Below are 109,798 nucleotides of genomic sequence, written 5' to 3'. Positions count from 1 at the left end.
GAGGAAGGCATCGACCCCTCGGTTGGATCCGTCGGCGACGCCTACGACAACTCCCTCGCGGAGTCCCAGATCGGACTCTATAAGACCGAGTTGATCCATCACGAAGGGCCCTGGCGAAAGGGCGTGAGGAAGGAATAGGTGACACCTGATCTGTGGTGCAGCCCGGCCCGCCACCGCCCTGGTGGCTCTGCCGCTAACTGTCGCCTTCTCGGCTTCGAGTGTGAGGGTGACCCGATTCAGGAGAGTGCGCCGGTCGTGCTCGTGCGAGGCCACATCGTCCTCGTCTGCTGGCTAGCCAGGGAGGCGGCACCCGCGACGGATCGCGTCGTAGAGCGCCGCTCGCGTCGAGTCGTCCGCCGCAACCGTGAGCGTCACGCGATGCTGGCCGTCGAGCCGCACGGTGACGGGGAAGCGCGTGCCCTGCTTGTCTTCCGCGAACGCGTGCGGATCGCACCGGGCGGGTGCCACGGCCATCGGCACCGTCACGCGCGCACCCGGTGAGACGCGCGCATCGATCGGGATGCTCGGCCCCCGCTGCCCGTCCGCGTCGACGACGCTCAGCAGCACGGTGCCGCCGATCGACTCGATGACCGCGACCGCACCGGGCGCACCGGTGCCGACGGCGACGAGGTCGAGCCCGATCACGCTGCTCGACCCTGCATCGAGCACGTCGCGCTCTGGTGCCCGACGCAGTTTGAGCTGCACGACCGCCTCGACGGCCGCCGCGTGGCACGTCGCGCCGAGCCACGCCGCCCACTAGCCGAGTCGGTCGACGGTCGACAGCTCGACGACGGCCGTCGAGCCGTCGGCGAGGAGGATGTCGAGTCGGGCATCCGGCGCGGTGGTCGTCGGCGCCGGGCAGCGCGCTCCCGCGAGGATCACAGGGAGGTCGCGCTTCGCGCCGGCGGGGATCGCCGTCTCGTCGTCGCGCCGCAGCGGGCGCTCGAGGGCGGGGGAGTCGAGGCTCGCTCTCACCACCGTGAGGGGTGTCGCACCAGCATTGTGCACCGCGATCTGCATCGTTCCGCGCTCGGGGTCGAAGCGCGTGCGGTAGACCTCCACCACGAGATCGACCTCGTCACTCGACGCAGGCCCGACAGGGGGAGGCGGCGATTCGGGCGGGTCGGCACCCCCGGAGGGAGCGCACGAGGTGAGAAGGGCGACGAGCAACGCGAGCGCGGAGACGCGCAGGAAGCCCGCCCGGCCGCGCACGTCAGCTCGCGAGCAGCTCGGCGAGGTGCGGGCTCACGAGGTCGTCCTCGATGAGGAAGGAGTCGTGCCCGAACGGCGAGCTGATGACGACCGCCTCGGAGCCGTGGATCGTGCGCGGCAGGTGCGCCGAGAGCAGGTGCTGCGTCTCGACCGGGAACAGTCGGTCGCTATCGATGCCGAGTACGAGGCAGGTCGCGGTCACACGCGCGAGCGTCTCGGCGAGCGGCCCGCGCCCGCGTGTCACGTCGTGCGAGTTCATGGCCTCCACGAGCGCGATGTAGCTGTTGGCGTCGAACCGGCGCGTGAACTTGTTGCCGTGGAAGTCGAGGTAGCTCTCCACGGCGAAGCGGCCGCCGTGGCCCAGCGGGTCGAGCGTGCCCTGCCAGCTGCGCTCGAAGCGCGCGTTGAGCTCGTCGGGCGAACGGTAGTTGAGCAGGGCCATGCGCCGCGCGAGAGCCAGGCCGCGGTATGGCCCCTCCGGCTCGTCGTAGTAGTCGCCCTCCCGGAAGAGCGGATCCATGCGAATCGCCTCGATCTGCACCGAGTTGAGGGCCAGCTGGTCGGCATTCGAGAACGCGGGCGCCGCGAGCACACCGACGCGCGCGACGCGATCAGGATGCTCCACCGCCCACTCGAGCGCGTGCATGCCGCCCATCGATCCGCCGATGACCGCCGCGAACCGCACGATGCCGAGGGCATCGGCGAGCATGCGCTGCGCGGCCACCTGGTCGCGAATGGTGAGGTACGGGAAGCGCGAGCCCCACTCGGAGCCGTCGGGGCTGAACGACGCCGGACCGGTCGAGCCCTGGCAGCCGCCGAGCACGTTCGGGGCGAGGACGAACCAGCGATCGGTGTCGATCGCGAGCCCGGGGCCGACGATGCCGCCCCACCAGCCCGCCGTCGCGTGGCCGGAGCCGGGAGGGCCCATGAGGTGGCTGTCGCCCGTGAGCGCGTGCGGCACGAGCACGACGTTCGAGTGGTCGGGGGCGAGCTCGCCCCAGCTCTCGTAGGCGAGACGCACGTGCGGCAGCGAGCGACCCGACTCGAGCTCGAGCGGCCCGAGGTCGACGAAGCGGCGCTCGCCGGGGTCGTCTCCCTCGCGCCACGCGCCTGTCGTGGGAGGTGTGCCGCGCAGCGCGCGGCGGCTCGCCTCGGTGATGAACGCCGAGGGCACCGTGTCTTCGCTCGTCTGCCAGTCCATGCTCAGACCATTCTGTCGCAGTCGCGCCCGGCCACCCGCCGTATGACGACGCGAGACCGGGCGCGGTGCGAAACGGGGTGCAGCTAGCGGGAACTCGCCGTCGAGACGGCGCGGGCGGCCGCGAAGCCCGACTCGAGGTCGCCAATGATGTCGTCCAGGTTCTCGAGCCCGACGGAGAGGCGCACGAGGCCGGGGGTGACGCCCGCGGAGAGCTGCTGCTCGGGCGTGAGCTGCGAGTGCGTCGTCGAGGCCGGGTGGATGATGAGGCTGCGCACGTCGCCGATGTTGGCGACATGGCTGAACAGGCTCACGCTGTCGACGAGCGCGCGGCCCGCATCGACGCCGCCCTTGAGTTCGAAGGAGAGCACCGCGCCGACGCCCTTCGGGGCGTACTTCTGGCCGGCCTCGTACCAGGGGCTCGAGGCGAGGCCCGAGTAGTCGACCGTCGCGACGTCGTCGTGCTTCTCCAACCACTCGGCCACCGCCTGAGCGTTCTGCACGTGGCGCTCGATGCGCAGGCTGAGCGTCTCGATGCCCTGGATGAGCTGCCAGGCGTTGTCGGGCGAGATGGCCGACCCGATGTCGCGCAGCAGCTGCACGCGCGCCTTGATGATGTAGGCGATGCCGTCGCCCAGCACGCCCGTGTAGCTCGCGCCGTGGTACGAGGGGTCGGGCTCCGTGAGGCCCGGGAACTTCTCGACGTTCTTCGACCACGCGAACTTTCCGCCGTCGACGATGAACCCGCCGATGACGGTGCCGTGACCGCCGAGGAACTTCGTCGCCGAGTGCACGACGATGTCGGCGCCGTGCTCGAGCGGGCGGATGAGGTACGGGGTCGCGATGGTGTTGTCGACGATGAGCGGCAGCCCGGCCTCGTGGGCGACCCCGGCGACCTTCTCGATGTCGAGGATGTTGACCTTCGGGTTGCCGACCGTCTCGCCGAAGAGGAGCTTCGTGTTCGGGCGGATCGCCGCGCGCCACGCTTCTGCGTCATCCTGGTCCTCGACGAAGGTGACCTCGACGCCGAGCTTGGCGAGCGTGTACTTGAACAGGTTGTACGTGCCGCCGTAGACGCTCGAGGAGGAGACGATGTGGTCGCCGGCGTTCGCGATGTTGAGCACCGCGTACGTGGTGGCTGACTGACCCGAGGACAGCAGGAGCGCCGCGGTGCCGCCCTCGAGGGCGGCGATGCGCTGCTCGGCGACATCCTGCGTGGGGTTCTGGATGCGCGTGTAGATGTTGCCGAATTCGGCGAGGGCGAAGAGGTTCTTCGCGTGCTCGGCGTCGTTGAAGACGTACGCCGTCGTGCGGTAGACCGGGGTCGCTCGCGCGTTCGTCACCGGGTCGGGCTGGGCCCCCGCGTGAATCTGCTGCGTTTCGAACTTCCAGGTGTCGGACATGGCGGAGCTCCCTCGGGTCTGCGGTACGTGCCGACGGTACATGTCAGCGCTACGTGTCAGTGACGGTACGGCCACGAGCGCCCGCGGTCAACGGGCCCCGACACACGCCGTAACGTGCACTGCGCTCAGCCCCGCCGCGACCCAGTGGGGTCAGTGCGCGACGGGCCGAGCCGCATGGGGCCCGTGGTCGTGTCAATCTCCCGGTGGAGCAACCACCGCGGGCGCGGCTCGACGAGCGGCCGTGCCGCCCACCGCACCCACGGGCTCGCGAGGGCGAACGAGATGCCGATCGAGATGACCGTCATGACGAGCAGCCAGGGCCACCCGGTGATCTCGTCCCCGATGATGCCCGACTCCCGGATCGGGTAGAGGACGAAGGAGTGCAGCAGGTAGACGTACATGGTCGCCTGCCCGAGCGGCGTGAAGAAGAGCTGACGGCGCGGCACGAGCACGAAGACGCACGCCGAGAGCAGCACGGCGAGCGCGAGAAGGCTCAGGCGCACGGCACCGGCCCACCATTGATCCTCACCGAGCCCGTCGTACGAGTCGTCGTAGAAGAACCAGAATCGCAGGTCGGTCGCGCGCCACACGTCGATGAACGCCCACAGCACGGCCGCCCAGATGGCGAGCACGGCGAGGGCTCCCATGCGCACGAGCACGGCGGGCGCCTCGGCGACCCGCCAGCGCTCCACGAGATGCCACTCGCGCAGCTTCCAGCCGAGCACGAAGAAGGGCAGGATGCCGATGGCGCGCGAGAGCGAGAACGTCGAGTCGACGTTCGAGAAGTAGCCGACCCCGATCGAGGCGATGACCGCCCACAGGAGCGGCCAGCGCAGCAGCGCGAGGTAGGGCAGGATCAGCCGGAAGATGCCGAGTGCGAGCAGGAACCACAGCGTCCACGACGGCGTCGTCGGGTTGACGGAGACCCGCCCCTCCACGACGTAGTGCAGGAGAGTCCAGATCGACTCGAAGATGACGTAGGGCACGAGGATGTCGGTGATGACGCGGCGCATCTGGCGAGCCGTGGGCGGCCCCGACTTCGAGAAGTACCCGCTGATGATCGCAAAGAGCGGCATGTGGAACGCGTAGATGAACAGGTACGCGACGAGCCCGGCATCCGAGTCGTAGGTGAAGCGCTGAATGCCGTGGCCGACGACGACGAACGTGATGGCGACGAACCGCGCGTTGTCCCAGACGGGCACGCGCGAGGTCGCGGTCGATGAAGCCCCCATGGCGTCGAGGGTACGCCGCCGCCCGCGGAGTACCGTGAGTGCATGCACAGCAGACGCGCAGTCATCACCGGAGCGAGCTCAGGCATCGGCGCCGCGACGGTTCGCCGCCTGCGCGACGCCGGATGGTCGGTGCTCGCCGTGGCCCGCCGAGAAGACCGCCTCGCGGCGCTCGCGGAGGAGACCGGATGCTCCGTGCGCGTCGTCGACGTCACGCACGACGACGACGTGGTCGCCCTGCGGGCGGCGCTCGCCGACGACATCGCCGCGACGGGCCAGCCGCTCGACGCGCTCGTGCTCAACGCCGGCCTCGCGATCGGCGTCGACCCCGTGGAGGAGGCCGACCCCGCGGACTGGGCGCGCATGTTCGAGGTCAACGTGCTCGGCGCCCAGCGCGTCGCCGCCGCCCTGCTGCCGCTGCTGCGCGAGGGAGCCCGCGCGCGCGGGTTCGCCGACGTGATCGCCGTCACCTCCACCGCCGGGCAGCGCGCCTACGAGGGCGGGGGCGGCTACGCGGCATCCAAGTCTGGCCTGCGTATGCTCATGGACACGCTGCGCCTCGAACTCGCGGGAGAGCCGATCCGGGTCATGCAGGTGGCCCCGGGCATGGTGCGCACCGACGAGTTCACCCTGCATCGCCTCGGCGGGGACGCCGAGCGTGCTGCGGCGCTCTACGAGGGGGTCGAGCATCCCCTCACGGCCGACGATGTCGCCCTCGTCATCGCGCAGTCGCTCGCCCTGCCCGGCCACATCAACCTCGACGAGATCACGATGCGCCCGGTCGCGCAGGCCGCGCAGCACAAGCTCATTCGGGGTCCGCTGTGGCCGCGCGAGGCGCCGGGGGAGTGACCGGCGCCGCCTCGCCCGCGACGACCTCGTCGCTGAAGGCGAGCTTCGGCACGGCGAGTAGCAAGATCGCGCTCACGAGTGCCGTGCCGCCGCAGATGGCGAAGACCGTGAGGTAGCCCGCGTAGGTTCCCACGGTCTCGAGCGCGGCCTGGCCCCCTGCATAGATGAGGACGACGGCGAAGACGGCGGAGGCGAACGAGCCGCCGATCGTCTTCGTCGTGTTCGTGAGGCCCGCAGCGATGCCGGTCTGGCCGAGAGGCGCGGCGGCCGAGGCGGCGGCGGGGAGAGCCGCGACAAGCGCTCCCGACCCGATGCCGGCGACGACCATGTTGAGGGTCACCTGCAGCGGCGTCGCGTTGAAGGGCAGGAACATGAGGTACCCGACGGCGATGAAGGTCGTGCCCACGATGAGCGCGATGCGCGGGGTCGTGCGGTTCGACAGCACGGGGAAGAGCAGCGCGCCGACGATCATGGCGATGAGGTAGGCGCCGATGATGTTCGAGATCGCCGAGGAGGAGAGGCCCAGGCCGTAGCCGACGACGGGGTCGGTGCCCGCATACAGGCTCAGGGGGGCCTGCGCGCCGAGGATGCTGATGCCGAGCAGCCCCGCGACGAGCTGGATGGGCCACATCGACGGCTGGCGCAGCACGCGCAGGTCGATCGCCGGGTCGGGGTGCCGCAGCACCCAACGCCCGAACGGGAGGAGCAGGAAGACGCCGACGGCCATGAGCAGGTAGACCCACCACGCCTCCGGCCCGTTGATGCGCAGGAAGGTGAGGCCGCTCGTGATCGTGAGCAGGGCGATCGTGAGCAGCACGAAGCCGACGGTGTCGAGGCGTCGACCCGGAACGGGCGTCGACTCGGGCACGCCGAAGAGGATCGCGAAGAACGCGACCGTCGTCGCGGCCGCCGGTACCGACAGCGCGAGGGGAACGTTGCCGCCGACGGCCTCGAAGAAGCGACCGCCGCCGAGCGCGCCCGCGATGGCGCCGGCCTCGAGGGCGACGACGAGGAAGCCGGCGGCGCGACGGGTCTGCGAGGCGCCGCGCTTCTCGCTGCGGCCGCGGTCGAAGATGAGGGCCACCTCGAGCGGCAGCCACACGACGTAGAAGCCCTGCAGCGCCCACGCGAACAGGAAGCTCCAGAAGTCGGCCGCGAAGACGAGCCACCAGCTCGCGCCCGCCGTGAGCACGGTCGAGAGCAGCAGCACTTTCTTGTGCCCGATCATGTCGCCGAGCTTGGCGAGAATCGGCACGACGAGAGCGCTCAGCAGCAGCTGAGCCGCCTCGAACCAGTTGAAGTCGGGGTCGCGGATCCCTAAGTACTCGACGAGGTCGGGGATGAGCGGAATGTAGTACCCCTGTAGCACCCCGCTGACGAACTCGACGAAGAACAGGTATCCCACGAGCCCGAGAGTGATCGCCCCAGACCGTCCGCGCAGCAGCTGTGCCATTCCGCGATGCTAGCGTGCGGCATCCTCAGGTCGGCGCCCGGCCCGCTAGCGTGATCGGATGAGCACGCCCCGACCGCTGAGCGACCTCGTGGCGGCGGACTGGGCGGATGCTCTCGCCCCTGTCGCCGGTCGCATCGAGGAGCTCGGGCAATGGCTGAGGGCCGAGGTCGCCGCGGGCCGCCCGTACCTGCCGGCGGGGCCCGCCGTGCTGCGGGCGTTCACCGCCCCGCGCGCCGACGTACGCGTGCTCGTCGTCGGTCAGGACCCGTACCCGACCCCCGGCCACCCGATCGGTCTGAGCTTCGCCGTCGAGCGCTCGGTGCGCCCGCTGCCGCGCAGCCTCGCCAACATCTACCGCGAGCTGCACGACGACCTCGGGGTCGTTCCGGCCGAGCACGGCGACCTCTCAGCGTGGCAGGGTCAGGGCGTGCTGCTGCTCAACCGGGTGCTCACCGTGCGCGCCGGTGCGAGCGGCTCGCATCGCGGGCGCGGGTGGGAGGAGGTCACCGAGCACGCGGTGCGCTCGCTCGTCGAGCGCGGCGGCCCCCTCGTCGCGGTGCTCTGGGGGCGGCAGGCGCAGGCGCTCGCACCGGTGCTCGAGGGGGTGCCGATCGTGGCGAGCGCTCACCCGAGCCCGCTCTCGGCGCACGCCGGGTTCTTCGGGTCGCGCCCCTTCAGTCGCGTCAACGAGCTGCTGGACTCCCAGGGTTCCCCGGGCATCGACTGGCGTCTGCCGACGTAGTCTGTCAGCGTGCTGGAAGAGGAATATCAACCGCGTCGGCGACTGCCGCGCCACTTGCGCCCGGCCCCGCCGCCCGAGCCGACCTTCAGCTTCAGCGTGCGCCCCGCGACCGACGCAGATCTGCCGTCCATTCGCGAGATCTACAACCATTACGTCGCCAACAGCACCGTGACCTTCGACGAGAAGAAGTGGACCCTGCGCGGCCTGCGCGCGAAGTTCGCTCACGTGCAGAAGCTCGGGTACCCCTTCATCGTGGCGGTGTCACCGACCGACCAGGTGCTCGGCTTCGCCTACGTCTACCCGTGGAAGGAGAAGGCGGCGTACCGCTACACCGTCGAGAACTCCATCTACCTCGGGCCGGCCTCGACCGGCAAGGGGCTCGGCACGGCACTGCTCGCGGAACTCATGGAGCGCTCCCGCGAGGCCGGCGTCAAGGAGATCATCGCGGTGATCGCCGACCGCGGCGCGGACGCGTCGATTCGACTGCACGAGAAGTTCGGCTTCCGCCAGACCGGCGCCATGGGACGCGTGGGCTACAAGTTCGACCGTTGGCTGGGCATCGTGCTGCTGCAGAAGTCGCTGGGGCCCGTGAAGAGCCAGTCGGCGGACGCACGCCGTTGAGCGCCCGCCGACCGCGCTACTGGTAGACCTCGCCGCGAATCTCCTCGACGAACACCACGGCCTCGTCGTAGAAGACCTGACCGCCGAAGGCGCTGATGACCGAGATCCAGCTGTCGATGCGCACCTCGTTGTAGATGGCGGGGGCGCCCTGCTCGTCGCCGAGCAGGCCGTAGGTGATCGTGCCGTCCTCGAGGGTGCTCTCGTTGAGACCCTGCGCTGTGAGGTCGTCGACCACGCCCGCGCGCGTCGACGGGGTCAGCGGCGCGACGCTGATGAGCAGGTCGGCGATCTCACCATCGGGGTTCGCCCAGATGCAGCTGATGCCGCCCACCCGCTGCTCGGGGGTGGGGTCGACGAAGACGTCGTTGCCCTCCGTGCTGCCGGGGCCGCCGCGCAGCACGAGGTTCTGGCCCTCGAGGTTGTCGAGTCGCTCCTGCGGGAAGATCTCCGTGCAGTCCGCGGGCAGGGCGAAGGCCTCCGGCTCGGGCTCGGTCGTCGGCTCCGGCTCGGGCTCCGACGTCTCGGTGGGCACGACCTCGGGCTCGTCGACCGGCTCCTCCTCGGCGGCGCACGCGCTGAGGCCCGCAACCAGCACGAGGGCGGCGGCGCCGCTCAGCACGCGGTGGCGCAAGAGGGGGCGTCGCTCGAGCATGGATCTCCTTGCGGTTCTCGGTGGTGCCGGGGCCTCGGTGGTGCCGGGCTGATGGGCGAGAATCTATCAGCCGTGGTGGGCCAGACGTGCCCTGATCGGGGGCGAAGGGCGGGGCATCCCGTGTTCGTTGCGGAATCGATACGAAGCCGCCCCGCGTAGGCTCGACGGCGTGTTCGAACTCCACCATCTGACCGCGCTCGAGCAGTGGCAGTGGCTGCACGAGGGCCGTCTCGAGCCCCGCGACCTCGTCGAGCACTACCTCGCGCGCATCGAGAAGCTCAACGATGAGGTCGGCGCATTCACCGTTGTCGAGGCGCAGCGCGCGCGCGAGGCCGCTCAGCGCATCGCGCACGAGGTTCCCCGCACGGCGCCGCTGTGGGGCCTGCCGATCGCCGACAAAGAGCTCGTGCCCCGCGCGGGCCAGCTCACGACCTTCGGCTCGCGCCTGTTCGCCGAGCACGTGCCCGAGCAGTCGGACGAGCTCGTGCACCACTTCGACGACGCGGGTGCGATCAGCCTCGGCGCCACGGCGGCCCCCGAGTTCGGTCTGCCCTCCTACACGGAGAGCCTCGTGTCGCCTCCCGCGCGCACTCCCTTCGCGCTCGATCGCGGCGCCGGCGGCTCGAGCGGCGGGGCGGCGGTCGCGGTCGCGGCAGGCCTGCTGCCCTTCGCACCGGGCTCCGACGGGGGAGGGAGCATCCGCATTCCCGCCGCTGCGTGCGGTCTGGTCGGCCTCAAGCCGTCTCGTGGGCGCATCCCCGCCGGCAGCGGTCTGGACCGCCCCGCGGGGCTCGTCGTGCCCGGGCCCCTCGCGCGCACGGTCGCCGACGCCGCCCTCATGCTCGACGCGCTCGTCTCCGCAGCCCCGTGGGAGTTCGCGACGCGCGCGCCCACCCCTCACGATGGCCCCTTCCTCGGCGCTGCCGTGCGCGGCGAGGGCCGGTTCCAGCTCGGCGTCATGACGAGCACCCCCTGGGAGGGCTTCACCGACATCACGATCGCCCCCGAGGCGCGGGATGCCCTCACGACGGCCATCGCGGGCTTCGAGCGCCTCGGCCACGGCGTGGACGATCTCACGCTGCCCGCCGAGCCCGACTACGCCCGGCACTTCCGCACGGTGTGGATGGCGGGGGCCGCGGGCATCCCCGCCCGGACGGACGAGGAGCTCGCCCTGCTCGAGCCGCTCACGGCATGGCTCGTCGGTCAGGGCCGGGCGCTGCCCGCGACGGCGCTCGCGGAGGCGCTCACGTGGCTCACGGGGTTCGAGCGCCGCGTCATCCGCCATCTGGGGACGGTCGACATCGTCGTGACGCCCGCACTCGCGATGACGCCGCGCCCGCTCGGCTGGTTCGACGCGCAGGACCCGGAGCGCAACTTCGCCCAGCAGGTGCAGTACACGCCGTGGACGAGCTTCGTCAACGTCGCGGGGCTGCCCGCGCTCACGCTGCCGATCGGCCTCACGGGCGCCGACTCCGAGGTGCCGGGCGTGCCCATGGGCGTGCAGCTCATCGGGCGCCCGGGCGGGGAGGCCGATCTTCTCGCGCTGGGCGCGCAGTGGGAGCGGGCGCATCCGGAGCGCCTGCACCCGCCGCAGTGGTAGGGATGACCGTGGCAGCGCGGCGGCGGTAGCCGCCATCCTCGAGCCCCGCCTCGATCTCGAAGCGGTTGCGCAGCGGGTCGAGGCCCGCCGCGAAGTACAGCACGATGAAGGCGAGCCCGTAGCGCCGCCACTGCTGCCGGTGCACGGCCTCGTGCCGCAGCACGGCCTCGCTCACGGTGCCGCGCGTGAGGTACACGGCGCCGATGGTCGTGCCCCCGCGCCCGAAGGCCCAGCGCGGCAGTCCCGCGCACACGAGCAGGTCGCCGTGGCGCGCGACGCGGAATCGCGCGAGCGGTGCACCCCAGACCAGGGCGAGCGCGGTCGCGAGCCAGTACCCGGGCAGCGCGAACACGGCGCGCACGATCCGCACGGACTAGCCCGTCGCGCTCACGCGGCCGTACTGCTCGAGCAGCCGCAGCCAGATCTCGCTCATGGTCGGGTAGGAGGGCACGGCGTGCCACAGCCGGTCGAGGGGCACCTCGCCGACGACGGCGATCGTCGCGGCGTGCAGCAGCTCGGCGACGTCGTCGCCCACGATCGTGAAGCCCACGATCACGTGGCGGTCCTCGTCGACGACCATGCGGGCGGTGCCGCGGTAGTCGTCGGCGTGCACGCTCGCGCCGGCGACGTAGCCGAGTTCGTAGTCGACGGCGCGCACGCGCAGACCGCGCCCGGTCGCCTCGGCGAGCGTGAGGCCGACGCTTGCAACCTCGGGCGCCGTGAACGTCACCTGGGGCACGGCGGCGTGGTCGGCGGTCGCGACGTGTGCGCCCCACGGGGCCTCCTGGCGGGATGCTCCGCTCGCGCGCGCCGCCATCGCATCGCCCGCGGCGCGCGCCTGGTACTTGCCCTGGTGCGTGAGCAGCGCGCGGTGGTTGATGTCGCCCACGGCGTAGAGCCACTCGCTCGCGCGCCCGTCGGCGTCGAGAGCGCGCAGGGTGTCGTCGACGTCGATCCACTCGCCGGGGGTGAGGCCGACGGTCTCGAGCCCGAGGTCGCGCGTGCCAGCCCTGCGGCCGGTGGCGACGACGACCTCGTCAACGACGAGCTCGCGGCCCTCGGGCAGTGCGAGGCGCACGGTGCCGTCGGCGAGCCGGTCGACGCGCTCGGGTGTCGTGCCGATGAGCACCTCGGCGCCGTCGGCACGAAGGCGCTCGGTCACGGCGTCGCCGGCGAACTGCTCGACGCCGGAGAGCAGCCGCCCGCGGCTCAGGAGCGTCACGCGACTGCCGAGCGAGGTGAATGCGGTCGCCATCTCGCAGCCGACGACCCCGCCGCCGATGATCGCGAGCCGGTCGGGCACGGTCTCGGTGCTCGTGATCTCGCGCGAGGTCCACGGCCTCGCCTCCGCGAGCCCGTCGAGGGGCGGCACCGCCGCCTCGCTGCCCGTGCAGAGCGCGACCGCGTGGCGGGCGAGCACGGTGCGCTGGTCACCGTCGTCGCCCGTGATGATGACGCGGCGCTCGCCGTCGAGTCGCGCCCGGCCGCGGGCGAGGGCGATGCCCGCCTTCTCGAGCCAGCGCACCTGGCCGGCGTCGTCCCAGTGGCTCGTGAAGGTGTCGCGCCGGGCGAGCACGGCGGCGGCGTCGAGCGTGCCTGTGACGGCTTCGCGCGCGCCGCCCACGGCGTGCGCCGCGCGCAGCACGCTCGCCGAGCGCAGGAGCGCCTTGGAGGGCATGCACGCCCAGTAGGAGCACTCGCCGCCGACGAGCTCGGCCTCGACGATGAGCACGCTCAGACCGCCCTGGACGGCGCGGTCGGCGACATTCTCGCCCACGGCGCCGGCGCCGATCACGATGACGTCGTAGATCTCTGCCTCGGTCTGGTCCTCGTCGGAGGTCGGTGCGGTGCCCACGGTTCTGCCTCTACCGACCCACGAACGTGGGTTCGGTGCGGGTGAGGAAGGCCTGCATGCCGATGCGGGCATCCTCCGATTGCGCGAGCCGCACGAGTTCGTGCGGCAGGCGCGCCTCCGCCGCCGAGGCGCCCTCGCGCACCGCGAGGCGGGCGTTGGCGAGGGTCGCCTGCACCGCGAGCGGCGCCTGGGCGGCGATGCGGCCGGCGAGCTCGCGCGCTCGCTCGAGCTGCTGGCCCGGCTCGACAACCTCCTGCACGAGACCCATGCGGTGCGCCTCGGCGGCGTCGAAACGGTCGCCCGTGAGCATCCAGCGCATCGCGTCGCCCCAGCCGGCCGTGGCCGCGAAGCGGGTCGTCGCCCCGCCGAAGGGCAGGATCGCGCGCGCCACCTCGAGCTGCGCGAAGACCGTGTCGGAGGCCGCGATCGTGATGTCGGAGGCGAGAGCGAGCTCGACGCCGAGCGTGAGGCACGTGCCCTGCACGGCGAGCACGACGGGCTTGCTCACGCGCGAGCCGTCCATGCCCCAGGGGTGGATGCCGCCCTCGGGCACCATCGCGAGACCCTCGGGCCCGATGCGCGGGGCGACGTCGGCGAGGTCGAGACCGCCCGTGAAGTGGTCGCCGTGCGCGTAGACGACGCCGACGCGGGCCTCGTCGTCGCGCTCGAGCTCGCCGTAGGCGAGCGCAAGTTGCTCGAGCATCGCCACATCGGCGGCGTTGCGCTTCTCGGGGCGGTTGAGGCCGATGAGCAGGAGGGGGCCGTCGCGGTCGACGGTGACGCGCTTCTCAGTCATGCACGCCAGGGTACTGAGGCGGGGCGCTCAGCGGGTGAATGCGCCGATGATCCGCAGGATGGCGGCGCTGTCGTCGCCGGCCTCCTCGTCGCGCGCCCCCTCGGGCGGGGCATACTCGCACAGGCCCGCACCACCGAGCGGCAGCGCGGCGCGTGCCGCCCGCAGAGCGTCGCACAGCTCGCCGAGCTGGAGCCCGAAGGGGGCGGGAAAGCCGACGCCGGCGAAGACACCGGGGTCGAGCACGTCGAGGTCGACGTGCAGGTAGAGCAGGGCATCCGCACCGTCGCCAGCGCGCTCCGCGACCGCGTCGGCCACCTCGTCGGCGGCCACCCGGCGCAGGCCGAACCGCTCGATCGCCTCCGCCTCAGCGTCGTCGAGGTCGCGCACTCCGAGCAGCAGCACGTCCTCGGGGGCCACGATGCCGTCGTCGAGGAGCGCGCGCAGCACCATGCCGTGGAACGCGCCGCTCGGGGAGGTCTCGGGTGAGTTGAGGTCGGCGTGCGCGTCGGCCCACAGCAGCACGGGGCGGGCCCGCGCGGCGAGCGCGTCGATGCTCGCGTACTCGACGCCGCAGTCGCCGCCGACGACGATGACCGGGTCGTCGCGGTCGCTCTCGTGCTCGGCGAGGGCGCGGCCCAGGCGCTCGCGCACGAGGCGGATCGAACTCCAGCGGTGGATGCCCGTGCCCTCGTGGTCGCCGGCTTCGAGCGGCACCTCCACGCGCTCGGTCGCGGCGGCGGGCAGGTCGGCCAGGATCGCCTCGGCGCCCTCCACGAGGCGCATGGCGCGGTCGGAGCCGGAGCCCTGCCACTGCGGGACGACGAGGAAGCGGGCGGCCATGCCGTCAGTCTCGCACCGTGGGTGGCGCAGGCGGTAGCGCCGCGCGGCCGGCGGCGGCCGCCGCGGAGCTCAGGAGCGCTTCGAGCGGTCCGCGCCGCCCGAGCGCCGAGCAGGCGAGGCCGAACAGGATGCCCGCCACGACGAGCACGACCGTGAGGGTCTCCCCGACCGGGCTCGTGAAGCGGCCCGCGGGCCCGAGCGCGGCGAACGCCGCGATGACGACGACCTGGCCGACGTAGACCGTGAGGGCGACACGGCCGATCGCGGTGAGCGGCGCGAGCGCGACGCGTCGCCACGGCGAGGGTGTGCCGGGGTCGAGCACGACGAGCAGCAGCCCGATGATCGCGAACGCGAGCCCGCCGGAGCCGACGAGCTCGGCGGTCGTGCCGCTGTGCGCCTCGGCCGAGACACTCGGCAGGAGAGCCGCGGCACCGTAGCCGCCGAGCGCCGCGGTGGCGCCTCCGCCGACGAGCATGGCGCGCGTGCGCGCGCGATCGAGCCCCGAGCGCGTCGCGAGCAGGCCGAGACCGACGAGCGGCAGCCACAGCACGGCGGGGTAGTAGCCCGTGAACAGGTAGTCGACGACGGGTTCGAGCGGGCTCTCGCCGGGTACCCCCGCCGCGACGAGCGCGTCACGGGCGAGCGGCGCGGCGACGAGCAATGCGAGGCTCACGATGGCGAGCAGCCACCGCGCGGCGAACAGCAGCGGCAGGGCGAGCACGAACAGCACCCCGTAGTAGTCGAGGATGATCGCGATACCGCTGGGGAGCATCCAGAGCAGCAGGCCGATCACGAGCAGGATCGCCGCGCGCACGAGCAGGCGGATGCGCTGCTCCCGTCGCGCATCCACGGGCGCGCTCGGCTGCGCGGCGCGCGCGGTCACGAGACCGAGCGCGACGCCCGCGACGACGACGAACAGCACCGAGGGGCGCCCGTCGACGAGCAGCTCGCCGTCGTCCTGCCGCGGCCACGCGTGGGCGGCGATCATGCCGATGATCGCCAGCCCGCGCGCCGCGTCGACGCCGTGCCATCGAGCGCCCTCCCCGCCGCGCGTGCGGTCGGGGACGGCGACGTCGGATGCTCTACTGATCGATCGCCTGCGGGGCGTTGCCCTGCTTGAGGGCGGCGAGCCGCGCGTCGACCTCGGCCTGCACGCCGACGTCCTCGAGCGCCTCGAACTGCGCGTCGAGGCTCGACGAGGCGAGCTCCTGCTGGCCGAGCACCTTCGCCTCCTCGCGGCGGATCTTCTCCTCGAAGCGGCCGAGCTCGCTCGTCGGGTCGAGGATGTCGATGCTCTTCACCGCGTCGAGCACCTGCGACTGGGCGTCGGCGATCTTCGAGCGCGCGACGAGCTGGTCGCGCTTGGCGCGCAGCTCGCCGAGCTTGCCCTTCATGCCCTCGAGACCGCTCTTGAGCTTCTCGACGACCTCGGTCTGTGAGGCGATCGTGGGCTCGGCGGCCTTCGCCTGCGACTCGGCCGCAAGCTGCTTGCCGAGCGCCACCTTCGCGAGGTTGTCGAACTTGTCGGCGTCGGCGGTGTTGCCGCCCTGGCGCAGCTCGTCGGCCTTGGCGCTCGCGGCGACGGCCTTGCGGCCCCAGTCCTGCGCCGAGGCGACGTCTTCCGCGTAGTCCTGCTCGAGCAGGCGCAGGTTGCCGATGGTCTGCGCGATCGCCGCCTCCGCCTCCTGGATGCTCGCGGTGTAGTCGCGCACCATCTGGTCGAGCATCTTCTGCGGGTCCTCCGCGGAATCGAGCAGGGCGTTGATGTTGGCCTTCGCGAGTTGGGCGATGCGGCCGAAGATGGACTGCTTGGTCATGACGAGTGGTGCCTTTCTGTGGGGATGATTCAGGGAGAGCGTCGGTCGTGCGGGGTCAGAAGCGGCCGCCGCGGCTGCGGCCGGAGCGGGAACGGGAGGACCGGGCCGGTCGCGAGGAGCGCGAGGACGACCGGGAGGTCGCACGGGAGGACGATCCCGAAGAGCGGGAGCTGGACGAGCGTCGTGAGCCCGAGGAGCCGAAGCGCGGGCGGGAGGGTGCGCCGCCCGAGCCGAGGAGACCGCCGAGCAGCCCTCCGACGAGCGCGCCGCCTCCGCCGGACGAGCCTGATCCGGTCAGGCCACCGATGGCTCCTCGCGGTTCGAGGGCCCCGCGCACGTCGCGTTCCGCGGCCTCGAGGGCGCGTCGGGCGAGATCATGGGCGCCCTGTGCGGTCTCGAGAGCGGAGACCGGGTCGCTCGCGCGCGCGTCGAGAGCCACGTCGAGCTGCGCCTGCGCCTCGGCGAGGCGCGCGCGAGCACTCGCGTCGACCGCGCCGCGGTGGGAGGCGATGTACTCCGCCGCGCTGAGAATCGCGCTGCGCGTGGAGGCGAGCGTGCGCTCGAGAGCCCCCTCAGCGGCAGCTCGACGCTCCGACTCCTCGCGTGCGTCGGCGAGCTCGGCATCGAGAGCGCGATCCGCGCCCACGAGGCGCGTCAGAGTCGCGACCGGGTCACGATCGTCGATCTCGTCGAGGGCGGACTGCGCGACGGCGACCGCCGCCGTGAGCTCGGGGGAGCCCGCGGAGGTCGACGGGATCGCACGGGCGGCCTCGATGCCCGAGGCGAGATCGGAGCGCTGATCGGCGACCGCCGACCGTGCCTCGCCGAGCTCGGCCGCTCGGCGGTCCACGGCCGCGGCGGTGCTGTGCAGCTGAGCGAGGACGAGCTGGGCCGAGCGAACCTCGATCGCCGCCGCGGAGGGCTCCTGGCGCTCATGGGCCGCGAGGGCCGCTTGCAGCTCGGCCTCGGCGAGCTGCAGCAGTCGGGGCAACTGCTCGGGAGCGTCCGCGATATCGCGCAGGGCGCTCTCCGCGTACTCCTCACGGAGCCGATCGAGGGTCGCCGTCGTCGACTCGACAGCCGAGGCAGCGGCATCGAGAGCGCCGCGGGCCGTCGTGATCGCGCCCGAGAGGTTCTGCTCGACCTCGCGCAGCGCCTCGAAGGCGTCCTCCTGGGCCGCGAGCAGAGCATCCGCCTCATCGCACTGGGCGATGACGCTCAGCAGAGCCTCGCGTCGTGGGCCCGCCTCGGCGGTCGTCTCCTCGAGCGCGCCGCGCGTGCGGAACGCCTCGGTGACGAGTGCGCGGGCACGGGTGAGGGCGTCGCGGAAGCCCGCCGTGGGCTCGGTGCCGAACTGCGCCTCGGCGAAGCCGAGCTCCTGCTCGCTCGTCGCGAGGGCGTCGTCGAGCTCCACCAGCCGACGCGACGCCGACTGCTCGAGCTGCTCAAGCGACTGCTTCTCGGGCGCGCGCGTCGTGCCCGTGCCGCGCCGTCGCGAGCGGACCACCAGGACGATAATGATGACGACGACCACGATGACGAGGGCGCCGATGACGAGGGGGAGCACGGAGCCGCCCGGCGAGGCGAGCCGCTCGGAGTAGTCGACGATCGCGTCCGCCCAGCGGTCGTCGCGGAGCGCGGGGATGAGCGCCTCAGCCTCCGCACTCGCGAGGGCGTCGTCGCTCACCGGGAAGTCGAGCCCTGGCGAGATACCGAATGAGCGGTCCTGCACGGCGATCGCGAGCAGGGCATCCCGCTCACCGAGGCCCGAGGCGATCGCCGCGGCATCCGCCCACTCGGCGCCGTTCTGCGGCGCCTCGAACGTGTCGACGATGACGACGACGAGGGGCGCGCCGATCTCGTCGAAGAGGCTCTCGAGGGCCGCCTCGACGCGTGGCGCGTCGTCGCCGAGCACGCCGGCTTCGTCGAGCACGTAGGCGCCGCCGACGTCGAGGGGCTCGGCGGCGTGCGCGGGGCCCGCACCGACGAGGAGCGAGCCCCCCACGAGCGCGGCGAGCAGGAGGAGGATGGGGGTACGCCGCTGCGTCGTCGTCGGCATGGTCGGGGGTGTCCTGGTCGATTGCGCGTGCATCGCACCGTCTCTCTCGGCTGGTGCCGTGATTCTAGTCATCGAGAGTGGCGCGGTGTCGAGACATCGTGCGCAGCCGGTGCCTCCGTCAGCCCGTCGGCTCGATGAGCCGGAGGCTTTCGGGCTCGGAAACCAGGGGCACGCGTGCCGCGGAGTCGTCATCAAGAGTGATATCGAGGACGGCCGACACGGCGTACTCGCCGGGGGGCAGAGAAGCGAGCCCCGCGTCGAATCCGTCGACGGCGCGCGCCTCATCGTCGATCGTGCAGGAGAGCGGGCGCAGCACGGCGTCGAACGCTCGCGATTCCCCGGGGTCGAGTGCGAGCTCTCGCGGGTCGCCGGGCTCTACGCCCGAGGTGTGCCAGACCGTGACGCCTTCCCGGGCGACGGTGATCGCGGGTGTGGCCGAGACGGCACCGGCGACCGGCTCACTGCCCGTGTTCGTGACGCGCACGGTTCCGACGATGGCGTCGGCACCCGTCGTCGCACGGGCGGGGAAGTCGACCTCCAGTCGCAGGCCGATATCGGGAACGTCGGCAGGGGTGACGGGGGAGGAACCGCAGCGGTTCTGCAGCCAGTCGGGCGCGAGCGCTGACTCTCCGTCCGCCACCGTGCCCCCGCCCGTGTCGTCGGCGCCATCTTGCTCGATCGCCGACTCATCCACGGTCGAGGCGCTGTCTGCCGCAGTGAGATCGTTCGGCACCAGTCCGCTGAGCGCGCCGATCCCGAGCCCACCGATGCCGACGATCACGACGGTGGCGAGCACTCCGGCACCGAGAAGGGCGGGGCGGCGTCGCGCCCGGCTGCGGCGCACGAGGGAGTCGACGTCGAGGGCGGAGCGCGGGGCGACGCGATCCGCCTCCTCGGCGAGGCGTGCCGCGAGGTCATCATGCGGGGTCATACACGTCTCCTTCGTGGCGTGCGAGCGCGTCGGCGAGTTTCGCGTGCGCGTCGCTGAGGTACCGCTTGACCGCTCCCGCGCTGATGCCGAGACGATCGGCGATGTCGTCGACCTTGAGGTCCTCGTAGTAGCGCAGCACGATGCAAGCGCGCTCGCGGGGGCTCAGCGCGTCGAGCTGGGCCCGCACGTCGAGGTGCAGGTCGACCGTGCCGTCCGACGAGTCGACGCTCTCGGGGCGGGCCTGGAGGTGGGCGATGCGACGCCAGCGCGTGGCGCGCCGCCCCCGATCGAGGTAGGCCGAGGCGATCGCCCGGCGCACGTACGACTCGGCACGCTCGAGCGCGAACCCGTTGCGCAGCCGGCCGAAGGTCGCCACGAGGCCCGACTGCACGAGGTCGGCGGCGTCGTCGGCGTCGCCGCACAGCAGGTACGCGTAGCGCACGAGGGCGTCGCCGCGCTCGGTGACGAGCGCTTCGAGCACGCCCTCCCAGCCGGCCCGAGCCGTCTCCTGCACGTGTGCCTCCCGATCCTGCACGATCCTGGCGCGCGGCGCCGTCGTGCGCCCCTACCTTCTCAGACGCACACCGCGCGGTGAACGTTGGGGTGACTCACGACGAATCTGCGCCCCGGCTCTACCCGCGCGCGCGATTCCCTGGCACGCTGTGCGCGGACGCCGATCCACCCCCGCGTCGGCGCCATCGTGATCAAAGGAGACATCGATATGGCACGCGTGACCAAGAATTCCGCCAACTGGAGGCTCTTCGGCGGCGGAGGAATGCTCCTCGGCGCCCTGCTCTGGCTCATCGCTCTGCTCGTCGAGGGAGCGGGATCCGGCGGCGAGCTCACCAGCTGGCTCACGATCATCGGGTTCCTGCTTCTCGGCGTCTCCGGCTTCTTCCTCGCCTTCGGCCAGACCGGATCGAACGGTGTCGTCGGCGGCTCGGTGCTGGGCAAGATCGGCTTCGTCGCCTTCGGCATCGGGTTCCTGATGCTCGGACTCGTCCCGCTGCTCGGAGTCTTCGGCGTGTCCCTGCCCGGCGAGCTTCTCACCATCGGCGCCGTGCTGCTCGCCATCGGCGGCGTCGTGGGTGCGATCGTGGTCTACCAGAAAGGCGTGGCGCGCGGGGTCGCCCGCTGGTTCTTCTTCGTGCCCGCGGTGCTCGCGCTCGTGTGGGTCGCGACGACGCTGGGATGGATCGCGATCGGCGGCAACATTCTCGTGACGATCGTCGCGATCGCCTACGCGATCGCCGGGCTCCTGTTCCTCCTCAACCGCCGCTGAGCGCGGCCGCATGAGGCTCCCTCGGCGTCGAGACGACTACTCGGCGCCGAGGCGAGCCCGCTGCAGCTCGAGCTGACGGTACAGCTCGCTCGGCAGCCGGTGGCCGAAGGTGTCGAAGAACTGCTCGATGTCGTGCGTCTCGAGCTCGAGGGCACGAGGGTCGATGCGGAACAGTTCGCTGAGCTGCTCCTCGGCGATGTCGAGCCCGTCGAGGTTGAGGCCCGTCGCCGTCGGGACGAGCCCGAGGGGGGTCTCGACGGCGCGCTGAGTGCCCTCGAGCCGTTCGATCATCCACTGCAGCACGCGGGCGTTCTCGCCGAAGCCGGGCCACAGGAACGACCCGTCCTCGCCCTTGCGGAACCAGTTCGCCTGGAACACGCGCGGCACGCGGGCCGAGGTGCGCAGGCGGGCACCGAAGTCGAGCCAGTGGGCGAAGTAGTCCGCCATGTTGTAGCCCGTGAAGGGCAGCATCGCGAAGGGATCGCGGCGAAGCTCTCCCACGGTGCCCTCGGCGGCCGCCGTCTGCTCGGAAGCGATCGTGGCGCCCATGAAGACACCGTGATCCCAGTCGCGCGCCTCTACCACCAAGGGCACGTTGCTGGCTCGGCGGCCGCCGAAGATGATGGCGTCGATGACGACGCCCTCCGGGTCCTCCCAATCGTCCGAGATGCTCGGACACTGTCGGGCGGACACGGTGAAGCGTGAATTGGGGTGCGCGGCGGGACGGCCGGACTGAGGCGTCCACGCCTCGCCCTGCCAGTCGGTGAGGTTCGCCGGGGGCGTCGAGGTGAGCCCCTCCCACCACACGTCGCCGTCCTCGCGCAGGGCGACGTTCGTGAAGATCGTGTTGCCCCAGAGGGTGTCGATGGCGGTGCGATTGGTATCGGGGCCGGTGCCGGGCGCGACGCCGAAGAAGCCCGCCTCGGGATTGATGGCGCGCAACCGGCCGTCGCGGCCGATGCGCAGCCACGCGATATCGTCGCCGATGGTCTCGACCGTCCATCCGGGGATGGTGGGGGCGAGCATCGCGAGATTCGTCTTGCCGCACGCGCTGGGGAAGGCGGCCGCGAGGTGGTAGGACTTGCCCGAGGGCGCCGTCACCTTGATGAGCAGCATGTGCTCGGCGAGCCATCCCTCATCTCGAGCGATGACCGAGGCGATGCGCAGCGCGAACGCCTTCTTCGGCAGGATCGCGTTACCACCGTAGGCCGAGCCGAACGACCAGATCTCTCGCGTCTCGGGGTAGTGCACGATGTACTTCGTGTCGTTGCACGGCCACGGCACGTCCGTCTCGCCCGGCGCGAGCGGAGCGCCGACGCTGTGCACAGCGGGAACCCAGTTGGCGCCGCGGGCGATCATGGCGAGCGCGGCATCGCCCATGCGCGTCATAGTGCCCATGCTGACGACGACGTACGGGGAGTCGGTGACCTGCACTCCGTACTTCGTCATGGGCGACCCGAGGGGGCCCATGGCGAACGGAACGACGTAGAGCGTGCGGCCGCGCATGCTGCCGGCGAAGAGCTCGCTCAGCTCGGCACGCATCTCGACAGGGTCGCGCCAGTTGTTGGTGGGGCCGGCGTCGTCCTCCTCGACGGAGCAGATGAAGGTGCGCGACTCGATGCGCGCGACATCGCTCGCGTCCGAGCGGGCGAGGAAGCTGTAGGGACGCAGGTCGGGGTTCAGCTGCTGGATCGTGCCGCTCGCGACGAGCCCCTGCAGCAGGGCGTGGCGCTCGCGTGCCGAGCCGTCGACCCAGTGAATGTCGCCCGGCTCCATGAGCGCCGCGAGCTCGTCGACCCACTCGACGACATCCTGCGGTCGGTCCATACCGACGCCGATGGCCCCGGGTGCGGGGGAGGAGGAGTCGGGGGTGCGCGGGGTCGACTCGTCGTTGGAGATCGTTCGCGTGAGCTGGTCGATGAGCGTCATGGTCTTCTCCCGTGTGCGGCGGTGTTGGCATGTGAGGATCGGCCTCAGTCACCATCTTGAGCGCGAGTACGGGCCATCTTGCGAGAAAGAAGGTGGAAAGAATGGCCATTCTTTCGATACGGTGAAACCATGAACGATCTCGTGACCCTCGGTCAGCGCCTGCGGCACTTCCGCAACGCGGCCGGCCTGACCCTCGACCAGCTCGGCGAGCGCGTGGGCGTCGCGGGCAGCCAGCTCTCCCTCATGGAGAACGGCCGTCGCGAACCGCGTGTGACGCTCCTGAGCTCCCTCGCCGAGGCTCTCGACGTGACCGTCGCCGACCTGCTCGACGACACCCCTCCCACCCCTCGCGCCGCACTCGAGATCGAGCTGGACCGCGCCCAGCGCAGCGCGCACTACGCGGCCCTCGGTCTGCCCATGGTGCGCGCATCCCGTTCGATGCCCGATGACGTGCTCGAATCCCTCGTGGGCCTGCATCGGGCGCTCATCGAGCGTCAGCGCCAGGCGATCGCGACGCCCGAAGAAGCGCGGCGCGCGAACACGGCTCAGCGGCTGCACATGCGCACGCTCGACAACCACCTGCCGGAGATCGAGGAGCTCGCCGAGCGCATGGTCGCCGAGACGGGCCACGTGAGCGGCGCCCTCACCCACCGCGAGGTGGGCCTCATGGCGACGCGCCTCGGCTTCGAGCTCGTCTACGTGAACGACCTGCCGCACTCGGCGCGCTCCGTCACCGACCTCGAGAACGGGCGCATCTACCTGCCGCCGGCGTCGATTCCCGGCGGGCACGGGCTGCGGTCGATGGCACTTCAGGCGATCGCGCACCGGCTGCTCGAGCACCGCGTGCCCGCGACCTACGCCGAGTTCCTGCGCCAGCGGCTCGAGATCAACTACTTCGCCGCCGCCTGCCTCATGCCGCGCGAGCAGTCGGTCGCCTTCCTCACGCAGGCGAAGGCCGACCGCAACATCGCGGTGGAGGACTTCCGCGACGCCTTCGGTGTCACGCACGAGGCGGCCGCGCTGCGCTTCACGAACCTCGCCACGACCTACCTCGACCTCTCGCTGCACTTCCTGCGGGTCGGCGACGACGGGGCGGTGTACAAGGCCTACGAGAACGACGGGCTGAGACTGCCCGTCGACGTCACGGGCTCCACGGAAGGGCAGCTCGTGTGCCGCAAGTGGAGCGCGCGCGTCGCCATGACGCGCACCAACCGCACGACGGAGTACTACCAGTACACCGACACGCCCGAGGGCACCTTCTGGGAGTCGACACAGACCGGCACGACGAGCGCGAACGACGAGTTCTCGATCACGGTGGGCGTGCCGTTCGCCGACGCCAAGTGGTTCCGCGGTCGCGAGACGACCAACCGTGAGCACTCGACGTGCCCCGACCCCGTGTGCTGCAAGCACCCGCCGAGCGATCTCGCGCAGCGCTGGCGCGGCAAGGCGTGGACGAGCGCGAAGCTGCACGCGCACATCCTGTCGCCGCTGCCGAGCGGAACCTTCCCCGGCGTCGACGATCAGGAGCTCTACGCCTTCCTCGACGCGCACGGCGGCGGCGAGCGCTGACGCGGAGGCCGCGGGGTCTCAGCTCGAGATGGGCGGCTGCTTGGGCAGCTTGCGCACGGAGGCCCGGCGGCGTCGGCGCGAGGGTGTCATCGACCGCATCTCCTCCATCTTGCCGAAGCACAGCAGCCGGTCACCGGCTTCCAGCACCTGCTTGCTGCGGGGGTTCGGGATGACTGTCGCGCCGCGGTTCAAGGTCAGCACCGTGATGTCTTTGTCGAGGATGCCCGACTCACCGAGCGTGCTGCCCACGACGTCGGCGCCCGCGTGCACGACGAGCTCGGCCACGCCGTAGCCCGTCGAGACCGCGAGACGCTGGCGCACGTCGATGTCGGGGAAGGCGACCTCGTGCGAGATGTAGTCGATGATGGCGCCCGCGACGTCGAGCTTCGTCGCCGACTCGATGCCCTGCAGGCCGGGGGAGGAGTTGACCTCCATGACGAGGGGCCCGTCGTTGCCCTCGAGCATGTCGACGCCCGCGACCCGCAGGCCCATGATCTGCGCGGAACGCACCGCGGTGCGCACGTATTCGGGGCTCAGGTCGACGGCCTCGACGCTGCCGCCGCGGTGCACGTTGGAGCGGAACTCATCGCCTTCGGCGGTGCGGCGCATCGCTGCGACGACGCGGTCGCCGACCACGAGCGCGCGGATGTCGCGTCCGCGGCTCTCGGCGATGAACTGCTGGATGAGCACGTTCTGGTTGGTCGAGTGCAGCGTCTCGATGATCGCCTCGGCGACTTTCACCTGCGGGGCGAGGATCACGCCGATGCCCTGCGTGCCTTCGAGGAGCTTGATGACGACGGGGGCTCCTCCCACGTGCTCGATGGCGGGGCGCACGTCGGCGCGGTTCCGTACGAAGGCCGTGGCGGGCATCCCGATACCGTGACGAGAGAGCACCTGCGTGGCCCGCAGCTTGTCGCGGGCGGTGCTGATGCCGTTCGCCGTGTTGGGGGTGAAGACGTCCATCTGCTCGAACTGGCGCACGACGGCCGTGCCGAAGTAGGTGATCGAGTTGCCGATGCGCGGCAGCACGGCGTCGTAGGTCGAGAGCGGCCGGCCGCGGAACTGCAGGTCGGGCTCGTCCTTGGAGAGGTCGATGGCGAACCGCAGCGTGTTGAGCACCTTGACGTCGTGCCCGCGCTCGACGGCCGCGGCGCGCAGCCGCTGCGTGGAGTACGACTTCGGTGCGCGCGACAGGATGCCGAGTTTCATGAACTTCCCTGGAATGATGGTCGGGTGACGGACAAGGCCCAGTCAAGCATCGTCGCGGGGTGGCGCGAGTGGGTCAGCCTGCCGGGTGCCGGGGTGCCGTGGATCAAGGCGAAGCTCGATACGGGCGCCCGCAGCTCCTCTGTGCACGCCTACGATGTCACGCTCACCGGGGAGGGCGCCTCCGAGCGCGTGAGGTTCCGGCTTCAGCCGTGGCAGGAGTCGCGCGAGGACGCGGTCGTCGTCGAGTGCCCGATCCACGATCGTCGTCACGTGCGCTCCTCGTCGGGGCACGTCGAGGAGCGCATCGTCGTCATCATGCGGATCGCCCTGCTGGGCCGCGAGATCGAGACCGAGATGACGCTGTCGAACCGCGATGAGATGGGGTTCCGGATGCTCATCGGGCGGCAGGCACTGCGTCAGGGCTTCCTCGTGGACCCCGCGAAGTCGTTCCTCGGCGGCCGTGCTCCGCGCGAAATCCGCCGCCGCAACCGCAACCGCTGACCGCAGCGCCAGCAGCCGCGTAGCAATAACGACAGCCAAGAAGGAATCGGCACAGCGCCCCCGACAGGAATCGAACCTGCGACCTTCAGTACCGGAAACTGGCGCTCTATCCCCTGAGCTACGGAGGCGGGATGCGTCGATCCTACCGGCTTCCGTGCCAGCATGTGCGCATGACGATCCCGGCGAGCGGCCCTGACCACCGCGCGGTGGGCTGCTCGTTGAGCGCGTCGGTGGGCGAGCCGACGAGCATCGTTCTGGCGGTCGCGGTGGCGCGCTCGCCGGGGCTGAGGGTGGTCGAGTCGCTGACGGTCGAGGTCGATGGTCGCACCGTGGAGATGCGCGAGCTGGAGGGTCGCGCGGGCACGCGCTGGCATCGGGCGACGGTGCCGGCCGGTGAGCTGGAGGTGCGGTACGGGGCGGAGGTCGAGGGGCGTGCGACGCCGGCGGTGGTCGTCGAGCGGGATCTGGTGGAGGACGTTCGGCCGAGCCGCTACGTGCAGTCCGATCTGCTGCCCGGTGCTCTCATCGATGCGGGGGAGGTGGCGGCGCTGGGGGCGCTGGATCCGGTCGAGCGTGTCGCTGCGGCGCGCGTGATGGTGGGCGAGCTGCTCGACTATTCGCTCGGGTCGTCTGCGGCGACGGATGGTCTGCCGGAGGTGCTCGCGACGGGCAAAGGCGTGTGCCGTGACTTCGCGCACCTGATGGCTGGTCTGCTGCGGGCGACGGATCTGCCGGCCCGGCTCGTCTCGGTCTATGCGCCCGAGTTGTCTCCTATGGATTTTCACGCGGTCGTCGAGGTCGCGATCGAGGGTCGGTGGTGGGTGGTCGATGCGACGGGGCTCGCGCCGCGCGAGGGCATGCTGCGCATCGCGACGGGTCGCGATGCGGCTGACACGGCGTTTCTGGCGAACGACGGTTCGGCGCTCACGCTGCGGGACTTGAGCGTGCGAGCCGTGGCCACGGGGGGTGCAGCCGGGCAGTCAACGGTCGACGACCCGCGCGCGCTGGTCGCGCTCGCCTGAGGGACCGCGCCGCTGGGTTCGAGCGGGCGGAGCGCCGCCGGGACCTTGGTCCTCACTATGCGTCGGGCTCTTGCGGCGGGCCCTGCTCGGTGACAGCGTGAGCCTTCGTGTTCGAGCAAGAGATCGCCCCGTTGTTCGGTTCGCTCGCGCTGTCGGCGATCGCGGCGGCGCTGCCGCTCCTGCTGCTGTTCGTGCTCCTGGGCGCCTTCAAGGTGCGCGCACCGTTCGCGGCGCTCGCGGCGCTCGCGCTGTCGATCGTCCTCGCGGTCGTGGCGTGGCGCATGCCGCCGATGCAAGCGCTGAGTGCCGCGGCCGAGGGCGTGTTCTACGGGCTCTTCCCGATCCTGTGGATTCTGGCGAATGCACTGTGGATCTACCGGCTGACCGTCGTGACGCCGTGGTTCGAGGTGTTCAGCCGCACGATCCGCTCGGTGAGCGACGATCTGCGCATCCTCTCGATCCTCATCGCCTTCTGCTTCGGTGCGCTCCTGGAGTCCCTGGCGGGTTTCGGCGCCCCAGTGGCGATCTCGGCGGCGATGCTGCTGGCGGCGGGCATGGCGCCGCTCAAGGCCGCGCTCGTGTCACTGCTCGCGAACACGGCGCCGGTCGCCTTCGGTGCGCTCGCGGCCCCCGTCATCGCTCTCGCGGGCGTCACGGGCCTGCCGCTCGCCGACATCGCGGCGATGACGGGCCGGCAGACGCCGTTCATCGCGGTTCTCGTACCGCTCATCCTCGTGTTCCTCGTGGACGGTCGACGGGGGCTGCGTCAGACCTGGCCGGTCGCTCTCGCGGCGGGCCTCGTGTTTGGCGCAGCGCAGTTCGTGACCGCGAACTTCTTCGCCGTCGAGCTCACCGACGTCGTGGCGGCGGTGCTCACGATCGTCGCCGTGCTCCTCATGCTGCGGGTGTGGCAGCCGGCCGAGCTCGTCGGCATGAACGGGGCGGTGGAGGTCGGCGCGGTCGCGGTCGAGCGGCCTCCGGCACGCGAGGTGCTCATGGCGGTCGCGCCGTACGCGGTCGTGATCGCCGTGTTCTCGATCGTCCAGATTCCCGTGATCGCGCAGTGGCTCACGGTCGTCGGCACGGTCACGTTCGCGTGGCCCGGTCTCGACGTCGTGACGGCGGCGGGCGAGCCGGCGAGCGCGCAGACGATGCACCTCGACACCCTGCGGGCCACGGGCACGCTGCTGCTGCTCTCGGGCCTCATCACGGTCGCGCTCTACCGCTTGGCGTCCCGCACTGCCCTGCGAGCGTACGGTGCGACGCTGCACCAGTTGCGCTGGACGATCGTGACGGTCACCGCGGTGCTCGGGCTGTCCTTCGTCATGAACCTCTCCGGTCAAGCGACGTCGATCGGGGTGGCGCTGGCCTCTGCCGGCGGCTTCTTCGTCGTGCTGTCCCCGATCATCGGCTGGATCGGCGTGGCGCTGACGGGTTCGGACACGTCGTCGAACGTGCTGTTCGGCCCCGTGCAGGTCGCCGCGGCGGGGCAGGTGGGGCTGCCGCCTGTGCTGATGGCCGCCGCGAACTCCTCGGCGGGAGTTCTGGGCAAGATGCTGTCGGTGCAGAACCTCGCGGTCGCGGCGGCGGCCGTCGGCCAGCCCGGCTCGGAGGGTGCCCTGCTGCGCAAGCTCCTGCCGTGGAGCCTCGGGCTGCTCGCCCTCATCACGGTGCTCATCGTGCTGCAGTCGACGCCCGTGCTGGGCTGGATGGTGCCCTGAACCGCGCGGTGGGCACCTCGCCCGCCCGATAGGATCGGCAGTCGTGAATCCCGCCGACCTCGCCTCCGCTCTGCTCTCCGTCGTCCAGGGCGCGGTCGAGCGACGAGACGCCGGTCAGGCGGCCTCGCTCACGGTCGACGACATCGCTCTGGAGCGCCCGCGCAACCGCGATCACGGCGACTGGGCGACCTCGGTCGCCCTCAAGTGGGCGAAACGACTCGGGATGCCCCCACGCGCGTTCGCCGAGGAGCTCGAGCCGGGCATCCTCGCGATTGAGGGTGTCGCCGCGGTCGAGATCGCCGGCCCCGGGTTCCTCAACATCCGCCTGGAGGCGGGCGCCGCCGGCGAGCTCGCGCGGGCGATCGTCGAGCAGGGCGAGGCCTACGGCCGCAACGACGCCCTCGCAGGCGAGGTCATCAACCTCGAGTTCGTGTCGGCGAACCCGACGGGGCCGCTCCACATCGGTCACACCCGCTGGGCGGCCCTCGGCGACTCCCTGCGCCGCGTGCTCGCCGCCGCGGGCGCGGCCGTGACGAGCGAGTTCTACATCAACGACGCGGGAGCGCAGATCGACACCTTCGGCGAGTCGGTGCTCGCCGCCGCTCTGGGTGAGCCCGCGCCCGAGGGCGCGTACCCCGGCACGTACGTCGCCGAGCTCGGAGCCCGAGCGCTCGTCGAGCGCCCCGACCTGGGCGAGCTGCCGCGCGCCGAGGCGATCCTCGTAGCGCGCGAGCTCGCCTACGCGTGGCAGCTGGCCGAGATCCAGTCGTCGCTCGAGCTGTTCAACGTGCACTTCGACGTGTGGTTCAGTGAGCGCACGCTGCACGCTGCCGACCCGGCCTCGGGCGCGAGCCCCATCGACGAGGCCGTCGACCGCCTGCGCGTGCAGGGCCACGTCTTCGACGAGGACGACGCGATCTGGGTGCGCACGACCGACTTCGGCGACGACAAGGATCGCGTGATCCGCCGCGGCAACGGCGTCTACACCTACTTCGCCGCCGACGCCGCCTACTACCTGTCAAAACGCGATCGCGGCTTCGGCCTCACGATCTACCTGCTGGGCGCCGACCACCACGGCTACGTGCACCGCCTCAAGGCTCTCGCGGGTGCGGCGGGCGACGACCCGGAGCGCGACATCGAGGTGCTCATCGGGCAGCTCGTGAGCATCAACGGCGCACGCCTGTCGAAGCGTGCGGGCAACATCATCGAGCTCGATGACCTGCGGGAATGGCTGGGTACGGATGCACTGCGCTACTCGCTCGGGCGCTATCCGGCCGACTCGCCGCTCACGCTCGACCCCGAGCTGCTGCGCAAGCGCACGAACGACAATCCCGTCTTCTACGTGCAGTACGCGCACGCCCGCACCCACCAGGTCGCGCGCAACGCGGCGGCCGCGGGGGTCGACGCCGCGCGCTTCGACGCGAGCCTGCTCACCCACGAGACCGAGAGTATCCTGCTCGGGGCGCTCGCCGAGTTCCCCCGCATCGTCGCGCAGGCCGCGTCGCTGCGTGAGCCGCACCGCGTCGCGCGATACCTCGAGGAGCTCGCCGCGGCGTTCCACCGCTGGTACGACTCGTGCCGCGTGACACCGCAGGGCGATGACGCCGTCGAGCCCGTTCACGGCACGCGGCTCGTGCTGAGCGATGCGACCGGCCAGGTGCTGCGCAACGGCCTCACCCTGCTGGGCGTGTCCGCCCCGGAGAGGATGTAACCGTGACCGACCCGGCGAGCGAGCAGCAGGAGCAGTCCGCGGGCGAGGCCACGCCGCACGATCGCCGCCGACGGCGGCGCATCCTCATCGCCGTCGGGGTCGTTCTCGCGCTTTTCGGCGCGCTCGTCGCCGCGGCCGTCGTGGGCGAGTCGATCGCGCGCCAGCAGGGCACCCTGCTCATCGCCACCGAGGTGCGGGAGGTCTTCTCCCTCGAGGAGGACCACCCGGTCGAGGTGGAGTTCGTCGGGTTCTCGGTGCTCGCGCAGCTCGCCGGCGGTGAGCTCGACGGCGTCACGGTCGACGTGCCCGACCTCCCGGTGGGGGAGCTGCGCGGCGACCTCGAGATCATCGCCTCGGGCGTGCCGCTCGACCTCGAGCAGCCCACCGAGAAGCTGCAGGCCGTCTATCGCGTGGCGGAGGGCGACCTCGCGGGCCTCTCCGGATTCCTCGCCGGCACGGTCGTGAACGACATCGCGCTCGACGACCGCTTGATCCGATTCGGCACCGGCTTCGAGATCTTCGGTGCGAGCTTCGACCTCGCGATCGGCGTCGAACCCTCCGTGGATGAGGGCCGCCTGGCGTTCACTCCGCGCAGCATCGAGTTCAACGGCCAGAGCATCGACGTCGAGGCGCTGCGCTCGCAGTTCGGCGGCATCGTGGATCCGCTGCTGGACTCCCGCGACTTCTGCGTCGCCGAGCTTCTGCCCTCCGCACTGACCCTCACCTCGGTGCAGGTGGGTGACGAGCAGCTCGTCATCGTCCTCGCGGCCGAGGAGACCGCCCTGGGTGGCCCGGGCTTCGCCGAGCTCGGCTCCTGCGGCTGACGCGCGGGCAGCGCCCGCGGCGACGCGGCTAGACTAGCTGCGGCTTCAGGGACCAAGCCGGGTTCGCTCGCCTCACAACACATGCAGATTTCCCCGTGAGGTGTTTCCCGTGCTCGACAATCCGCTTGCTCCGCCGTGGCTCATCCGCCCCGGTGACGCGAACGCGCTCGAGTCGCCGCTCTGGCCGGCCACCGCGCAGCGCACGCCCTCCGGCGAGTTGGCGATCGGGGGAGTCTCGGCGAGCCGCCTGGCCGCCGACTACGGCACACCCCTCTACGTCGTCGATGAAGCGGATGCCCGAGCCCGCGCCGCGCGCACGCGCGAGGCCTTCGTCTCGGCCTTCGCGGCGCACGGCTCGAGCGCGACCGTCTACTACGCCTCCAAGGCTCTCCTGACGACCGAGGTCGCCCGCTGGATGGTCGAGGCGGGCCTCCGGCTGGATGTCGCGAGCGGCGGCGAGCTCGCGGTAGCCCTCGCCGCGGGAGTGGACCCCGCGCTGCTCGGCCTGCACGGCAACAACAAGTCGCTCGCCGAGATCGACCGTGCGGTCGCCGCGGGCGTGGGCACGATCGTGCTCGACAGCCTCGAGGAGGTCGAGCGCGTCGCCGACGCCGCGCAGCGCCACGACCGCACCCAGTCGGTGCGGTTGCGCATCAACTCGGGAGTGCACGCGCACACCCACGAGTACCTCGCGACGGCGCGGGAGGACCAGAAGTTCGGCATCCCGCTCGCCGACGCGAGCGACGCGGTCGGCGCGATCCGCGCGCGGCCGTCGCTGCGCTTCCTCGGCCTGCACTCCCACATCGGCTCGCAGATCTTCCGTCTCGACGGCTTTCTCGAAGCTGCCCGGCGCTTGCTCGCGGTGCACGCCGAGCTGCTCGCCGGGGGCGACGTTCCCGAGCTCAACCTGGGCGGCGGCTTCGGCATCGCCTACGTCGTCGGCGACGCACCGCCCGCGATCGAGGACATCGCGACGGGGCTCGCCGAGGCGGTGGCGGGCGTGTGCCGCGAGCTGAGCATCCCGATGCCGGCCGTCGCGGTCGAGCCGGGGCGTACGATCGTCGGGCCCGCGGGCGTCACCCTCTACGAGGTCGGCACGACGAAGGATGTCGCCGTCGCGCTCGACGACGGCGGCAGCGCCGTGCGCCGCTACGTGAGCGTCGACGGCGGCATGAGCGACAACGCGCGGCCCGCACTCTACGGCGCCGACTACTCGGTGCGGCTCGCGAGCCGCAGCTCGGCCGTCGACCCCGTGCTCGTGCGCCTCGCCGGCAAGCACTGCGAGAGCGGCGACATCGTGGTGCAGGCCGACTGGCTGCCGGGCGACGTCGCGGCGGGCGACCTCGTCGCGGTGCCCGCGACGGGCGCCTACTGCTTCTCGCTCGCGAGCAACTACAACTACCTCGTGCGCCCGGCGGTCGTCGCCGTGCGCGACGGCACGGCCCGCACCCTCGTGCGCCGGGAGACCGAGCATGACCTGCTGCGCCGGGACACCGGCTACAACCCCATCGACCAAGGAGTCTCCGAGTGATCGAGTACCGCAACCTCCGCATCGCCCTCCTGGGGGCCGGCAGCGTCGGCGCCCAGGTCGCCGACCAGCTGCTGACCCACGCCGACGAGCTGGCGGCCCGCATCGGCGCCGGCGTCGAGCTCACGGGCATCGCGGTGCGCGACGTGGATGCTCCGCGCGACGTCGAGCTGCCGCGCGAGCTGCTCACGACCGATGCCGAGTCGCTCATCCTCGGCTCCGACATCGTCGTCGAGCTCATGGGCGGTCTCGAGCCGGCCCGTACGTTCATCCTCCAGGCGCTCGCCTCAGGCGCGGACGTCGTGACGGCGAACAAGGCGCTCATGGCCACGCACGGCCCCGAGCTGTTCGAGGCGGCCGGCCAGGTCGGCGCGCAGCTCTACTACGAGGCCGCCGTCGGCGGGGCGATCCCGATCATCCGGCCGCTGCGCGACTCGCTCGCGGGCGACCGCGTCGAGCGCATCCTCGGCATCGTCAACGGCACGACGAACTTCATCCTCGACCGCATGGACACGCGGGGCGAGTCGCTCGAGCAGGCGCTCGCGATCGCGGGCGAGCTCGGCTACGCCGAGGCCGACCCGACCGCCGACATCGAGGGCTACGACGCCGCGCAGAAGGCCGGCATCCTCGCGAGCCTCGCCTTCCACACGCTCGTGCCGATCGAGTCGGTGCACCGCGAGGGCATCACGGGCGTCACCCTCGACCAGGTGGTCGCCGCGCGCAAGGCCGGCTACGTCGTCAAGCTGCTCGCGATCTGCGAGCGCCTGAGCGATGCCGACGGGGTCGACGGCGTCTCGGCCCGCGTCTACCCCGCGCTCGTACCAGACACCCACCCGCTCGCGGCCGTGCACGGCGCGAACAATGCCGTCTTCGTCGAGGCGGAGGCGGCCGGGCCCCTCATGTTCTACGGGGCCGGAGCGGGCGGCATCCAGACGGCCTCGGCCGTCCTGGGCGACGTCGTCTCGGCTGCGCGCCGGCACGTCGTCGGAGGCCCCGGCGTTGCCGAGAGCACGCACGCCGACCTCCCGGTGCTGCCGATCTCCTCCATCACGACCCGCTATCAGATCACCGTCGAGGTGCTCGACGAGCCGGGCGTGCTCGCCGCGATCGCCGCGGTGTTCCTCGAGCACGGCGTCTCGGTCGAGACGCTCGAGCAGACCGTCCCCGAGACCGAGCCTGGTTCGGAGCCGTCAGCCGCCGCCGCTACCCTGGTGATCGGTACTCACCGGGCCGCAGAGGCCGATCTCGCCGCAACGGTCGCGGCACTGACCAGCAGCAGCGTGGTGCACCGCATCGCGAGCGTGCTGCGAGTAGAAGGGCTCTCATGAGCAGGCAGTGGAAGGGCGTGCTGCGCGAGTACGCCGATCGTCTCGACATCAGCGAGGCGACCCCCATCATCACGCTCGGAGAGGGCGGCACGCCCCTCATCCCCGCGCGGTACCTCTCGGAGCGCACGGGCGCGAAGGTCTTCGTGAAGTACGAGGGCATGAACCCCACCGGGTCGTTCAAGGATCGCGGCATGACGATGGCGATCTCGAAGGCCGTCGAGCACGGTGCCAAGGCCGTCATCTGCGCGTCGACCGGCAACACCTCCGCCTCCGCCGCCGCGTACGCGACGCACGCGGGTATCACCGCCGCCGTGCTCGTGCCCGACGGCAAGATCGCGATGGGCAAGCTCAGCCAGGCCGTCGCCCACAAGGCCGAACTCATCCAGATTCAGGGCAACTTCGACGACTGCCTCGACATTGCGCGCGACCTTGCCGCGAACTACCCCGTGCACCTCGTCAACTCGGTCAACCCCGATCGCATCGAGGGCCAGAAGACGGCGGCGTTCGAGGTCGTCGAGGTTCTCGAGGACGCCCCCGACTTCCACATCGTGCCCGTCGGCAACGCGGGCAACTACACCGCCTACCACCGCGGCTACCGCGAGGAGCTCGAGCGCGGCACGACGACGAAGATGCCGCGCATGCTCGGCTTCCAGGCCGCGGGCAGCGCGCCGATCGTCCTCGGCGAGCCCGTCAAGCACCCCGAGACGATCGCGAGCGCGATCCGCATCGGCAACCCGGCATCGTGGGAGCTCGCCCTCACCGCGCGGGATGACAGCCGGGGCTACTTCGGGGCGATCGACGACGCCGGCATCCTCGAGGCGCACCGTCTGCTCTCGCGCGAGGTCGGCATCTTCGTCGAGCCCGCGAGTGCCATCTCGGTCGCCGGGCTGCTCGAGCGAGCGGAGGCGGGCGCGATCCCGGCCGGCTCGACGGTCGTGCTCACGGTCACGGGCCACGGGCTCAAAGACCCGCAGTGGGCTCTCAAGGGCCCCGACGGCGTCGACGTGCAGCCCACGGTCGTCGGTGTCGACACCGCCGAGGTCGCCTCGGTGCTCGGCTTGCAGCGGGTGAGCGCGTGACCGCGGTCGACCCCCGGCTCGCCGGGCGCAGCGTGCACGTCAAGGTGCCGGCGACGACCGCGAACCTCGGCCCCGGCTTCGACACGCTCGGTCTCGCGCTCTCCGTCTACGACGAGCTCGAGGTGACCGTGCGCGAGGCGCCCGGCGCGACCGTCGATGTGCGCGGTGTCGGCGCGGGCGAGGTGCCCACCGATGACACGAACCTCGTCGTGCGTGCGATCCGGCACACCTTCGACCACTATGAGGTGCCCATGCCCGGGCTCGACCTCGTGGCGAACAACGTGATTCCGCACGGGCGCGGCATGGGCTCCTCCGGCGCCGCGATCGTCGCGGGCGTCATGGCCGCCAAGGGCCTCCTGGCCGGCATCGTCGACCTCGACTCCGACGCGCTGCTCGCGCGCGCGACCGAGCTCGAGGGCCACCCCGACAACGTGGCCCCCGCGCTCTTCGGCGGCCTCACGATCGCGTGGGTGACTCCCGAGGGGCCGCAGCACAAGCGGCTCACCGTCCACCGCGGAGTCTCCCTCCTCGTGTGCGTGCCCGAGTCGAGCACCATGTCGACGGCGCTCGCCCGCTCGCTCCAGCCCGAGTCGGTGCCGCACCAGGACGCGATCTTCAACGTCTCGCGCTCCGCCCTCCTCATCGCGGCCCTCATCCAGAGCCCCGAGCTGCTGCACGCCGCCACCGAGGACCGCCTGCACCAGAGCTATCGGGCGAGCGCCATGCCCGAGACGGATGCTCTCATCCAGCTTCTGCGCACCGCGGGCTTCGCGGCCGTCGTGTCGGGTGCGGGCCCCTCGATCCTCGTCCTGTGCAGTGACCCGGCGCAGCGCCTGAAGGCCGCAGAGCTCGTGCGCAGCCACGCCACCACGCCGTGGGAGTCGCACATGCTGGCCGTCGATTTCAAGGGTGCTACAGTTATCGAACGTTCGGCGGACGCTGCGGCCTAGCCCACGATCCGACCGGAATTCACCCTCAGCTCTGAGTTTCCCCGTCTCGTACGCGCCACGCGTGAACGACACCGTCACCGGTTTCTTCCTCGCGTCGCCTCTCGATCGAGGGGGCTCAATGCAGAGCATCCTCCCTGAGCGTTTCCTCGCCAGTGGAGACGAAAGGAACCTTGAACCCCGTGACCGATTCCACAGCACCGTCGTCTGCGACGGGCACCCCCACCGATCTGACCACGCTCAAGCTCGCCGACCTTCAGCGTCTGGCGACCGAGCGAGGCATCCCCGGTGTGTCCAAACTGCGCAAGGGAGACCTCGTGGCCGCCATCCAGAACAGCTCGCCGAAAGACTCCGCTAGCGACGCGTCAACCGAGGCCGCTCAGGCGGCCGACCAGTCGACGCAGGCCGCGCCCGCGGCCGACCAGTCCACGCAGGCCGCGCCTGCGGCCGACCAGCCCGAGCAGGCGGCAGCGAGCGCGCCGGCAGCCGAGGAGGCCGCACCGCGTCGCCGCTCCTCACGCCGTGCGACGACGGACACCGTGACGCCGCAGGCGGCCTCCGAGCAATCCGCGAAGGTCGAGCAGCCTGCGACCGCTGAGCAGGCCGACACGGCCGACCAGCCGGAGAAGTCCGACCAGCCGGAGAAGTCCGACCAGTCGAACAATACCGAGCAGCCCGCGAAGGCCGAGCAGTCTGACAAGGCCGACCAGTCCTACAAGGCGGAGCAATCCGACAGGTCGCAGGGCGACGATGCCGACGGCGATGACTCCTCGCAGGGTGGTCGCGGTCGGGGCCGTGGTCGCAACCGCAACCGCGGTGGCGAGCGCTCCGACAGCGACGGCGGCGACAGCGGCACGCGCGGCGGCCGTGGCCGCGGCGGCAACCAGGGTGGCCAGAACCAGGGCAACCAGAACCAGGCGGCCAAGGGCGGCCAGGGCGACGGCGGCCAGGACGACGGCAACCAGGGCCGCGGCAACCAGGGCGGCCAGAACAACCAGGGCAACCAGAACCAGGGCGGCACTAAGGGCCCCGAGCGCTCTGAGCGTGCCGATCAGGATTCCGAGGGCCGCGGTCGCGGTCGCGGGCGTGACCGCAAGCGCGGTCGAGGCCCGGGTGGCGACGACGCCGAGCCCGAGGTGAGCGACGACGACGTGCTCATCCCCGTGGCGGGCATCCTCGACGTTCTCGACAACTACGCGTTCGTGCGCACGACCGGCTACCTGCCGGGCCCGAGCGACGTCTACGTCTCGCTCGGCCAGGTCAAGAAGTACCAGTTGCGCAAGGGCGACGCCGTCGTCGGTGCGATCCGCCAGCCGCGCGAGGGCGAGAACCAGGGGCGTCAGAAGTACAACGCGCTCGTGCGCGTCGACTCGATCAACGGACAGTCGATCGAGGAGGCCGCCTCGCGCGTCGAGTTCAGCAAGCTCACGCCGCTCTACCCGACCGAGCGACTGCGCCTCGAGACCGACCCGACGATGCTCTCGACGCGCATCATCGACCTCGTGGCCCCCATCGGCAAGGGCCAGCGCGGCCTCATCGTCTCGCCCCCCAAGGCGGGCAAGACCCTCGTGCTGCAGGCCATCGCCAACGCGATCGCGAAGAACAACCCCGAGGCGCACCTCATGGTCGTGCTCGTGGACGAGCGGCCCGAAGAGGTCACCGACATGCAGCGCTCGGTCAAGGGCGAGGTCATCGCCTCGACCTTCGACCGGCCCGCAGAGGACCACACGACGGTCGCCGAGCTCGCCATCGAGCGCGCGAAGCGCCTCGTGGAGCTCGGGCACGACGTCGTCGTGCTGCTCGACTCGATCACCCGCCTCGGCCGCGCGTACAACGTGACGGCGCCGACGAGCGGGCGCATCCTCTCGGGTGGCGTCGACTCGGCCGCGCTCTACCCGCCGAAGCGCTTCTTCGGCGCTGCGCGCAACATCGAGGACGGCGGTTCGCTCACGATCCTCGCGACGGCGCTCGTCGAGACCGGTTCCAAGATGGACGAGGTCATCTTCGAGGAGTTCAAGGGCACCGGCAACATGGAGCTGCGGCTCTCGCGCCAGCTCGCCGACAAGCGCATCTTCCCGGCCGTCGACATCTCGGCCTCGGGCACGCGCCGCGAGGAGATGCTGCTCGGCGCCGACGAGGTCAAGGTCACGTGGCAGCTGCGCCGCGCGCTCGCGAGCCTCGACACCCAGCAGTCGCTCGACATGGTGCTCGGCAAGCTGCGCGAGACGAGCTCGAACGTCGAGTTCCTCGTCGCCGTGCAGAAGTCCCTGCCGGCGGCGGGCGCGCACAAGGTCGACTAGGCCGTGTTCGAATCCGTCGACGCGCTCATCGCCGAGCACCGCGAGCTGCAGAACCAGCTCGCGGACCCCGCGGTGCACGCCGACCCGGCGCGCTCGAAGAAGCTCAACCGCCGCTACGCCGAGCTGAGCCGCATCGTCTCCGCCCACGAGCACTGGCAGCAGGCGGGGGAGGACCTCGCGGCCGCCCGCGAGCTCGCGAAGGACGACGAGGCCTTCGCGGCCGAGGTGCCCGCGCTCGAGACCGAGCTCGTCGACCGTACTGAGAACCTGCGCCGCCTCCTCATCCCGCGCGACCCGGACGACGGGCGCGACGTCATCATGGAGATCAAGGGCGGCGAGGGCGGCGAGGAGTCGGCGCTCTTCGCGGCCGACCTGCTGCGCATGTACACGTACTACGCCGAGTCGCGCGGCTGGAAGGTCGAGCTGCTCGACTCGACGACGAGCGACATGGGCGGGTACAAGAACGTGCAGGCGGCGATCAAGTCGACCTCGACCGATCCGGCCCAGGGCGTGTGGGCGAGCATGAAGTACGAGGGCGGCGTGCACCGCGTGCAGCGTGTGCCGGCGACGGAGTCGCAGGGGCGCATCCACACCTCGACGACGGGCGTGCTCGTCTTTCCCGAGGTGGATGAGCCTGAAGAGGTCGACATCAACCAGAACGACCTCAAGATCGACGTCTTCCGCTCCTCCGGCCCCGGCGGCCAGTCGGTCAACACGACCGATTCGGCCGTGCGCATCACGCACCTGCCGACCGGCATCGTCGTGTCGATGCAGAACGAGAAGAGCCAGATCCAGAATCGCGAGGCCGCCATGCGCGTCCTGCGCGCCCGTATTCTCGCGAAGCAGCAGGAGGAGCGGGATGCTCTCGCGAGCGATGCCCGCAAGAGCCAGATTCGCGGCATGGACCGCTCGGAGCGCATCCGCACCTACAACTTCCCCGAGAACCGCATCGCCGACCACCGCACGGGGTTCAAGGCCTACAACCTCGACGGCGTCATGAACGGCGCCCTCGGCCCCGTCATCGAGTCGTGCATCGCCGCCGACGAGGAGGCCCGCCTGGCCGCTCTCGGCGACGAGACGGCGTGAGCGACCGCGACGTGAGCACGACCACCGGGCCCGCGCTCGCCCCGGATCTCGCCGCTGTGCGCGCCGACGCGATCGACCGCTTGCGCGAGGCGGGCATCCCGACTCCGGAGGCCGACGCCGACCTGCTCATCGGCCACGTGCTCGGCTGCAGTCGCGGCCAGGTGCAGGCGAAGGCGCTCATCGCCGCACCCCTCGACGCCGAGCAGCGCATGATCATCGCCGAGTCGATCGAGCGCCGCGCGAGCCGCGAGCCCGTGCAGCACATCACGGGCCGTGCGGGCTTCCGCACCCTCGAGCTCGAGGTCGGCCCCGGCGTGTTCGTGCCGCGGCCAGAGACCGAGCAGGTCGTGCAGCACGCGATCGACGCCCTCTTGAACGTTGCCTCGCCGCACCCGCTCGCCGTCGACCTCGGCTCGGGCAGCGGCGCGATCGCCCTCGCCCTCGCGGTCGAGGTGCCGCACGCGCGCGTCGTCGCCGTCGAGAACTCGCCCTCCGCCTTCGTCTGGACGAACCGCAACGTGCGCCGCTGGGGCGACGACCGCGTGCGCACCGTCTTCGCCGACCTCGCGGATGTCCTGCCAGAGCTCGACGGCACCGTCGACGTCGTCGCCTCCAACCCGCCGTACATTCCCCGCGACGCGGTGCCACGCGACCCCGAGGTGCGCCTGTTCGACCCCGCCCACGCGCTGTACGGGGGAGAAGACGGGCTGGATGCCGTGCGCGCGGTCTCGACGACGGCCCGCCGCCTGCTCCACCCGGGTGGCACGCTCGTGCTCGAGCACGGCGAGCTGCAGGCCGCCGACATCGCCGCGCTCCTGCGCGCCGACGGCTGGAGCGCGATCGCCCACCACCGCGACCTGCTCGGCCGCGACCGCGCCACAACCGCCACCCGCTGAGCATCGCATCCCCTTCGTCGGGATATAGCGCGGTGATATATTCGCTGCATGGCTCGCTTCTCCACGACTCAGCCCGGCGAGCTCATCCGCCGGGCTCGACTCGACGCTGGGCTCACCCAGAGCGAGCTGGCGCGCCGCGCCGGAATCAGCCAGCCGAGTCTCGCGCAGATGGAGAAGGGCACGCGCGCGGCTTCAGACGAGATGCTCGAGAGAGTGCTGCGTGCGGCCGACTATCGCCCGTCACTGCCCCTTGCCGACTACGCCGATCAGATCACCGCGATCGCGGCACGGCGGGGCATCGAGAGGGTTCGGGTGTTCGGCTCGACTGTCCACGGAGAAGACCACTTTGACAGCGACATCGACCTCCTCGTGTCGCCTGGTCCGCGCGTCGACCTCTTCGACCTGGCGCTGTTTGCCGAGGAGGTGCGCGCCTTGACCGGGTTCCCGGTCGACGTGGTCACAGACACCGCCGTCTCGCCGCAGGCCGCGGAGGCGGCACTCGAGGCTGTCGCACTGTGACTGACAGGGGCGATGCGCGCCGCTTCGAGCCACGGCCACGAAGCGACACCGATCGACGTGCGAGCACGGACGCTGAGAACATCCGAAACGAGCTGCAGCGCATCCTGCACCGGTGCGAGTCCGTCATCGAGGCGGGTCGCGAGTCTTTCGCAGAGGGAGCGCCCCACTACGACGTCGCGAGCATGGTTGTCATCCGGCTCGCGGCGCTTCTCGAGCGCCCTGAGTTCGCGAACCTCGCCGAGCGGCTGACCCCGGACGAAATCACTGCGATCAAGGCAACTCGGAACATCGCCTCGCACGCGGGCTACGTCGGCATGAACGACGACCTCTTCTGGGCGGCAGTCACTGTCCGCATCCCGGAGATCGTTGATCGTTTGCTCGCCGAGCACTGACATGGAAGGGGAGGGTGCAGACGTGAATCCAGTCGGCGTGATCATCACAGCGGCTCTGTTCGCGATCGGGGTGCTGACACTGGTTTTCGCTCGACAGGCTGCGGATGCGAACCGAAAACTGCTGGAATCAGCCTCGACGATGTCGTCCTTGAAGGCGGCGGAGCGATCGACGCCGACCCAGATGAGGATTGCCGGCGGGGGAGCGTTGCTGATGTCGCTGATTGGCTTCTTGTACGGGATTCTCCCGCATCTTCTCGAGTGACTATGCCGGGTAGGGGTACTCCGCCGACCGCCCCTGGAAGGTCAGGATCGCCTCGTTGCGCACGCGGCCACCCTCGATCTCGATCGCTCGCGTGATGGTGTCGGATGACGCCCACGACGCCGGCCCCTCCATCACGGTGCGGAGGAACGGCATGAGCGCCTCGCTGATCTCCCAGGTCGCCGAGTTCCACAGCAGCGTGGGGGTGTGATCCACCGCGTAGTAGTTCGTCGAGTCGCCGACCGTGAACATTGGGTCGGCGAAGGACGTCGGCCTCGCCCAGCTGAATCCCATGCCCTCGTCGATCGACACGTCGACGATGAGGCTCCCAGGGCGGAAGGCGTCGAGGTCGTCGAGACGCAGATACGTCAGCGGTGCATTCGGGTCCTGCAGCGTGCAGTTGACGACGATGTCGTTCCTCGACAGGTACTCGGGCAGGGCGACCGGCCCCTCATCGGTGTTCACGGTGCTCGCCGACGGGGAGGCGTCGTCATGCTCGAACTGCACGATGTCGACCGAGGGGATCGGTGAGCTGACGGCGGCGATGTCGCGGTTCGTGAGCACGCGCACATCGTGCACGCCGTGAGCATTGAGCGCCGTCACGGCACCGCGTGCGGTCGCTCCGAAGCCGATGACGATCGCGGTCAGGCGACGGCCGTAGTCGCCGGTCGAGCCGCACAGCTGCAGGGCGTGGATGACGGAGCAGTACCCGGCGAGCTCATTGTTCTTGTGGAAGACGTGCAGGCCGAAGCTGCCGTCGCTGCGCCAGTGGTTCATGGCCTCCCACGCGATGAGCGTGAGGCTCTTGTCGATGGCGAGCTGCGTGATCTCGGGATCCTGCACGCAGTGCGGCCAGCCCCACAGCACCTGGCCCTCGCGCGATGTCGCCATCACACCGAGGCGCAGCAGCTCGGATGAGGCATCGGGCGGGGTCATGCCTGAAGCCTAGGCTCCGCCGCGAGGGCCCCGAGCCAGAGCCCCGAGCCAGGGCCCGGCGCCAGGGCCGACGCTAGGCGGCGGCTTCGCGCTCCGCCGCGAAGGCCTCGATGGCCGCGAGCAGGCCGGCCGCATCGCGGTAGTGGTGCGCGGTGATGCCGAGCGACTGGGCGCCCTCGACGTTCTCGAGCCGGTCATCCGTGAAGAAGGTGCTCTCGGCGACCGCGCCGTAGTGCGCCATCGCGCGCTCGAAGACGACCGGGTCGGGCTTGCGCGCGCCGAAGATGGCGCTCGCGTGCAGGTTGTCACGGCCCATGATGTCGACGAGCTCGGCGGCGACCTCGTGCAGGTGCTCGTGGATGAGGATGCCGTTGTTGGTCAGCAGCGCGACCCTGCCGAGCTCGGCCGCGCGCCGCACGGCGTCGAGCTCGTCGGGCCGCGCGGTCGTTGCCTCGGCACGGAACCGCACCCAGTCCTCGCGCGAGACCTCCGTGCCGATCGCGGCACACACGCTCGCCAAGTACTCGTGCGCGTCGGCGGGGTCGCCCGCCTCGGCCCGCCACTCGAGCCCGTTGACCCACCAGCGCCGGCGCAGCTCGGCGAGGTCGTGCCCGCTGCGCTCCGTGAGCGACGCCATGCGCGCCCGCCAGTCGTAGTCGTACAGAACGTCGTCCATGTCGAAGAGGAACAGCAGGCTCATGAGAGCGCCAGTCTGCCCTACTACGATGAGAGGCATCATGGCCACGGTGTACGACTGCTCGAACGAGAGCGAACTCCTCGAGGGTCTGCGGGCCGCGCGCGGCGCCATCGGACGCGGCGAGCTCGTCGTCGTGCCGACCGACACGGTCTACGGGGTCGCCGCCGACGCCTTCCGCGCTGAAGCCGTCCAGCGCCTCCTCGACGCCAAGGAGCGCGGGCGGGACGCCCCGCCTCCCGTCCTCATCCCGGGCATCCCGACTCTCGCCGCCCTTGCCGAGACGGTGCCCGACGAGGTGACCGCGCTCGTCAAGAAGTTCTGGCCCGGTGGCCTCACCGTGATCGTCGAGGCGCGCGAATCGCTCGCGTGGGATCTGGGCGAGACTCGCGGAACGGTCGCCTTGAGGATGCCCGACAATCGCTACACCCTGAATCTGCTCGCCGACACGGGTCCGCTGGCCGTCTCGAGCGCCAACATCAGCGGTGAACCGGCTGCGCGCACCGCCGCCGAGGCGCAGGCCATGCTCGGCGATCGCGTGAGCGTCTACCTCGACGCCGGCGAGGTCGGGGCGCCCCCCGCTGACGGTGCTGACCCCGGGTCGACCATCGTCGACGCGACGAGCCTCCACCTGCCCGAGGGCAGGCTGCGCATCCTGCGGCAGGGCGTCATCTCCGCCGAGGAGCTCGCGCGCATCGTCGGTACGGAGCGCCTGGCGTGACCTTCTACGTGCTCGTCGGGCTCATCGCGGCCGTCGTGAGCTTCGGGGCCTCGTGGGCGGTGCTGCGGCTGGGCCATCGCTTCAAGATCTATCCGGGCATCCGCGATCGGGATGTGCACACGACACCCACCCCCCGTCTCGGCGGCATCGCCATCGCCGTCGGCATTCTCGTCGCCCTCGCCGCCGCCTCCCAGATCAGCTGGTTCCGACTCGTCTACGCCGACCCCTTCCCGCTGCTCGCGATCGTCGTCGGCGCTCTCGTCATGCTCACCATCGGTGTCGTCGACGACCTCTACGACCTCGACTGGCTCACCAAGCTCGCCGGGCAGCTGCTCGTCGGCGGGTTCCTCGCCTGGGCGGGCGTTCAGATCCTCTCCCTGCCCATCGGCGGCATCACGATCCTCTCGCCGAACCTCTCCCTCATCATCACCGTGCTCGCCGTCGTGCTCGTGATGAACGCCGTCAACTTCATCGACGGCCTCGACGGCCTCGTCGCCGGCGTCACGCTCCTCGCCGGTGGCGTCTTCTTCATCTACAGCTACCTGCTCGCGATCAACACCTCGCAGACCGCGTTCAACCTCGCCTCGCTGCTCATGGCCGTGCTGCTGGGGGCCGTCGCCGGGTTCCTGCCCTTCAACTGGCACCCCGCGAAGATCTTCATGGGCGACGGGGGAGCGCTCGTGGTCGGGCTCCTGCTCGCCGTCTCCACCGTCACCGTGACGGGCCAGATCAACCCTGCCGCGGTCGACGCAGGTCAGCTGCTGCCCGCCTTCATCCCGATCCTGCTGCCGTTCGCCGTGCTCGTCGTGCCGCTGCTCGACTTCGGCCTCGCCGTGCTGCGCCGCCTGCGCGCCGGCAAGTCGCCATTCAGCGCCGACCGCAAGCACCTCCACCATCGGCTGCTCGACATGGGCCACTCGCACCTGCACGCCGTCCTCATCTTCTACGCGTGGACGGCAGTCGTGGCGATCGGCACCCTCCTGTTCATGTTCGTCGCCTGGTGGTGGGCGCTCACCGCGATCATCGTGGGCCTCATCGCGTGCGCCTTCGTGACGCTCGCCCCCCTCACGCGCGAGAAGCGGCGCGCCGTCGAGTCCTACGACGCCGAATCGCTCGAAGCGGACGCGACGAACGACGATGACACCACTGCCACGTCAACAACCACGGCCCTGGCTACAACCACGGCCCCGACGACCCCCGCGGAGACTTCCCGATGACCACGACACCCCCTCGCTCGAGCGCCGCACCCGTCCTGCGGCTCTCCCTCCTCTACGGCGCGGCTCTGTTCGCCGCGATCGCCGTCGTCGGCAGCGTCGTCGGCGCGCTCGTGAGCGAGCTTCCCGGGCTTCTCAGCGCGCTCATCGGCGCCGGCATGGGCTTCGTCTTCCTCGCCGTGACCGCCGCGAGCATCCTGCTGGCCGACCGGATCACGAAGGGCGACCTGCTCTCGCCCGTGTTCTTCGCCCTCGTGCTCGGCGCCTGGCTGCTCAAGTTCGTGGTGTTCCTCGTGCTCGTGTTCACCCTGCGCGAGGCTTCCTTCGTCGACCCCGTCGTGCTCTTCGTGACCCTCGTGATCGCCGTCCTCGGCGGTCTCGTGACCGACCTCGTGGCCGTGTCGCGCGGGCGCGTGCCCTACGTGAGCGACATCACCCTGCCCGGCTCCTCGTAGCGCTGACCTCGATTCGGCCGGGCGCTCCAACTGTTGGTAGGGTGGAGTAATCGATGCCGATCGCCGCGTCATGACCCCGTGATGCCCCGATTCTGGAGACTCCCCTGAGCGCTGCCGCCCTGATCCCGTTCCTGCCAGTGACGACCGTTGACGGTTCGGACGGGCCGGAGTTCAGCGGTCCCTCGATCGGTGACTTCTTCCCTCCGGCTATCTTCTTCGAGGGCAACGAGTTCTTCCAGATCGACCGCATCATGCTGCTGCGCCTCGTCATCGCGGGGCTTCTCATCCTCATGTTCTGGCTCGGTACGCGCCGTATGAGCATCGTGCCCGGCCGCTTCCAGGGCACGATCGAGATGGCGCTCGACTTCGTGCGCATCAACATCGCGGAAGACCTGCTCGGCAAGGTCGACGGCAAGCGCTTCCTGCCGCTGCTCACGACGATCTTCTTCCTCGTGCTGTTCCTCAACCTCACGGGCATCGTTCCCGGCATCAACATCGCGGGAACCTCCGTAATCGGTCTGCCGCTCGTGCTCGCCGCCGCCTCCTACCTCGCGTTCGTCTACGCGGGGTTGCGCAAGCACCCGGTCGCCTTCTTCCGCAACGCGCTCTTCCCGCCCGGTGTGCCGTGGCCGCTCTACATCATCGTGACGCCCATCGAGCTCGTCTCCATGTTCGTGCTGCGCCCCGTCACACTCACGCTGCGACTGCTCATGAACATGGTCGTCGGCCACCTGCTGCTCGTGCTGTTCTTCTCGGCCTCCGCATTCTTCATGGTCGACCTCGGCGGCTGGTGGATTCTCGCGGGCGTCGGCACGCAGGCCTTCGGCATCGTGTTCACGTTCTTCGAGATCCTCGTCTCGCTGCTGCAGGCCTACGTCTTCACTCTTCTCACCGCCGTCTACCTCCAGCTCGCGCTGGCGGACGAGCACTAACAACGCAAGAGCCGGGCAGCCGCTCGGTTTGTCCCTCACCGGAAGGAAACACCCCTCGTGGACGCAAACACCGTTCTCGCCGAGATCACCGGCAACATCGCGACCGTCGGCTACGGCCTCGCGGCCATCGGCCCGGCCATCGGCGTGGGCATCGTCGTCGGCAAGACGATCGAGTCGGTCGCCCGCCAGCCTGAGCTGCAGGGTCGTCTGACCGTGCTCATGTACATCGGTATCGCCTTCACCGAGGCGCTCGCGTTCATCGGTATCGCGACCTACTTCATCTTCGTCTAAGGCTCACTCCATGCTCACTGAACTCGTCATTGCGGCGGAACCGGGGGAGGACGTCAACCCCCTGATCCCGGCGTGGTACGACATCGTCTACTCGATCATCCCGTTCGCGCTCGTCCTGCTGCTGTTCTGGAAGGTCGTCCTTCCGCGCATGCAGAAGATGCTCGACGAGCGCGCCGCGAAGATCGAGGGCGGCATCGAGCAGGCGGAGTCGGCTCAGGCCGAGGCCAAGGTGGCGCTCGAGAAGTACAACGCGATGCTCGCCGAGGCCCGTGCCGAGGCCGCGAAGATCCGCGAGCAGGCTCGCGTCGACGGCGGCGCCATCCTCGCCGAGCTTAAAGAGCAGGCGTCGAGCGAGGCCGCGCGCATCACCGCAACGGCGCAGGCCCAGATCGAGGCCGAGCGCCAGGCTGCGCTCGTCTCGTTGCGCTCGGAGGTCGGCTCGCTCGCGATCGACCTGGCGAGCGGCGTCATGGGGGAGTCCCTCGCGGACGACAAGAAGGCCACGGCGCTCGTCGACCGCTTCCTCGCCGACCTCGAGAAGTCAGAGACGGCGGCCAAGTAACCATGGGCTCAGCGACGCGAAGCGCTCTGGAGGCGGCACGCTCGGCACTCGCCGCCACGAAGAGCGTCGATCTCACGACGGGCGAGCAGCTGCTCGCGGCGTCGCGCACGATCGGCACGTCGACGCAGTTGCAGAGTGCGCTCACCGACCCCTCGGCCTCCCCGAAGGACAAGGAGGCGCTGCTCTCGGCCCTCTTCGGCAGTCTCCCCCCGGCCGCGCTCGCGCTTCTCACCGCCATGGCGCAGCAGCGCTGGTCGAACGCCGAGGAGTTCCTCGCCGGCCTCGAAGAGATCGGCATCCGCGCGGTGGCGTCGTCGACGTCCGCGGAAGCGGGTCTCGAGGCGGAGCTGTTCACGTTCGGTGCCGCTGTCGCGTCGGATGCTGAGCTCGAGCTCGCTCTCGGCAGCAAGCGCGGTTCGGCCGAGGGCAAGCGGTCGCTCGTGGAGAGCCTGCTCGCCGACAACGCGAGCACGCAGGCGGTCGCGATCGCCGGTCACCTCGTGCAGCAGCCTCGCGGCCGCCGCATCGGCGAGCTCGTGCGCACGGGTGCGGCGATCGTCGCCGACTCCTTCGGTAAGGGCATCGCCACCGTGAGCGTCGCCCGTCCGCTGAGCGACGAGCAGCGCGCATCCATCGGGGCCATGCTGCGAGAGCGCTACGGCCGCGACCACACCCTCAACCAGGTCATCGACCCCGCGCTCGTCGGCGGGGTCCGCGTTCAGGTCGGCGACGACGTGATCGACGGCAGCGTCGCTGCACGCTTGGCAGAACTCACACTTCGACTGGCCGGCTAGGTCCGCTCGAGAACACCAGACGGAGCCCCGCAGAGTCGGGGCTGCGAACGAAAAGGGAAGAACATGGCAGAACTTTCGATCAGCCCGGACGAGATCCGCGACGCGCTCAAGAAGTTCGCGCGCGACTACGCTCCCGGAGCCGCCGCTGCGACCGAGGTCGGCCGCGTGGTCGATGCCGCTGACGGCATCGCGCACGTCGAGGGCCTGCCCGGCGTGATGGCCAACGAGCTCATCCGCTTCTCCGACGGCACGCTCGGCCTTGCGCAGAACCTCGACGAGAGCGAGATCGGCGTCGTCGTGCTCGGCGAGTTCTCCGGCATCGTCGAGGGCATGGAGGTCACCCGCACGGGCGAGGTCCTCTCCGTCCCCGTCGGCGACGGCTACCTCGGCCGCGTCGTCGACCCGCTCGGCGCCCCCATCGACGGCCTCGGCGACATCGCCGACGAGGGCCGTCGCGCCCTCGAGCTGCAGGCGCCGGGCGTCATGCAGCGCAAGAGCGTCCACGAGCCCATGCAGACCGGCATCAAGGCGATCGACGCCATGATCCCCGTCGGTCGCGGCCAGCGCCAGCTCATCATCGGCGACCGCCAGACCGGCAAGACGGCGATCGCGGTCGACACGATCATCAACCAGAAGGCCAACTGGGAGTCGGGTGACACGAACAAGCAGGTGCGCTGCATCTACGTCGCCATCGGCCAGAAGGGCTCGACGATCGCCGCCGTCAAGGGCGCGCTCGAAGAGGCCGGCGCCATGGAGTACACGACGATCGTCGCGGCCCCCGCCTCCGACCCCGCGGGCTTCAAGTACCTCGCGCCCTACACCGGCTCGGCCATCGGCCAGCACTGGATGTACGGCGGCAAGCACGTGCTCATCATCTTCGACGACCTGTCGAAGCAGGCCGAGGCCTACCGCGCGGTCTCACTCCTCCTGCGTCGCCCGCCGGGTCGCGAGGCCTACCCCGGTGACGTCTTCTACCTGCACTCCCGCCTTCTCGAGCGCTGCGCGAAGCTCTCGGACGAGCTCGGTGCCGGGTCGATGACGGGTCTGCCGATCATCGAGACGAAGGCGAACGACGTCTCCGCCTACATCCCCACCAACGTCATCTCGATCACCGACGGCCAGATCTTCCTGCAGTCCGACCTGTTCAACTCGAACCAGCGCCCCGCAGTCGACGTCGGCATCTCCGTCTCGCGCGTCGGTGGCGACGCGCAGGTCAAGAGCATCAAGAAGGTCTCCGGCACGCTCAAGCTCGAGCTGGCCCAGTACCGCTCGCTCGAGGCGTTCGCGATGTTCGCCTCCGACCTCGATGCGACGAGCCGTCGCCAGTTGTCGCGCGGTGCGCGCTTGACCGAGCTGCTCAAGCAGCCGCAGTACTCGCCGTACCCCGTGGAGGAGCAGGTCGTCTCGATCTGGGCAGGCACGAAGGGCAAGCTCGACTCGATCGCGATCAGCGATGTGCTGCGCTTCGAGCGCGAGCTGCTCGATCACCTCCACCGCAACACCGAGATCCTCACCACCCTGCGCGAGACGAACGTGCTCGACGAGAAGACCGAGGGCGAGCTCGAGAAGGCGATCGACTCCTTCCTCGAGGAGTTCCAGGGCGGCGGGGCCGATGGCGTGCAGGCCGGCTCGGAGGAGTTCGACGAGACCGAGGAAGCCGACATCAACCAGGAGAAGATCGTGCGGAGGAAGCGCTAGAGCCTCGGCTCGATCGCGACCGACCACACGACGACACCTAAGGAAAGACGACACACATGGGAGCGCAACTTCGGGTCTACCGGCAGAAGATTCGTACTGCCCAGACGACCAAGAAGATCACGCGCGCGATGGAGCTCATCTCCGCCTCGCGGATTCAGAAGGCTCAGGCGCGCATGGCCGCGTCGGCGCCGTACGCCCGGGCGGTGACGCGCGCCGTATCGGCGGTCGCGACCTACTCGAACGTCGACCACGTGCTCACGACCGAGCGCGAGAACCCGACGCGGGCCGCCGTCGTCGTCTTCAGCTCGGACCGCGGACTTGCGGGCGCATTCTCCTCGCAGGCCATTCGTGAGGCGAACGAGCTGCGCACCCGACTCGAGGACGAGGGCAAGGAGGTCGTGAACTACCTCATCGGTCGCAAGGCCGTGCAGTACTTCGCGTTCCGTCGCCGTGCCGCGGCCAAGGAGTGGACGGGCAACACCGACCAGCCTGAGTTCTCCACGGCCAAGGACATCGCCGACACTCTCGTCGAGGCGTTCATCGCCGGCGGCGAGGGCGGCGAGGGCGTCGACGAGATTCACATCGTCTACAACCGCTTCGTCAACCTTGTTTCGCAGGTTCCCGAGATCGTGCGCGTCTTGCCCCTCGAGGTCGTCGACGGTGTCGAGGAGCCCGGTGACGCCGAGATCCTGCCGCTGTACGAGTTCGAGCCCGAGGTCGACCAGGTACTCGACGGCCTCCTGCCGGTCTACATCGAGAGCCGCATATTCAACGCCATGCTGCAGTCGGCGGCGTCGGAGCACGCGGCACGACAGAAGGCGATGAAGTCGGCGAGCGACAACGCCGACAAGCTCATCCTCGACTACCAGCGCCTGGCGAACAACGCCCGCCAGGCCGAGATCACCCAGCAGATTTCCGAGATCGTGGGCGGCGCAGACGCCCTCAGCTCGGCCAAGTAGACGCGCCACGGGCGCGTCTACCAACAGACACAGAACGCTTCTTAGAGAAAGAGAGCTCATGGCTACCGCAACCAAGAAGAAGCCCGCCGGGGACACCACCGTGCACGGCGTCGGCCGCGTCGCCCGCGTCACGGGCCCCGTCGTCGACATCGAGTTTCCCCACGACGCGATCCCGGGCATCTACCACGCACTCAAGACCGACATCACGATCGGCGAGGAGACCACGACGCTGACCCTCGAGGTCGCGCAGCACCTCGGTGACGACCTCATCCGCGCCATCGCGCTCAAGCCGACCGACGGTCTCGTCCGCGGCCAGGAGGTGCGCGACACGGGTGAGCCGATCTCGGTGCCCGTGGGCGATGTCACGAAGGGCAAGGTCTTCAACGTCATCGGCGAGGTGCTCAATGCCGAGCCCGGTCAGAAGATCGAGATCACGGAGCGCTGGCCGATCCACCGCAAGCCCCCGGCCTTCGACCAGCTCGAGTCGAAGACGCAGCTCTTCGAGACCGGTATCAAGGTCATCGACCTTCTCACGCCCTACGTTCTCGGCGGCAAGATCGGCCTCTTCGGCGGTGCCGGTGTCGGCAAGACCGTGCTCATCCAGGAGATGATCCAGCGCGTCGCCTCCGATCACGGCGGTGTCTCGGTGTTCGCCGGTGTCGGCGAGCGCACCCGTGAGGGCAACGACCTCATCATGGAGATGGAGGAGGCGGGCGTCTTCGACAAGACCGCCCTCGTCTTCGGCCAGATGGACGAGCCGCCGGGCACGCGTCTCCGCGTCGCCCTCTCGGCCCTCACGATGGCCGAGTACTTCCGTGACGTGCAGAAGCAGGACGTCCTCCTGTTCATCGACAACATCTTCCGGTTCACGCAGGCGGGCTCCGAGGTGTCGACGCTTCTCGGCCGCATGCCCTCCGCGGTGGGCTACCAGCCGAACCTCGCGGACGAGATGGGCATCCTCCAGGAGCGCATCACCTCGACGCGAGGCCACTCGATCACCTCGCTGCAGGCGATCTACGTGCCCGCTGACGACTACACCGACCCGGCACCCGCGACGACCTTCGCGCACCTCGACGCAACGACGGAGCTGAGCCGCGAGATCGCCTCGAAGGGTCTCTACCCCGCGGTCGACCCGCTCACCTCGACGAGCCGTATCCTCGACCCTCTCTACATCGGCGAGGACCACTACCGCGTCGCGACGACCGTCAAGCAGATCCTCCAGAAGAACAAGGAGCTGCAGGAGATCATCGCCATTCTCGGTGTCGACGAGCTCAGCGAGGAGGACAAGATCACGGTGTCGCGTGCTCGCCGCATCCAGCAGTTCCTCTCGCAGAACACCTACATGGCGAAGAAGTTCACGGGCGTCGAAGGCTCCACGGTGCCGCTCAAGGACACGATCGAGTCCTTCGACGCGATCGCCAAGGGCGAGTACGACCACGTGGCCGAGCAGGCCTTCTTCAACGTCGGAACCATCAGCGACGTCGAGGAGCGCTGGGCTCAGATCCAGAAGGAGAACGACTAGTCGTGGCCGAGCTCACGGTGAGCGTCGTCGCCGCCGACCGAGAGGTGTGGTCGGGCGTCGCGAAGCAGATCGTCGCGCGCACCACGGAGGGTGAGATCGGCATCCTGCCCGGTCACGAGCCCTTGCTGGGCATCCTCGGCGCCGGAGAGGTGCGCATCACGCCGACGGAGGGCGCCGTCGTCACGGCGCGCGCCGAAGACGGGTTCCTCTCGGTCGAGAACAACACCGTGACAATCGTCGCGGGCGCCGCCGAACTGCTCTAGTGCTCATCGCCATGGCCGGGCTGCCCGGCTCCGGCAAGAGCACTGTCGCGGAAGCGCTCGGGGTGCAGCTGCGCACTCCCGTGGTCTCGGTGGATCCGCTCGAATCCGCGATCCTGCGCTCGGGTATCGAGAGCGACCAGCCCACGGGACTCGCCGCGTACCTGGTCGCGGAGACGATCGCCGAGTCGGTGTTGCGCGCGGGCCAGGGCATCATCGTCGACGCCGTCAACGCCGTGTCGCCCGCCCGTGACCAGTGGGTCCTCCTCGCGGAGCGTGTGGGCGTCGAGGTGCGGTTCATCGAGACCGTGTGCAGCGACACTGCGCTGCATCGGCGTCGGCTCGACGAGCGCAGACGCGATCTCGAGCACCTCGCCGAACCCACCTGGCACGCCGTCGAACAGCGATTGGACGAGTACGCGTCCTGGTCGGGTGCGGCCGATGCGTGCCCGCGCCTCACGCTCGACACCGTCTCCGAACTCGATGCGCTCGTGACCGAAGCGATCGCCTTCCTGCGCTCGTGACCCTGCTCCTCCTGCCGCCGTCGGAGACGAAGCGGGACGGGGGAGTGCCGCGCTCGCGCCTCGCCCTGTCGCGAATGGGCTACCCCCTCCTGACGGAGCTGCGCGCCAGCATGCTCGACCAGCTCGTCGCCGTGTCAGTCGACGACGAGACGGGCATGCGTGCCTTGCGCATCAGCGCCCGAGCGGCCGCGGTCGAGCTCGAGCGCAATCGGCGGGTGCGCAGCTCGGCGACGTTGCCGGCGCTGGAGAGGTACACCGGCGTGCTGTACGACGCGCTCGCGGTGACGGAGTGGAGCGAGGATGCTCGTCGTCGCGCCGCCGATCACGTCGTGATCCAGTCCGCACTGTTCGGGTTGCTGCGTGCCGACGACCCGATTCCGGCCTACCGTCTCTCGCACGACTCCCGGCTCCTCGACGTCCGGCTGGTACGGCACTGGGCCGATCCCGTCGCGCGCATCCTCGCTCGGCACCGCGGCCCGATTCTCGACCTGCGGTCGGAGGCCTACTCAGCCCTCGGTCCGATTCCCGGGCGCGACGACGCGCGCTTCGTGCGCGTCGTGGCAGCGGGCGACGACGGTGTCACCCGTGCCCTCTCCCACGCGAACAAGTCGGCCAAGGGCCGCTACCTGCGCACCCTGCTCGAGTCGGGCCCGATGCCCACGACGCTCGACGGAGTGGTGGCACGCTCGGCCGACCTCGGGTGGATCCTGCGTCCGGGCGCGCCTGGCGAACTCGACCTCGTGGTGCCGCAGGACTGAGAGACGTCAGATCACCCGGTCGTGGCAGTTGCGCGCCAGCAGCCGACGATGTGGTCGTCGACGAGACCGGCCGACTGCATGAGCGCGTAGGCCGTCGTCGGGCCCACGAAGCGCCAGCCGACAGCCTTGAGCGTCCGCGCGAGAGCCACCGATTCGGGGGTGCTCGCGGGCAGATCGGCGAGCTGGGCCAGCCGTGTCGCGCGCGGCGCGGGTGCGTGCCGCCAGACGAGCTCGTCGAGCCCGCCCGGCTCGAGGGCGATGTGCGTCACGAGCAGCTGCGCGTTGGCGATCGTGGCCTCGATCTTCGCGCGATTGCGAATGATCGACTCGTCGGCGAGCAGGCGGGCGACGTCGCTCTCGTCGAAAGCGGCGACCGCCGCGGGGTCGAAGCCCGCGAAGGCGCGCCGAAAGCCCTCCCGGCGGCGCAGGATCGTGATCCACGAGAGCCCCGACTGGAAGGCCTCGAGGGAGAGCTTCTCGAAGAGCGCACGGTCGCCGTGCAGGGCCACGCCCCACTCCTCGTCGTGGTACCGGCGGTACTCGGCATCGTCGCCCACCCAGCCGCATCGAGCACGGCCGTCGTCGGCGACGCGCACGTCGTGCGCGGGGCTCATCGGTGCGTGATGCCTTCGTGGTCGAGCAGCCAGACCTTCGTGGGCACGCCATCGCCCGCGCTGTAGCCCGTGATGCGCTGATCGCTCGCGAGGACGCGGTGGCACGGCACAATGAGCGGAACGGGGTTGGCGCCGACGGCACCGCCGACGGCGCGCCCCGCGGTGGCGCGGCCCGTCTCGCGGCCGAGCTCGCCGTAGCTGCGCGTCGCACCGAAGGGGATAGCACGCAGTCCCTCCCAGATGGCGCGCTGGAACGGCGTGCCCGTCAGCCGCACGGGCACGTCGATGTCGCGCCGCGACCCCGCGAAGTACTCGCCGAGCTGCTCGACAGTGCGGCGAGTGAGATCGTCGGGCACGTCGGGCTGGTCATCGGTGGAGAGAGTGCCCGCGCGCTCGATCTCGAGGCGCGTGATCGCCGTGCCGTCGCCCTCGACGACGATGCGCCCGAGTGGCGAGGCCGTCGTGAGGCGGGCGATCGCGCTCGCGGCGGAGTGCTCTGCCGTGGGGGACTCTGCGGGGGAGCGGCGGACGGGCGCGGTGTCGAGCTGGGTCATACCGAGCAGACTACGGCCCCGAGCATCCCGCGACCGGCGGAAATCGGACACGGGGATCGGTGCCGGTGCGCGAGTTCCTGGGGAGGGGGCGTGGAGGCTCGTGCGCGAGGATGGGGGCATGACGACCATGACGTATCGCACCCTCGGGCGCAGCGGGCTGCGCGTCTCCGCCGTCGGTCTCGGCTGCAACAACTTCGGCCGACCCGGCTCGGCGACCGAGACCCAGGACGGCACCGACCGGGTGCTGCACGCCGCGCTCGATCACGGCATCACGCTTCTCGATGGCGCCGACATCTACGGCCACGAGTACGGACGCAGCGAGGCCATGATGGGACACGCGCTGCGGGGCCGCCGCGACGAGGTCGTGCTCGCGAGCAAGTTCGGGCACGTCGACTACGAGAGCCCGATCCCGCACTGGGGTGCCAAGGGGTCGCGCCGCTACATCCGCCTCGCGGTGGAGGGCAGCCTGCGGCGCCTGCAGACCGACACGATCGATCTGTACCAGTTCCACACCCCCGACCCGCTCACGCCGCTCGAGGAGACCCTCGCGGCGCTGCACGAGCTCATCGACGCGGGCAAGGTGCGCTACATCGGCCACTCCAACTTCGCGGGCTGGCAGCTCGCGCGCGCCGACCTGCTCGCCGAGCTGCACGGCCACCCGTGCTTCATCTCGGCCCAGAACGAGTACAGCCTGCTGCGGCGCGGCGCCGACCGCGAGCTGCTTCCGGCCGCCGCCGAGCTCGGTGTCGGCTTCCTGCCGTACTACCCGCTCTACAACGGCCTCTTCACGGGAAAGTTCTCGCGCGAAGGCGGGCCCGCCGACACCCGCATCATGCGGCAGCGCCCCCACCTCGTGGAGACCGCGCCGTGGGACCGCATCGAGGCCCTCGAGGCCTTCTGCGCTGCGCGCGGCATCGGGATGCTCGAGGCGACGATCGGCTGGCTGCTGAGTCGCCCGGCTCTCGCGAGCGTCATCGCCGGCGCGACGACCGCGGAGCAGGTCGCGCAGAACGCCGCCGCTGTGAACGCGTGGACCCCGACGGAGGAGGACCTCGCTGAGATCGATGCGCTCTTCCCGCCCGGGGTCGACTACTCGGCGCCCTCCTCGTAGAGCACGGGAGGGCTGCTCTCAGTCGGCGAGGTCGTCGTCGGAGCCCTGCGAGGGCGGCAGCGGCTGGGCGTCGACGTTGATCGCGCGGTTGAGCTCGGCGGCCTCGGCGTTGAGCTCCTCGAGCTCCTCGAGTAGCGCGTTGTACTCGTCGACCGCCGCGTTGAGGCCCTCCCGCTCGACCTCGAGCGCCGCCTGGCGGTCGAGGAGGGCCTGGCGGTCGGACTCGAACGCCGACTGGCTCGTGTAGCCGCCCGGTCGCGAGGCGCGCTCGTTGAACGCCGAGATGTCGTCCTCGAGCGCCGCCGCCGCGTCGGCGTACTCCGCCTGGTCGGCCTCGAGCGCCGCGAAGCGCGCGTCGAGCTCGTCGCTGAGCTGCTGCAGCCTCTCCTCGAGGCTGTCGAACACGGCGGCGACCTGCGCGTAGAGGTCGATCGTGAGGGAGCGATCGTCGAAGTAGCGGGCGTAGTGCTGCTCGAGCTCCGGCGCGAGAGTCGGAATCTCGGTGCCGAGGATGGCGTAGAGCTCGGGGATGCGCGAGGTCGGGTCGAGAGCCTCGTACTCGGCGATCCGCTCGACGAGCTCGTGCTCCGGCCCGAGGGCGGCGAAGTCGGCCTCGAGGAGCACGGCGAGAGCATCCCGCTCCTCGGTGCTCAGGCGGTCCCACGCGGCGTGCAGCATCTCGTGCGCCGCGACGACGACCTCGTAGCCGTCGAGGTCGTCGTTCGTGACGTCGTAGAGGAAGATGCGGCCGTCGGCGGGCGTGTAGCAGCCGAGCACCCCCAGACCCGTCTCCTCGAAGGAGCAGAACAGGTCGAAGCGCTCGGGCGGGAGGACCTCGGGTACGCTCGCGTAGAAGAGGAACCGCCCCTCCTCACTCAGTCCCGCCTGATCGGCGTACCGCACGATCGTGGGGTCGGGCTCGTAGCTCCACACCGTGAGCTGGTCATCCACCTGCCGCGGATTCGCCACCGCCCAGCCGGCGCCCGCGAGCACGAGCCCTTGCGCTGCGATGCAGATCGCCGCGACGGCGAGAAGGGCGCCGCGGCCCACCCGCGCGCCCCGATCGCGCCGCGCGTGCCGCGGCTCGGTCGAGAAGTGGCTCATGCCCTCACGCTACTGTCGCGATCGCCCTCAGGCCGCGAGCACGGCGATCGCGGCGTTGAGTGTCGTCGCGAAGAGGGTCCAGAACCAGTAGGGGATCAGCAGGGCCGCGGCGGGCTTGCTGATGTCGGCGAAGCGGATGATCGCGGCGAGGATAGCGAAGTCGAGCGCGACGATGATGCCGAGAGCGATCCACAGGCCGCTCGCCCCGATGAGCGAGCCGAGCCCGAAGAAGACCGGGGTCCAGAAGCCGTTGAGCACGAGCTGCACGACGTACGCGACGAGCGCGCGGCGGCGGGCGGTCGAGGCGGGATGACGCCACACGAGCCAGGCGGCGACGGCCATGCTCGAGTAGAGCACGGTCCACACGGAGCCGAACACGGTATTGGGCGGCGTCCACATCGGCTTGGCGAGATCGTCGTACCACCCGGAGATCGCCGTGACCGAGAGGGCGCTGCCGATGACGGCGACGACGAAGGAGGCCGCGAGGAAACCGGTGAGCGCGAAAGCGGACCGCACGGCGGAGTGATCGCCGGACGTCGGGATCGCGGACTCCTGCGCCCGTGCTCCGACCATGCTCACCTCCCGGCCCCCGATCCTTCGGGACAACCGTGCCCCTGGACCACGTCGAGAGTAGGCGCGAAGGCTCCGAACATCCTGCGCGTATGGCGTGCTCGCGCCGTGCTGGTGGCCCGGCCCCTCTCAGTGCCCGATGAGCGGCGCCATGACCCGTGCAACGAGGGACGAGCGGCCGGTCGCACGCTCCTCAGCGTCTGCCGCCGTCATCGCGAGCAGGCCGGCGTTCGCGCCCAGGAAGCGCAGCGGCTCGGGCTCCCACCGCGGCGAGCGATGGCCGACCCACGGCAGGCGCGTGAGCTCGGTGTCGGCCCCCGTCACGAGGTCCGCGAGCGTGCGCCCCGCGAGATTGGTCGTCGAGAGGCCGTCGCCCACGTAGCCGCTGGCTCGCCCGAGCCCCGAGCTCGGGTCGTAGTGCACGCTCGCGTGCCAGTCGCGCGGCACGCCGAGCGGCCCGCCCCACGCGTGCTCGATCGACAGCTCGGGCAGTGCGGGAAAGAGCTCGTGCAGCGTCGCCGCGAGGTGCGCGAAGACCCCGTCGACCCGGTCGTACTCGGGTCGGATCGCGCTGCCCCAGTGGTAGCGCGCGCCCCGGCCCCCGAACGCGATGCGGTTGTCGGCAGTGCGCTGGCCGTAGATGACGAGGTGCCGGCCATCGGAGAACGTCTGACCGTGCTCGATGCCGAGCTGCTGCCACACCTCGTCGCTCAGCGGCTGCGTCGCGATCATGAGCGAGTACAGGGGCAGCACGCGCCGGCGCAGCGGCGCCAGCCCGGCACCGTAGCCCTCGAGCGCGGCGATGACGTGCCGGGCGCGCACGACACCGCGGGCGGTCTCGACTCGGCCCGGTGCCCACGTCATGACCTCGGTCTGCTCGTGGATGACCGCGCCGCGCGACTCGACGATACGGGCGAGGGATCGCGTGAGCGCTGCGGGGTGCACGCGGGCGCACGCGGGGTCGTACACCGCGCCGAGTGCTCCGGCCGCGCGAACGCGCTCGGCGCTCCACAGCTCGAGAGCGTCGACGCCGAACTCGCGCGCCTCGGCGACCTGGGAACGAGCATCCGCCCACTGCGCATCGGAGCGCGCGTAGACGACCGTGCCGCCGCGCACGTAATCGCAGTGGATGCCCTCCCGCTCGACGACCGCGCCGACCTCGTCGACCGTGCCGATCATCGCGCGTCGCATCGCGAGTGCTGCCTCACGGCCGTGCTGCGCGGCGAGGGACGCGGTCGAGCGCGGGAAGAGCGCCGAGACCCAGCCGCCGTTGCGGCCGGAGGCGCCGAACCCCGCGATCTCCTTCTCGAGCAGCGCGATGCGCAGGTCGGGGTCGCGTCTCTGCAGCTCGTAGGCCGTCCACAGCCCCGTGAGCCCCGCGCCGATGATCGCCACATCGACGTCGGTGTCGCCGTCCAGCGGGGAGCGCGGGGTCAGCTCGTCGTCGACCGTCGCATGCCAGTAGCTCAGGCCGCGATAGTCCGCCTCGGTCACAGCCGGTTCGAGGCCTCGGTGAGCACGCTGCGCAGGATGCCCTCGATCTCGTCGAACTCGGCCGGCCCGATCGTGAGCGGGGGAGCGAGCTGGATGACGGGGTCACCCCGGTCATCGGCGCGGCAGTAGAGCCCGGCCTCGAAGAGGGCCTTGGAGAGGAAGCCGCGCAGCAGGCGCTCCGCCTCGTCCTCCGAGAAGGTCTCCTTGGTCTCCTTGTTCTTCACGAGCTCGATGCCGAAGAAGTATCCCTCGCCGCGCACGTCGCCGACGATCGGGAGATCCTTCAGGCGCTCGAGCGCCGCGCGGAACTTCGGGGAGTTCTCGCGCACGTGCTCGAGAATGCCCTCCTCTTCCATGATGTCGAGGTTCTCGAGGGCGACGGCGGCCGAGACGGGATGCCCGGCGAAGGTGTACCCGTGGTAGAACGCCGTCTGACCGTGGGTGAAGGGCTCGTAGAGCTTCTCGCGCACGATCATCGCGCCGAGGGGTGAGTACCCGCTCGTGAGTCCCTTGGCGGAGGTGATGATGTCGGGCACGTAGTCGAAGGCCGTGCACGCGAACATCTCACCGAGGCGGCCGTAGGCGCAGATGACCTCGTCGCTCACGAGGAGGACGTCGTACTGGTCGCAGATCTCGCGCACGCGCTGGAAGTAGCCGGGGGGCGGCGGGAAGCAGCCGCCCGAGTTCTGCACCGGCTCGAGGAAGACGGCGGCGACCGTGTCAGGGCCCTCGAAGAGGATCATCTCCTCGATGCGGTTGGCGGCCCACTGCCCGAACTCCTCGAGCGAGCCGTGGAAGCCCATCTCCTCGGCGCGGTAGTAGTTGGTGTTGGGCACGCGGAACCCGCCGGGGGTGAGCGGCTCGAACATCTCCTTCATGCCGGGGATGCCTGTGATGGCGAGTGCTCCCTGCGGGGTGCCGTGGTAGGCGACGGCGCGCGAGATGACCTTGTGCTTCATCGGCTTGCCGACGAGCTTCCAGTACTGCTTGGCGAGCTTCCACGCCGACTCGACGGCTTCGCCACCGCCGGTCGTGAAGAACACGCGGTTGAGGTCGCCGGGCGCGTAGTCGGCAAGCCGGTCGGCGAGCTCGATGGCCTTGGGGTGCGCGTACGACCACAGGGGGAAGAACGCGAGCTCCTCCGCCTGCTTGCGCGCCGCCTCGGCGAGACGCTCGCGGCCGTGGCCGACCTGCACGACGAAGAGGCCCGAGAGCCCGTCGATGTACTTGCGGCCGTGCGAGTCGTAGATGTGGTGGCCCTCGCCGCGCACGATGATGGGCACGCCCTCGCCGGCGGCCATGCCCGACTGGCGGGCGAAGTGCATCCACAGGTGGTCCTTGGCCTTGCGCTGCAGCTCGGCCTCGGCGAGAGCCTCGGCGCCGCTCAGGGCGGCGGGTGCGGCGGCGGTGTGGTGCGCGGTCGCGTCGGACTTCTGCTTCTTCTGCTTCTTCTTCAAGAGTGTCATCGTGTTCCCCAGTTGTAGAACTGCTTCTGCAGTCGTAGATAGACGAACGTCTCCGTGGAGTGGACGCCGTCGATGGCGCGGATGCGCCGGTTGAGCAGGTCGATGAGGTCGTCGTCGTTCTCGCACACGACCTCCGCGAGAATGTCGAAGCTGCCGGCGGTCAGCACGAGGTAGTCGACGGCGCTGAGCGAGGCGAGCTCGTCGGCGACCGCGGTCGTGTCGCCGGAGACGCGGATGCCGATCATGGCCTGCCGGTAGAACCCCAGTTGCATCGGGTCGGTCACCGCGACGACCTGCATGACGCCCGATTCGGTGAGCTTCTGCACGCGCTGGCGCACGGCGGCCTCGCTGAGCCCGACCGCCTTGCCGATCTCGGCGTAGGAACGCCGGCCGTCGGTCTGCAGTTGCTCGATGATCGCCTTGGAGACATCATCGAGCTGAACAGGCTTGGGGCGGGCGACCATGCCTCGATTCTGGCAGTCACGAAGGGTGATCACAAGCGGATCCGCAGGAAAAGCGGATTTCCAGCGACGAAATCCGTCGAAATCGACCGGGATGCTCTGCTCGGGCCGCGCTACAGTGTCGGCATGAGCACGCGCATCCTGCAGAACTTCATCGATGGCCAGTACGTCGCGAGCACCGCGGAGTCCCACACCGAGCTCGTGGACCCGGCGACGGAGGAGGTGTACGCGCACTCTCCCGTGAGCACGCCCACCGAGATCGACGCCGCCTACGGCGCCGCCGAGCGGGCGTTCGCCGCGTGGGGCCGCACGACGCCGCAGGAGCGGCAACTTGCGCTGTTCCGCCTCGCCGATGCTGTCGAGAGGCGGGCCGAGGAGTTCGCCGATCTCGAATCGCATGACACGGGCAAGCCGCGCGCGAGCCTCGTGGCCGACGAGATCGACCAGTCGGTCGACCAGCTGCGCTTCTTCGCGGGTGCCGCGCGCACCCTCGAGGGCCGGTCGGCGGGGGAGTACCTCGCGGGCCACACCTCGTGGGTGCGCCGCGAACCCATCGGCGTCATCGGGCAGGTCACGCCGTGGAACTACCCGCTCAACATGGCGGTGTGGAAGATCGCCCCCGCGATCGCCGCGGGCAACACGGTCGTGCTCAAGCCCTCCGACACGACGCCCCAGTCGACGCTCCTGCTCGCCGAGGTGGCGGCGGAGTTCCTGCCGGCGGGCGTGCTCAACGTCGTCGTGGGCGACCGCGGCACGGGCTCGGCCCTCGTCGAGCACCCGACGCCTCAGATGGTCGCGATCACGGGGTCGGTGCGCGCGGGCATGGCCGTCGCCCAGTCCGCCGCGCAGAACCTCAAGCGCGTGCACCTCGAGCTCGGCGGCAAGGCGCCCGCGATCGTCTTCCCCGACGCCGACCCCGAGGCGGTCGCCGAGGGGCTCGTGCTCGCCGGCTACTTCAACGCGGGCCAGGACTGCACCGCGGCGACGCGCGTGATCGTGCACGAGTCTGTGCACGACGCCGTCGTCGAAGCCCTCGCCGCCCGCGCGCGGTCGCACGCCCGCACCGGCGCGCCCCACGAGGAGGGCATCCTGTACGGCCCCCTCAACAATGCGAACCAGCTCGCCCAGGTCTCCGGTGTCGTCGACCGATTGCCGGCCCACGCCGACATCGTCACGGGCGGGCGACGTCAGGGCGAGAAGGGCTACTTCTACGAGGCGACGATCGTCACCGGCCTGCAGCAGGACGACGAGGCGGTGCAGGAGGAGATCTTCGGCCCCGTGCTCACGGTGCAGACCTTCCGGGACGAAACCGAGGCCCTCGCGCTCGCCAACGGCGTGCGGTACGCGCTCGCCGCCTCGGTGTGGACGAGCGACCACGCTCGCGCGCTGCGCCTGTCTCGCGATCTCGACTTCGGCTGCGTGTGGATCAACACGCACATCCCCTTCGTCTCCGACATGCCGCACGGCGGGTTCAAGCACTCCGGGTACGGCAAGGATCTCTCGCAGTACGGCTTCGAGGACTACACGCGGCTCAAGCACGTCATGAGCTTCCTCGGGGAGTAGCGGCGTGGCGTCCATGAACGATCCCGAGTCCGAGCCCGCCGACGAGGACACCGTCCTGCGGGAGTGTCCCCCGACGCTCGGAGCGGGAGGCGCCGCCGCGGAGCATCCCGTCGCCGACGTCGAGGACACCGTGATCGGGCTCATCCAGCCGCACGCTCCGGCGCACGATCGATCGGTCCTCTCCTCGCCGGCGCCGACCGCGCCTCTGCCCTCTCACGATGTGCCGCCCGAGCCCGAGCCCCGGCGCGCGCCCACGACCTGGGCTGCACACATCCGCGGCACGGACGTCACGATCCCCCTCGACCGGCCGGCGATCATCGGTCGTCACCCGAGCATGGCGCGCATCGACGAGGTTCCGCAGCCCCGCCGCGTGCAGATTCCGGCGACGCATCGGGATGTCTCGGGGCGCCACGCCCGCATCGAGCAGCTCGGCGACACTCTGGTCGTCACCGACCTCGGTTCGACCAACGGCATCGACGTACACTGGTCGCAGGGGCCGGTGCGCCGGCTCCGCCCGGGTGAGACGAGTGTGGTCCTGCCCGACGCCGTCGTCGCCATCGGCGATGCCGTCGTCGTCGAGTTCGTGGCCGTGGCTACCCTCTGACGCCGCGCGGCGCCAGCACCCTCGATCGACCGGAGTACCCGTGACCGCCCTCGGACGCAGCAGCGTGCGCCACACCGTGGCCCTGCCCGGCCACGGCGGAGCGGTCGAGCTCTCCTGGCACGGCGTGACCCACACGGGCTACCGGCGAACGGCCAACGAAGACAGCTATCTCGCCGACGTGCCTCTCTTCGCCGTCGCGGACGGCATGGGCGGCCACTCGCACGGCGACCGCGCGAGTGACGCAGTCGTGCGCCGACTGCAGGCGTGCGTGGAGGGCGACTTCGTGGGCATCGAGAGCGTGCAGCATGCCCTGCACCTCGCGACGTGGGATATCCACCACCTCGACGACGAGGATCGCGGCATCGGCACGACGGTCACGGGCGCCGGTCTCGACGTGCTCGACGGCGGCGCGGTGTTCCGCGTCTTCAACGTCGGCGACTCGCGCGTCTACCGCTTCCAGGGCAACGAGCTCACGCAGGTCACACGCGACCACTCGGTCGTGCAGGAGCTCGTGGACGCGGGGCAGATCCTCGCGGCGGACGCCGAGGCGCATCCCGAATCGAACGTCATCACGCGCGCCGTCGGTTTCTCCCTCGAGCCGGAGGCCGATCTGACGATCGTGCCCCTCGTACCCGGCCTGCGCCTCCTGCTGTGCTCCGACGGGCTCACGAAGGAGCTTCCCGCCGAGCGGATCCGCCTGCACCTCGCCGCCCGTCTGAGCGCCCGCGAGACCGCCAACGCGCTCCTGGATGCCGCCCTCGCCCAGGGCGGCCGCGACAACATCACCATCATCGTCATCGACGTCGTGCACGCTCCCACGTCGTCCCCGTCGGAATCCCTAGACTGACGTACGCGCCGTGCTGCGGCGAGCGCCGTCGGGGGAGGGGGTAGTCATGGTTCGACGTCGACCGTCCGACCCTCCGATCCTGCCCGGATTCAGCCACGTGCGTGTTCTCGGCTCCGGCGGCTTCGCCGACGTCTTCCTGTACGAGCAGAACATGCCCAGGCGGCAGGTCGCGGTCAAGGTGCTGCTCTCCGACGTCGTGACGGAGCACGTGCGGCAGATGTTCCAGGTCGAGGCGAACCTCATGGCGCAGCTCTCGAGCCACCCGAGCATCCTCACCGTCTACCAGGCCAGTATCTCCGCCGACGGCCGGCCGTACCTTGTCATGGAGCTGTGCTCGGCGCAGCTCGCCAGTCGGTATCGAGCCGAGCGCATTCCCGTGGCGGAGGTGCTCGGCATCGGGGTGCGCATCGGCGGCGCGATCGAGACCGCCCACCGGCAGGGTGTCCTGCACCGCGACATCAAGCCATCCAACATCATGCTCACGGCCTACGGGCACCCCGTGCTGAGCGACTTCGGCATCGCCTCCTCGCTCAATGCCGCCACTACGCAGGAGAGCGTGGGCATGTCGATACCGTGGTCGGCTCCGGAGGTTCTGCTCGACGAGACCACCGGCTCGGTGCAGAGCGAGGTGTGGTCGCTCGCCGCGACGCTCTACACGCTCCTGGCGGGTCGCTCTCCTTTCGAGGTCGTCGAAGGCTCGAACGCCTCCGAGGCACTCATCGGTCGCATCAGTCGGGCTCGCGTGCCCTCCCTCGATCGCGACGACGTGCCGGAGTCGCTCGAAACGGTGCTGCGGCGCGCGTTGAACCGGGCCCCGGCACGGCGCCACTCCTCCGTGCTCGAGCTGGTGCGAGACCTCCAGCGCGTCGAGGCGGAGCTCGGGCTCACGCCCACACAGGCCGACGTCGCGATGGACGACTGGGCGATCGCGAGTGCGGGCGATCCCCACGACCGCACGATCGTGCGAGCGGCTGCGGGCAAGCCCTCCGGCGGTGCGCGCGGCCGTCGCCTGCGGCGGCGTCGAGCCGTCGCTGCTGCTCCCGAACCAGAAGGCGCGTCGCCGCGCACCGCCGGTGTGCGGCGCGTGCGACAGTCCCGCATGATCGCCGCCGCGCTGCTGGTGATCGCGATCGTCGTGGTCGGTCTCGGCGCGACCGCGACGCTCTCGGCGATTCAGGCTGCAGACGGCAGTCTGCCGAGGGTGAGCAACGTCGAGGCGGCGCGCGAGGGCTCGACCATCATCTTCTCCTGGAGCGACCCCGGCCTCGCGGAAGGGGACGTCTACCAGGTGCAGGTCGACGGCGGCGCCACGACCCTGCAGCGCACCGCCGAGTTCGCGGTCGCCGTCGTCGAGGGCGACACGGTGTGCGTGACCGTCAGCGTCGCGCGCGAGGGGCGCGTGGGCGCACCGAGCGACGAGAAGTGCGCGGTGGCGGAGTGATGACCCCATGCGCGTGAGAGTGCCGGTGCGACGCTCGACCCTCCTCACGGGGGTCGGAGCCTCGCTCGTCGCAGCCCTCGTCGCGACGCTCGCCGTCATCGCCCCCGGGTTCGAGACGCAGCGCGTCGACCTCGACGACGGCTCGCTGTGGATCGCGAGCGGGGAGCGCCAGACGGTGGGTCGCGCCAACCTGCAGATCGGTCTCCTCGACTCCGTCGTCGAGAGCGGAGGGTCGCAGCTCGACATCCTGCAGGACGAGGACGACGTGATCGTCGTGGACGCGGTGAACGCGACGGCCGACATCCTCGACGTCGCGCGGGCCGAGGTGCGCGAGACCGTGCCGCTGCCGCCGGACGGCGCCTCCGTGCGCGCGGTCTCGGAGTCGATGGTCGTGCACAGTGCGAGCACGGGAGAGACGTGGGTCGTTCCCCGGCTCGGCTTCGACGAGTTCGACGCCGCCTCGAGCGCCTCGTTCGTGTTCGGCGCGGGCTCGGCGCTCGCCGAGGAGGACGGGTACGGCGTCGTCGTCGTGGCCCCGGAGGCCGGCGAGGTCTACCGTCTGCTGCCCGATCGCACCGATCGGGTCGAGCAGACCTGGACGATCGACATCGACCCGTCCGCTGACGCCGCGATCACGATCGTCGGAGACACGTGGGTCGTGCTCGATCGCGACGAGAGGGTGCTCATCACGGCAGATCGCCGCATCCCTCTCGACGACCTCGTGCCGCCCGGCTCGACTCTGGCCCTGCCGGCGCCGGCGCCGACGCCGCAGGGCCGTGAGCTCCTCCTCGCGCACGACGGCGGTCTCATCGAGGTGCTGCTCGACTCCGGCGAGTCGCGCTCGCTCGTCACCGACCGATCCGGCGCTCCCGCATCGCCCGTGAGGGTGGGCGAGTGCTCCTACGCGGCGTGGACGGATGGCAGCGCCTGGCGGCGCTGCGGCACGGTCGCCGATGTGCTCGCTCTGCAGGGTATGAGCCCCGCCGCCCTCCTGCGGTTCGAGGTGCGCGAGGACCGCCTCGTGCTGAGCGATGCGGCCTCAGGCTCGGCGTGGGCGGTGCAGTCGAACGGCGCGCTCATCGACAACTGGGACGAGCTCATCGTGCAGGACGAGGATGAGCGGGAAGAGCAGCTCGACGACCTCGACGTGCCCCCGGAGCTCGAGCGCGTGCAGGCGCCGCCCGTCGCCGTGGACGACGAGTTCGGGGCGCGCCCCGGCCGCTCGACCGTGCTGCCCGTGCTGCTCAACGACAGCGACCCCAACGGCGACGTGCTCGCGATCAGCGCCGTCACGCCGATCGACCCGGGCATCGGACGCATCGATCGTGTGTCGGAGGGCCAACAGCTCCAACTCACCCTCGAGCCCTCGGCCACCGGGCAGCTCGAGTTCGACTACACGATCACCGATGGCCGCGGCGACGCCGATTCTGCGCGCGTGACGGTCAGCGTGCGGAGCCCGGAGCAGAACGCTCCGCCCGTGCAGGTGCGCGCCTCCCGCACGACGGTCGCGCAAGGAGGCACGACGACCGCGGCCGTGCTTGGGGAGTGGTACGACCCGGACGGGGACCCGATCTACCTCGAGTCGGCCTTCGCCCTCGCACCGGATACGGCGACGTTCCGACCAGACGGCCGGGTGACGTTCTCGGAGGCCGGCGGGGCAGGCGAGGTGCGCACCGTCGCGCTCTCGGTCTCGGATGGCACCGCGTCGACCTCGGGTGAGCTCGCCGTGACCGTGCGCCCCTCCGGCCAGGTGCCCATCATCGCGGAGCCCTTCATGGTGCTCGCGTACGCCGATCAGGAGGTGCGCGTCGAGCCGCTCATCCACGTGCGCGGAGGCACCGGCACCATCCGGCTCAGCGCCGTGCCCGACAAGGCGGGCGCGACGATCACGACGAGCCTCGACCGCGGCACCTTCCGATTCCGCAGCACCGAGGTGCGCACGCACTACCTCGAGTACGTCGTCACCGATGGCGCGACAACGGCGACGGGGCTCGTGCGCATCGACGTCGCCGCGCCGCCCGAATCGGGCTCTGCGCCCATCACCGTCCCGAAGACGGCGTTCGTGCGCACCCTCAGCAACAGCACGGTCGCGGTCGCGACGACCGACATCGACCCGACGGGCGGCGTCCTCATCGTCACGGGCATCGTCGACGTGCCCTCCGGGTCGGGTATCCGCGCCGAGATCATCGACCAGCGCGATGTGCGCGTCACCCTCACGCGTCCGCTCGACGCCCCGCAGAGCATCCGCTACCGCATCAGCAACGGTGCGGCGGAGTCGGTCGGCACGATCACCGTCATCGAGATTCCCCGGCCCGACCGCCAGCAGCCCCCGATCGCTGTCGACGACAGCATCTCGGTGCGGGTCGGCGATGCCGTGTCGATTCCCGTGCTCGACAACGACGAGCACCCCGATGATGAGCCCATCACGCTCGCCCCCGACCTCATCAGCGGCCTCGACGGCGAGTCTGGCCTGCTCTTCGTCGCGGGCGATCGGCTGCGCTACCTCGCCCCTGACCAGCCCGGCGACTTCACCGCCGTGTACGAGGTGCTCGGCCCCCTCGGCCAGGAGCGCGCCCAGGCGACGGTGAGCATCCGCGTGCGGGAGGCGAACGAGGCCACCAACGAGGCGCCCGTCGCGAGCACGGTGACTGCGCGGGTCATCGCGGGCGACACCGTGCGCATTCCCATTCCTGTCGACACCATGGACCCGGATGGCGACTCGGTGCAGCTGCTCGGCCCCGAGACGAGTCCCGAGCGCGGCTCGATCGTCGACAGCGGGCAGGACTTCATCGACTACGAGGCCGGCAGCTACTCCGCGGGCACCGACAGCTTCCGGTACACGGTCGTCGACGCGCTCGGCGCGCGCGCGAGCGGCACGATACGGGTCGGCATCAGCCCGCGTCTCGAGGGCGCCCGCAACCCCGTCGCCAACGACGACGCCGTCGTCGTGCGCCCCGGCGTGACGGTGCTCGTGCCCGTGCTCGACAACGACACCGATCCCGACGGCTCGGCCCTCGCCGTCGTCGCCGTCGAGCCCAACGACCCCGCGCTCGACGCCGAGGTCGTCGAGGGGCGCTTCGTGCGCGTCACCCCGCCCACAGCGCAGGGAACCTACGGCCTCGTCTACACGATCGAGAACCCCCTCGCGGGGCGGTCGCAGGCCTTCGTGACGATCACCGTCGATCCGGATGCCCCGCTCACGCCGCCCGTCGCACGCGACACCGTGCTCTCCCTCACCGACATCCTCGAGCAGGAGTCCGTCGCCGTCGACGTGCTCGCCCGCGTTTTCTTCTCGGAGGGGGAGATCGCCGAGCTGGGTCTCGAGCTCGTGCCGGGCTACGAGTCGGGGGCGGTCATCCAGCCCGACCGCCGCATCCTCGTCGAGGTGCGCGAGGAGCGCCAGATCATCCCCTTCCAGGTCGTGCACCCCGACGACCCGACCGTGCGCTCGACCGCCTTCGTGTGGGTGCCGGGCACCGACGACGCGCTCCCGCAGCTCGACCGCCGCGCCGAGCGCATCGAGGTTGTGAGCGAGGAGTCGATCCTCATCGACATCAACGACTACGTGATCGCGGTCGGCGGCCAACCCGTGCGTCTCACCGACACCGCGACGGTGCAGGCCTCGCGTTCCAACGGGGAGGACCCGGTCGTCGACGAGGACACCCTGCGGTTCACCTCCGCCGACCTCTACTTCGGCCCCGCCTCGCTCTCGTTCGAGGTCACCGACGGCGCCTCGGCGACCGACCCCGAGGGGCGCGTCGCGACGATCGTGCTGCCCATCACGGTCACGCCGCGCGAGAACCAGCCTCCCGTGCTCGTCGGCGCGAGCATCGAGCTCGAGCCCGGTCAGGAGGCTGAGCTCGACCTCGTCCGCGTGACGAGCTATCCGTACCCGGATGACATCGACGAGCTCGCGTACGACATCATCGATGGGCCGACCCCGGGTCTCGAGGCCGACCTGGTCGGGCAGCGCCTCCGGGTGAGCGTGCCGGCGAGCACGCCGCGCGGCGCCACGACCGGGGTCACGCTCAGTGTGCGCGATGATGCCGCGCCGGGAACCCCCGGGCGCATCCAGGTGAGCGTCGTGCCCTCCACGCGCCCGCTTGCCGCCCCCGCGACCGACGCGGCGATCGCGCCGCGCGGCGAGACGACCATCATCGACGTGCTCGCGAACGATCAGGCGACGAATCCGTTCCCCGGCCAGCCATTGCGCGTCGTGGGTGTGCGTGGGCTCGACGGTGGTCTGCCGGCCGGCGTGCAGATCGAGCCCGTCAACGACGGTCAGAGCCTCGCCGTCACGGTGGGCGAGGCGGCAGCGCCCATCGACACCAACCTCGAGTACCAGGTCGCCGACGTGACCGATGACCCGGAGCGCTACGTGTGGGGCTCCGTGCGCATCTCGGTGCAGGACGTTCCCGACCCCGTGACGAACCTCCGCGTGCAGAACTACGGCGACCGGCAGCTCACCCTCGCGTGGTCGCCGGGAGCCTCCAACAACGCACCCCTCGAGGGCTTCGAGGCGACCGTGACGACCGTCGAGTCCGGTTCCTCGACGGTCGTGACGTGCGCGACCTCGCCGTGCACGGTGCCGACGGAGGGCAACGGCTCGTCGAACCGCGTGCGTGTGAGCGTCGTCGCCGTCAACGCGCTGGGCGAATCCGACCCGACCTCCCTCGCCGACCCGGTGTGGTCCGATCTCGTGCCGCCCGCCCCCTCGCTCCTCGGCGTCGCGCCGCTCGACGGCGGGCTGCGCATCGGATGGACCAAGCCCGACCAGAGCGCGGGGGCCTCGCCCATCCGCAGCTATCGCATCACCGTGGGCTCGGTCTCGCGTACGCAGACCGTGTCGGCCTCGGATGCGGTCGGCACCGAGTACTGGCTCAACGTCGTGGACGTGGGTGCGCTCGCCAACGGAACGTCGTACAGCGTGAGCGTGAGTGCGCGCAATGACGCCTTCGGGGCCCTCACGACGTGGAACGCGGCGCAGACGAACGGCACTCCCGCCGGCCCGCCGATCCCGACCGCCGCACCGACAGCATCGGGGTCCACCTCGGGCATGGGCATCGACGACCACGAGGTGACGGTCGCCTGGCCCTCGGCATTCGCGGGCAACGGTCGCAGCGTGCAGGCGTACTACGTGTGGCTCGACGACTCGGGCTCCGCGCCCGCCTGCACCGTCACGGGAGTCTCCGTGGGCTCGCCGAGCCACAGCGCTCCCGCGGGAGTGCGCGTGCTCGATGCCGCGACGAGCTCGACGGTCTTCACGGGACTCTCCGCCGACACCGAGTACCGCGCGGTCGTCTACGCCTACAACGGGCAGGGATGCACGGCGAGCGTCGAGGTGACGGCCGTGCCGCGCGCCACACCCTCGCAAGTGGTCGCCGCGTCGATCACTCCGGGTGTCGAGACCGAGACCGGTCGCTGGAACTCCCGCGCGACGGGCGTGACGACGGAGGGAGGCGACCCCGTCGACCGCGTGCGCTATCGACTCGTCGGCGAGGGCGTCGACCCCGCGCAGTCGGCTCCGCTCGAGCTGCCGATCGCCCTGACGGCGGGGTCGACCCACTACGGTGCTGCGCTGCAGGTGCAGTTCAGCGCGTGTCGGGTGTACCCCGAGATCACCGTGTGCGGCGAGTGGTCGGAGGCCATACCCCTCGAGGTCGCCGTGCGCATCGACGCGGCAGTGGAGTTCACCGATATCTCGACCGGTCCGCCCGACCGCAGTGTCGAGGTCTCGTGGTCGACGATCACGCCCGGCGCGGCGTACACGGCCGTGCAGTACGAGTGCCTGGGCGGCGAGGTGACGACCGATCCCGACGCGCCGCGCCAGTGCACCATCACGGCCTCGGCGCCTGACGACCCCAGACTGGTCATCACCGTGACCGTCGGTTCCACCATCTACACCCGGGAGTACAGTCCATGACGATGACCGCCGAGCAGGCGCGCTGGTTCGCCGACATCACCGAGCGCATCACCGCGAACGTCGAGAGAGCGGTTCTCGGCAAGAGCTACGTGATCCGCCTGAGCCTCACGGCGATGCTCAGCGAGGGTCACCTGCTGCTCGAGGACGTCCCGGGCACGGGGAAGACCTCGCTCGCGCGGGCCCTCGCCCAGAGCGTGCGCGGCACGACGACGCGCGTGCAGTTCACCCCGGACCTGCTGCCCGGCGACATCACGGGCATCACGGTGTTCGACCAGCGCAGCGGCGACTTCAGCTTCCACCGCGGCCCGGTCTTCGCCACGATCGTGCTCGCCGACGAGATCAACCGCGCGAGCCCCAAGACCCAGTCGGCGCTGCTCGAGGTCATGGAGGAGGGCCAGGTCACGATCGACGGCGTCTCGCACGACGTCGAGGCGCCCTTCCTCGTGATCGCCACCCAGAACCCCATCGAGCAGGCGGGAACCTACCGCCTGCCCGAGGCCCAGCTCGACCGTTTCCTCATGAAGACCGCGATCGGCTACCCCGACCACGCGGCGACGGTGCGCATCCTCGAGGGTGCCGGCGGCCCTCGAGCGCTCGTCGTCGAGCCCGTCGTCGAACTCGAGACCGTGCGCGACCTCATCTCCGTGGCGCGTACCGTGCACGTCGACCCAACGATCACCGACTACGTGGCCCGCCTCGTCGAGGCGACGCGCGCGCACGACGACGTGCGTCTCGGCGCGAGCGTGCGCGGCGCCCTCGCTCTCGTGCGCTGTGCGAAGACCTTCGCGGCGACGGAGGGGCGCCACTACGTCATCCCCGACGACGTCAAGGCTCTCGCTGAGCCCGTGCTCGCGCACCGGCTCGGTCTTGACCCCGAGTCGGAGTTCGATGGCGTCACACCCTCCGCGGTGATCAGCGAGGTTCTCGTCGAGACGCCGCCGCCGAGCGAGCGGATCGCCGTGTGACCTCCCCTCCCTCCGTGAGGCACTCGCACGGCCGCACCACGGAGCCCGCACGCCGCGGGCCCGACGAGCACTCGCTCGGTGCCACGGTCACGACGGCCCGCACGCGCATCGTCGGCGCTCGCACGGGCCTCGTGGCCGATGCCGTCGTGGCCGTCGTGCGGCTGTGGCGCACGACGCTCGGCGTCGTGTCGCGGGGGATCGCAGCGACCTCCGCCGTCGTCACGCCGCTCGGCTGGGTCGTTGCTGCTCTCGTGCCGCTCGCGCTGCTCGGAGGGTACGCCTGGGGCTGGCAGGAGCTCGTCGTGGCGGGCGTCGTCGGCGCCTCGCTCGCGCTCGTCGCGCTCCTCTACGTCGTCGGCAGTCGGCGATGGACGGTGGAGCTCACCCCTCCGCCTCAGCGCGTCGCGGTCGGCGACCCGGCGCAGGCCAGCATCCTGGTGCGCAATGACAGCGTGCGGCGCTCCTTCGGCACGGTCGTCGACCTGCCCGTCGGTACCTCCGTCGTGCCCGTACCTGTTCCCGGCCTCGCCGCACGGGGGCAGGCTCTGCGCAGCGTCGCCATCCCCACCGACCGGCGTGGTCGCCTCACGCTCGGCCCGGTGCGCACGGTGCGTGCCGACCCCATCGGCCTCGTACGGCGCGAGCGGCTCTGGACGGCGGCTGCGGAGTTCATCGTGCACCCTCGTACGATCGACATCCCCTCCACCTCGAGCGGGCTCGTGCGCGACCTCGAGGGCCAGCCGACGCGCGATCTGACGTCGAGCGATCTCGCCTTCCACGCTCTACGGGAGTACATGCCCGGCGACGAACGCCGCCACATCCACTGGAAGTCGACCGCGAAGACCGGCACCTTCATGGTGCGCCAGTTCGAGCAGACCAGGCGCAGCCACCTCGTGGTCGCGCTGAGCATCGCGAGCATCGACTTCGGTTCCGACGCGGAATTCGAGCTCGCCGTGAGCGTCACGGGCAGCCTCGGCGCGCGCGCGATCCGAGACGCACGGGAGGTCTCGGTCGTCGTGAGCGCGATCACCCCCGAGTTCGCGAAGCGCGCAGTGCTCGCCGTGGAGAGCCTGCCGACCCTCACGCCGAACCGCCTGCTCGACGCCCTCGCGGTCGTCGAGCACAGCCCCTCGGCCCTCGGCATCCTCGACACCTCTCGGCTCGCGGGCGAGAGCGCGCGCGGTATCTCTGTCGCCTTCCTCGTGGTCGGCTCGACGGTCACGGCATCACGGCTGCGCACCGCGGCAGCGAGCTTTCCGCCGGCGGTCGAGGTGGTCGCGCTCCAGTGCGACCCCGATCACGTCCCCGGTCGCCGTCGACTCGGTGCCTTCACGGTGCTCACGCTCGGCTCGCTGCATGATCTTCGCCACGCCATGCGGGGTGGCGACTCGTGACGACAGCCCGCCCGTCCTCCGCCGCGGGTTCGGCGTCCACCGTCCCGCGCCCCGCGGTCCTCGCCAGCGCGACGATCTTCACGGTGCTCGCGTGGGCGATCATCGCGGTCGCCCTCTGGCCCATCTACCGCGCCGGCGAGCTGGTGACCCTCGCCGTCATCGCGATCACGGCGGCGACCGCGATAGCCCTCGCGTCGACGCTCGGCCGGTGGCCCTCTTGGGGGACACTTGGCGCGACCGTCGCGGTGTTCACCGTCGTCGGGGTGCCGCTCGCGGTGCCGGGGCGCACGGTGTACGGGGTGCTGCCGGAACCGCAGGGGCTCGCGGAGCTCTTCGCGGGTGTCGTGCTCGGCTGGCGGCAGCTCGTGACGATCGACTTGCCTGTGGGCGCCTACGAAGCCCTCCTCGTCCCCGCGCTCGTGCTGCTGCTCGTCGGCCCTCTCCTGACGCTCCTCGTCGCTCTCCGCGGCCGCCGCCCCGCTCTCGCCGCGCTCGTGCCCATCGTCGGGTACCTCACGGCGATCGCGATCGGCCCGCAGTCCCCGCTCCTACCCATCAGCACCACGATCGCCCTCGCCACGACGCTCCTGCTCTGGATGGCGGCGCGGGCGCGCCACCGCCGCCGGGACGAGCTCGCCGCCTCGGCCGTCGAGACCCGTGGCGCGGGGGTCCGCACCCTCGCCGCGGCGACGGTGCTGCTGCTTCTCGCCGGGGGAGCCGGCGCGGCCGTCGCGGGCCTCATCGCGCCACCCGAGAACCGCACGGTCCTGCGCACGACCGCGGAGCGTCCCTTCTCGCCGCTCGAGCAGCCGAGCCCCCTCGCGGCCTATCGTGCCGTCTTCGACCCCGCCGTCGCGGAGCTCCCAGCGCTGATCGTGGACGGAGCGCCCGCGGGCGCGCGCATCCGCATCGCCGCTCTCGACAGCTACGACGGCGTCGTCTTCGCCGTGGGCAGTGACGCCGTCGACTCGGCCTCGGGCAGCTTCGTGCGCATCCCGACGGAGCGCCCGCCCGACATCCTGCCCGGCGAGCGCACGACGGTGACCCTCACCCTCGAGCGCGACCACGGGGTCTGGTTGCCCACCCTCGGCCAGGTCGCGGCGGTGCGCATCCTCGCCGACGACGCCGATGACCTGCGGGACAGCTTCGTGTACAACGCGACGACGGGCACGGCTGCCCTCGTGGGCGGGGCACCGATCGGGCTCACCTACGAGCTCGACGTGGTGCTGGACGCGACGGAGACCGCAGCGGGACTGCGCGCCGCGGCCCCCGGACCCGCGGCCGTGCCCGGCATCGCTCAGGTGCCCGAGGCCCTCACCGACTGGGTGGCCGAGATCACCGAGGGCATCGACGAGCCCGGAGCACAGCTCGAGACAGCGCTCGAGAGGCTGCGCGAAGACGGGTATCTCTCCCACGGCGTCGACGAGGATGAGGCACCGAGTCGGCCTGGGCACTCGCTCGCGCGGCTCGAGGACTTCATCGGCAGCGCGCCCATCGTGGGCGATGCCGAGCAGTACGCCGCGACGGCCGCGCTCATCGCCCGCGAGCTGGGGTTCCCCTCACGCATCGTGCTCGGCTACGGCCCGCTCGCACAGGCCGGGTCGACGACCCTGCTCGCGAGCGATCGCACGGCGTGGCTCGAGGTCTCCACGACCGCGGGCTGGCAGTCCGTCGACGTCGTCTCCGAGCGACGGGAGCTGCCCCCGGTCGAGCCCGAGGAGCCCGTGCCCGTCGTGCGACCGCAGAACCCCGCGCAGCCTCCGGTCGAAGAACCGCCCGCGATCGAGGACCAAGCACCGCCCGAGATCGAGCAGAGCGACGACGAGCAGCTCGACCCGTTCTGGGCGACGGTGCTCGCCGTGCTCCGCGTGCTGGGCCCACTCGCGCTCATCCTGGGGATGCTCGCCTCGCCCCTCGTCGTCATAGCCCTGCTCAAGCGTCGGCGTCGCGCGCGACGTCGACGGCAGAGCGACCCCGCGTTGCGCATCCTCGGGGGGTGGCGCGACGTGACCGATGCCGCACGCGATGTGGGCCTCGCCCTCCCCGCCACGGGGACGCGGCGCGAGCTCGCTGGCGTCATCGGCCGCCCGCAGGCGCTCGTCCTCGCGCGCGTCGCCGATCGCGCGCTCTACGCCCCCGAGGAGCCCGACCACGAGGAGGCGGACCGCGTCTGGGCGGCCGCCGACGGCGTGCGGGCATCCCTGCTGCAGCCGCTCACGCGGCGCCAGCGCTGGGGAGCGGCGTTCTCCACGCGTTCACTGCGGCGGTATCCTGACCGCATGCGGGTCGAGGCGGGGGTTCGAGAGCCGTGACATGCCAGCACTGCGGCGCCGCGTTGCCGCCCATCGCGATGTTCTGCGGCGAGTGCGGTCGCTCGGTCACGGCCGCCCAGCCACCGCCCCTCGTGCGACCGACCGTGCCCCCTGTGCAGCCGCGCGAGGAGGCTCGCCCGGAGCCGGAGCCGGAGCCGGAGCCGGAGCCGGAGCCGGAGCCGCACGTCGCGTCTGAACCCGAGCCCGAGCCCGTGCCGGAGCTCGTGGCAGAGCCCGAGCCCGAACCGCACGACGAGCCGGAGGCGGAGTCGCCGTCCTTCCTCGACGAGTCTCACGAGCGATGCTCCCGGTGCGGCACGCGTGCAGAGCCCGAGGACCTCTACTGCGCCGAGTGCGGAACCGTGCTCGCCTCGCGTACACGCGTCATCGAGCCTCTGGGTTCGCCCTCGCGCGCGCCGGCAGAGCCGGCGGTGCCCGAGCCCGAACCTGAGCCCGAACCTGAGCCCGAGCCCGAGCCCGCACCGGAGCCCGAGCCGCACGAGGACACCGAGGCGACGCGGATCGTGCCGCGCACCGCGGAGGGGCACCGATTCGTGCTGCAGTTCAGCACGGGCGAGAGCGTCACGGTCACGGGGTCGGGATTGGCCGGCCGTCATCCGCGCGCCGAGCCGGGCGAGTTCGTGGATCACCTCGTCACGATCCTCGATCCGGGCCGTTCCGTCTCGAAGACGCACTTCGAGTTCGGGCACGAGCAGGGCGTCTTCTGGTTCAGCGACCGTCACTCGGGCAACGGCTCGGTCATCCGGGAGCCGGGGTCCGCACCGTGCCTGTGCGAGCCGGGGCGCCGCTACCGCATCGTGCGCGGCACGCGCATCGACATCGGCGAGCAGTTCGTCGTCGTGAGCTGAGCCACGGTCCTCCCCACCCGTCCTCGCTGCGTCCGCATCCACGGGAGCACATTCCCGCTCGTCGCGCATGAGTGCTTCTGCTGTGCTCGACGCGTGAGCCGCCTCCCGCCCCCTCCCACCGAGCCGTCCCCGCAGGAGGGTCCGCCGTTCCCGCTGCTCGCCGTGCTCGCGCCACTGGCAGGCGCGGTCCTCATCGGCGCCATCACGGGCTCGCCCTACGTCCTGGTCTTCGCGGCTCTGAGCCCCGTCATCGCCGTCGCGAGCATGCTCGACGGCCGGCGCACGGCACGGCGGCGCGCACGGGAGGGCGCGGTGCGGTTCGAGGAGGAGTGCGGCGCGTACACCCGGCTCGTCGAGGAGGCTCACCGGGCAGAGCGTGCTCAGCGGGATGCCCTGGCTCCCGCTCGGCCGACCGAGGCCGCGCCGCTCGAGAGCGGGAGCGTGCGCGTCGGGGTCGCGCGCGCGCCGAGCGACCGGGCTCCCGAGGGCGGGCTCGTGCACGTCGGAGGGTCGCGATCGGGCGCGCACGCACGGCAGCGCGAGGCGCTCCTCGCGCGAGCGAGCTGGCACCCCGCCCTGCCGGTGCTCGTGCCTCGTGGCGCCATTGCCGTCCGCGGCGGCGGGCCGGCCGCGCGCGCCATGGCCGCTCGCTTGCGACTCGAGCCCGGCGTCACGGTGCTCGACGTGCGCGACGACCATCCGGCCGATGCCGGGGGCGATGCGGCTGCTCGCGCGCTCCGGCCCGACGTCGAGCTCGAGGTGCACACGGCGAGCACCATGACGGTGCGCATCGCGGGGCAGGCTCCCATCCCGGCTCGACCCGAATTCTGGAGCGCGCCCGAGCGCGAGCGCCGCCGCCGAGCGATCGAGGCGCAGTCGGCGCGCCTGCCCGATCACGTGCCGTGGTCGAGCCTCGAGCCCGCAGGAGAGTCGTCGTCGGGCATCCCGATCGGATGCTCCGAGGCGGGTCAGAGCGTGATCGATCCGATCGGGCAGGGGCCCCACATCCTCATCGGGGGCACGACCGGCAGCGGCAAGAGCGAGTTCTTGCGCACCCTCGTGCTGGGCTGGGCCCACCGGGCGTCGCCCGCCGAGCTCTCCCTGCTCTTCGTCGATTTCAAGGGCGGGGCGAGCTTCCCTGACCTCGCCGAACTCCCGCACGCGCTCGACGTGATCACCGACCTCGATGAGTCGACCGCGGTGCGGGCGATCACCTCGCTGCGCGCCGAGATCCAGCGCCGCGAGCGGTGGCTGCGCGATCGTGGCGCACGCGACATCCGCGACCCCGGAGCATCGCTCGGTCGGCTCGTGATCATCATCGATGAGTACGCGGCACTGCTCGCGGCCCTCCCCGAGCTGCACGCCACGATCATCGACCTGTCGGCACGCGGCCGATCGCTCGGCATCCACCTCGTGCTGTGCACGCAGCACCCCGGCAGCGCGGTGCGCGACGCGATCGCGGCGAACTGCGCCATCCGCGTCTCCTTCCGTATCGCCGACAACGCCGATGCCGGGATGCTCGGGGCCGGGCTCGCCCACCGACTTCGCGCTCTGCCGCCCGGCCGTGCACTCGTCACCGATGCCGAGGGCACGCGCGAGCTGCAGTCCGCACTCATCGCGCCCGAGGATGTCGAGGCGGTGCGCGAGCGGTGGCGCGACTCTCCCGACGCTGCGCGACTCTGGCAGCCGCCCCTGCCGACCGTCGTGACGCCGCGCGACGTCACCCGCGAGAGTGTCGACGACGTGGCCAAGACGGGGTGGGCGTTCGGGGTCGCGGATCAGCCAGAGCGGCTGCGGCGCACCCGCGCCGTCTGGCTGCCCGAGCGCGACGGTGCGCTCGCCATCGTCGGGGCCCCCGGCAGCGGGCGCACGGGCGCCCTCGCCGCGATCGCGCATGCCGCCCACGAGAGCGGCAGCGCCCTCGAGACACTGTCAGTCGACTGGGTGGACGCCGAGGCGACGCTCCTCGCGCTCCGCGACCGAACTCCTGACCGCACGCTCCTCCTCGCCGACGACCTCGACGAGGTGCTGCGACGCTGCGGCGATGAGCGCGCCGAACTGCTGAGACTGTGGGATGACGTTGCGAGTGCGCTGCGGCGGCGCGGGGGAGCGGTCGTCGCCTCACTCGCCTCGAGTGCGCAGCAGCAGGGTCTCACCGCCGGGCGCTTCCCGAGCACCCTCGAGCTCGGCACGGCGACCAGCAGCTCGCCCTCCAGGGTCTCTCCGGTCCCGGAACGTCGCGCGCCTCCCGGCCGCGCCCGCTGGCGTGGTGCGGAGGTGCAGATCATGACGGCGCCACCGCTGCCCGCGCCGCAGCCTCCACCCGTTCCCGACGTCACCGCCCTCGGTCCGCGACCGTGCGTCGTCATCGCTCGGCGACCGCGCTGGGTCGGCGAGCGACTCGGCCGCGCACACCCCGCCCTCGTGCTCCAGTCGGCCGAGGAGGCTGCATCGCTGGGCAGTGCCGTGAGTCTCGAGCCGCGTGTCATCCTCGACGATGTCGAGGGCTGGACGACCCGGTGGAGCGCTCTGCAGGAGTTGCGACGCACGTGCGACATCATCCTCGCCGAGGTCGGACCCTCAGAACTGAGATCCCTCATCGGTCTGCGGGAGCGTCCCCCCTCGCTGCACGCGCACGGGGGAGAGGTGTGGCTCCTGCAGCCGGAAGCACCGATCGTCCGCGCGCGGTGGCACGAGCTCGCCGATGAAGCGGAGGGCGGGCCCGAGCTCTAGGCGAGTGCCGCCGAGAGCTCCACCGACTCGAGGCCGTGCGCCGCGCCGATCGCCTGATTGGTCACGAGGCCGGCCTGCGTGTTGAGCCCGAGGGCGAGGGCTCCGTCGGCGCGCAGGGCGTCCCGCCAGCCGTGGTTGGCGATCGCGCGCACGTACGGCATCGTCGCGTTGGTCAGCGCGTAGGTCGAGGTCGCCGCGACAGCGCCCGGCATGTTGGCGACGCAGTAGAACGTGCTCTCGTGAACGGTGAACGTGGGATCGGCGTGGGTCGTCGGTCGGGAGTCCTCGAAGCAGCCGCCCTGATCGACGGCGATGTCGACGAGCACGCTGCCGGGCTTCATGCGGGAGACCAGGTCGTTGCTCACGAGCTTGGGCGCGCGTGCTCCCGGGATGAGCACCGAGCCGATGAGCATGTCGGCCTCGACGGCGGCCCGCTCGATCTCGTAGCCGTTGGACACGATCGTCCGAATGCGGCCGGCGTACAGGGCGTCGAGCTCGCGCAGGCGCTGCAGGTTCGTGTCCAGCACGGTCACCTCGGCGCCGAGTCCGACGGCCATGGCCACGGCGTTCGTGCCGGCGACACCGCCGCCGAGGACGACGATGTTCGCCGGGTCGGTGCCGGGTACGCCGGGGACGAGGAGGCCGGGGCCGCCGTAGGGGCGCAGCATGGCGTTCGCGCCGACGATCGGCGCGAGGCGACCGGCGACCTCGCTCATGGGCGCGAGCAGGGGGAGGCCGCGCGAGGGCAGCTGCACGGTCTCGTACGCGATGCCCGTGACACGGGCCTCCAGCAGGGCCCGAGTGAGTGCCTCCTCCGCGGCGAGATGCAGGTAGGTGAACAGCACGAGGCCGTCGCGGAAGTGCGGGTACTCGGCCGCGACGGGTTCCTTGACCTTGAGCAGCAGCTCTGCCTCACCCCAGGCGGCCTCCGCATCGGGCACGATGCGGGCGCCCTGCTCGACGTAGGCCTCGTCCGTGATGCGCGAACCCAGGCCCGCGCCGGCCTCCACGAGCACCTCGTGCCCGTGCGAGACGAGATCGTGCACTCCTGCGGGAGTGATGGCCACGCGGTACTCGTTGTTCTTGACCTCGGCCGGAACGGCGATTCTCATCAGTTCTCCTCGCGACGGTGTCGGTGGGCGCATCGCGTGGGGGCATCCCGACGCCACGCTGCGCTGCGGCACCACTGTAGCGGCCCTGGACGATGGATTCCGCACACATCTTTGCCGATATGTGCTGATTTCGTGACAATCGTGTTTCAGGATGGATGAATCCCGCGTCAAGTAGTGCAGCGAGCGCGGTCCATATGTCAGTATCGACCTGTCACAGCATGCAAGGACACCGACGTACCTGATCGCGAATGCAAGGAGCAGAGCCATGAACCGTCCGCTTCCCGAAGACCCGATGATCCGCACCCTCATCCAGCAGGCCAAGCGCGCCCAGGTCAGCCGCCGCGCGATGCTCGCCGGTGCGGGTGCCGGTGCCACCGCTGTCGCTCTGGCCGCCTGCTCGACCGATGCGGGCGGGGAGCTCACCCCCGCTGAGGACACGTCCGCGGACGACAAAACGCTCAACTGGGCGAACTGGCCCTTCTACATCGACGAGGATGACGACGGCAACTACCCGACGCTCCTCGCGTTCCAGGAGCAGACGGGCATCGACGTCAACTACCTCGTCACGGTGGACGACAACAACTCCTACTTCGCCACGGTGCGCGATCAGCTCGCGCTCGGCCAGGACATCGGCGCCGACACGGTCTGCCTCACCGACTGGATGGTGAGCCGCTGGATCCAGCTCGGCTACACCCAGCCTCTCAACAAGGACAACATCTCCAACGCCAGCAACCTCGCTCCCAGCCTGCAGAACCCCGCATTCGACCCGGGCCGCGAGCACTCGCTCCCGTGGCAGTCGGGCTTCGCCGGCATCGCCTACAACACCGAGCAGACGGACCCCGTCGGCGCGGTGAGCGACCTCTGGCGCCCCGATCTCGCGGGTCGCGTGGGCGTGCTCTCCGAGATGCGCGACACGATCGGCGTGATCATGCTCGAGAACGGCGTCGACATCTCCGGCGACTTCACGGCCGACGAGTTCAACGCCGCCCTCGACGTCTTCCGCGAGCAGGTCGAGTCCGGCCAGATCCGCAACGTGCGCGGCAACGCCTACACGGAGGACCTCGTGAACGAGGACACGCTCGCGGCGATCTGCTGGTCCGGCGACATCACGGTCCTCAACTTCGAGGCCGGCTACGAGAAGTGGAAGTTCGTGCTGCCCGAGGGAGGCGCGACGCTGTGGAGCGACAACTTCCTCATCCCGATCGGCTCGCCGCGCAAGACCAATGCCGAGACGCTCATGAACTACTACTACCAGCCGGAGGTGGCCGCGGAGGTCGCCGCGTGGGTGAACTACATCACCCCCGTCGTGGGAGCTCGCGAGGCGATGTTCGACATCGACGCCGACCTCGCCAACGACCCGCTCATCTTCCCGGATGAGGCGACCCTCGCGCAGACCAAGATCTTCCGCGGCCTGTCGGCCCAGGAGGAGAACGAGTACCAGGCGGCCTTCCAGGCGATCCTGCTCGGCGCCTGACGACCACCACCGCGAAACATTCCCCAAGGAGCACCACCGACGTGACGAACAACGAGGTTCCGCAGGGTGGATTCGCTGAGGCTGGTGCCGACCTCGAGCTGGTCGGCATCAGCAAGCGATTCCCCGGGTTCACTGCCATCGAGGAACTCGATCTGACGATCCCTGCCGGATCGTTCTTCGCCCTTCTCGGCCCGTCCGGGTGCGGCAAGACGACCACCCTGCGGCTCATCGCCGGGCTAGAGGAACCAACGACCGGCCGCATCCTCATCGGCGGTCGGGATGTGACGAGCACTCGGGCCTACCAGCGGCCCGTCAACACGGTGTTCCAGAGCTACGCGCTCTTTCCGCACATGACGATCATCGAGAACGTCGCGTTCGGTCTCAAGCGCCGCGGTATCAAGAATGCCGATCCGCTCGCGCACGAGGCTCTCCAGCTCGTGGAACTCGATCACGTCGCGAACCGCAAGCCGGCGCAGCTCTCGGGTGGCCAGCAGCAGCGCGTGGCTCTCGCGCGCGCCGTCGTGAACCGCCCGGCGCTCCTCCTGCTCGACGAGCCCCTGGGTGCGCTCGACCTCAAGCTGCGCCGTCAGATGCAGATCGAGCTCAAGGACATCCAGAGCGAGGTCGGTCTCACCTTCCTGCACGTGACGCACGATCAGGAGGAGGCCATGACGATGGCCGACACGGTCGCGGTCATGAACAAGGGCCGCATCGAGCAGATGGGCAATCCGCAGGAGCTCTACGAGCTTCCGCACACGGCCTTCGTCGCCACCTTCCTCGGGCAGTCCAACCTGTTCACCGGTGAGGTGACGTCGAGCGGCTCCTCCTCGATCTCCGTCGACGTCTCCGGCACGACGATCGACGTGCGCTCCGATCGAGCGCAGCGGCACCGCGGGCGCGTCACGGTGGGTGTGCGCCCGGAGAAGGTCACCCTGTACGACAGCGCTCCGAAGCAGTCCAGCGATCGCAACGTCGTCGGGCCCGGTCGCGTGACAGATGTCTCCTTCAGCGGCGTGAGCACGCAGTACGAGGTCACGCTGCCCACGCACGGGGTCGTGACCGTGTTCTCCCAGAACACGAGCATCACCGCGATGCACCACGACGGCGATGAGGTCTGGCTCAGCTGGGACGTCGGCCACACCTTCGGGCTCGCGGACGAGTCCTACACGGCAGCCGGCTCGCGCTTCCAGGACGACACCGACACGTCGATGATCGCCACCCAGTCGCGCGAGAAGCTCGAGGCAGAGCTCGGGGCGGACTGAGCCGTGGCCTTCACCGCCTTCTCCGCTCAAACGAGCGCGGCCGAGCCCGCGGCGAAACGGCGCAGCCCCATCGCGCTGTTCCTGCTTCTGCCGGGCATCCTCTACCTGATCCTGTTCTTCGTCACGCCCCTCATCTCCCTCGTGATCACGAGCTTCCAGGAGCCCGACCCCGTGCGGTTCGGCAGCTTCGTGAACGCGTTCCGCTGGGAGAACTACGTCATCGTGCTCGAGACCTACGGCGAGCAGTCGCTGCGGTCGGCCGGCTTTGCGGCGCTCGCGACGCTCTTCGCGCTGCTCATCGGGTTTCCGCTCGGGTACTTCATCGGCATCACCCTGCGCCCCTACCCGCTGCTGCAGGGCCTCGCCCTCGTGCTCGTCATCGCGCCGTTCTTCATCTCCTTTCTGCTGCGCACGCTCGCGTGGAAGCAGATCTTCTCCGATGAAGGCCCCATCGCGGGTGTGCTCGGTGCCCTCGCGATCCTGCCGCCGGGGCAGGCGATCACCGGCACGGCGTTCTCGGTGATCTTCGGCCTCACCTACAACTTCGTGCCGTTCATGACCCTGCCGATCTACGCGACGCTCGCGAGCCTCGACCTGCGCTTGCTCGAGGCAGGCAACGATCTCTACGGCAGCCCCGCGGTGACCTTCCGCACCGTGACCCTCCCCCTCTCGGCGGCGGGCGTCATGTCGGGCACTCTCCTGACGTTCATCCCCGCCGCGGGCGACTACATCAATGCGTCCCGCGAGTTCCTCGGCTCGACCGACACGACCATGATCGGCAACGTCATCGAGACGAACTTCCTCGTGCTGCAGAACTTCCCCGCCGCCGCCGCGCTCTCGCTCGTGCTCATGGCGGCGATCCTCATCCTCGTGAGTCTCTACGTCAGGCGCTCGGGAACGGAGGAGCTGCTGTGAGGGGCTTCGGCAAGTGGGCCATCTGGGTCTACGCGAGCATGGCCTTCGTCTTCCTGCTCATCCCCATCGTCTACACGATCGTCTTCTCGTTCAACGACGCGCGCCGCACGAACATCCTGTGGCGCGGCTTCACCTTCGACAACTGGCTGAACGTCTGCGACGCGCAGACCGTGTGCCAGGCCTTCGGCAACAGCATCCTCATCGGCGTGGTCGCGACCGTGCTCGCAACGACCCTCGGCACGATGATCGCGATCGCGCTCGTGCGGTACCGCTTCCGATTCCGCAACACGACGACGCTCCTGATCTTCCTGCCGATGACCACCCCTGAGGTCGTGCTCGGTGCGGGCCTTGCGGCACAGTTTCTGCAGGTCGGTGTGCCCAAGGGGCTCGGCACGATCATCATCGCCCACACCCTGTTCTGCCTGAGCTTCGTCGTCGTCACCGTGCGGGCGCGAGTCGCGAGCATCGACCCCGCGCTCGAGGAGGCGGGGCGCGACCTGTACGGCAACCCCCGGCAGGTGTTCTGGCGCATCACGTTCCCGATGCTGCTGCCGGGCATCGTCGCGGCCGCCCTGCTGTCCTTCGCGCTGAGCTTCGACGACTTCATCATCACAAACTTCAACCGCGGGGCCGAAGTGACCTTCCCGAGCTTCGTGTACACGGCGGCGGCGCGCGGCATCCCACCGGAGGCCAACGTCATCGCCTCCGGTGTGTTCTTCCTCGCGATTGCGCTCGTGCTCATCGCGCAGCTGAGCGCCGCAGCGCGTCGGCGCAAGCTCGCCGCGACGACGTAGGTCAGCCGAGGGCGCTAGACGCTCACGACGAGGCCGCCGACCACCTCGCCGCCGCCCAGCACGGGCTGCGCGAGCGACGCGACGACCTCCGCGGCCGCATCGGCGTCAACCGCACCCTCGGCCACGAGGAGCGCGAGCGCCACGGGCGTCGTCGCGCGCATGCCGCCGTCGAGCACCTTGACGGCGACGGCGACCCCCTCGGGGGTCGCGAGCACGACGAGCCCCTCAGCACCGATCTTCGCGAGCAGGCCCAGACGCTCGATGACGACGGTGTTCGCACGCCCGACACCGTCGATGGCCCAGGGCTGCGCCCGCACGGCGGTCGTGAGCGCGGCGGCGTGCGCCGACTCTTCCGCCGCGACGCGGGCGATGCCGCGGGCGAGAGCCGCGAGGGAGGTCGCGTGCAGGGGAGCGCCGCAGCCGTCGACGGCCGTGTGGTGCACGGCCTCACCCGTCCACTGCGCGATCGTCTCGACCACGCGCCGTTGCACGGGGTGCTCGACGTGCAGGTACTGCCGGGCATCCGCCCCGAGCGCGTCGCTCGCGCGCAGGAAGCCGGCGTGCTTGCCGGAGCAGTTCATCGTGACGCGGGTGGCGGGCAGCCCCGCCGCGCGTCTCTCCGCGCGCTCGCGGGAGCCGAGCGGCGGGTCGACCGGGCACTGCAGGTCGTCGGGCGATCGGCCGTCCTCGGAGAGCATGCCCTCCACGACGGCGAGGTGCGCGGGCGACCCGCAGTGGCTCGCACTCGCGAGCACGAGCTGCTCGTCGGTGAACCGCGCTCCCGCCTCGAGCATCGCGATCGCCTGCAGCGGCTTGAGCGTCGAGCGCGGGTAGACGGTCGCGCCCACGTCGCCGACGGCACGCAGCACGCGCCCGGAGGCGTCGACGACGGCGGCCGCGCCGAGATGGCGCGACTCGACGAGGCCGGAGCGCTCCAGCCGCGCCAGCTCCCCACAACCGTCGAGGTCGAGCGGACGTGCTGGCATGCGGGTCGAGTCGACTGGTCGGTCAGGAGGCCGAGAGCGCGGCGTCGAGCACGCCGACGGCGTCGATCAGCAGCGCGTCGCTGATGACGAGGCTGGGCAGGAAGCGGATCACGTTGCCGTACGTGCCCGCCGTGAGGGCGAGCACACCCTGCTCGGCGGCGGCCGCGGCGACGCGCGCGACGGTGGCCGCATCCGGCTCGCCCGTCTCGGGGTCGGTGAACTCGATCGCGAGCATCGCGCCCATGCCGCGCACATCGCCGATGACGGGATGCTGTTTCTGCAGCTCGAGCAGGGCGGGCTTGAGCACACCCTCGATGCGGCGTGCTTCGGCGAGCAGGTCGCGGCTGACGATCTGCTCGAGCACCGCGACGGCCGCCGCGCACGCGACGGGGTTGCCGCCGAACGTGCCGCCGAGCCCGCCCGCGTGGGCCGAGTCCATGATCTCGGCGCGCCCGACGACACCCGCGAGTGGCATGCCGCCCGCGATGCCCTTCGCGGTCGTGATGAGGTCGGGCACGATGCCGAAGTGCTCGCTCGCGTAGAACGCGCCCGTGCGGGCGACGCCGCACTGCACCTCGTCCGCGACGAACACGATGCCGTTCGCGCGGCACCACTCGACGAGAGCGGGCAGGTATCCCTCGGCGGGCACCATGAAACCGCCCTCGCCCTGGATGGGCTCGACGACGAGGCACGCGAGGTCGGTGGCGCCGACGCGCTTCTCGAGGTAGCCGATCGTGCGCTTCGCGGCCTCGGCGCCCGAGAGCTTGTCGAGGTACGGGTAGGAGCTCGGGGCGTGGTGCACGTCGCCCGCGAAGGGCCCGAATCCCGTGTTGAAGGGCGCGGCCTTGAAGTTCATCGCCATCGTGAGGTTGGTGCGCCCGTGGTAGCCGTGGTCGAGCACGGCGACGCCGTTGCGGCCGGTGTGCTTGCGCGCGATCTTGACGGCGTTCTCGAGCGCCTCGGCGCCCGAGTTGACGAGCACGACCTTCTTCGCGTGGTCGCCGGGGGAGTGCTGCACGAGCAGCTCGGCGACGCGAACGTAGGGCTCGTAGGGCGTCACGGTGAAGAGCGTGTGCGTGAGGCGGCCGACCTGCTCCCGCACCGCCTCGACGACGGAGTCGTCAGTGTGGCCGACCGTCGTGACGCCGATGCCGCCGCCCAGGTCGATGAAGTGGTTGCCATCGACATCGACGGCGATGGCGCCGTGCGCCCGGTCGATGTAGACGGGCAGCGTCGTGCCGACGCCGGCGGAGACGACGGCCAGTCGGCGCTCGTGCAGCTCGCGCGAGCGCGGGCCGGGGATCTCGGTGACGACGCGGCGCTCCTGTGCAATCTCGGAGCCCGGTGCCGTGTCCGAGCCCGGCGCGAGGCTCGCGGAGGAGGCGGAGAGGGTGTCTGTCATGGTGGGATGAGTGTACTCCGCGACACTGATCGGCTTGAGAGGGCACGACATGAGCACTGAGCACGGCTATGCGGTGAGCATCCAGTGGACCGGCAATCGAGGCGAGGGCACGGCCACGTACCGTTCCTACGGTCGCGACCACCGCATCGTCGCCGCGGGCAAGTCCCACGAGATCGAGGGGTCGAGCGATCGCACCTTCCGCGGTGACGCCGAGCGCTGGAACCCCGAAGAGCTCGTCGTCGCTGCGCTCAGCCAGTGCCACCTGCTGAGCTACCTGCACGTCGCCGCGAGCAACGGCCTCGTCGTCGTCGACTACCGCGACGAGGCGAGCGGCACCCTCAAGCAGCAGGGCGAGGGCGGTCGGCTCATCGAGGCCACGCTGCGGCCGCGCGTGACGCTCGCCGCCCATCACAGCGATGAGGATGCGCGCCGGGCCGCGCATCTGCACGAGCGGGCGAGCGAGCTGTGCTTCATCGCCAACTCGGTGAGCTTCCCCGTGGCGCACGAGCCGGTCACGCTCATCGCCGGTGCGCAGGAGGCGCCAAGACTGTAGTGGCAGGATGGAGACTTCGTGCCCGTCCCGTCCCTGTCCCCGACCGCAATCGGAGCTTTCTTGTGCGCCGTACTCCCTTCGCCCTGCTGACCGCGGGCCTTCTCGTCTCCCTCGCCGCCTGTACCCCCGGCGATGGTTCGACCGACGCCGCGCCCGAGGGCTGCGTCGAGCCGGGTGACGCCTCGCAGGCCGTCGCGGTCGACGGTGCCGCAGGCTCGGCGCCCGAGATCAGCTTCGAGGCGCCGCTCGAGGCCGACTCGACGCAGCGCTCACTGCTGACCGAGGGCGAGGGCGATCGCGCCGAGAACGGCGACACCGTGCTCATCGAGTACACCGTCTTCAACGGCGAGACGGGTGACGAGCTCGCGTCGACGGGCTTCACGGGCGAGAACGCCGAGGCCTTCCCGATCGACACGGCGAGCGAGCAGCTCGTCGGCTTCTCCCTCCTGCTCGAGTGCGCCGCCCCCGGCGATCGCATCGCCGGCGTCATCCCGCCCGCCGAGGGCTTCGGCGAGGCGGGCATCCCCGAGCTGCAGCTCGCGGGCACCGAGTCCCTCGTCTTCGTGATCGACGTCGTCGAGATTCTCGACGCGCCCCTCGACCGCGCGGAGGGCGCGGCGGGCGAGGCGCCCGAGGGCTTCCCCGAGGTCACGCTCGCCGAGGACGGCGCGCCCACGATCGTCATCCCCGACGAGGCGCCGCCCGCCGAGTTCGGCCTCGCCGTGCTCATCGAGGGCGACGGCCCCGTCGTCGAGGAGGGTGCCGAGGTCACCGTGCACTACACGGGCATCACCTAGAACACGGGCGAGGTCTTCGACTCCAGCTGGCAGCGCGGCGCCCCCGCGACCTTCCCGACCGACGGTGTCATCCAGGGCTTCCGCGATGCGCTCGTCGGCCAGACCGTCGGCTCGCAGGTCATCGCGATCATCCCGCCCGAGCTCGGCTACGGCCCGCAGGGCGGCACGCCCGACGGTTCGATCGGCGCGGAGGACACGATCGTCTTCGTCGTCGACATCCTCGGCACGCGCTGAGCGCACGCGGCTCTCGGGCAGGATAGGGCGCATGCGCGACATCATTGTCCTCGGCTCCACGGGGTCCATCGGGGTGCAGGCCCTCGAGGTCATCGCCGCGAACCCCGAGCGCTTCCGCGTCGTCGGGCTCGCGGCCGGCCGCAACCGCGAGCTCGTGGAGCAGCAGGCGCGAGCCCACTCCGTGCAGCACGTCGCCCTCGGCGCCGAGGCCGCGGCCGAGCTCGTGCGAGATGTCGCCTGCGATGTCGTGCTCAACGGCATCACCGGGTCGGTCGGTCTCGCGCCGACGCTCGCGGCGCTGCGCGCGGGGCGCATCCTGGCCCTCGCCAACAAGGAGAGCCTCATCGTCGGAGGCAGCCTCGTGACCGATATCGCGGCGCCGGGCCAGATTGTTCCCGTCGACAGCGAGCACTCCGCGATCGCGCAGGCGCTGCTCGCGGGCGAGCACCACGAGGTGCGCCGGCTTGTGCTCACGGCGAGCGGCGGGCCGTTCCGGGGTCGCTCGCGGGCCGAGCTCGCCGATGTCACGCCCGCGCAGGCGCTCGCGCACCCGACGTGGGACATGGGTCGGGTCATCACGACCAACTCGGCCACGCTCGTCAACAAGGGACTCGAGGTGATCGAGGCGCACCTGCTCTTCGACGTGCCCTACGAGCGCATCGACGTCACCGTGCACCCGCAGTCGATCGTGCACTCGATGGTCGAGTTCGTCGACGGCTCGACGATCGCGCAGTGCTCGCCGCCCGACATGCGCCTGCCGATCTCCCTGGGCCTCGACTGGCCGCACCGCGTCGCCGGCGTCGGTGCGCCGCTCGACTGGAGCACGGCGAGCACGTGGACGTTCGAGCCGCTCGATGAGGCGGCCTTCCCGGCCGTCGCGCTCGCCAAGCAGGTCGGTACGGCGGGGGCGACCTTCCCGGCGGTGTTCAATGCGGCCAACGAGCAGGCCGTGCACGCCTTCCACGACGGGGCGCTGGGCTACCTCGAAATTCTCGACACCGTGCGGGCGGTCGTCGACCGCCACGAGCCGCACGAGATGACCCTCGAGGGCGTTCTCGGGGCCGAGCTCTGGGCGCGCGCCGAGGCCGACGCGCTCATCGGCTCACGCTGAGCGTGCGGCACTAGAGTTACCGCTCGTGGAGACCGTGCTGCTGTACATCGTCGGCATCCTCGTCGTCGTCGTGGGCCTCGTGGTGTCGATCGCGCTGCACGAGCTCGGGCACTTCGTGCCGGCGAAGATCTTCGGCGTGCGCGTGGGTCAGTTCATGGTCGGCTTCGGGCGCACGATCGTCTCGTGGCGGCGCGGCGGCACGGAGTACGGGTTCAAGTGGATCCCGCTCGGCGGCTACATCTCGATGGCGGGCATGTATCCGCCCGCCGCGGGCTCGGCGGAGCGCTATGCGACCACGGGCTTCTTCCAGACCCTCGTGCAGGACGCCCGCTCGGCCTCCGCCGACACGATCGTCGAGGGGGAGGAGCACCGCACGTTCTACCGGCTGGCGGTGTGGAAGCGCATCATCATCATGCTCGGCGGCCCGCTCATGAACCTCGTCATCGCGATCGTGCTGTACGCGGTCGTGCTCATGGGCTTCGGCATCGCGCAGCCCTCGACGACGATCGGCAGCGTCAACGAGTGCGTGCTACCGGCGACGAGCGAGCGTCAGGAGTGCGCCCCGGGCGACCCGCTCGCCCCGGGCGCGGAGGCGGGGCTGCTGCCGGGGGATCGCATCGTCGCGATCGACGGCGCCCCCATCGATGACTGGGATGCCGTGCTCACGACGGTGCGCGACGCGGCCGGTGAGCCCCTCGCCTTCACCCTCGACCGCGGCGGCTCGACCGTGTCGACCACGCTCACGCCGCTACTGACGGAGCGCTACGTGATCGACGATCGCGGCCAGCTCGTCGAGGGGCCGGACGGCGAGCTGCTCACGCAGCAGGTCGGGTTCATCGGCATCGGCGCAGCCTTGGAGACCGCGCAGCAGCCCGCGAGCGAGGTCCTCCCCGCGGTGGGCGACAACATCGTGCGGGTCGGCGAGATCATCCTCACGCTCCCGCAGCGCATGATCGACGTCGCCGAGGCGGCGTTCGGCCCGGGGGAGCGCGACCCCAACGGCCCGATCAGCGTCGTGGGTGTCGGCCGCATCGCGGGCGAGATCGCGAGCATCGACACGCTACCCGTTGTCGAGCGCATCTCCGCGCTCACGGGTCTCCTCGCCTCGCTCAACGTCGCCCTCTTCGTCTTCAACCTCATCCCGCTCCTGCCGCTCGACGGCGGACACATCGCGGGGGCACTGTTCGAGGGTGCGCGCCGGCGCTTGTGGGCGCTCTTCGGCAAGCCCGACCCCGGGCCGGTCGACACGGCCAAGCTCGTGCCGATCACGCTCGCCGTGGTCGTCGTGCTCGGCGTCATGAGCGCGCTCCTGATCTACGCCGACATCGTCAAGCCGATCAGCCTGTTCTAGGGCACCGCCGCGCGCTGCTCGCTCGTCGGTGAGCTCTGCCTTCGGCCGTGTCGTGTTGACATCGTCGCGGCGCGCACGGTACGTTTCCTGAAACCTGAACCACCTGTCAGGTCACAGCCCCACATCCTTCTACGGCAGCAGGAAAGGCACGCACATGCGCACCCAGAAGTTCTTCGTCCCGGCGGTCCTCGCGATCGCCGGCCTCACGCTCGCGGGCTGTGCGCCCACGGCGAGCGATCCCGGCACCGACGGCGAGGCGCAGCCCGCCGTCCCCGTCGCGGTCATCACCTCCGAGACGGGCCCGCTCGCCGCCTATGGCGAGGCCTACCTCGCCGGATTCGACGCCGGTCTCGACTACGCGACCGACGGCACGGGAGCGGTCGACGGCCGTGAGATCGACGTCACGGTCTACGACGACGCCGGTGACACCGACACCGCCGTCAACCTCGCTCGCGACGTCATCGGTCAGGGCGTTCAGATCGTGGCCGGTACGGTCTCCTCGGGCATCGCGCTCTCCCTCGCCGAGCAGGCCGAGCAGAACCAGATCCTCTACATCGCGGGCCCCTCGGCGGCCGACGCCGTCACGGGCATCAACGACTACACCTTCCGCTCGGGCCGACAGACCTACCAGGACGTCGCCACGGCGGGAACGTTCATCGGCGACCCGGCCGGCCAGAAGGTCGTCGTGTTCGCGCAGGACACAGCCTTCGGTCAGGGCAATCTCGCCGGCGTCGACGCCGTCCTCGGCGGAGCGGGCGCGGAGGTCGAGGGGATCCTCGTCCCCGAGGATGCGACCGAGTTCACGCCCTTCGCCCAGCAGATCCTCTCCGCCGACGCCGACCTCGTCTTCGTGGCATGGGCCGGTGCGACGAGCGCGGCCATGTGGCAGGCGCTCGACCAGCAGGGCGTGTTCGACGCGATCCCCGTCGTCACGGGTCTCGGTGACGTCGCCACCTACGGTGCCTACGCCGAGGCGAGCGACCAGATCAGCTTCCTCAACCACTACTTCGGCGGCGCCGCAGGCACCGAGGTCGAAGCGGCCATGATCGAGCGTCTCGACGCCGCGGGCGCGACGCCCGACCTGTTCTCGCCCGACGGCTTCGTCGCCGCGCAGATGGTCGTGCAGGCCATCCGCGAGGGCGGCGACGACGTCGACGGCATGATCGCGGCGCTCGAGGGCTGGACCTTCGAGGGGCCCAAGGGCACGACGACGATCCGCGCCGAGGACCACGCCGTGCTGCAGCCGATGTTCCAGGCGCGCCTGGTCGAGCAGGACGGCACGTGGGTGCCCGAGCTCATCGAGATCATCGAGGCCGACACGGTCGCCCCGCCGGTCGTCGGCTAGTCGCCCGGCTCACGGCACAGAGAGAGTTCGCACCATGACCGACCAGCCCGTGCTCGCCGTCGAGCACCTCGAGCTGCAGATCGGGGGCGCACGCATCATCGATGACGTGACGCTCTCGGTCGGCAGCGGCGAGATGCTCGGCGTCATCGGCCCCAACGGCGCCGGCAAGACGACACTGTTCAACCTCATGAGCGGCATCATGACCCCCACCGGGGGCCGAGTGCTGCTGCGCGGGGACGACGTGACGCGCCTGACCGTGCAGCGCCGCGCACGGGCTGGTCTCGGTCGCACGTTCCAAACCTCCAGTCTCTTCACGGGGCTCTCGGCTCTCGAGAACGTTCGCCTCTCCGCTCAGGTCTCGATCGGTCACGAGCTCTCGGTGCTCGCCCGCCCGAGGCGGGGCGACGCCGCGACGAGCGCGGCTGAGGAACGGCTCGAGGAGGTCGGGCTCGCGCACCACGCGCAGACGATGGCGGGCGTGCTCTCGCACGGCGACAAGCGCAAGCTCGAGATCGCCATGCTGCTCGCGACCGAGCCGAGCGTCATCCTGCTCGACGAGCCCATGGCAGGCGTCGCCTCCGGAGACGTGCCCGAGCTCGTCGAGGTCATCCGCCGGGTGCACCGCAGCGGCCGCACGGTGCTCATGGTCGAGCACCACATGGACGTCGTGCTCGGGCTCGTCGACACGGTCGCGGTCATGCACCACGGCCAGGTGCTCGCGTGGGATACCCCGCAGGCCGTCATGGCCGACCCCACCGTGCAGTCCGCCTACTTGGGAGAGAGCCTGTGAGCGCCCCGTCCAGCACCGCACCGCTCCTCCGCGTGAGTGGCCTGAGCGCCCTCATCGACGGTCAGCAGGTCGTCGAGTCCGTCGACTTCGAGGTTCCCGCCACCGGCGTCACGGCGGTTCTCGGCCGCAACGGCGTCGGCAAGACGAGCACGCTGCGCGCGATCATGGGCCTCATCACCCGCTCGGGCACGGTCGAGTTCGAGGGCGAGCGCATCGACGGCCTGCCCACGTACCGCATCGTGCAGCGCGGTGTCGGCTACGTGCCGGAAGACCGGGAGGTCTTCTCGCAGCTCACGGTCGCCGAGAATCTGAGGCTCGCTACGCGCGGCGGCGCGCCGCACCGCGATCTCGTCGACGAGCTCTTCCCCGACCTCGTGCAGCGCAGTGCCCAGCGAGCTGGCTCGCTCTCGGGCGGCCAGCAGCAGATGCTGTCGCTGGCCCGCACCCTGCTCAACGACAACCGCATCCTGCTCGTCGACGAGCCCACCAAGGGCCTCGCGCCGATGATCGTGCAGGATGTCGCGGCCGCTCTCGAGCGCGCCGCGGCCACCACTCCTATTCTTCTCGTCGAGCAGAACCTGCCCATCGTGCGTCGCCTGGCCGACACCGTGGTGGTGATCGAGGGTGGCCGCGTGGTGCACACGGGCGACGCGGGCGATCTCCTCGACGACGACGAGCGCACCCAGCGCCTCCTCGGCGTCCACACGACGGGCGACGACGACGCCCGTACCGACACGGAGGTCGAACGATGAGCACCGTGCTGCTTCTCCTCATCACGGGCCTCGGCCTCGGGGCACTGTACTTTCTCGTGGCGAGCGGGCTCTCGCTCATCTACGGCCTCATGGGCGTGCTCAACTTCGCTCACGGTTCCTTCCTCACCCTGGGCGCGTTCCTCGGCTGGGAGTTCGCGCGCCGCATGGACGACGGCTCGTGGGGCACCTTCCTGCTCTCGATCCTCGTGGGCGCGATCGTCGGCGCGACGGTCGCGGCGCTCACCGAGCTGCTGCTGATCAGACCGCTCTATCTGCGGCACATCGAGCAGGTGCTCGTGACCGTGGGCCTCTCCCTCGCGACCGTCGCTCTCTTCGAGGGCATCTGGGGCGTCGACCCGATCTTCATCGTCGGGCCCGAGTGGCTCGCGCAGACGACCGACATCGGGGGCGCGCTCATCCCCAACGACCGCTTCATCCTCATCGCGGCAGCTCTCCTCGTGCTGCTCGCGCTCGTGCTCTTCCTCAAGTTCACGCGCTACGGGCTCATCATCCGTGCGGGCGTCGAGAACCGCGCGATGGTGACGGCGCTCGGCATCGACGTGCGCAAGGCCTTCACCCTCGTCTTCGCGATCGGCGGTGCGGCGGCCGGCATCGGCGGCGTGCTCGCCTCGCACTACTTCGGCTACGTCTCCCCGCTCATCGGAGGCTCGCTGCTCATCTTCGCCTTCATCGTCACGGTGATCGGTGGCCTCGGCTCTCTCACGGGGGCCGCGATCGCCTCGGTCGTCGTGGCCGTGCTGCAGCAGTTCGCCAACTTCTATCTGGGGGGAACGGGGGACTTCATGGTCGTCGTGCTCTTGGCCGTCGTCCTGCTCGTCCGCCCCACGGGACTCCTCGGGAGCAAGGCATCATGACCCTCATCGACCGCATCCGCACCGCTCGCGCGACCCCGTGGGTCATCGGTGGCGCGCTCATCCTGGTCTTCGCACTCCTGCCGGTGCTCAACCTGAGCCTGCCCGGCGTCCTGCCCGGTGCGACCTACACGCCCGGCACCCTGCAGCTGCTCGCCTTCGCGATGGTCTTCGCGACTCTCGCCCTCAGCTACCACCTGCTGTTCGGCGTCGCCGGTCTGCTCTCGTTCGGCCACGCGCTCTACTTCGCGGTCGGGGCGTACGGCCTGGGCATCGTGCTGCGCGACACGCAGCTCGCCCTCGTGCCCGCCATGGGCGTCGTGCTGCTGGGCGCGGTCGTGCTCGCTGCAGCACTCGGCGCGCTGAGCCTGCGCGTCACGGGCATCGCGTTCGCGATGGTGACGCTCGCCTTCGCCCAGGCCGGCTCGGTGCTCGTGCGCCGCAACGCCGCGATCACGAACGGCGAGGAGGGCCTGCCCCTCGAGGTGGCGAACATCCCGAGCGAGCTCGTCGGCGTCATCAACACGCGCAATCTGTACTGGATCGCACTCGGGATGCTCGTGGTCGTGTTCCTCATCGTCACGTGGTTCGAGCGCTCCCGCGCCGGCCACGTCGTCGTCGCGGCGCGGGAGAACGATCTGCGCGTGCGCGTGCTGGGCATGACGCCGTTCAGCGTGCGCCTCATCACGGTCGTGCTCGCCGGCACTCTCGCGGCGCTCGTCGGCATGGTCTACCTGCTGCTGCAGAGCGGCGTCACGCCGGCCGTGACGACGCCCGACTTCACCCTCACCCTCCTCGTGATCGTCGTGCTCGGCGGCGTGGGGTCCCGCTGGGGCGCCGTCGTCGGAGGCCTCATCTACACGCTCCTCGACCAGCGGCTCACGGCCCTCTCGCGCTCCGAGGCGATCGCCGACCTGCCCGATGTGCTGCGCATTCCGTTGAGCGAGCCGCTGTTCATTCTCGGCACCCTCTTTATCCTGGTGGTGGTGCTGCTCCCCGGTGGCCTGGCGGGCCTCGCGCGTCGGGCGACCGCGCGCCTGGCGCGACGGCGTCCCGAGTCGGAGCGCCCGCTCGAGGAGGCGCGATGACCGAGACACACCCGCTCGACCCCCACCCGCACGACACCCCGCACGACGGCCTGCACACTCTCGGCCGCTGGACGGGGGATCGCGCCCGGGCGACGCCGGAGCGCATCGCGATCGACGACCGCGGTGTCGAGTTGAGCTATCGCGAGCTGCACGATCGAGCATCCCGACTCGCCCGTCGGCTGCGCGGGGCCGGGTACGGCGTCGGCGATCGCATCGCGACCCTCACGGGCAACAGCGCCGACCACGTCGTGCTGTTCTTCGCGTGCGCGCAGGCCGGGCTCGTGCTCGTGCCCCTCTCGTGGCGCCTGTCGCCCCGCGAGATAGCGCAGGAGCTCGAGCTCTCCGACCCCGCCCTGCTCGTCGTGGAGGACGAGTTCGCCTCCCTCGCCGCCGCGTCGCTCGAGCGCCTTCTCGCGCCTCCGCCGCGCGCCGGCGTGGGCTCCCGAGGTGTCGAGAGCGCAGTGCCGGCACCGCTTCGTGGCCGTCTTGAGGATGCTCCGCCGCAGCGTCCGGTGCGCGACGACGACGCACTGCTCCTCATGTTCACCTCGGGCACGCTCGCCGCCCCCAAGGGCGTCATCCTCACCCATGCGAACTGCTTCTGGACGAACCTCGCCCTCTCGCGCACGGCCGAGATCACGAGCCAGGACACCGTGCTCGCCGTGATGCCGCAGTATCACGTGGGCGGCTGGAACGTGCAGCCGCTGCTCGCCTGGTGGATGGGGGCCACCGTCGTGCTCGAGCGCACCTTCGACCCCGGTCGCGTGCTGCATCTCATCGCCGATCGTGGCATCACGACGACGATGGGCGTGCCCGCGAACTACCTGCTGCTCGCCGAGCACCCCGACTTCGCGAGCACCGACCTGTCCACTCTGCGCCACGCGATCGTCGGCGGCGCTCCCATGCCCGAGCCGCTCCTGCGCACGTGGCACGCTCGCGGTGTCGCGCTCACGCAGGGCTACGGGCTCACCGAGGCCTCGCCGAACGTGCTGTGCCTGCCCGACGAGGATGCTCGGCGTCGCGTCGGCTCCGCAGGGCGGCCGTACCCGCACGTCGAAGTGCTGCTCGTCGATTCGGTTACGAGCGAGCCGATCGAGGGCGCCGGCACGGGCGAGCTGCTCGTGCGGGGGCCGAGCGTCTTCACGGGGTACTTCCGCGATGCGGCGCAGACCGCGGCGACGCTGACCGACGGCTGGCTGCGCACGGGCGACCTCATGGCGCGCGACGACGACGGCTACTACCGCGTGATCGATCGCATCAAAGACATCTTCATCACGGGCGGGGAGTCGGTCGCGCCCGCCGAGATCGAGGCGGTGCTGTTCGAGCACGCCGCGGTCGCCGACGTCGCCGTCATCGGCGTGCCCGACGAGCGATGGGGCGAGGTGCCCGTGGCGTACTTCGTGCCGCGCTCCGGCGTGCCGAGGGACGAGACGGCCCTGCGCGAGCACTGCGCGGCGCGACTGGCGCGGTTCAAGGTGCCCACGCGCATCCTCGAGATCGAGGCGATTCCCCGGTCGGGCGCCGACAAGGTGCGCCGCCGCGACCTGCTCGAGGCCTGGAGCGGCGCGCAGCTCGCCGCGACGGGCGGTGCCTCGTGAGTGCCGCCCCGCGCACGGCGCGCGGTGAGCGCACTCGCCGCGCGATCCTCGACGCCGCCGAGCACGTGTTCGCCGAGCTCGGCTACGCCGAGTCATCGATCGTGCGCATCACGGAGCGCGCCGGCGTCGGCCAGGGCACGTTCTATCTCTACTTCGACTCGAAGCTGCAGGTCTTCGAAGAGCTCGTCGACGACCTCAACCGTCGTGTGCGGCACGCGATGACGGAGCACGCGACCGACGACATGAGCCGCATCGAGCGGGAGCGCGAGGGCTTTCGCGGCTTCTTTCGCTTCACGGCCGAGCATCCGGCCCTCTACCGCATCGTGCGGGAGGCGGAGTTCGTCTCGCCTCGGTCGCTGCGACTGCACTACTCGCGCATCGTCGACGGCTACATCGAGGGCCTCACGGCCGCGCGTGAGCGCGGCGAAGTGGGCGACATCGACCCCACGGTCGCGGCCTGGGCGCTCATGGGCGTCGGCGAGATGATCGGCATGCGCTGGGTGCTGTGGGGCGCGGAAGGAGCGAGCGGGGCGAGCGCCGACCCGCTCGCGAGCGGCACGAACGACGTGCCCGACGCCGTCTTCGACAGCATGATGCGCTTCATCGAGAACGCGCTCGCAGCGCGCGGAACCCAGGAGGGGGCACCATGACGCAGGTCGCGCACGGAGAGCTCGACGGTCGCCGGGCGGTCGTCACGGGCGGCGCGAGCGGCATCGGCGAGGCGTGCTCGCGAGCACTCGCCGCGGCGGGGGCGCACGTCGTCATCGCCGACCGCGACGGCGAGGGCGCCGAGCGCGTCGCTGCGGCGATCGGCGGCGAGGCATGGCAGGTCGATCTGAGCGACCTGGATGCTCTCGCCGAGGTCGAGCTGCGCGCCGACATCCTCGTCAACAACGCCGGCGTGCAGACGGTGAGCCCCATCGCCGAGTTTGACCCGGCGCGCTTCCGGTTCATCGTCGATCTCATGCTCGTCTCGCCGTTCCTCCTCACGCGCGCCGCCCTGCCGGGCATGTACGAGCGCGGCTGGGGGCGCATCATCAACATCAGCTCGGTGCACGGCCTGCGCGCGAGCGCCTTCAAGTCTGCGTACGTCTCGGCGAAGCATGGTCTCGAGGGCCTGTCGAAGGTCACCGCCCTCGAGGGCGGCCCGCATGGCGTCACGAGCAACTGCATCAACCCCGGCTACGTGCGCACGCCGCTCGTCGAGAAGCAGATCGCCGACCAGGCGCGCGTGCACGGCATTCCCGAGGACGAGGTCGTCGAGCGCATCATGCTCACCGAGAGCGCCGTCAAGCGGCTCGTCGAGCCCGACGAGGTCGCCTCGCTCGCCGTGTGGCTGTGCGGTGCGGCGGCGGGCATGGTGACGGGGTCCTCCTACTCGATGGACGGCGGGTGGAGCGCACGATGACCGAGTTCGCCCCCGCCAGGATCGCGGTCCCCGTGCCCGGGGGAGCGCTCACGGTCGGCATCTGGAACAACGCTCCGGATGCGCCCACGGTGCTCGCGATCCACGGCATCACCGCGAATCACCGGTGCTGGCCGCTCCTCGCCGACCACCTCCCCGGCGTGCGGATCATCGCCCCCGACCTGCGCGGCCGCGGCCGCTCCCGCGACCTCGGCGGCCCCTACGGCCTCGAGCAGCACGCGCGCGACCTCGTCGCGGTGCTCGACCACCTCGGGCTCGAGAGCGTCGCCGTCGTCGCCCACTCGATGGGAGCCTTCGTCGCGGTGCTGCTCGCGGCGCGCTTTCCCGACCGTGTCTCCTCCCTGACCCTCGTCGACGGCGGGCTGCCGCTCGACCCGCCCGACCGCCCCGGATCGGGCGACGAGACCCACGATGCCCCGGCACCGGACGGCACGGCCGTGCTCGGGCCTGCCGCGCGGCGCCTCTCGATGACGTTCGCCTCGGTCGAGGAGTACCGCGACTTCTGGCGCGAGCATCCCGCCTTCCGTGACCACTGGTCGGCCGCGGTCGAGGCCTACGTCGACTACGACCTCCACGGTCAGCCCCCGGCGCTGCGGCCCTCGGGGGATCTGGCGGCGGTCGGCGCCGATGTCGCCGAGCTCTACGGCGGAGAGTCCTACCGCCGCGCGCTCAAGAGCGTGCGCCAGCCGACGACCTTCCTGCGTGCTCCGCGCGGACTTCTCGATGAGCCAGAGGCGCTGTACCGCCCCGAGCGCCTGAGCGAGGAGCCGACGATCGCGGGCCTGCGGGTCATCGAGGTCGACGATGTCAACCACTACACGATCGTGCTCGCCGAGCCGGGCGCACGCCGCGTCGCGCGCGCGGTGAACGATGCACTGCACGTCTCCTCCACTGCGGCACCGGCCGCGACCATCCACGACTGAAAGGCCCGATCATGACCGAGTTGCTTCTGCCGGGCATCGTTGCCCACTCCGTGCCCGCGCCGCGCCTCACCGCTGCGGTGCTCGAGCGACCCGCCGAGGGGGAACCCGCCGGCACCGTCGTCTTCGTCCACGGCAACGTGTCGTCCTCGCACTTCTACCAGCCCACGATGCTGGCCCTCCCGCCGCAGTGGCGCGCTCTCGCCGTCGACCTGCGCGGCTTCGGCGGCTCCGAGGTCAAGCCCGTCGACGCGACGCGCGGGCTGCGCGACTTCTCCGACGATGTCGCGAGCGTGCTCGAGACGCTCGGCACCGGCGCCGTGCACCTCGTGGGCTGGAGCATGGGCGCGGGTGTCGTGCTGCAGTACCTGCTCGACAACCCCGACGGAGTGCTGAGCGTCACGCTCGAGTCGCCCGTCTCGCCCTACGGCTTCGGCGGCACCGCCCTCGACGGCTCCCTCCTGACCCCCGATGCCGCGGGGACGGGCGGGGGCGGCGGCAATCCCGACTTCATCGCGCGGCTCGCCGCGGGTGACGTCGGCGGCGAGGAGCAGACCTCGCCGCGGTCGGTCTACCGCACCGCGTACGTCGCCCAGCCCGATGGACTGCCCCACGAGGATCTCTGGGTCGCGTCGATGCTCACGACGGCGACGGGGGAGGGCAACTACCCCGGCGACAGCGTCCCCTCCGAGAACTGGCCGGGCTTCGCTCCCGGACCGCGCGGTGTGCTCAATACGATGGCCCCGACGCACCTGAACCTCTCGGGCATCACGGAGCTCGAGACCAAGCCCGCAATCCTCTGGATTCGCGGCGACGCCGACGCGATCGTCTCCGACACCTCGGCCTTCGACCTGAACTTCCTCGGGCAGCTCGGGGCGATCCCCGGCTGGCCCGGCGCCGAGGTCGCACCGCCGCAGCCCATGGTGAGCCAGACGCGGGCCGTGCTCGAGCGCTACGCGAGCGGAGGCGGAGCCCTGCGCGAGGTCGTGTTCGAGGGCTGCGGCCACTCGCCACACCTCGAGCAGGCCGACAGCTTCGTGGCAGCTCTCGTCGAACACCTCGACTCGGCGGGCTGAGCGGGTGGCACCGGGGTTCACGGCGCTGGGCTTCTCTGCTCAGCCTCGATGCGTACACTGAGCATCGTGCCTGCTGTGAACCTCGGAATGCCCAAGATTCCCGAAACCCTCGCCCCCCGTCGCACGACCCGCCAGATCAAGGTCGGCAAGGTCATGGTGGGCAGCGACCACCCCGTGAGCGTGCAGTCGATGACGACCACGCCGACGACGGACATCGACGGAACCCTCCAGCAGATCGCCGAGCTCACCGCGACCGGCTGCGACATCGTACGCGTGGCGGTGCCGACGCAGGATGACGCCGATGTGCTGCACATCATCGCGAAGAAGAGCCAGATACCCGTCATCGCCGACATCCACTTCCAGCCCAAGTACGTCTTTCAGGCGATCGATGCCGGGTGCGGCGCCGTGCGGGTGAACCCGGGCAACATCAAGAAATTCGACGACAAGGTCGGTGACATCGCGAAGGCGGCGAAAGATGCGGGCGTGAGCCTGCGCATCGGCGTCAACGCTGGCTCGCTCGACCCGCGCTTGCTGCAGAAGTACGGCAAGCCGACTGCGGAAGCGCTCGTGGAGAGCGCGGTGTGGGAGGCGAGCCTGTTCGAAGAGCACGACTTCCACGACTTCAAGATCTCGGTCAAGCACAACGACCCCATCGTCATGGTCAAGGCCTACCGCCAGCTCGCCGAACGCGGCGACTGGCCGCTGCACCTCGGCGTGACCGAGGCCGGCCCCGCCTTCCAGGGCACGATCAAGAGCGCGACGGCCTTCGGCATCCTCCTCGGCGAGGGCATTGGTGACACGATCCGCGTCTCGCTCTCGGCACCGCCCGCGGAGGAGATCAAGGTGGGCCTCAAGATTCTCGAGTCGCTCAACCTGCGCGAGCGCAAGCTCGAGATCGTCTCCTGCCCGTCCTGCGGTCGTGCCCAGGTCGACGTCTACACGCTCGCCGACGACGTGACGGCGGGTCTCGAGGGCATGACTGTTCCTCTGCGCGTCGCGGTCATGGGCTGCGTCGTGAACGGCCCCGGTGAGGCGCGCGAGGCCGACCTGGGCGTCGCGAGCGGCAACGGCAAGGGTCAGATCTTCGTCAAGGGCGAGGTCATCAAGACGGTGCCGGAGTCGGAGATCGTCGCGACCCTCATCGAGGAGGCGAACCGCATCGCGGCCTCGATGCCGGATGCCCCGGTGGGCGAGCCGCAGGTGCTCACGAGCTGATCGCGCGTCCGTCGAGGCGTCGTCCCGGTCGCGCTGGCCCCATATCGGGGGACTGACCGCGCCGTGCCCGCGATCAGTAGGCTCAACCCATCGACTGGGGGAGTCGACACTGAGAAGCACCGGGGGGCGGTGCACGTTTCGCACGAGGCGATCAGGGGGCATCTTCCGTCGTGCAGGTTTCCCTCTCACGCCGCATCGCGGGTGGGCGGGAAGGGCCTGCGAGCGACCCAAGCCCCCCTTGCCGCCGCTCGCAGGCCTATTTTCCATTCTGGCCCCCGAACGGGGGGTTCGGCCAGCGCATCGGGCGCGACGCGTCGAGGCCAGTAGTCTGAACCGGTGACGACGCGACTGACCCAGCTCTTCCTCCGTACACTTCGCGACGATCCCGCCGACGCCGAGGTGGCGAGCCACCGCCTCCTCGTGCGCGCGGGCTACATCCGCCGCCAGGCGCCGGGCGTCTTCGCCTGGCTGCCGCTCGGCCTGCGCGTGCGTCGCCGCGTCGAGGCGGTCATCCGCGAGGAGATGCACGCGATCGGCTGCCAGGAGGTGCACTTCCCCGCGCTCCTGCCGCGCGAGCCCTACGAGGCGAGCGGCCGCTGGGAGGAGTACGGCGACGGCATATTCCGTCTCAAGGACCGCAAGGGCGCCGACTACCTGCTCGCGCCCACGCACGAGGAGGTCTTCACCCTCACGGTCAAGGACCTCTACGGCAGCTACAAGGACCTCCCGCTGTCGATCTACCAGATCCAGGACAAGTACCGGGATGAAGCGCGCCCGCGCGCCGGGCTCCTGCGCGGCCGCGAGTTCTCCATGAAGGACGCGTACTCCTTCGATGTGACCGATGAGGGTCTGGATGTCTCGTACCAGGCGCAGCGCGACGCCTACGAGCGCATCTTCTCCCGCCTGGGGCTCGACTACGTCATCGTGCAAGCCGACGCGGGAGCCATGGGCGGCTCCCGCAGCGAGGAGTTCCTGCACCCCACGCCCATCGGCGAAGACACCTTCGTGCGGTCGGCCGGGGGCTACGCGGCGAACGTCGAGGCGTACCGCTCTGTGGCCCCTGCCGCTCAGTCGCTCGACGGCCATCCCTCCGCCGAGGTCATCGACTCCCCGCAGACGCCGACGATCGCGACGCTCGTCGCGCTCGCGAACGAGAAGCGCCCGCGCGAGGATCGCCCGTGGACGGCGGCCGACACGCTCAAGAACGTCGTGCTGCGGCTCACCTCGCTCGACGGCACGAAGGAGCTCGTCGTCGTCGGTCTGCCCGGCGACCGGGAGGTCGACCTCAAACGCGCCGAGGTGGCCTTCGCTCCCGCGGAGGTCGCGGCGGCGACCGAGGAGGACTTCGCGGCGTATCGCGGCCTCGTCAAGGGCTACATCGGCCCGTGGTCGCCGAGCGGCGCCGTTCTCGGGAAGGGCTCGAGCACGGGCATCCGGTACCTCGTCGACCCCCGCGTCGTCGACGGCACCACCTGGGTGACGGGCGCGAACGAGCACGAGAAGCACGTGCTCGGGCTCGTCGCGGGACGCGACTTCACGGCCGACGGCCTCGCCGACATCGCCGAGGTGCGCGAGGGCGACCCCGCGCCCGACGGCTCGGGGCCGATCGAGACCGCGCGCGGCATGGAGATCGGTCACGTGTTCCAGCTGGGCCGCAAGTACGCCGAGGCGCTCGGGCTGCAGGTGCTCGACGAGAACGGCAAGCTCGTGACCGTCACGATGGGCTCCTACGGCATCGGCGTGACGCGCATCCTCGGCGTGATCGCCGAGGCCAACCACGACGAGCGTGGCCTCGTGTGGCCGCGCAACGTGGCGCCCTTCGACGTGCACATCGTCGCGACGGGCAAGGATGCCGCGGTGTTCGACGTCGCCGAGACGCTCGTGAGCGAGCTCGAGGGTGCAGGGTTCGACACGCTCTTCGACGATCGGCCGAAGGTCTCCCCGGGAGTCAAGTTCGGCGACGCGGAGCTCATCGGCGTGCCGCTCATCGTCATCGTCGGCCGCGGCGCCGCCGAAGGGCGCGTGGAGTTCTGGGATCGCCGCACGGGCGAGCGCGACGAGATCGCGCTGCACGAGGTGCTCGACCGCCTGCGCGACGCACCGCAGTGAGAGCGCGTCGCTTTCCGCGCTCGTCCGGGTTAGGGTGAAGAGTCGCCGGGTCGGCTGACCTGTCGCGGCCGCGAGCGCCTTCCCACCCCTCCCGAGCCCCTGGAGCACCATGTCGTCCACCCCCGCCCCTGCCCGCCGACGCACGGTCATGGCGGGCGGTGTGGCCCTCGCCTTCGCGCTCGGTGCGGTGGCCCCCGCGACTGCCGCCGACATCGTCGAGGGCGACACTCCCGTCGTCCTCAGCAGCGACCAGAGCACCTTCGGGGCGATTCCGGAGGTCTTCCCCGCGGACGGCGACGAGGGGCCCCCGCCCGAGATCGAGCTGCAGCTGTTCGGCGGCCCGACTTCACCCGAGATCACGCCGTGGACGACGACGGCGCTGAGCTTCGACTCAGAGGACCGCGTCTACGTGGCGCTCCTCTCCGCAGGGCAGATTTTCGGCGAGAGCGTGCAGTACCTGTGCGCGATTCGGGTGTACGACGAAGACGGCGTGCCCTTGGGGTCGCCGCTGCCGGTGGCGAACCCTGACGATGGCGAGACCGGCCTGTGGCCGGTGGCGTGCACGGGCCTCGCTCTGCTCGACGTGCTCAGCGCGTACGGCCTCGATCTCGACTTCGAGAGCGGCGTCAGCCAGGAGGCTGCGCCGAGCACGGCGGCGTTCGTGTACTTCAGCGACGGAACAGCCGTTCGCATCGACGCGCGTACCGGAACCGTGACGGAAGTATTCACGGGCTCCTCCGGGTCCTTCGGCGATTTCGAGTCGCTCGCGATCTCGGCCGGTCCGGCCGAACTGCTGGATCCGGAGCGCACCGGTATCGCTGTCATCGTCGCCGGATTCACCGACGAGGCCCTCATCGTGAGCGTGCTCTGGGAGGGCGGCGAGACCGAGTCGCGGTTGGCGTTCTTCCCCGTGACGGTGAACGGTGCGGAGTTCGACAGCGAGCTCAACCTCTGGATCGTGTCGCCCGACATCGAGCAAGGTCAGATGGCCGTCTTCAGCTTCAGCTATGCCGACCTGAGTGAGTTCGGCATGCAGCCCACCTCGGCCTCGGAGCCCGGTGTCGATCTGCTGGCCCCTCTGGACGCGGCGGGCGACCTCTCCGCGGTGACGCAGGATTCGCCGCAGGGGGGATTCGACGCAGCCGCGATCAGCGGAGGTTACCTGGTGAGCGGCCTGGAGACGTTCACCGCCGGCGGCATTGCGATCGAGCGCGCCGCCGTCGAGCTCGCCGGAGACGCGGAAGAGCAGCTCGCGGCGACCGGTGCCGACGCCCAGCTCGTCCTCGCGATCGGGGTCATCGCCGGCGCGCTCCTCCTCGGCGGCGTCGTGATCACCGCGGTCGGCGCCTCGCGACGTCGCGTGCGCCGCGACTAGCGCCGGGCATCCCGTCGGGCCGGACCGCTAGCTGCGGTCCGCACCGCGCGTGCCGCGCACGAGCGGAATCGGGCCCGTCACCGAGTCCTCGTCGACCCACAGCTCGATGCCGGCGACGTCGGGCAGCTGGTCACGCGTGAAGACGGGGTCCTTCCCCGCCGCGCGCTGGTCCTGGTAGTTCGTGAGCACGCGGAAGGCGACGCCGCCGAGCAACGCGATGGCGACGAGATTGATGATCGCCATGATGCCCATCACGCCGTCCGCGGTCGTCCACACGAGCGTCGTCGAGGCCACAGAGCCGCCGAGGACGGCGAGCACGACGAGACTGCGGTAGACGATGAGCGCGGGCCGGCTCGTCGTGATGAACTCCAGATTCGATTCCCCGTAGTAGTAGTTGCCGAGGATCGAGCTGAAGGCGAGCAGCAGGATCACGACCGCGAGCAGCACTCCGGCCCACTCGCCGAGGGAGGAGACCACGGCCTCTTGCGTGAGGTCGACGCCGCGCTCGGCGGCCGCGAGGTCGGGATTCGTCACGAGGATGATGAAGGCTGTGATCGAGCAGACGAGGAAGGTGTCGAAGTAGACGCCGAGCGTCTGCACGAGGCCCTGCTTCGCCGGGTGCGTGACCGCGGCAGCCGCGCCGGCGTTCGGAGCCGAGCCGAGACCGGCCTCGTTCGAGAACATGCCGCGCTGGATGCCGACGAGGATGATCGTGCCCACGGCACCGCCCGCGATCGACTGGAACCCGAAGGCGCCGGCGTAGATCTGCGCGAACACGCGCGGCACCTCCTCGATGTTCATCGCGACGATGACGATGCCGATGAGGAGGTAGAGCAGCGCCATCGCGGGCACGAGCGACTGGGTCACGCTCGCGATGCGACGGATGCCGCCGAATATGACGAGGCCGGTCGCGAGGGCGAGAACGCCGCCGATAGCCCAGGGGAGCATCCCCGGGTCCTCCAGGCCGGCTGCGCCCCCGACGGCGCTCACGATCGTGTTCGCCTGCAGGCTCGAGAAGGCGAAGGGAAACACGACGATGAGGACGACGGCGAAGAGGATGCCCATCCACCGCTTCCCGAGGCCGCGCTGCATGTAGTACGCGGGGCCACCCCGAAAGCCGTCCCTGTCCTTCGTCTTGTAGACCTGCCCGAGCGTCGACTCCACGAAGGAGGACGCGCCGCCGATGAACGCCATGGTCCACATCCAGAAGATCGCGCCGGGGCCGCCGAGGGCGAGCGCCGTCGCCACACCCGCGATGTTGCCGACGCCGACGCGAGAGGCGGCCGAGACGGTGAAGGCCTGGAACGCCGAGACCGACTGCGGCTTGCCGCCGGCATCGCGCGGCGTCACGTCGGTGAGAGTGCGGAACATCGCGGGAATGAGCCTCAACTGCACGACCCTCGTGCGCACCGTGAAGTACAGGCCGAGCCCGATGACGATCGGCAGCACGATCCACTGCCAGAGCGAGCCGCCGAAAGAGGCGATGAGGTCGTTGACAGCGTCCATGGCGTCCATTCAGACACACTAGCGATGTCCGGTACCGTGGGGGTCTGCAATCGAATAGAGGAGCGACACCGTGGACATCGACCTGACCGTCTTGAGGATGATGGAGCGCGAGCGGGAGATCCCGTTCGACGAGCTCGTGCAGATCATCGAGCAGGCCATCCTCACCGCCTACCTCAAGCACACGGAGCAGGACGACCACCGCGGCTCCGACCGACCGCAGCCGCGCGCTGAACTCGATCGCAAGTCGGGCCACGTCACGATCTACGTGCCCGAGTTCGATGAGGAGGAGAACCTCATCGGCGAGGCCGTCGACAGCCCCGACGACTTCGGCCGTATCGCCGCTTTCGCGGCCAAGCAGGTCATCAACCAGCGTCTGCGCGACATCGGCGACGACCGCGTTCTCGGCGAGTTCAAGGGGCGCGAGGGGGACATCGTCGCGGGCGTCATCCAGCAGGGCCCCAACCCGCGCATGATCCACATCGACCTCGGCACCGTCGAGGCGATCCTGCCGCCCGAGGAGCAGGTGCCGGGGGAGGACTACGCGCACGGCCGTCGCATCCGCGTCTACGTGACGAGCGTCTCGAAGGGCCTCAAGGGTCCGTCGATCACCGTGAGCCGCACCCACCCCTCGCTCGTGCGCAAGCTCTTCACGCTCGAGGTGCCCGAGATCGCGAGCGGGCTCGTCGAGATCACCGCGATCGCGCGCGAGGCGGGCCACCGCAGCAAGATCGCCGTGCGCTCGCTCGAGCCCGGGGTGAACGCGAAGGGCGCGTGCATCGGCGAGCTCGGGCAGCGCGTGCGCGCCGTGACGGCCGAGCTCGGTCAGGAGAAGATCGACATCGTCGACCACTCCGACGACCTCGCGACCTTCGTGAAGAATGCCCTGTCGCCCGCGAAGGTCTCCGACGCCTTCGTCATCGACGCGGACACGAAGGCGGTGCGGGCTCTCGTGCCCGATTATCAGCTCTCCCTCGCGATCGGCAAGGAGGGCCAGAACGCCCGCCTCGCCGCCAAGCTCACTGGCGCAAAGATCGACATCCAGCCCGACTCCGTCATGGAGGAGTAGGCCAGGGGCTACAATGGAACCCGTCAGAACCTGCATCGGCTGTCGCCAGCGTGCATCCCGCTCCTCTCTTCTGAGGGTCGTGGCGCGCGAGGGGAGGGTCGAGGCGGATGCCCTGGCCCGCTTGCCGGGACGGGGCGCGTGGGTGCATGCCACCCTCGACTGCGTCGAAGCCGCCTCGCAGCGGCGGGCATGGGCGCGCGCACTGCGCGTGACCGGTCCGCTCGACGCAGACCACGTACGACACACCATCGGAGCAACCGGCTCCACGAGAGAACAGGCTGATCGGCCAATGGACAACTAATGAGCGGCTCGAAATGAGACCCGTCCACCACTAGTGATCCGCCCCTGTCTGGGTGCGGATCCAGACAGGAGAATTGTGGCTGCAAAACCACGCGTGCACGAGATCGCGAGCGAGCTCGGCATCGAAAGCAAGGTCGCCCTCGAGAAGCTCAAAGAGCTCGGCGAATTCGTCAAGGGCCCGTCGTCGACGATCGAGCCCCCCGTCGCCCGCAAGCTGCGCAAGGCGGTCGAAGAGGCAGGCCTCGGCGCACCGAAGGCGGAAGAGAAGCCCGCCGCGAAGGCACCCGCCAAGGCCGCCCCCAAGCCGGCTCCGAAGCCCGCTGAGACGGTCGAGACGGCACCCGAGTCGGCATCGAAGCCCGATGCCGAGGCGCCGGCGGCTGACGCTCTCGCTGCCGAGGCGCCCGCTGCACCGCAGAAGCCGGCCGAGGGCGACGCGCCCGCGCGCCCGGCGGCATCCGGTGGCCCGCGCCCCGGCAACAACCCCTTCGCCTCCCAGCAGGGCATGTCGCGCCCCGGCGCGCCGCGGCCCGGCAACAACCCCTACTCGTCCTCCCAGGGCATGCCGCGCCCCGGCGGCGCCGTTCCGCGCCCGCCGCGCCCCGGCGCACCCCGCCCGGGGGCTCCTCGCCCCGAGGGCGGCCCCGGCCGTCCCGGCGGCGGTC

At 70.6% G+C, this 109,798-nt stretch carries 100 protein-coding genes, 1 tRNA gene and 1 pseudogene; 70 read left to right on the top strand and 32 right to left on the bottom strand.

Features of this window, described 5'->3' with window-relative positions; translation table 11 throughout:
- Positions 1-291: 291 nt before the first annotated feature.
- The 5 genes from FK219_RS07030 to FK219_RS07010 all read right to left on the bottom strand — a co-directional run bounded on the left by FK219_RS07030 (position 292) and on the right by FK219_RS07010 (position 5,045).
- A complete protein-coding gene (locus FK219_RS07030) occupies positions 292-705 on the bottom strand; it encodes a hypothetical protein (RefSeq protein ID WP_152583484.1) in 414 nt (137 codons plus the stop codon).
- A 51-nt stretch (positions 706-756) separates the two neighbouring features.
- Positions 757-1,212, bottom strand: coding sequence for a hypothetical protein (locus FK219_RS07025; protein WP_152583483.1), 456 nt, complete (start codon positions 1,210-1,212; stop codon positions 757-759).
- 1 nt (position 1,213) lies between these two features.
- Positions 1,214-2,413: a homoserine O-acetyltransferase MetX gene (gene metX, locus FK219_RS07020; protein ID WP_152583482.1), complete on the bottom strand. Its 1,200-nt coding sequence runs from the start codon at positions 2,411-2,413 to the stop codon at positions 1,214-1,216.
- 83 nt (positions 2,414-2,496) lie between these two features.
- Positions 2,497-3,813 carry a bifunctional o-acetylhomoserine/o-acetylserine sulfhydrylase gene (locus FK219_RS07015; RefSeq protein ID WP_152583481.1) on the bottom strand — a complete coding sequence of 439 codons (1,317 nt, stop codon included), beginning with the start codon at positions 3,811-3,813 and terminating at the stop codon, positions 2,497-2,499.
- 125 nt (positions 3,814-3,938) lie between these two features.
- The gene (locus tag FK219_RS07010; RefSeq protein ID WP_152583480.1) at positions 3,939-5,045 is read right to left on the bottom strand and encodes an acyltransferase family protein; all 1,107 of its coding nucleotides are present in this window, start codon (positions 5,043-5,045) and stop codon (positions 3,939-3,941) included.
- A 42-nt stretch (positions 5,046-5,087) separates the two neighbouring features.
- Between FK219_RS07010 and FK219_RS07005 the strand changes: the two genes are divergently transcribed.
- Positions 5,088-5,891: an SDR family oxidoreductase gene (locus tag FK219_RS07005; RefSeq protein ID WP_152583479.1), complete on the top strand. Its 804-nt coding sequence runs from the start codon at positions 5,088-5,090 to the stop codon at positions 5,889-5,891.
- Here FK219_RS07005 and FK219_RS07000 read toward each other — a convergent pair.
- A complete protein-coding gene (locus FK219_RS07000; RefSeq protein WP_152583478.1) occupies positions 5,848-7,344 on the bottom strand; it encodes an MFS transporter in 1,497 nt (498 codons plus the stop codon). The genes FK219_RS07005 and FK219_RS07000 overlap by 44 nt on opposite strands.
- Positions 7,345-7,402: 58 nt before the next feature.
- On the opposite strand from FK219_RS07000, the gene FK219_RS06995 reads away from it, so the two are divergent.
- Both FK219_RS06995 and FK219_RS06990 read left to right on the top strand, forming a co-directional pair.
- Entirely contained in the window at positions 7,403-8,086 is a 684-nt protein-coding gene (locus FK219_RS06995; protein ID WP_152583477.1) for a uracil-DNA glycosylase, read from the top strand.
- A 9-nt stretch (positions 8,087-8,095) separates the two neighbouring features.
- Positions 8,096-8,707, top strand: coding sequence for a GNAT family N-acetyltransferase (locus tag FK219_RS06990; protein WP_152583476.1), 612 nt, complete (start codon positions 8,096-8,098; stop codon positions 8,705-8,707).
- Positions 8,708-8,723: 16 nt separating this feature from the next.
- On the opposite strand, the gene FK219_RS06985 is transcribed toward FK219_RS06990, so the two are convergent.
- On the bottom strand, positions 8,724-9,359 hold the full coding sequence (locus tag FK219_RS06985; RefSeq protein ID WP_152583475.1) for a hypothetical protein: 636 nt from the start codon (positions 9,357-9,359) through the stop codon (positions 8,724-8,726).
- 169 nt (positions 9,360-9,528) lie between these two features.
- Here FK219_RS06985 and FK219_RS06980 point away from each other — a divergent pair, with 169 nt between their 5' ends.
- Positions 9,529-10,959 (top strand): amidase, encoded by a 1,431-nt coding sequence (locus FK219_RS06980; protein ID WP_152583474.1) that lies wholly within the window; start codon positions 9,529-9,531, stop codon positions 10,957-10,959.
- Here the strand turns inward: FK219_RS06980 and FK219_RS06975 are convergent.
- The 9 genes from FK219_RS06975 to FK219_RS06935 form a co-directional block, all read right to left on the bottom strand.
- Entirely contained in the window at positions 10,865-11,329 is a 465-nt protein-coding gene (locus FK219_RS06975; protein WP_210416789.1) for a hypothetical protein, read from the bottom strand. The two genes, FK219_RS06980 and FK219_RS06975, sit on opposite strands and share 95 nt — an antisense overlap.
- Before the next feature lie 3 nt (positions 11,330-11,332).
- Positions 11,333-12,814, bottom strand: coding sequence for a dihydrolipoyl dehydrogenase family protein (locus FK219_RS06970; protein WP_328821633.1), 1,482 nt, complete (start codon positions 12,812-12,814; stop codon positions 11,333-11,335).
- A 10-nt stretch (positions 12,815-12,824) separates the two neighbouring features.
- On the bottom strand, positions 12,825-13,610 hold the full coding sequence (locus FK219_RS06965; protein ID WP_152583472.1) for a crotonase/enoyl-CoA hydratase family protein: 786 nt from the start codon (positions 13,608-13,610) through the stop codon (positions 12,825-12,827).
- A gap of 27 nt (positions 13,611-13,637) precedes the next feature.
- A complete protein-coding gene (locus FK219_RS06960) occupies positions 13,638-14,450 on the bottom strand; it encodes an arginase family protein (RefSeq protein ID WP_152583471.1) in 813 nt (270 codons plus the stop codon).
- Between the two features lie 4 nt (positions 14,451-14,454).
- Complete coding sequence (locus FK219_RS06955) at positions 14,455-15,438, bottom strand: DUF418 domain-containing protein (RefSeq protein WP_152583470.1); 984 nt, start codon at positions 15,436-15,438, stop codon at positions 14,455-14,457.
- A gap of 94 nt (positions 15,439-15,532) precedes the next feature.
- On the bottom strand, positions 15,533-16,267 hold the full coding sequence (locus FK219_RS06950) for a PspA/IM30 family protein (protein ID WP_152583469.1): 735 nt from the start codon (positions 16,265-16,267) through the stop codon (positions 15,533-15,535).
- A 55-nt stretch (positions 16,268-16,322) separates the two neighbouring features.
- Entirely contained in the window at positions 16,323-18,326 is a 2,004-nt protein-coding gene (locus tag FK219_RS06945; protein ID WP_165638074.1) for a TPM domain-containing protein, read from the bottom strand.
- Positions 18,327-18,444: 118 nt separating this feature from the next.
- Positions 18,445-19,257: a hypothetical protein gene (locus FK219_RS06940; protein ID WP_165638073.1), complete on the bottom strand. Its 813-nt coding sequence runs from the start codon at positions 19,255-19,257 to the stop codon at positions 18,445-18,447.
- Positions 19,244-19,771 carry an RNA polymerase sigma factor gene (locus FK219_RS06935; protein ID WP_152583467.1) on the bottom strand — a complete coding sequence of 176 codons (528 nt, stop codon included), beginning with the start codon at positions 19,769-19,771 and terminating at the stop codon, positions 19,244-19,246. The genes FK219_RS06940 and FK219_RS06935 overlap by 14 nt, the downstream gene beginning before the upstream one ends.
- 216 nt (positions 19,772-19,987) lie before the next feature.
- Between FK219_RS06935 and FK219_RS06930 the strand changes: the two genes are divergently transcribed.
- Positions 19,988-20,539, top strand: coding sequence for a hypothetical protein (locus tag FK219_RS06930; protein ID WP_152583466.1), 552 nt, complete (start codon positions 19,988-19,990; stop codon positions 20,537-20,539).
- A 36-nt stretch (positions 20,540-20,575) separates the two neighbouring features.
- Here the strand turns inward: FK219_RS06930 and FK219_RS06925 are convergent, their stop codons facing one another.
- A complete protein-coding gene (locus FK219_RS06925; protein ID WP_152583465.1) occupies positions 20,576-22,468 on the bottom strand; it encodes a phosphoenolpyruvate carboxykinase (GTP) in 1,893 nt (630 codons plus the stop codon).
- Positions 22,469-22,597: 129 nt separating this feature from the next.
- Here FK219_RS06925 and FK219_RS06920 point away from each other — a divergent pair, with 129 nt between their 5' ends.
- Positions 22,598-24,037, top strand: a complete 1,440-nt coding sequence (locus tag FK219_RS06920; RefSeq protein WP_152583464.1) for an XRE family transcriptional regulator — start codon at positions 22,598-22,600, stop codon at positions 24,035-24,037.
- A gap of 18 nt (positions 24,038-24,055) precedes the next feature.
- Here the strand turns inward: FK219_RS06920 and FK219_RS06915 are convergent, their stop codons facing one another.
- Positions 24,056-25,246 carry a RimK family alpha-L-glutamate ligase gene (locus tag FK219_RS06915; protein ID WP_152583463.1) on the bottom strand — a complete coding sequence of 397 codons (1,191 nt, stop codon included), beginning with the start codon at positions 25,244-25,246 and terminating at the stop codon, positions 24,056-24,058.
- Between the two features lie 24 nt (positions 25,247-25,270).
- Here FK219_RS06915 and FK219_RS06910 point away from each other — a divergent pair, with 24 nt between their 5' ends.
- Positions 25,271-25,747, top strand: coding sequence for an ATP-dependent zinc protease family protein (locus tag FK219_RS06910; protein WP_152583462.1), 477 nt, complete (start codon positions 25,271-25,273; stop codon positions 25,745-25,747).
- Positions 25,748-25,802: 55 nt separating this feature from the next.
- On the opposite strand, the gene FK219_RS06905 is transcribed toward FK219_RS06910, so the two are convergent.
- A tRNA-Arg gene (locus tag FK219_RS06905) sits at positions 25,803-25,875 on the bottom strand.
- A gap of 42 nt (positions 25,876-25,917) precedes the next feature.
- Here FK219_RS06905 and FK219_RS06900 point away from each other — a divergent pair.
- The 14 genes from FK219_RS06900 to FK219_RS06835 all read left to right on the top strand — a co-directional run bounded on the left by FK219_RS06900 (position 25,918) and on the right by FK219_RS06835 (position 41,362).
- Complete coding sequence (locus tag FK219_RS06900; RefSeq protein ID WP_165638072.1) at positions 25,918-26,769, top strand: transglutaminase-like domain-containing protein; 852 nt, start codon at positions 25,918-25,920, stop codon at positions 26,767-26,769.
- 107 nt (positions 26,770-26,876) lie between these two features.
- Positions 26,877-28,490 carry an L-lactate permease gene (locus FK219_RS06895; RefSeq protein WP_152583460.1) on the top strand — a complete coding sequence of 538 codons (1,614 nt, stop codon included), beginning with the start codon at positions 26,877-26,879 and terminating at the stop codon, positions 28,488-28,490.
- Positions 28,491-28,533: 43 nt separating this feature from the next.
- A complete protein-coding gene (locus FK219_RS06890; protein WP_152583459.1) occupies positions 28,534-30,201 on the top strand; it encodes an arginine--tRNA ligase in 1,668 nt (555 codons plus the stop codon).
- Between the two features lie 2 nt (positions 30,202-30,203).
- Positions 30,204-31,025, top strand: a complete 822-nt coding sequence (locus FK219_RS06885) for an LmeA family phospholipid-binding protein (RefSeq protein ID WP_152583458.1) — start codon at positions 30,204-30,206, stop codon at positions 31,023-31,025.
- A 109-nt stretch (positions 31,026-31,134) separates the two neighbouring features.
- The gene (lysA, locus tag FK219_RS06880; RefSeq protein WP_152583457.1) at positions 31,135-32,556 is read left to right on the top strand and encodes a diaminopimelate decarboxylase; all 1,422 of its coding nucleotides are present in this window, start codon (positions 31,135-31,137) and stop codon (positions 32,554-32,556) included.
- Positions 32,553-33,881: a homoserine dehydrogenase gene (locus FK219_RS06875; protein WP_152583456.1), complete on the top strand. Its 1,329-nt coding sequence runs from the start codon at positions 32,553-32,555 to the stop codon at positions 33,879-33,881. Before lysA ends, FK219_RS06875 begins: the two co-directional genes overlap by 4 nt.
- On the top strand, positions 33,878-34,960 hold the full coding sequence (gene thrC / locus FK219_RS06870) for a threonine synthase (RefSeq protein WP_152583455.1): 1,083 nt from the start codon (positions 33,878-33,880) through the stop codon (positions 34,958-34,960). Before FK219_RS06875 ends, thrC begins: the two co-directional genes overlap by 4 nt.
- Positions 34,957-35,910: a homoserine kinase gene (gene thrB / locus FK219_RS06865; RefSeq protein WP_152583454.1), complete on the top strand. Its 954-nt coding sequence runs from the start codon at positions 34,957-34,959 to the stop codon at positions 35,908-35,910. Before thrC ends, thrB begins: the two co-directional genes overlap by 4 nt.
- A gap of 179 nt (positions 35,911-36,089) precedes the next feature.
- On the top strand, positions 36,090-38,207 hold the full coding sequence (rho, locus tag FK219_RS06860) for a transcription termination factor Rho (RefSeq protein ID WP_328821632.1): 2,118 nt from the start codon (positions 36,090-36,092) through the stop codon (positions 38,205-38,207).
- 3 nt (positions 38,208-38,210) lie between these two features.
- Complete coding sequence (gene prfA, locus FK219_RS06855) at positions 38,211-39,293, top strand: peptide chain release factor 1 (RefSeq protein WP_152583452.1); 1,083 nt, start codon at positions 38,211-38,213, stop codon at positions 39,291-39,293.
- Positions 39,290-40,189, top strand: coding sequence for a peptide chain release factor N(5)-glutamine methyltransferase (prmC, locus tag FK219_RS06850; RefSeq protein WP_152583451.1), 900 nt, complete (start codon positions 39,290-39,292; stop codon positions 40,187-40,189). Before prfA ends, prmC begins: the two co-directional genes overlap by 4 nt.
- A 48-nt stretch (positions 40,190-40,237) precedes the next feature.
- Positions 40,238-40,708, top strand: coding sequence for a helix-turn-helix domain-containing protein (locus FK219_RS06845; RefSeq protein ID WP_152583450.1), 471 nt, complete (start codon positions 40,238-40,240; stop codon positions 40,706-40,708).
- Positions 40,705-41,100 carry an antitoxin gene (locus tag FK219_RS06840; protein ID WP_210416787.1) on the top strand — a complete coding sequence of 132 codons (396 nt, stop codon included), beginning with the start codon at positions 40,705-40,707 and terminating at the stop codon, positions 41,098-41,100. The genes FK219_RS06845 and FK219_RS06840 overlap by 4 nt, the downstream gene beginning before the upstream one ends.
- A gap of 22 nt (positions 41,101-41,122) precedes the next feature.
- Complete coding sequence (locus FK219_RS06835) at positions 41,123-41,362, top strand: hypothetical protein (RefSeq protein WP_152583449.1); 240 nt, start codon at positions 41,123-41,125, stop codon at positions 41,360-41,362.
- Here FK219_RS06835 and FK219_RS06830 read toward each other — a convergent pair whose 3' ends face one another.
- Together FK219_RS06830 and FK219_RS06825 are read right to left on the bottom strand one after the other, a co-directional pair.
- Complete coding sequence (locus FK219_RS06830) at positions 41,363-42,295, bottom strand: Rossmann-fold NAD(P)-binding domain-containing protein (protein ID WP_152583448.1); 933 nt, start codon at positions 42,293-42,295, stop codon at positions 41,363-41,365.
- Between the two features lie 73 nt (positions 42,296-42,368).
- Complete coding sequence (locus FK219_RS06825) at positions 42,369-42,995, bottom strand: HAD family hydrolase (protein ID WP_152583447.1); 627 nt, start codon at positions 42,993-42,995, stop codon at positions 42,369-42,371.
- Between the two features lie 37 nt (positions 42,996-43,032).
- Here FK219_RS06825 and FK219_RS06820 point away from each other — a divergent pair, with 37 nt between their 5' ends.
- The 13 genes from FK219_RS06820 (at position 43,033) to FK219_RS06760 (ending at position 53,679) form a co-directional block, all read left to right on the top strand.
- Complete coding sequence (locus FK219_RS06820) at positions 43,033-43,710, top strand: L-threonylcarbamoyladenylate synthase (protein WP_152583446.1); 678 nt, start codon at positions 43,033-43,035, stop codon at positions 43,708-43,710.
- Positions 43,707-44,927: an MraY family glycosyltransferase gene (locus FK219_RS06815; protein ID WP_152583445.1), complete on the top strand. Its 1,221-nt coding sequence runs from the start codon at positions 43,707-43,709 to the stop codon at positions 44,925-44,927. The genes FK219_RS06820 and FK219_RS06815 overlap by 4 nt, the downstream gene beginning before the upstream one ends.
- Positions 44,924-45,379 carry a hypothetical protein gene (locus FK219_RS06810; RefSeq protein WP_152583444.1) on the top strand — a complete coding sequence of 152 codons (456 nt, stop codon included), beginning with the start codon at positions 44,924-44,926 and terminating at the stop codon, positions 45,377-45,379. The genes FK219_RS06815 and FK219_RS06810 overlap by 4 nt, the downstream gene beginning before the upstream one ends.
- A 137-nt stretch (positions 45,380-45,516) precedes the next feature.
- Entirely contained in the window at positions 45,517-46,311 is a 795-nt protein-coding gene (gene atpB / locus FK219_RS06805) for a F0F1 ATP synthase subunit A (RefSeq protein ID WP_328821631.1), read from the top strand.
- A gap of 57 nt (positions 46,312-46,368) precedes the next feature.
- Entirely contained in the window at positions 46,369-46,602 is a 234-nt protein-coding gene (atpE, locus tag FK219_RS06800; protein WP_152583442.1) for an ATP synthase F0 subunit C, read from the top strand.
- A gap of 10 nt (positions 46,603-46,612) precedes the next feature.
- Entirely contained in the window at positions 46,613-47,164 is a 552-nt protein-coding gene (locus tag FK219_RS06795) for a F0F1 ATP synthase subunit B (RefSeq protein ID WP_152583441.1), read from the top strand.
- 2 nt (positions 47,165-47,166) lie between these two features.
- Positions 47,167-47,958: a F0F1 ATP synthase subunit delta gene (locus FK219_RS06790; RefSeq protein ID WP_152583440.1), complete on the top strand. Its 792-nt coding sequence runs from the start codon at positions 47,167-47,169 to the stop codon at positions 47,956-47,958.
- Positions 47,959-48,021: 63 nt separating this feature from the next.
- Positions 48,022-49,656, top strand: a complete 1,635-nt coding sequence (gene atpA / locus FK219_RS06785; protein WP_152583439.1) for a F0F1 ATP synthase subunit alpha — start codon at positions 48,022-48,024, stop codon at positions 49,654-49,656.
- 56 nt (positions 49,657-49,712) lie between these two features.
- Entirely contained in the window at positions 49,713-50,615 is a 903-nt protein-coding gene (locus FK219_RS06780; protein ID WP_152583438.1) for a F0F1 ATP synthase subunit gamma, read from the top strand.
- A 58-nt stretch (positions 50,616-50,673) separates the two neighbouring features.
- Positions 50,674-52,137 (top strand): F0F1 ATP synthase subunit beta, encoded by a 1,464-nt coding sequence (atpD, locus tag FK219_RS06775; protein ID WP_152583437.1) that lies wholly within the window; start codon positions 50,674-50,676, stop codon positions 52,135-52,137.
- Positions 52,138-52,139: 2 nt separating this feature from the next.
- On the top strand, positions 52,140-52,400 hold the full coding sequence (locus tag FK219_RS06770; RefSeq protein ID WP_152583436.1) for a F0F1 ATP synthase subunit epsilon: 261 nt from the start codon (positions 52,140-52,142) through the stop codon (positions 52,398-52,400).
- Between the two features lie 11 nt (positions 52,401-52,411).
- A complete protein-coding gene (locus FK219_RS06765; RefSeq protein WP_168212548.1) occupies positions 52,412-52,921 on the top strand; it encodes an AAA family ATPase in 510 nt (169 codons plus the stop codon).
- Positions 52,918-53,679 (top strand): YaaA family protein, encoded by a 762-nt coding sequence (locus FK219_RS06760; protein WP_328821630.1) that lies wholly within the window; start codon positions 52,918-52,920, stop codon positions 53,677-53,679. Before FK219_RS06765 ends, FK219_RS06760 begins: the two co-directional genes overlap by 4 nt.
- An 11-nt stretch (positions 53,680-53,690) precedes the next feature.
- Here FK219_RS06760 and FK219_RS06755 read toward each other — a convergent pair whose 3' ends face one another.
- Both FK219_RS06755 and FK219_RS06750 read right to left on the bottom strand, forming a co-directional pair.
- Positions 53,691-54,293, bottom strand: coding sequence for a DNA-3-methyladenine glycosylase I (locus FK219_RS06755; protein WP_152583434.1), 603 nt, complete (start codon positions 54,291-54,293; stop codon positions 53,691-53,693).
- Positions 54,290-54,847: a methylated-DNA--[protein]-cysteine S-methyltransferase gene (locus FK219_RS06750; RefSeq protein ID WP_152583433.1), complete on the bottom strand. Its 558-nt coding sequence runs from the start codon at positions 54,845-54,847 to the stop codon at positions 54,290-54,292. Before FK219_RS06750 ends, FK219_RS06755 begins: the two co-directional genes overlap by 4 nt.
- A 118-nt stretch (positions 54,848-54,965) precedes the next feature.
- On the opposite strand from FK219_RS06750, the gene FK219_RS06745 reads away from it, so the two are divergent.
- A complete protein-coding gene (locus FK219_RS06745; RefSeq protein WP_152583432.1) occupies positions 54,966-55,958 on the top strand; it encodes an aldo/keto reductase in 993 nt (330 codons plus the stop codon).
- An 18-nt stretch (positions 55,959-55,976) separates the two neighbouring features.
- Here FK219_RS06745 and FK219_RS06740 read toward each other — a convergent pair whose 3' ends face one another.
- From FK219_RS06740 to FK219_RS06720, 5 genes are all read right to left on the bottom strand, one after another.
- On the bottom strand, positions 55,977-57,062 hold the full coding sequence (locus FK219_RS06740) for a hypothetical protein (protein WP_152583431.1): 1,086 nt from the start codon (positions 57,060-57,062) through the stop codon (positions 55,977-55,979).
- Positions 57,063-57,089: 27 nt separating this feature from the next.
- A complete protein-coding gene (locus FK219_RS06735) occupies positions 57,090-57,635 on the bottom strand; it encodes a TspO/MBR family protein (RefSeq protein WP_152583430.1) in 546 nt (181 codons plus the stop codon).
- 126 nt (positions 57,636-57,761) lie between these two features.
- Positions 57,762-59,126: an NAD(P)/FAD-dependent oxidoreductase gene (locus FK219_RS06730; RefSeq protein WP_152583429.1), complete on the bottom strand. Its 1,365-nt coding sequence runs from the start codon at positions 59,124-59,126 to the stop codon at positions 57,762-57,764.
- Positions 59,123-60,451, bottom strand: coding sequence for an aspartate aminotransferase family protein (locus tag FK219_RS06725; protein WP_235923812.1), 1,329 nt, complete (start codon positions 60,449-60,451; stop codon positions 59,123-59,125). The genes FK219_RS06730 and FK219_RS06725 overlap by 4 nt, the downstream gene beginning before the upstream one ends.
- 137 nt (positions 60,452-60,588) lie before the next feature.
- Positions 60,589-61,056: an Lrp/AsnC family transcriptional regulator gene (locus tag FK219_RS06720; protein ID WP_152583427.1), complete on the bottom strand. Its 468-nt coding sequence runs from the start codon at positions 61,054-61,056 to the stop codon at positions 60,589-60,591.
- Positions 61,057-61,179: 123 nt separating this feature from the next.
- Here FK219_RS06720 and FK219_RS06715 point away from each other — a divergent pair, with 123 nt between their 5' ends.
- The 10 genes from FK219_RS06715 to FK219_RS06670 all read left to right on the top strand — a co-directional run bounded on the left by FK219_RS06715 (position 61,180) and on the right by FK219_RS06670 (position 79,704).
- Complete coding sequence (locus tag FK219_RS06715; RefSeq protein ID WP_152583426.1) at positions 61,180-62,616, top strand: gamma-aminobutyraldehyde dehydrogenase; 1,437 nt, start codon at positions 61,180-61,182, stop codon at positions 62,614-62,616.
- 13 nt (positions 62,617-62,629) lie between these two features.
- On the top strand, positions 62,630-63,220 hold the full coding sequence (locus FK219_RS06710) for an FHA domain-containing protein (protein WP_152583425.1): 591 nt from the start codon (positions 62,630-62,632) through the stop codon (positions 63,218-63,220).
- A gap of 40 nt (positions 63,221-63,260) precedes the next feature.
- Positions 63,261-64,067, top strand: coding sequence for a PP2C family protein-serine/threonine phosphatase (locus tag FK219_RS06705; RefSeq protein ID WP_152583424.1), 807 nt, complete (start codon positions 63,261-63,263; stop codon positions 64,065-64,067).
- Between the two features lie 46 nt (positions 64,068-64,113).
- Positions 64,114-65,508: a serine/threonine-protein kinase gene (locus tag FK219_RS06700; protein WP_152583423.1), complete on the top strand. Its 1,395-nt coding sequence runs from the start codon at positions 64,114-64,116 to the stop codon at positions 65,506-65,508.
- Positions 65,509-65,533: 25 nt separating this feature from the next.
- Entirely contained in the window at positions 65,534-71,431 is a 5,898-nt protein-coding gene (locus tag FK219_RS06695; RefSeq protein ID WP_152583422.1) for an Ig-like domain-containing protein, read from the top strand.
- A complete protein-coding gene (locus FK219_RS06690; RefSeq protein ID WP_152583421.1) occupies positions 71,428-72,396 on the top strand; it encodes an AAA family ATPase in 969 nt (322 codons plus the stop codon). The genes FK219_RS06695 and FK219_RS06690 overlap by 4 nt, the downstream gene beginning before the upstream one ends.
- Positions 72,397-72,410: 14 nt before the next feature.
- Positions 72,411-73,790 (top strand): DUF58 domain-containing protein, encoded by a 1,380-nt coding sequence (locus tag FK219_RS06685; RefSeq protein ID WP_152583420.1) that lies wholly within the window; start codon positions 72,411-72,413, stop codon positions 73,788-73,790.
- Positions 73,787-76,102, top strand: a complete 2,316-nt coding sequence (locus FK219_RS14090; RefSeq protein ID WP_152583419.1) for a transglutaminase-like domain-containing protein — start codon at positions 73,787-73,789, stop codon at positions 76,100-76,102. Before FK219_RS06685 ends, FK219_RS14090 begins: the two co-directional genes overlap by 4 nt.
- A complete protein-coding gene (locus FK219_RS06675; RefSeq protein ID WP_210416786.1) occupies positions 76,099-76,971 on the top strand; it encodes a zinc-ribbon domain-containing protein in 873 nt (290 codons plus the stop codon). Before FK219_RS14090 ends, FK219_RS06675 begins: the two co-directional genes overlap by 4 nt.
- Positions 76,972-77,064: 93 nt before the next feature.
- Positions 77,065-79,704, top strand: a complete 2,640-nt coding sequence (locus FK219_RS06670) for an FtsK/SpoIIIE domain-containing protein (RefSeq protein WP_152583418.1) — start codon at positions 77,065-77,067, stop codon at positions 79,702-79,704.
- On the opposite strand, the gene ald is transcribed toward FK219_RS06670, so the two are convergent.
- On the bottom strand, positions 79,701-80,816 hold the full coding sequence (ald, locus tag FK219_RS06665; RefSeq protein ID WP_152583417.1) for an alanine dehydrogenase: 1,116 nt from the start codon (positions 80,814-80,816) through the stop codon (positions 79,701-79,703). The two genes, FK219_RS06670 and ald, sit on opposite strands and share 4 nt — an antisense overlap.
- A 265-nt stretch (positions 80,817-81,081) precedes the next feature.
- Here ald and FK219_RS06660 point away from each other — a divergent pair, with 265 nt between their 5' ends.
- From FK219_RS06660 to FK219_RS06645, 4 genes are read left to right on the top strand one after another with little or no spacing between them, the layout of a single operon-like run.
- Positions 81,082-82,290: an ABC transporter substrate-binding protein gene (locus FK219_RS06660; RefSeq protein WP_152583416.1), complete on the top strand. Its 1,209-nt coding sequence runs from the start codon at positions 81,082-81,084 to the stop codon at positions 82,288-82,290.
- A gap of 41 nt (positions 82,291-82,331) precedes the next feature.
- Positions 82,332-83,552, top strand: a complete 1,221-nt coding sequence (locus tag FK219_RS06655) for an ABC transporter ATP-binding protein (RefSeq protein WP_152583415.1) — start codon at positions 82,332-82,334, stop codon at positions 83,550-83,552.
- A 3-nt stretch (positions 83,553-83,555) separates the two neighbouring features.
- Positions 83,556-84,467: an ABC transporter permease gene (locus FK219_RS06650; protein ID WP_152583414.1), complete on the top strand. Its 912-nt coding sequence runs from the start codon at positions 83,556-83,558 to the stop codon at positions 84,465-84,467.
- Between the two features lie 38 nt (positions 84,468-84,505).
- Entirely contained in the window at positions 84,506-85,261 is a 756-nt protein-coding gene (locus FK219_RS06645) for an ABC transporter permease (protein WP_152583489.1), read from the top strand.
- A 14-nt stretch (positions 85,262-85,275) separates the two neighbouring features.
- On the opposite strand, the gene FK219_RS06640 is transcribed toward FK219_RS06645, so the two are convergent.
- Positions 85,276-86,247, bottom strand: coding sequence for an asparaginase (locus tag FK219_RS06640; protein WP_152583413.1), 972 nt, complete (start codon positions 86,245-86,247; stop codon positions 85,276-85,278).
- A gap of 22 nt (positions 86,248-86,269) precedes the next feature.
- Complete coding sequence (gabT, locus tag FK219_RS06635) at positions 86,270-87,649, bottom strand: 4-aminobutyrate--2-oxoglutarate transaminase (RefSeq protein ID WP_152583412.1); 1,380 nt, start codon at positions 87,647-87,649, stop codon at positions 86,270-86,272.
- Between the two features lie 49 nt (positions 87,650-87,698).
- Between gabT and FK219_RS06630 the strand changes: the two genes are divergently transcribed.
- From FK219_RS06630 to FK219_RS06550, 18 genes and pseudogenes are all read left to right on the top strand, one after another.
- Complete coding sequence (locus tag FK219_RS06630; RefSeq protein ID WP_152583411.1) at positions 87,699-88,202, top strand: OsmC family protein; 504 nt, start codon at positions 87,699-87,701, stop codon at positions 88,200-88,202.
- Between the two features lie 62 nt (positions 88,203-88,264).
- Positions 88,265-88,999, top strand: coding sequence for an FKBP-type peptidyl-prolyl cis-trans isomerase (locus tag FK219_RS13670; protein WP_328821628.1), 735 nt, complete (start codon positions 88,265-88,267; stop codon positions 88,997-88,999).
- Between the two features lie 63 nt (positions 89,000-89,062).
- Positions 89,063-89,233, top strand: a pseudogene (locus FK219_RS13665) (FKBP-type peptidyl-prolyl cis-trans isomerase); the annotation flags it as partial.
- A gap of 31 nt (positions 89,234-89,264) precedes the next feature.
- A complete protein-coding gene (gene dxr / locus FK219_RS06620; protein WP_152583410.1) occupies positions 89,265-90,344 on the top strand; it encodes a 1-deoxy-D-xylulose-5-phosphate reductoisomerase in 1,080 nt (359 codons plus the stop codon).
- A gap of 25 nt (positions 90,345-90,369) precedes the next feature.
- The gene (locus FK219_RS06615; protein WP_328821627.1) at positions 90,370-91,695 is read left to right on the top strand and encodes a M50 family metallopeptidase; all 1,326 of its coding nucleotides are present in this window, start codon (positions 90,370-90,372) and stop codon (positions 91,693-91,695) included.
- A gap of 154 nt (positions 91,696-91,849) precedes the next feature.
- Positions 91,850-93,040, top strand: coding sequence for a substrate-binding domain-containing protein (locus tag FK219_RS06610; protein WP_152583409.1), 1,191 nt, complete (start codon positions 91,850-91,852; stop codon positions 93,038-93,040).
- A gap of 34 nt (positions 93,041-93,074) precedes the next feature.
- Positions 93,075-93,830 (top strand): ABC transporter ATP-binding protein, encoded by a 756-nt coding sequence (locus tag FK219_RS06605; protein WP_152583408.1) that lies wholly within the window; start codon positions 93,075-93,077, stop codon positions 93,828-93,830.
- Complete coding sequence (locus FK219_RS06600) at positions 93,827-94,582, top strand: ABC transporter ATP-binding protein (protein WP_152583407.1); 756 nt, start codon at positions 93,827-93,829, stop codon at positions 94,580-94,582. Before FK219_RS06605 ends, FK219_RS06600 begins: the two co-directional genes overlap by 4 nt.
- The gene (locus tag FK219_RS06595; protein WP_152583406.1) at positions 94,579-95,457 is read left to right on the top strand and encodes a branched-chain amino acid ABC transporter permease; all 879 of its coding nucleotides are present in this window, start codon (positions 94,579-94,581) and stop codon (positions 95,455-95,457) included. The genes FK219_RS06600 and FK219_RS06595 overlap by 4 nt, the downstream gene beginning before the upstream one ends.
- The gene (locus FK219_RS06590; protein WP_152583405.1) at positions 95,454-96,542 is read left to right on the top strand and encodes a branched-chain amino acid ABC transporter permease; all 1,089 of its coding nucleotides are present in this window, start codon (positions 95,454-95,456) and stop codon (positions 96,540-96,542) included. The genes FK219_RS06595 and FK219_RS06590 overlap by 4 nt, the downstream gene beginning before the upstream one ends.
- The gene (locus tag FK219_RS06585; protein WP_152583404.1) at positions 96,539-98,140 is read left to right on the top strand and encodes an AMP-binding protein; all 1,602 of its coding nucleotides are present in this window, start codon (positions 96,539-96,541) and stop codon (positions 98,138-98,140) included. The genes FK219_RS06590 and FK219_RS06585 overlap by 4 nt, the downstream gene beginning before the upstream one ends.
- Entirely contained in the window at positions 98,137-98,790 is a 654-nt protein-coding gene (locus tag FK219_RS06580) for a TetR/AcrR family transcriptional regulator (protein ID WP_152583403.1), read from the top strand. The genes FK219_RS06585 and FK219_RS06580 overlap by 4 nt, the downstream gene beginning before the upstream one ends.
- On the top strand, positions 98,787-99,548 hold the full coding sequence (locus tag FK219_RS06575) for a 3-hydroxybutyrate dehydrogenase (protein WP_152583402.1): 762 nt from the start codon (positions 98,787-98,789) through the stop codon (positions 99,546-99,548). Before FK219_RS06580 ends, FK219_RS06575 begins: the two co-directional genes overlap by 4 nt.
- Positions 99,545-100,489 (top strand): alpha/beta fold hydrolase, encoded by a 945-nt coding sequence (locus FK219_RS06570; protein ID WP_152583401.1) that lies wholly within the window; start codon positions 99,545-99,547, stop codon positions 100,487-100,489. The genes FK219_RS06575 and FK219_RS06570 overlap by 4 nt, the downstream gene beginning before the upstream one ends.
- 11 nt (positions 100,490-100,500) lie before the next feature.
- Positions 100,501-101,562: an alpha/beta fold hydrolase gene (locus FK219_RS06565; RefSeq protein ID WP_152583400.1), complete on the top strand. Its 1,062-nt coding sequence runs from the start codon at positions 100,501-100,503 to the stop codon at positions 101,560-101,562.
- 66 nt (positions 101,563-101,628) lie between these two features.
- The gene (gene ispG / locus FK219_RS06560) at positions 101,629-102,777 is read left to right on the top strand and encodes a flavodoxin-dependent (E)-4-hydroxy-3-methylbut-2-enyl-diphosphate synthase (RefSeq protein WP_328821625.1); all 1,149 of its coding nucleotides are present in this window, start codon (positions 101,629-101,631) and stop codon (positions 102,775-102,777) included.
- 336 nt (positions 102,778-103,113) lie between these two features.
- On the top strand, positions 103,114-104,886 hold the full coding sequence (locus tag FK219_RS06555) for a proline--tRNA ligase (RefSeq protein WP_328821624.1): 1,773 nt from the start codon (positions 103,114-103,116) through the stop codon (positions 104,884-104,886).
- 109 nt (positions 104,887-104,995) lie between these two features.
- Positions 104,996-106,261: a hypothetical protein gene (locus FK219_RS06550; protein WP_152583399.1), complete on the top strand. Its 1,266-nt coding sequence runs from the start codon at positions 104,996-104,998 to the stop codon at positions 106,259-106,261.
- A 27-nt stretch (positions 106,262-106,288) separates the two neighbouring features.
- Here the strand turns inward: FK219_RS06550 and FK219_RS06545 are convergent, their stop codons facing one another.
- On the bottom strand, positions 106,289-107,767 hold the full coding sequence (locus FK219_RS06545; protein WP_152583485.1) for an alanine/glycine:cation symporter family protein: 1,479 nt from the start codon (positions 107,765-107,767) through the stop codon (positions 106,289-106,291).
- Between the two features lie 70 nt (positions 107,768-107,837).
- Between FK219_RS06545 and nusA the strand changes: the two genes are divergently transcribed.
- The 3 genes from nusA to FK219_RS06530 all read left to right on the top strand — a co-directional run.
- On the top strand, positions 107,838-108,833 hold the full coding sequence (gene nusA / locus FK219_RS06540; RefSeq protein ID WP_152583398.1) for a transcription termination factor NusA: 996 nt from the start codon (positions 107,838-107,840) through the stop codon (positions 108,831-108,833).
- Positions 108,834-108,846: 13 nt separating this feature from the next.
- Positions 108,847-109,134: a YlxR family protein gene (locus FK219_RS06535; RefSeq protein ID WP_152583397.1), complete on the top strand. Its 288-nt coding sequence runs from the start codon at positions 108,847-108,849 to the stop codon at positions 109,132-109,134.
- Positions 109,135-109,209: 75 nt separating this feature from the next.
- Positions 109,210-109,798 (top strand): translation initiation factor IF-2 N-terminal domain-containing protein (locus FK219_RS06530; protein ID WP_328821622.1); only part of this gene is annotated, 589 nt, incomplete at its 3' end.

Origin of the sequence: Microcella pacifica, from assembly GCF_009371975.2 — a bacterium.
Lineage (GTDB): Bacteria > Actinomycetota > Actinomycetes > Actinomycetales > Microbacteriaceae > Microcella > Microcella pacifica.
Note: the sequence above shows the minus strand (reverse complement) of the source record. Positions and strands in the feature narration are given on the sequence as shown.

Excerpts from the sequence above, each read along its gene's own strand:
- metX (WP_152583482.1), bottom strand. The coding sequence starts at position 2,413 with ATGGACTGGCAGACGAGCGAAGACACGGTGCCCTCGGCGTTCATCACC.
- FK219_RS07015 (WP_152583481.1), bottom strand. The coding sequence starts at position 3,813 with ATGTCCGACACCTGGAAGTTCGAAACGCAGCAGATTCACGCGGGGGCC.
- FK219_RS07010 (WP_152583480.1), bottom strand. The coding sequence starts at position 5,045 with ATGGGGGCTTCATCGACCGCGACCTCGCGCGTGCCCGTCTGGGACAAC.
- FK219_RS07005 (WP_152583479.1), top strand. The coding sequence starts at position 5,088 with ATGCACAGCAGACGCGCAGTCATCACCGGAGCGAGCTCAGGCATCGGC.
- FK219_RS07000 (WP_152583478.1), bottom strand. The coding sequence starts at position 7,344 with ATGGCACAGCTGCTGCGCGGACGGTCTGGGGCGATCACTCTCGGGCTC.
- FK219_RS06995 (WP_152583477.1), top strand. The coding sequence starts at position 7,403 with ATGAGCACGCCCCGACCGCTGAGCGACCTCGTGGCGGCGGACTGGGCG.
- FK219_RS06985 (WP_152583475.1), bottom strand. The coding sequence starts at position 9,359 with ATGCTCGAGCGACGCCCCCTCTTGCGCCACCGCGTGCTGAGCGGCGCC.
- FK219_RS06965 (WP_152583472.1), bottom strand. The coding sequence starts at position 13,610 with ATGACTGAGAAGCGCGTCACCGTCGACCGCGACGGCCCCCTCCTGCTC.
- FK219_RS06960 (WP_152583471.1), bottom strand. The coding sequence starts at position 14,450 with ATGGCCGCCCGCTTCCTCGTCGTCCCGCAGTGGCAGGGCTCCGGCTCC.
- FK219_RS06955 (WP_152583470.1), bottom strand. The coding sequence starts at position 15,438 with ATGATCGCCGCCCACGCGTGGCCGCGGCAGGACGACGGCGAGCTGCTC.
- FK219_RS06950 (WP_152583469.1), bottom strand. The coding sequence starts at position 16,267 with ATGACCAAGCAGTCCATCTTCGGCCGCATCGCCCAACTCGCGAAGGCC.
- FK219_RS06945 (WP_165638074.1), bottom strand. The coding sequence starts at position 18,326 with ATGCCGACGACGACGCAGCGGCGTACCCCCATCCTCCTCCTGCTCGCC.
- FK219_RS06940 (WP_165638073.1), bottom strand. The coding sequence starts at position 19,257 with ATGACCCCGCATGATGACCTCGCGGCACGCCTCGCCGAGGAGGCGGAT.
- FK219_RS06925 (WP_152583465.1), bottom strand. The coding sequence starts at position 22,468 with ATGACGCTCATCGACCAGCTCACGCGAACGATCTCCAACGACGAGTCG.
- FK219_RS06920 (WP_152583464.1), top strand. The coding sequence starts at position 22,598 with ATGAACGATCTCGTGACCCTCGGTCAGCGCCTGCGGCACTTCCGCAAC.
- FK219_RS06915 (WP_152583463.1), bottom strand. The coding sequence starts at position 25,246 with ATGAAACTCGGCATCCTGTCGCGCGCACCGAAGTCGTACTCCACGCAG.
- FK219_RS06900 (WP_165638072.1), top strand. The coding sequence starts at position 25,918 with ATGACGATCCCGGCGAGCGGCCCTGACCACCGCGCGGTGGGCTGCTCG.
- thrC (WP_152583455.1), top strand. The coding sequence starts at position 33,878 with ATGAGCAGGCAGTGGAAGGGCGTGCTGCGCGAGTACGCCGATCGTCTC.
- FK219_RS06845 (WP_152583450.1), top strand. The coding sequence starts at position 40,238 with ATGGCTCGCTTCTCCACGACTCAGCCCGGCGAGCTCATCCGCCGGGCT.
- FK219_RS06830 (WP_152583448.1), bottom strand. The coding sequence starts at position 42,295 with ATGACCCCGCCCGATGCCTCATCCGAGCTGCTGCGCCTCGGTGTGATG.
- FK219_RS06825 (WP_152583447.1), bottom strand. The coding sequence starts at position 42,995 with ATGAGCCTGCTGTTCCTCTTCGACATGGACGACGTTCTGTACGACTAC.
- FK219_RS06820 (WP_152583446.1), top strand. The coding sequence starts at position 43,033 with ATGGCCACGGTGTACGACTGCTCGAACGAGAGCGAACTCCTCGAGGGT.
- FK219_RS06810 (WP_152583444.1), top strand. The coding sequence starts at position 44,924 with ATGACCACGACACCCCCTCGCTCGAGCGCCGCACCCGTCCTGCGGCTC.
- FK219_RS06795 (WP_152583441.1), top strand. The coding sequence starts at position 46,613 with ATGCTCACTGAACTCGTCATTGCGGCGGAACCGGGGGAGGACGTCAAC.
- FK219_RS06790 (WP_152583440.1), top strand. The coding sequence starts at position 47,167 with ATGGGCTCAGCGACGCGAAGCGCTCTGGAGGCGGCACGCTCGGCACTC.
- atpA (WP_152583439.1), top strand. The coding sequence starts at position 48,022 with ATGGCAGAACTTTCGATCAGCCCGGACGAGATCCGCGACGCGCTCAAG.
- FK219_RS06780 (WP_152583438.1), top strand. The coding sequence starts at position 49,713 with ATGGGAGCGCAACTTCGGGTCTACCGGCAGAAGATTCGTACTGCCCAG.
- atpD (WP_152583437.1), top strand. The coding sequence starts at position 50,674 with ATGGCTACCGCAACCAAGAAGAAGCCCGCCGGGGACACCACCGTGCAC.
- FK219_RS06765 (WP_168212548.1), top strand. The coding sequence starts at position 52,412 with ATGGCCGGGCTGCCCGGCTCCGGCAAGAGCACTGTCGCGGAAGCGCTC.
- FK219_RS06755 (WP_152583434.1), bottom strand. The coding sequence starts at position 54,293 with ATGAGCCCCGCGCACGACGTGCGCGTCGCCGACGACGGCCGTGCTCGA.
- FK219_RS06750 (WP_152583433.1), bottom strand. The coding sequence starts at position 54,847 with ATGACCCAGCTCGACACCGCGCCCGTCCGCCGCTCCCCCGCAGAGTCC.
- FK219_RS06745 (WP_152583432.1), top strand. The coding sequence starts at position 54,966 with ATGACGACCATGACGTATCGCACCCTCGGGCGCAGCGGGCTGCGCGTC.
- FK219_RS06740 (WP_152583431.1), bottom strand. The coding sequence starts at position 57,062 with ATGAGCCACTTCTCGACCGAGCCGCGGCACGCGCGGCGCGATCGGGGC.
- FK219_RS06735 (WP_152583430.1), bottom strand. The coding sequence starts at position 57,635 with ATGGTCGGAGCACGGGCGCAGGAGTCCGCGATCCCGACGTCCGGCGAT.
- FK219_RS06725 (WP_235923812.1), bottom strand. The coding sequence starts at position 60,451 with ATGCACTTCGCCCGCCAGTCGGGCATGGCCGCCGGCGAGGGCGTGCCC.
- FK219_RS06720 (WP_152583427.1), bottom strand. The coding sequence starts at position 61,056 with ATGGTCGCCCGCCCCAAGCCTGTTCAGCTCGATGATGTCTCCAAGGCG.
- FK219_RS06715 (WP_152583426.1), top strand. The coding sequence starts at position 61,180 with ATGAGCACGCGCATCCTGCAGAACTTCATCGATGGCCAGTACGTCGCG.
- FK219_RS06710 (WP_152583425.1), top strand. The coding sequence starts at position 62,630 with ATGAACGATCCCGAGTCCGAGCCCGCCGACGAGGACACCGTCCTGCGG.
- FK219_RS06700 (WP_152583423.1), top strand. The coding sequence starts at position 64,114 with ATGGTTCGACGTCGACCGTCCGACCCTCCGATCCTGCCCGGATTCAGC.
- FK219_RS06690 (WP_152583421.1), top strand. The coding sequence starts at position 71,428 with ATGACGATGACCGCCGAGCAGGCGCGCTGGTTCGCCGACATCACCGAG.
- ald (WP_152583417.1), bottom strand. The coding sequence starts at position 80,816 with ATGAGAATCGCCGTTCCGGCCGAGGTCAAGAACAACGAGTACCGCGTG.
- FK219_RS06660 (WP_152583416.1), top strand. The coding sequence starts at position 81,082 with ATGAACCGTCCGCTTCCCGAAGACCCGATGATCCGCACCCTCATCCAG.
- FK219_RS06645 (WP_152583489.1), top strand. The coding sequence starts at position 84,506 with ATGGCCTTCGTCTTCCTGCTCATCCCCATCGTCTACACGATCGTCTTC.
- FK219_RS06640 (WP_152583413.1), bottom strand. The coding sequence starts at position 86,247 with ATGCCAGCACGTCCGCTCGACCTCGACGGTTGTGGGGAGCTGGCGCGG.
- gabT (WP_152583412.1), bottom strand. The coding sequence starts at position 87,649 with ATGACAGACACCCTCTCCGCCTCCTCCGCGAGCCTCGCGCCGGGCTCG.
- FK219_RS06630 (WP_152583411.1), top strand. The coding sequence starts at position 87,699 with ATGAGCACTGAGCACGGCTATGCGGTGAGCATCCAGTGGACCGGCAAT.
- dxr (WP_152583410.1), top strand. The coding sequence starts at position 89,265 with ATGCGCGACATCATTGTCCTCGGCTCCACGGGGTCCATCGGGGTGCAG.
- FK219_RS06610 (WP_152583409.1), top strand. The coding sequence starts at position 91,850 with ATGCGCACCCAGAAGTTCTTCGTCCCGGCGGTCCTCGCGATCGCCGGC.
- FK219_RS06605 (WP_152583408.1), top strand. The coding sequence starts at position 93,075 with ATGACCGACCAGCCCGTGCTCGCCGTCGAGCACCTCGAGCTGCAGATC.
- FK219_RS06595 (WP_152583406.1), top strand. The coding sequence starts at position 94,579 with ATGAGCACCGTGCTGCTTCTCCTCATCACGGGCCTCGGCCTCGGGGCA.
- FK219_RS06590 (WP_152583405.1), top strand. The coding sequence starts at position 95,454 with ATGACCCTCATCGACCGCATCCGCACCGCTCGCGCGACCCCGTGGGTC.
- FK219_RS06585 (WP_152583404.1), top strand. The coding sequence starts at position 96,539 with ATGACCGAGACACACCCGCTCGACCCCCACCCGCACGACACCCCGCAC.
- FK219_RS06575 (WP_152583402.1), top strand. The coding sequence starts at position 98,787 with ATGACGCAGGTCGCGCACGGAGAGCTCGACGGTCGCCGGGCGGTCGTC.
- FK219_RS06570 (WP_152583401.1), top strand. The coding sequence starts at position 99,545 with ATGACCGAGTTCGCCCCCGCCAGGATCGCGGTCCCCGTGCCCGGGGGA.
- FK219_RS06565 (WP_152583400.1), top strand. The coding sequence starts at position 100,501 with ATGACCGAGTTGCTTCTGCCGGGCATCGTTGCCCACTCCGTGCCCGCG.
- FK219_RS06550 (WP_152583399.1), top strand. The coding sequence starts at position 104,996 with ATGTCGTCCACCCCCGCCCCTGCCCGCCGACGCACGGTCATGGCGGGC.
- FK219_RS06545 (WP_152583485.1), bottom strand. The coding sequence starts at position 107,767 with ATGGACGCTGTCAACGACCTCATCGCCTCTTTCGGCGGCTCGCTCTGG.
- FK219_RS06535 (WP_152583397.1), top strand. The coding sequence starts at position 108,847 with ATGGAACCCGTCAGAACCTGCATCGGCTGTCGCCAGCGTGCATCCCGC.